At 63.4% G+C, this 113517-nt stretch carries 99 protein-coding genes, 2 tRNA genes and 2 pseudogenes (2 of these 103 running past the window's edge); 60 read left to right on the top strand and 43 right to left on the bottom strand.

The window, feature by feature from the left end:
- The 14 genes from trmFO to Q4I12_RS01495 form a co-directional block, all read left to right on the top strand.
- Window positions 1-785, top strand: the 3' portion of a protein-coding gene (trmFO, locus tag Q4I12_RS01430) for a methylenetetrahydrofolate--tRNA-(uracil(54)-C(5))-methyltransferase (FADH(2)-oxidizing) TrmFO (protein WP_168935527.1). Its footprint begins 577 nt before the window's first position; 785 of the gene's 1362 nt are visible here — the last part of the coding sequence; its start codon lies off the left edge, out of view; the stop codon is at window positions 783-785.
- Window positions 786-1023: 238 nt separating this feature from the next.
- Window positions 1024-1100 (top strand) — tRNA-Val (locus tag Q4I12_RS01435).
- Window positions 1101-1259: 159 nt separating this feature from the next.
- Window positions 1260-3206, top strand: a complete 1947-nt coding sequence (thrS, locus tag Q4I12_RS01440) for a threonine--tRNA ligase (protein ID WP_168935528.1) — start codon at window positions 1260-1262, stop codon at window positions 3204-3206.
- Between the two features lies 1 nt (window position 3207).
- Window positions 3208-3738: a translation initiation factor IF-3 gene (gene infC / locus Q4I12_RS01445; RefSeq protein ID WP_006008106.1), complete on the top strand. Its 531-nt coding sequence runs from the start codon at window positions 3208-3210 to the stop codon at window positions 3736-3738.
- Window positions 3739-3897: 159 nt separating this feature from the next.
- Window positions 3898-4095, top strand: a complete 198-nt coding sequence (rpmI, locus tag Q4I12_RS01450) for a 50S ribosomal protein L35 (RefSeq protein ID WP_006008104.1) — start codon at window positions 3898-3900, stop codon at window positions 4093-4095.
- A 273-nt stretch (window positions 4096-4368) separates the two neighbouring features.
- Complete coding sequence (rplT, locus tag Q4I12_RS01455) at window positions 4369-4719, top strand: 50S ribosomal protein L20 (RefSeq protein ID WP_006008100.1); 351 nt, start codon at window positions 4369-4371, stop codon at window positions 4717-4719.
- 262 nt (window positions 4720-4981) lie between these two features.
- The gene (pheS, locus tag Q4I12_RS01460; RefSeq protein ID WP_204625616.1) at window positions 4982-6025 is read left to right on the top strand and encodes a phenylalanine--tRNA ligase subunit alpha; all 1044 of its coding nucleotides are present in this window, start codon (window positions 4982-4984) and stop codon (window positions 6023-6025) included.
- A gap of 10 nt (window positions 6026-6035) precedes the next feature.
- Window positions 6036-6419 (top strand): translation initiation factor IF-2, encoded by a 384-nt coding sequence (locus Q4I12_RS01465; protein ID WP_302260207.1) that lies wholly within the window; start codon window positions 6036-6038, stop codon window positions 6417-6419.
- A 41-nt stretch (window positions 6420-6460) separates the two neighbouring features.
- The gene (gene pheT / locus Q4I12_RS01470) at window positions 6461-8863 is read left to right on the top strand and encodes a phenylalanine--tRNA ligase subunit beta (RefSeq protein ID WP_302260208.1); all 2403 of its coding nucleotides are present in this window, start codon (window positions 6461-6463) and stop codon (window positions 8861-8863) included.
- Window positions 8864-9020: 157 nt separating this feature from the next.
- Complete coding sequence (locus Q4I12_RS01475; protein ID WP_302260210.1) at window positions 9021-9362, top strand: MerR family transcriptional regulator; 342 nt, start codon at window positions 9021-9023, stop codon at window positions 9360-9362.
- A 72-nt stretch (window positions 9363-9434) separates the two neighbouring features.
- Complete coding sequence (gene rpe / locus Q4I12_RS01480; protein ID WP_297158693.1) at window positions 9435-10166, top strand: ribulose-phosphate 3-epimerase; 732 nt, start codon at window positions 9435-9437, stop codon at window positions 10164-10166.
- A 19-nt stretch (window positions 10167-10185) separates the two neighbouring features.
- The gene (tkt, locus tag Q4I12_RS01485) at window positions 10186-12180 is read left to right on the top strand and encodes a transketolase (protein ID WP_204625613.1); all 1995 of its coding nucleotides are present in this window, start codon (window positions 10186-10188) and stop codon (window positions 12178-12180) included.
- 481 nt (window positions 12181-12661) lie between these two features.
- Window positions 12662-13834 carry a phosphoglycerate kinase gene (locus tag Q4I12_RS01490; RefSeq protein WP_302260214.1) on the top strand — a complete coding sequence of 391 codons (1173 nt, stop codon included), beginning with the start codon at window positions 12662-12664 and terminating at the stop codon, window positions 13832-13834.
- Window positions 13835-14203: 369 nt separating this feature from the next.
- On the top strand, window positions 14204-14977 hold the full coding sequence (locus tag Q4I12_RS01495; protein WP_204625612.1) for a class I SAM-dependent methyltransferase: 774 nt from the start codon (window positions 14204-14206) through the stop codon (window positions 14975-14977).
- A gap of 21 nt (window positions 14978-14998) precedes the next feature.
- Here the strand turns inward: Q4I12_RS01495 and Q4I12_RS01500 are convergent, their stop codons facing one another.
- Window positions 14999-15703, bottom strand: coding sequence for a hypothetical protein (locus tag Q4I12_RS01500; RefSeq protein WP_302260216.1), 705 nt, complete (start codon window positions 15701-15703; stop codon window positions 14999-15001).
- Window positions 15704-15807: 104 nt separating this feature from the next.
- On the opposite strand from Q4I12_RS01500, the gene Q4I12_RS01505 reads away from it, so the two are divergent.
- From Q4I12_RS01505 to Q4I12_RS01520, 4 genes are all read left to right on the top strand, one after another.
- Complete coding sequence (locus tag Q4I12_RS01505) at window positions 15808-17478, top strand: ASKHA domain-containing protein (protein WP_302260217.1); 1671 nt, start codon at window positions 15808-15810, stop codon at window positions 17476-17478.
- Window positions 17479-19521: a small ribosomal subunit Rsm22 family protein gene (locus Q4I12_RS01510; RefSeq protein WP_302260218.1), complete on the top strand. Its 2043-nt coding sequence runs from the start codon at window positions 17479-17481 to the stop codon at window positions 19519-19521.
- A 613-nt stretch (window positions 19522-20134) separates the two neighbouring features.
- Window positions 20135-22393, top strand: a complete 2259-nt coding sequence (locus tag Q4I12_RS01515; RefSeq protein ID WP_239463885.1) for a vitamin B12-dependent ribonucleotide reductase — start codon at window positions 20135-20137, stop codon at window positions 22391-22393.
- 265 nt (window positions 22394-22658) lie between these two features.
- Window positions 22659-23159, top strand: coding sequence for a metal-dependent hydrolase (locus Q4I12_RS01520; protein ID WP_006008068.1), 501 nt, complete (start codon window positions 22659-22661; stop codon window positions 23157-23159).
- 123 nt (window positions 23160-23282) lie between these two features.
- Here Q4I12_RS01520 and Q4I12_RS01525 read toward each other — a convergent pair whose 3' ends face one another.
- Together Q4I12_RS01525 and Q4I12_RS01530 are read right to left on the bottom strand one after the other, a co-directional pair.
- Window positions 23283-24011, bottom strand: coding sequence for an aspartate/glutamate racemase family protein (locus tag Q4I12_RS01525; RefSeq protein ID WP_168935539.1), 729 nt, complete (start codon window positions 24009-24011; stop codon window positions 23283-23285).
- 154 nt (window positions 24012-24165) lie between these two features.
- Window positions 24166-24975, bottom strand: a complete 810-nt coding sequence (locus Q4I12_RS01530; RefSeq protein WP_302260222.1) for an exodeoxyribonuclease III — start codon at window positions 24973-24975, stop codon at window positions 24166-24168.
- 123 nt (window positions 24976-25098) lie between these two features.
- Here Q4I12_RS01530 and Q4I12_RS01535 point away from each other — a divergent pair, with 123 nt between their 5' ends.
- Together Q4I12_RS01535 and hflX are read left to right on the top strand one after the other, a co-directional pair.
- Window positions 25099-25695, top strand: coding sequence for an IMP cyclohydrolase (locus Q4I12_RS01535; protein WP_301966352.1), 597 nt, complete (start codon window positions 25099-25101; stop codon window positions 25693-25695).
- A 47-nt stretch (window positions 25696-25742) separates the two neighbouring features.
- Window positions 25743-27377 carry a GTPase HflX gene (gene hflX / locus Q4I12_RS01540; protein ID WP_297159625.1) on the top strand — a complete coding sequence of 545 codons (1635 nt, stop codon included), beginning with the start codon at window positions 25743-25745 and terminating at the stop codon, window positions 27375-27377.
- Window positions 27378-27423: 46 nt separating this feature from the next.
- On the opposite strand, the gene Q4I12_RS01545 is transcribed toward hflX, so the two are convergent.
- Both Q4I12_RS01545 and tnpA (Q4I12_RS01550) read right to left on the bottom strand, forming a co-directional pair.
- Complete coding sequence (locus Q4I12_RS01545) at window positions 27424-29349, bottom strand: sigma 54-interacting transcriptional regulator (RefSeq protein ID WP_302260223.1); 1926 nt, start codon at window positions 29347-29349, stop codon at window positions 27424-27426.
- Window positions 29350-29445: 96 nt separating this feature from the next.
- Window positions 29446-29874 carry an IS200/IS605 family transposase gene (gene tnpA / locus Q4I12_RS01550; RefSeq protein WP_302260190.1) on the bottom strand — a complete coding sequence of 143 codons (429 nt, stop codon included), beginning with the start codon at window positions 29872-29874 and terminating at the stop codon, window positions 29446-29448.
- Window positions 29875-30088: 214 nt separating this feature from the next.
- Here tnpA (Q4I12_RS01550) and Q4I12_RS01555 point away from each other — a divergent pair, with 214 nt between their 5' ends.
- Entirely contained in the window at window positions 30089-31720 is a 1632-nt protein-coding gene (locus Q4I12_RS01555; protein WP_302260225.1) for a rhodanese-like domain-containing protein, read from the top strand.
- Window positions 31721-31784: 64 nt separating this feature from the next.
- Here Q4I12_RS01555 and Q4I12_RS01560 read toward each other — a convergent pair.
- Window positions 31785-32575, bottom strand: a protein-coding gene (locus Q4I12_RS01560) for an IS5 family transposase (RefSeq protein WP_412388922.1) whose coding sequence is annotated in 2 segments (ribosomal slippage) — window positions 31785-32233 and window positions 32233-32575 — 792 coding nt in all. Because the reading frame shifts where the segments join, the coding sequence is not laid out codon by codon here.
- A 45-nt stretch (window positions 32576-32620) separates the two neighbouring features.
- On the opposite strand from Q4I12_RS01560, the gene Q4I12_RS01565 reads away from it, so the two are divergent.
- Genes Q4I12_RS01565 through Q4I12_RS01575 form a run of 3 tightly spaced genes read left to right on the top strand, consistent with a single transcriptional unit; the run spans window position 32621 to window position 35615 of the window.
- Window positions 32621-34150 carry a tripartite tricarboxylate transporter permease gene (locus tag Q4I12_RS01565; protein ID WP_302260226.1) on the top strand — a complete coding sequence of 510 codons (1530 nt, stop codon included), beginning with the start codon at window positions 32621-32623 and terminating at the stop codon, window positions 34148-34150.
- Window positions 34143-34598: a tripartite tricarboxylate transporter TctB family protein gene (locus Q4I12_RS01570; RefSeq protein WP_297137708.1), complete on the top strand. Its 456-nt coding sequence runs from the start codon at window positions 34143-34145 to the stop codon at window positions 34596-34598. Before Q4I12_RS01565 ends, Q4I12_RS01570 begins: the two co-directional genes overlap by 8 nt.
- A 45-nt stretch (window positions 34599-34643) precedes the next feature.
- On the top strand, window positions 34644-35615 hold the full coding sequence (locus Q4I12_RS01575; protein WP_297137707.1) for a tripartite tricarboxylate transporter substrate binding protein: 972 nt from the start codon (window positions 34644-34646) through the stop codon (window positions 35613-35615).
- Window positions 35616-35836: 221 nt separating this feature from the next.
- On the opposite strand, the gene tnpA (Q4I12_RS01580) is transcribed toward Q4I12_RS01575, so the two are convergent.
- The 4 genes from tnpA (Q4I12_RS01580) to Q4I12_RS01595 all read right to left on the bottom strand — a co-directional run bounded on the left by tnpA (Q4I12_RS01580) (window position 35837) and on the right by Q4I12_RS01595 (window position 39511).
- Window positions 35837-36292, bottom strand: coding sequence for an IS200/IS605 family transposase (gene tnpA / locus Q4I12_RS01580; RefSeq protein WP_072333439.1), 456 nt, complete (start codon window positions 36290-36292; stop codon window positions 35837-35839).
- Between the two features lie 234 nt (window positions 36293-36526).
- Entirely contained in the window at window positions 36527-38026 is a 1500-nt protein-coding gene (locus Q4I12_RS01585; protein ID WP_204675099.1) for an outer membrane homotrimeric porin, read from the bottom strand.
- Between the two features lie 95 nt (window positions 38027-38121).
- Window positions 38122-39234 carry a LacI family DNA-binding transcriptional regulator gene (locus Q4I12_RS01590; RefSeq protein WP_168936283.1) on the bottom strand — a complete coding sequence of 371 codons (1113 nt, stop codon included), beginning with the start codon at window positions 39232-39234 and terminating at the stop codon, window positions 38122-38124.
- Window positions 39235-39352: 118 nt separating this feature from the next.
- On the bottom strand, window positions 39353-39511 hold the full coding sequence (locus Q4I12_RS01595; protein ID WP_168936284.1) for a hypothetical protein: 159 nt from the start codon (window positions 39509-39511) through the stop codon (window positions 39353-39355).
- Between Q4I12_RS01595 and Q4I12_RS01600 the strand changes: the two genes are divergently transcribed.
- From Q4I12_RS01600 to Q4I12_RS01635, 8 genes are all read left to right on the top strand, one after another.
- Window positions 39510-40835: an MFS transporter gene (locus Q4I12_RS01600; protein WP_302260227.1), complete on the top strand. Its 1326-nt coding sequence runs from the start codon at window positions 39510-39512 to the stop codon at window positions 40833-40835. The two genes, Q4I12_RS01595 and Q4I12_RS01600, sit on opposite strands and share 2 nt — an antisense overlap.
- 19 nt (window positions 40836-40854) lie before the next feature.
- Complete coding sequence (locus tag Q4I12_RS01605) at window positions 40855-41679, top strand: metallophosphoesterase (protein WP_302260228.1); 825 nt, start codon at window positions 40855-40857, stop codon at window positions 41677-41679.
- A 508-nt stretch (window positions 41680-42187) separates the two neighbouring features.
- Window positions 42188-42880: a B3/B4 domain-containing protein gene (locus tag Q4I12_RS01610; RefSeq protein WP_297160043.1), complete on the top strand. Its 693-nt coding sequence runs from the start codon at window positions 42188-42190 to the stop codon at window positions 42878-42880.
- A gap of 116 nt (window positions 42881-42996) precedes the next feature.
- A complete protein-coding gene (locus Q4I12_RS01615) occupies window positions 42997-44361 on the top strand; it encodes a phosphohexomutase domain-containing protein (protein WP_297160041.1) in 1365 nt (454 codons plus the stop codon).
- Between the two features lie 442 nt (window positions 44362-44803).
- A complete protein-coding gene (locus tag Q4I12_RS01620; RefSeq protein ID WP_204626336.1) occupies window positions 44804-45673 on the top strand; it encodes a DMT family transporter in 870 nt (289 codons plus the stop codon).
- Window positions 45674-45962: 289 nt separating this feature from the next.
- Window positions 45963-46586 (top strand): flavodoxin family protein, encoded by a 624-nt coding sequence (locus Q4I12_RS01625; protein WP_168935392.1) that lies wholly within the window; start codon window positions 45963-45965, stop codon window positions 46584-46586.
- A 234-nt stretch (window positions 46587-46820) separates the two neighbouring features.
- Window positions 46821-47138 carry a DMT family transporter gene (locus tag Q4I12_RS01630; protein ID WP_204675242.1) on the top strand — a complete coding sequence of 106 codons (318 nt, stop codon included), beginning with the start codon at window positions 46821-46823 and terminating at the stop codon, window positions 47136-47138.
- Window positions 47139-47327: 189 nt separating this feature from the next.
- On the top strand, window positions 47328-48251 hold the full coding sequence (locus Q4I12_RS01635) for a LysR family transcriptional regulator (RefSeq protein WP_302260235.1): 924 nt from the start codon (window positions 47328-47330) through the stop codon (window positions 48249-48251).
- 12 nt (window positions 48252-48263) lie between these two features.
- Here the strand turns inward: Q4I12_RS01635 and Q4I12_RS01640 are convergent, their stop codons facing one another.
- Entirely contained in the window at window positions 48264-48653 is a 390-nt protein-coding gene (locus Q4I12_RS01640) for a fluoride efflux transporter FluC (RefSeq protein WP_367891465.1), read from the bottom strand.
- A 343-nt stretch (window positions 48654-48996) separates the two neighbouring features.
- On the opposite strand from Q4I12_RS01640, the gene Q4I12_RS01645 reads away from it, so the two are divergent.
- Window positions 48997-49719 carry a potassium channel family protein gene (locus Q4I12_RS01645; RefSeq protein WP_302260238.1) on the top strand — a complete coding sequence of 241 codons (723 nt, stop codon included), beginning with the start codon at window positions 48997-48999 and terminating at the stop codon, window positions 49717-49719.
- Between the two features lie 126 nt (window positions 49720-49845).
- Here Q4I12_RS01645 and Q4I12_RS01650 read toward each other — a convergent pair whose 3' ends face one another.
- From Q4I12_RS01650 to Q4I12_RS01705, 12 genes are all read right to left on the bottom strand, one after another.
- Entirely contained in the window at window positions 49846-50985 is a 1140-nt protein-coding gene (locus Q4I12_RS01650; protein WP_302260240.1) for an ABC transporter permease, read from the bottom strand.
- Window positions 50985-52124: an ABC transporter permease gene (locus Q4I12_RS01655; protein WP_302260241.1), complete on the bottom strand. Its 1140-nt coding sequence runs from the start codon at window positions 52122-52124 to the stop codon at window positions 50985-50987. The genes Q4I12_RS01650 and Q4I12_RS01655 overlap by 1 nt, the downstream gene beginning before the upstream one ends.
- 217 nt (window positions 52125-52341) lie before the next feature.
- Entirely contained in the window at window positions 52342-54240 is a 1899-nt protein-coding gene (locus Q4I12_RS01660; protein WP_302260242.1) for an ATP-binding cassette domain-containing protein, read from the bottom strand.
- Window positions 54240-55217 (bottom strand): HlyD family secretion protein, encoded by a 978-nt coding sequence (locus Q4I12_RS01665; RefSeq protein ID WP_239465086.1) that lies wholly within the window; start codon window positions 55215-55217, stop codon window positions 54240-54242. The genes Q4I12_RS01660 and Q4I12_RS01665 overlap by 1 nt, the downstream gene beginning before the upstream one ends.
- Window positions 55218-56098: 881 nt before the next feature.
- Window positions 56099-57343, bottom strand: a complete 1245-nt coding sequence (hydF, locus tag Q4I12_RS01670) for a [FeFe] hydrogenase H-cluster maturation GTPase HydF (RefSeq protein ID WP_302260243.1) — start codon at window positions 57341-57343, stop codon at window positions 56099-56101.
- Between the two features lie 552 nt (window positions 57344-57895).
- Window positions 57896-58933 (bottom strand): [FeFe] hydrogenase H-cluster radical SAM maturase HydE, encoded by a 1038-nt coding sequence (gene hydE, locus Q4I12_RS01675; protein ID WP_204626559.1) that lies wholly within the window; start codon window positions 58931-58933, stop codon window positions 57896-57898.
- A 141-nt stretch (window positions 58934-59074) separates the two neighbouring features.
- The gene (gene hydG / locus Q4I12_RS01680; protein WP_168935382.1) at window positions 59075-60493 is read right to left on the bottom strand and encodes a [FeFe] hydrogenase H-cluster radical SAM maturase HydG; all 1419 of its coding nucleotides are present in this window, start codon (window positions 60491-60493) and stop codon (window positions 59075-59077) included.
- Window positions 60494-60603: 110 nt separating this feature from the next.
- A complete protein-coding gene (locus Q4I12_RS01685; RefSeq protein WP_168935381.1) occupies window positions 60604-60990 on the bottom strand; it encodes an iron hydrogenase small subunit in 387 nt (128 codons plus the stop codon).
- Window positions 60991-61001: 11 nt separating this feature from the next.
- Window positions 61002-62252, bottom strand: coding sequence for a [FeFe] hydrogenase, group A (locus Q4I12_RS01690; protein ID WP_418733198.1), 1251 nt, complete (start codon window positions 62250-62252; stop codon window positions 61002-61004).
- Entirely contained in the window at window positions 62249-62539 is a 291-nt protein-coding gene (locus Q4I12_RS01695; RefSeq protein WP_204626558.1) for a TM1266 family iron-only hydrogenase system putative regulator, read from the bottom strand. The genes Q4I12_RS01690 and Q4I12_RS01695 overlap by 4 nt, the downstream gene beginning before the upstream one ends.
- A gap of 440 nt (window positions 62540-62979) precedes the next feature.
- Window positions 62980-64422, bottom strand: a complete 1443-nt coding sequence (locus tag Q4I12_RS01700) for a 4Fe-4S dicluster domain-containing protein (RefSeq protein WP_302260245.1) — start codon at window positions 64420-64422, stop codon at window positions 62980-62982.
- Window positions 64423-64729: 307 nt separating this feature from the next.
- A complete protein-coding gene (locus Q4I12_RS01705; RefSeq protein ID WP_302260246.1) occupies window positions 64730-65473 on the bottom strand; it encodes an SPOR domain-containing protein in 744 nt (247 codons plus the stop codon).
- Between the two features lie 256 nt (window positions 65474-65729).
- On the opposite strand from Q4I12_RS01705, the gene Q4I12_RS01710 reads away from it, so the two are divergent.
- Window positions 65730-66713: a peptidoglycan glycosyltransferase gene (locus Q4I12_RS01710; protein WP_302260247.1), complete on the top strand. Its 984-nt coding sequence runs from the start codon at window positions 65730-65732 to the stop codon at window positions 66711-66713.
- A gap of 251 nt (window positions 66714-66964) precedes the next feature.
- On the opposite strand, the gene hypB is transcribed toward Q4I12_RS01710, so the two are convergent.
- Window positions 66965-67618 carry a hydrogenase nickel incorporation protein HypB gene (hypB, locus tag Q4I12_RS01715; protein ID WP_168935377.1) on the bottom strand — a complete coding sequence of 218 codons (654 nt, stop codon included), beginning with the start codon at window positions 67616-67618 and terminating at the stop codon, window positions 66965-66967.
- 71 nt (window positions 67619-67689) lie between these two features.
- Window positions 67690-68055, bottom strand: coding sequence for a hydrogenase maturation nickel metallochaperone HypA (locus tag Q4I12_RS01720; RefSeq protein WP_320619779.1), 366 nt, complete (start codon window positions 68053-68055; stop codon window positions 67690-67692).
- Window positions 68056-68300: 245 nt separating this feature from the next.
- Between Q4I12_RS01720 and Q4I12_RS01725 the strand changes: the two genes are divergently transcribed.
- Window positions 68301-69053, top strand: coding sequence for an AMIN domain-containing protein (locus tag Q4I12_RS01725; RefSeq protein ID WP_302260248.1), 753 nt, complete (start codon window positions 68301-68303; stop codon window positions 69051-69053).
- A gap of 94 nt (window positions 69054-69147) precedes the next feature.
- Here Q4I12_RS01725 and proC read toward each other — a convergent pair whose 3' ends face one another.
- The 5 genes from proC to speG form a co-directional block, all read right to left on the bottom strand.
- A complete protein-coding gene (gene proC / locus Q4I12_RS01730; RefSeq protein WP_302260249.1) occupies window positions 69148-69948 on the bottom strand; it encodes a pyrroline-5-carboxylate reductase in 801 nt (266 codons plus the stop codon).
- Between the two features lie 66 nt (window positions 69949-70014).
- On the bottom strand, window positions 70015-71283 hold the full coding sequence (locus tag Q4I12_RS01735) for a divergent polysaccharide deacetylase family protein (RefSeq protein ID WP_302260250.1): 1269 nt from the start codon (window positions 71281-71283) through the stop codon (window positions 70015-70017).
- 26 nt (window positions 71284-71309) lie between these two features.
- On the bottom strand, window positions 71310-72623 hold the full coding sequence (locus tag Q4I12_RS01740; protein WP_302260251.1) for a S41 family peptidase: 1314 nt from the start codon (window positions 72621-72623) through the stop codon (window positions 71310-71312).
- Window positions 72624-72971: 348 nt separating this feature from the next.
- Entirely contained in the window at window positions 72972-74399 is a 1428-nt protein-coding gene (locus Q4I12_RS01745) for a sodium:proton antiporter (protein WP_168935372.1), read from the bottom strand.
- Between the two features lie 146 nt (window positions 74400-74545).
- Window positions 74546-75136: a spermidine N1-acetyltransferase gene (speG, locus tag Q4I12_RS01750; RefSeq protein WP_168935371.1), complete on the bottom strand. Its 591-nt coding sequence runs from the start codon at window positions 75134-75136 to the stop codon at window positions 74546-74548.
- Between the two features lie 96 nt (window positions 75137-75232).
- Here speG and Q4I12_RS01755 point away from each other — a divergent pair, with 96 nt between their 5' ends.
- Window positions 75233-75823 carry a TrmH family RNA methyltransferase gene (locus tag Q4I12_RS01755; protein WP_006009249.1) on the top strand — a complete coding sequence of 197 codons (591 nt, stop codon included), beginning with the start codon at window positions 75233-75235 and terminating at the stop codon, window positions 75821-75823.
- 54 nt (window positions 75824-75877) lie between these two features.
- On the opposite strand, the gene Q4I12_RS01760 is transcribed toward Q4I12_RS01755, so the two are convergent.
- Complete coding sequence (locus Q4I12_RS01760; RefSeq protein WP_289616400.1) at window positions 75878-76516, bottom strand: hypothetical protein; 639 nt, start codon at window positions 76514-76516, stop codon at window positions 75878-75880.
- A 148-nt stretch (window positions 76517-76664) separates the two neighbouring features.
- Between Q4I12_RS01760 and uvrA the strand changes: the two genes are divergently transcribed.
- The 5 genes and pseudogenes from uvrA to Q4I12_RS01785 all read left to right on the top strand — a co-directional run bounded on the left by uvrA (window position 76665) and on the right by Q4I12_RS01785 (window position 83530).
- A complete protein-coding gene (gene uvrA / locus Q4I12_RS01765) occupies window positions 76665-79595 on the top strand; it encodes an excinuclease ABC subunit UvrA (protein WP_297160135.1) in 2931 nt (976 codons plus the stop codon).
- Window positions 79596-80012: 417 nt separating this feature from the next.
- Window positions 80013-81956, top strand: coding sequence for a hypothetical protein (locus Q4I12_RS01770; protein ID WP_302260253.1), 1944 nt, complete (start codon window positions 80013-80015; stop codon window positions 81954-81956).
- Window positions 81884-82252 (top strand): annotated as a pseudogene (locus Q4I12_RS01775) (transposase); the annotation flags it as partial. The gene Q4I12_RS01770 and the pseudogene Q4I12_RS01775, both read left to right, overlap by 73 nt.
- Window positions 82253-82532: 280 nt before the next feature.
- Window positions 82533-82829 carry an HdeA/HdeB family chaperone gene (locus tag Q4I12_RS01780; RefSeq protein WP_297160414.1) on the top strand — a complete coding sequence of 99 codons (297 nt, stop codon included), beginning with the start codon at window positions 82533-82535 and terminating at the stop codon, window positions 82827-82829.
- A gap of 119 nt (window positions 82830-82948) precedes the next feature.
- On the top strand, window positions 82949-83530 hold the full coding sequence (locus Q4I12_RS01785; protein ID WP_302260254.1) for an IS1/IS1595 family N-terminal zinc-binding domain-containing protein: 582 nt from the start codon (window positions 82949-82951) through the stop codon (window positions 83528-83530).
- A 232-nt stretch (window positions 83531-83762) separates the two neighbouring features.
- Here the strand turns inward: Q4I12_RS01785 and Q4I12_RS01790 are convergent, their stop codons facing one another.
- The 3 genes and pseudogenes from Q4I12_RS01790 to Q4I12_RS01800 form a co-directional block, all read right to left on the bottom strand.
- Window positions 83763-84350 (bottom strand): GNAT family N-acetyltransferase, encoded by a 588-nt coding sequence (locus Q4I12_RS01790; protein ID WP_302260256.1) that lies wholly within the window; start codon window positions 84348-84350, stop codon window positions 83763-83765.
- Between the two features lie 61 nt (window positions 84351-84411).
- Entirely contained in the window at window positions 84412-84693 is a 282-nt protein-coding gene (locus tag Q4I12_RS01795) for a hypothetical protein (RefSeq protein WP_302262125.1), read from the bottom strand.
- A 12-nt stretch (window positions 84694-84705) separates the two neighbouring features.
- A pseudogene (locus Q4I12_RS01800) lies at window positions 84706-84867 on the bottom strand (O-antigen ligase family protein); the annotation flags it as partial.
- A gap of 937 nt (window positions 84868-85804) precedes the next feature.
- On the opposite strand from Q4I12_RS01800, the gene Q4I12_RS01805 reads away from it, so the two are divergent.
- From Q4I12_RS01805 to Q4I12_RS01835, 7 genes are all read left to right on the top strand, one after another.
- Complete coding sequence (locus tag Q4I12_RS01805) at window positions 85805-86494, top strand: NYN domain-containing protein (protein WP_302260258.1); 690 nt, start codon at window positions 85805-85807, stop codon at window positions 86492-86494.
- Between the two features lie 110 nt (window positions 86495-86604).
- Window positions 86605-87345, top strand: a complete 741-nt coding sequence (locus tag Q4I12_RS01810) for a basic amino acid ABC transporter substrate-binding protein (protein ID WP_006009232.1) — start codon at window positions 86605-86607, stop codon at window positions 87343-87345.
- Between the two features lie 221 nt (window positions 87346-87566).
- Complete coding sequence (locus Q4I12_RS01815) at window positions 87567-88307, top strand: basic amino acid ABC transporter substrate-binding protein (protein ID WP_302260259.1); 741 nt, start codon at window positions 87567-87569, stop codon at window positions 88305-88307.
- 248 nt (window positions 88308-88555) lie between these two features.
- A complete protein-coding gene (locus Q4I12_RS01820; protein WP_302260260.1) occupies window positions 88556-89296 on the top strand; it encodes a basic amino acid ABC transporter substrate-binding protein in 741 nt (246 codons plus the stop codon).
- A gap of 104 nt (window positions 89297-89400) precedes the next feature.
- Window positions 89401-90201, top strand: coding sequence for an amino acid ABC transporter permease (locus Q4I12_RS01825; protein ID WP_006009216.1), 801 nt, complete (start codon window positions 89401-89403; stop codon window positions 90199-90201).
- Window positions 90185-90934 (top strand): amino acid ABC transporter ATP-binding protein, encoded by a 750-nt coding sequence (locus tag Q4I12_RS01830; protein ID WP_006009214.1) that lies wholly within the window; start codon window positions 90185-90187, stop codon window positions 90932-90934. The genes Q4I12_RS01825 and Q4I12_RS01830 overlap by 17 nt, the downstream gene beginning before the upstream one ends.
- A gap of 101 nt (window positions 90935-91035) precedes the next feature.
- Window positions 91036-92199 (top strand): tRNA-specific 2-thiouridylase, encoded by a 1164-nt coding sequence (locus Q4I12_RS01835; protein ID WP_302260262.1) that lies wholly within the window; start codon window positions 91036-91038, stop codon window positions 92197-92199.
- Window positions 92200-92524: 325 nt separating this feature from the next.
- On the opposite strand, the gene Q4I12_RS01840 is transcribed toward Q4I12_RS01835, so the two are convergent.
- From Q4I12_RS01840 to Q4I12_RS01855, 4 genes are all read right to left on the bottom strand, one after another.
- Window positions 92525-92974 carry a hypothetical protein gene (locus tag Q4I12_RS01840; protein WP_204626200.1) on the bottom strand — a complete coding sequence of 150 codons (450 nt, stop codon included), beginning with the start codon at window positions 92972-92974 and terminating at the stop codon, window positions 92525-92527.
- Between the two features lie 150 nt (window positions 92975-93124).
- On the bottom strand, window positions 93125-94744 hold the full coding sequence (gene murJ / locus Q4I12_RS01845; RefSeq protein ID WP_302260263.1) for a murein biosynthesis integral membrane protein MurJ: 1620 nt from the start codon (window positions 94742-94744) through the stop codon (window positions 93125-93127).
- The gene (gene rnr, locus Q4I12_RS01850) at window positions 94741-97152 is read right to left on the bottom strand and encodes a ribonuclease R (RefSeq protein WP_302260264.1); all 2412 of its coding nucleotides are present in this window, start codon (window positions 97150-97152) and stop codon (window positions 94741-94743) included. Before rnr ends, murJ begins: the two co-directional genes overlap by 4 nt.
- A gap of 280 nt (window positions 97153-97432) precedes the next feature.
- Window positions 97433-98131: a Bax inhibitor-1/YccA family protein gene (locus Q4I12_RS01855; RefSeq protein ID WP_302260266.1), complete on the bottom strand. Its 699-nt coding sequence runs from the start codon at window positions 98129-98131 to the stop codon at window positions 97433-97435.
- Window positions 98132-98530: 399 nt separating this feature from the next.
- Between Q4I12_RS01855 and Q4I12_RS01860 the strand changes: the two genes are divergently transcribed.
- Entirely contained in the window at window positions 98531-99127 is a 597-nt protein-coding gene (locus tag Q4I12_RS01860) for a peptidylprolyl isomerase (protein WP_302260267.1), read from the top strand.
- 351 nt (window positions 99128-99478) lie between these two features.
- Here the strand turns inward: Q4I12_RS01860 and ruvC are convergent, their stop codons facing one another.
- The 3 genes from ruvC to Q4I12_RS01875 form a co-directional block, all read right to left on the bottom strand.
- Window positions 99479-99991, bottom strand: coding sequence for a crossover junction endodeoxyribonuclease RuvC (gene ruvC / locus Q4I12_RS01865; protein ID WP_006009195.1), 513 nt, complete (start codon window positions 99989-99991; stop codon window positions 99479-99481).
- An 88-nt stretch (window positions 99992-100079) separates the two neighbouring features.
- Window positions 100080-100817, bottom strand: coding sequence for a YebC/PmpR family DNA-binding transcriptional regulator (locus Q4I12_RS01870; protein ID WP_168935355.1), 738 nt, complete (start codon window positions 100815-100817; stop codon window positions 100080-100082).
- A 171-nt stretch (window positions 100818-100988) separates the two neighbouring features.
- A complete protein-coding gene (locus Q4I12_RS01875; protein ID WP_289616411.1) occupies window positions 100989-101651 on the bottom strand; it encodes an RlmE family RNA methyltransferase in 663 nt (220 codons plus the stop codon).
- Window positions 101652-102173: 522 nt separating this feature from the next.
- Between Q4I12_RS01875 and Q4I12_RS01880 the strand changes: the two genes are divergently transcribed.
- The 11 genes from Q4I12_RS01880 to Q4I12_RS01925 all read left to right on the top strand — a co-directional run bounded on the left by Q4I12_RS01880 (window position 102174) and on the right by Q4I12_RS01925 (window position 112241).
- A tRNA-Ala gene (locus Q4I12_RS01880) sits at window positions 102174-102249 on the top strand.
- A gap of 129 nt (window positions 102250-102378) precedes the next feature.
- Window positions 102379-103524 carry a GDP-mannose 4,6-dehydratase gene (gene gmd, locus Q4I12_RS01885; protein ID WP_302260269.1) on the top strand — a complete coding sequence of 382 codons (1146 nt, stop codon included), beginning with the start codon at window positions 102379-102381 and terminating at the stop codon, window positions 103522-103524.
- Between the two features lie 75 nt (window positions 103525-103599).
- The gene (gene fcl / locus Q4I12_RS01890) at window positions 103600-104532 is read left to right on the top strand and encodes a GDP-L-fucose synthase (RefSeq protein ID WP_302260270.1); all 933 of its coding nucleotides are present in this window, start codon (window positions 103600-103602) and stop codon (window positions 104530-104532) included.
- Window positions 104533-104544: 12 nt separating this feature from the next.
- On the top strand, window positions 104545-106335 hold the full coding sequence (locus Q4I12_RS01895) for an ABC transporter ATP-binding protein (protein ID WP_302260271.1): 1791 nt from the start codon (window positions 104545-104547) through the stop codon (window positions 106333-106335).
- A 75-nt stretch (window positions 106336-106410) separates the two neighbouring features.
- Window positions 106411-106692: a helix-turn-helix domain-containing protein gene (locus Q4I12_RS01900; protein ID WP_367891467.1), complete on the top strand. Its 282-nt coding sequence runs from the start codon at window positions 106411-106413 to the stop codon at window positions 106690-106692.
- The gene (locus Q4I12_RS13920) at window positions 106644-106967 is read left to right on the top strand and encodes an IS1 family transposase (protein ID WP_367891477.1); all 324 of its coding nucleotides are present in this window, start codon (window positions 106644-106646) and stop codon (window positions 106965-106967) included. Before Q4I12_RS01900 ends, Q4I12_RS13920 begins: the two co-directional genes overlap by 49 nt.
- A gap of 73 nt (window positions 106968-107040) precedes the next feature.
- The gene (locus tag Q4I12_RS01905; protein WP_302260274.1) at window positions 107041-107997 is read left to right on the top strand and encodes an ATP-grasp fold amidoligase family protein; all 957 of its coding nucleotides are present in this window, start codon (window positions 107041-107043) and stop codon (window positions 107995-107997) included.
- Window positions 107994-108917 (top strand): hypothetical protein, encoded by a 924-nt coding sequence (locus Q4I12_RS01910; protein ID WP_302260276.1) that lies wholly within the window; start codon window positions 107994-107996, stop codon window positions 108915-108917. Before Q4I12_RS01905 ends, Q4I12_RS01910 begins: the two co-directional genes overlap by 4 nt.
- A 2-nt stretch (window positions 108918-108919) precedes the next feature.
- Complete coding sequence (locus Q4I12_RS01915; protein WP_302260277.1) at window positions 108920-110377, top strand: glycosyltransferase; 1458 nt, start codon at window positions 108920-108922, stop codon at window positions 110375-110377.
- A gap of 2 nt (window positions 110378-110379) precedes the next feature.
- A complete protein-coding gene (locus Q4I12_RS01920; protein ID WP_302260279.1) occupies window positions 110380-111222 on the top strand; it encodes a glycosyltransferase family 2 protein in 843 nt (280 codons plus the stop codon).
- 14 nt (window positions 111223-111236) lie between these two features.
- On the top strand, window positions 111237-112241 hold the full coding sequence (locus tag Q4I12_RS01925; protein WP_302260281.1) for a glycosyltransferase family 2 protein: 1005 nt from the start codon (window positions 111237-111239) through the stop codon (window positions 112239-112241).
- Here Q4I12_RS01925 and Q4I12_RS01930 read toward each other — a convergent pair.
- Entirely contained in the window at window positions 112238-113167 is a 930-nt protein-coding gene (locus Q4I12_RS01930; RefSeq protein ID WP_302260282.1) for a glycosyltransferase family 2 protein, read from the bottom strand. The two genes, Q4I12_RS01925 and Q4I12_RS01930, sit on opposite strands and share 4 nt — an antisense overlap.
- Before the next feature lie 3 nt (window positions 113168-113170).
- Window positions 113171-113517: the end of a glycosyltransferase family 4 protein gene (locus tag Q4I12_RS01935; protein WP_302260283.1), read on the bottom strand. Its footprint extends 787 nt past the window's final position; the window shows 347 of its 1134 coding nt (coding positions 788-1134); its start codon lies off the right edge, out of view; its stop codon occupies window positions 113171-113173.

The following is a 113517-nucleotide window of genomic DNA, read 5'->3' on the forward strand; positions in this document are numbered from 1 at the left end:
CCTCGCGCTACGGGCAGGAAAAGGGCGAAACGGGCGGCGACTATCTCAACTGCCCCATGAACAAGGAAGAATACGAAGCCTTCTATAATGCCCTGCTGGAAGCGCAAAAGGTGGGCGCACGGGAGTTCGAGAAGGAAAAGCATTTCGAAGGCTGCATGCCGGTGGAGGCCCTGGCCGAACGCGGCCCGCGCACCCTGACCTTCGGCCCGCTGAAGCCCGTGGGCTTCGTGGACCCGCGTACCGGCCGCCGTCCCTGGGCCATCCTGCAGCTGCGGGCCGAGACCCTCAACGGCGAGACCTGCAATCTGGTGGGCTGCCAGACCAAGCTGACCTACGGCGAGCAGGCGCGCGTGTTCCGCATGGTGCCCGGTCTGGAAAAGGCGGAATTCGCCCGCTTCGGCAGCATGCACCGCAACACCTATGTGAACGCGCCCGTGGCCCTGAACGAGGACCTGTCGCTCAAGGCGCGGCCCCGCGTCTTCCTGGCCGGACAGATCACCGGTGTGGAAGGCTATCTGGAATCCGCCGCCTGCGGCATGTGGCTGGGCATGCTGCTGGCCGCCCGCGCCCAGGGCAGGGAGCTGGCCCTGCCGCCGCTGGAATGCGCGCTGGGTGCCCTGCTCAACCATCTGCGCACCCCGGTGAAGCACTTCCAGCCGTCCAACGCCCATTTCGGCCTCATGCCGGAGCTGGACGAAAAAGCCAAGAAGAAGGACCGCAAGGCCCTCTACTCGGCCCGGGCGCGCGAACGTTTCGCCGCCTGGCGTGCGGAACAGGGGCTGTAGCAGCCTCGACTTTCGGCTCTGTTGCAAAAAAAGCGCATTTTTTTCGAAAAAAATGCGCTTTTTTTGTTCCCTTCTTCCAGAGCGTTTTGCCCATTTTTGACGGCCACCGGAAAAAACGGGCAAAATGAGAGGCAAAAATGAGGCTGCAACCTGTTGAAAATAAAAAATAAAAAAAAATAAAAAAAAGTTGTTGACTCAGGGGGTGGTTTTCGCTAGATAAGACTTCGCCTCTTGGAGTAGGAGCGTAGCTCAGGTGGCTAGAGCACTTCCTTGACACGGAAGGGGTCAGCAGTTCAAGTCTGCTCGTTCCTACCAAATAAAATAATAAGGGCATGAGCCCGTGGCGACAGGGGCGGTGCCCGCCAGATAGCTGCACGAAAGCAGCACGTTTTTTGAAGATGGGGAGGTTTTTCAGCCTCCCCATTCCTTTTTTTGTACCATACGCCCGACAAGGGCGCCTGAAGGAGTATAAGCATGGATGTCCGCGTGGAAGGACAGGTGGTGGACGCCCCCGAACAGGGTGATGTGGCCGCTGTTCTGCAGAAAGCGCTGAGCGGCAAAAAATTCAAATCCGTGGTGGCTGCGCGTGTGACCGCAGAGGGCACGGAGACTTTGTGCGATCTTTCCGCCACCGTTCCCGCCCAGTGTACCGACATCACTCCCGTGTACGCCGATTCTCCCGAGGGCCTGAGCATGATCCGCCATTCCACGGCCCATGTCATGGCCGCCGCGGTGAAAAAGCTTTATCCCTCGGCCAAGGTGACCATCGGTCCCGCTGTGGAAAACGGCTTCTACTACGACTTCGACGTGGAAAAGCCCTTCTCCAGCGAAGACTTCCCGGCCATCGAAGCCGAGATGCAGCGCATCGTCAACGAACGCCTGCCCTTCGTGCGCACCACCATGAGCAAGGCCGACGCCATCGAGAAGTTCAGCAAGATGGGCGAGAACTTCAAGGTGGAGATCATCGAAGGCATCGAGGGCGACACGGTCTCCCTGTACACCTGCGGCGATTTCACCGACCTGTGCCGCGGCCCCCACGTGCCGCACACCGGCTTCTCCAAGGCCAGCAAGATCCTTTCCGCTGCCGGCGCCTACTGGCGCGGCGACGAAAAGAATCCCATGCTCTCCCGCCTGTACGGCACCGCTTTTGCCGACGAGAAGGCCCTCAACGCCTACCTGAAGCAGCTGGAAGAAGCCAAGCGCCGCGACCACCGCAAGCTGGGCCGTGAACTGGGCTTCTTCACCTTCCATGAAGACGTGGCCCCCGGCATGGTCTTCTGGCTGCCCAAGGGCATGCTGATGCGCACCATCCTGGAAGACTTCTGGCGTCGCGAGCACATCAAGCGCAACTACGACCTGGTGCAGGGCCCGCAGCTGCTGCGCGTGGAGACCTGGCAGCGTTCCGGTCACTACGACCACTATCGCCAGAACATGTATTTCACCCAGATCGAGGACGATCAGTACGGCATCAAGCCCATGAACTGCATCTCGCACATGCTGATCTACCGCAACGATCTGCGCAGCTACCGTGACCTGCCCCAGCGCTACTTCGAGCTGGGCGTGGTGCACCGCCACGAAAAGAGCGGCACCCTGCACGGCCTGCTGCGTGTGCGTCAGTTCACCCAGGACGATGCCCACATCCTGTGCACGCCCGAACAGCTGGAAGGCGAGATCCTCGGTGTCATCCACCTGATCCGCGACCTGATGCATCTGTTCGGCTTCGACTACAAGGTGGGCATCTCCACCCGTCCCAAGGACAGCATCGGTACCGACGAAGCCTGGGAACTGGCGACCAATGCCCTGATCGAGGCCGTGAAGAAGGCCGACATGCCCTACGAGATCAACGAGGGCGACGGCGCTTTCTACGGTCCCAAGATCGACGTGCGCCTGCTGGACTGCATCGGTCGCGAATGGCAGTGCTCCACCATCCAGGTGGACTTCACCCTGCCCGAACGTTTCGACCTGACCTATGTGGGCCAGGACGGCGAACGTCATCGTCCTGTCATGGTGCACCGGGCCATCATGGGCTCGCTGGAGCGCTTCATCGGTGTGCTCATCGAGCAGTACGCCGGTGCCATGCCCACCTGGCTGGCGCCCGAACAGGCCCGGATCCTGACGGTCACCGATGCCCACAACGAAGCCGCGCTCAAGGCCTGCGAGGAGCTGAAAGCTCTGGGGATCCGCGTGACGGCCGATACGCGCAACGAGAAGCTGGGCTTCAAGGTGCGCGAGGCGCAGCTGGCCAAGGTGCCGTATATTCTGGTGGTTGGAGAAAAGGAAGCGCAGGCGGGCGGCGTCAATGTGCGTCTGCGCAATGGGGACAACCTGGGGCTCAAGTCCGTGGCGGAAGTGGCTGCCCTGATCCGTACGGACAGCGAAGAGCCTTTCAAGAATGGAGGGATGCGCTATAGCTTCTCCTAACATGAGACCCCGGCGCGACGTGCCGCAGGACGGCGTGCGTCGCAACGAGATGATCCGCGCCCGCGAAGTGCGCGTCATCGGCGCCGATGGGGAACAACTGGGTATTTTGCAGCGCAACGAGGCTATTGCCCTTGCCAAGGAAGCCGGTATGGACCTGGTGGAAGTCGCTTCCACCTCCGAACCGCCTGTCTGCCGCATCATGGACTACGGCAAGTTCAAGTACGAGCAGCAGAAAAAGAAGCAGGAAGCCAAAAAGCGCCAGAGCGTGGTGCAGATCAAGGAAATCAAGGTCCGTCCCAAGACCGACGACCATGACTACGAGACCAAGCTGCGCCACATCCGCCGCTTCCTGGAAGACGGCGACCGCTGCAAGGTGACGGTGTTCTTCCGTGGCCGCGAGATCGTCCACAAGGACCGTGGCATCAGCATCCTCGAACGCGTCGTGCAGGACCTGGCCGATGTGGCCAAGGTGGACCAGGAGCCCCGTGCCGAAGGCCGCACCCTGCAGATGCTGCTGGTGCCCAAGAAGTAGTCCTTCGCCAGAGCCTTTTTTCCTGACGTCACAGGTGGCCTGTGCCGTCAGGACTGCCTGCGCGCCCCTGCATTTTGCACTTGCGCCGCACGGCTTTTTCAGGCAATATGCCGTTCCTGCCCGTAGTGTACGGGCAGGTTATTCGCTAAGGAGTATATCATGCCCAAGATCAAAACCCGGCGTTCCGCGGCCAAGCGTTTCGAGCTCACCGGCAGCGGCAAGTTCAAGCGTCGTCGTCAGAATCTGCGCCACATCCTCACCAAGAAGGCTCCCGGCCGCAAGATGCGCCTGGGCCAGGCCGCCATCGTTGACCGCACCAACGAGAAGGCCGTGCGCCGGATGCTGCCCAACGGCTAGTCATCCCGAGCCTTGCGGAAGCTCCGTGCGCGGAGCGTCCGTTCCGGAACGCGAGAGCGTGACGGCGTGAATTCTGATCCGTCCGGATTGCGCGCCCGCATGCGGGAGGCGGCATGACCGCCGCAGCACCGCCGCGCGGCGCAGCGCCCCACAGGGGCGACGGCCAGCGCAAAGCCGTTCTTTTCAAGCAATTTGCGCCCCATCTGGGATCAATTTTTTTCCCCGGCAGGCACAATACCTCCGCCTTGGCCGGGCGAAAGGAGGGTACCCCCCATGCGTGTGAAGAGAGGTCTCGCCGCTCATCGTCGGCACAAAAAGTACCTGAGCGCGGCCAAGGGTTTCCGTGGTGGCCGCAGCCGTCTGTATCGTACCGCCCGTGAGGCTGTGGAGCGTTCGCTCCAGTATTCCTTCATCGGCCGCAAGCACCGCAAACGCGACTTCCGCACCCTGTGGATCCTGCGTATCAACGCTGGCGCGCGCCTGAACGGCCTGTCCTACAGCCGCCTCATGCACGGCCTGAACAAGGCCGGCATCGCCCTGAACCGCAAGGTTCTGGCCGACCTCGCCGTCTACCACAAGGACGACTTCGCCAAGGTGGTGGAAATGGCCAAGGCTGCCCTGTAGTCGGCACGCCACAGCTTTTTTGAGTGCGCGGCATGTCTTGGCGTGAGGTTTTTCCTCGTGCGGGATATGCCGCGCTCTTTTTTTCCGCCGGAGATTCCGGTAAGATCGGGCGCGCCCCGGATGCCGCGGCATGCGGCCCCGGCGGCATGCGCCCTGTTGTCGTGTGGCGGCGGGACATGGTGTCCCTCCGCCGCTGTTGTGTGCGGCCGTCAGGGCCGTCCCTTTGACCGTAACGCCGCCTGCGGCGGCTCCGGGAATTCGCATGGATTTGATGACTGTACTGGAAAGCCTGGTTACAGACCTCGAGGCAGGTCTTGACCGGGCTTCTTCGTTGGATGAACTGGAAGAACTGCGGGTGGACTTTCTGGGCCGCAAGGGCAAACTGGCCCAGGCCATGAGCTCCATGGCCAAGCTGCCCCCCGCGGAACGCCCCGCCGTGGGTCAGAAGGCCAACAGCGTCAAGGAGCGCCTCACCGCCCTGTTCGACGCCCGCAAGACCGCCCTGGAAGCGGCCCGCGAAGCCGAGGCCCTCAAGCGCTTCGACCCCTCCCTGCCCGGCCGCGCCCCCTGGCGCGGTTCGCTGCACCCCACCACCCTGGTGATGGAAGAGATCTGCGGCATCTTCAGCAAGCTGGGCTTCGACATCGCTTCCGGCCCGGAAGTGGAAAACGACTTCTACAATTTCGAGTCCCTCAACATGCCGCCGGAACATCCCGCCCGCGACATGCAGGACACCCTCTACATCACTGAGCGCGTGCTCATGCGCACCCACACCTCCCCCGTGCAGGTGCGTACCATGCTGGGCCGCAAGCCTCCCCTGGCCATCGTGGCCCCCGGCAAGGTCTACCGCCGCGACTCCGACCTGACCCACACCCCCATGTTCCATCAGGTGGAAGGCCTGGTGGTGGGCCAGAACATCAGCATGGCCCATCTGCGCGGCACCCTCACCGCCTTCGTGCGCTCCGTGTTCGGCGGTCATACCGAAGTGCGCTTCCGCCCCAGCTTCTTCCCCTTCACGGAACCCTCCGCCGAAGTGGACATCAGCTGTTGCATGTGCGGCGGCAAGGGCCACATCAACGGCGAACCCTGCCGCGTGTGCAAGACCACCGGCTGGGTGGAGATCCTGGGCTGCGGCATGGTGGACCCCGCCGTGTTCGCCTCCGTGGGCTATCCCGCCGATGTGAGCGGCTTCGCCTTCGGCCTGGGCGTGGAACGTGTGGCCATGCTCAAGTACGGCATCGGCGACCTGCGCATGTTCTTCGAGAACGACGTGCGCTTCCTCGGCCAGTTCGGCCTGCACGCCTAGGGTGGGTCCCGTGCCTCTGTCCGTCCGTCTCCGCCGTGCCTGTGTCCCCGTGCTGCTGGCCCTGCTCTGCGCCGCCGGCAGCGCCGCGCTGGATGCCGGTGATGCCTGGGCCGCCTCGGCCCTGAGCCCACACCACAGCGGTCTCGAACCGCCCGGCGGGCCCAAGCCCATGGAAGGCCTGCCCGCCATGGGCAATGCCGGCAACACCACCGAGCGCGGCATGGGCTATACCGATGCCTACGGCCGCCCGCTCAAGGACTACGGCCCCGAGGAAGTGAAACCCCGCAAGCGCCCCCGCGGCGGCGCCTACGGCACTTACGGACGCAAACAGAGCCGCCCCCTGCCGGATCCCGACGCCGACACGCCGGGCAAACCGGCTTGGGACTTCAACTGAATCAACTGCTAACCGGCCCTGCGGGGCCAGTGAGATGACATATGCTGCTTTCTCTTTCGTGGCTGCGCGAATTCGTCCCGTATGAAGGCACGGCACAGGAGCTGGGCGACCGGCTGACCATGCTGGGCCTGGAACTGGAAGAAATCGTGCGCCCCTATGACGCCATCGCCCCCATCGTGGTGGGCCATGTGGTGGAATGCGTCGACCATCCCGAATCCGACCACCTGCACATCTGCAAGGTGGACGCCGGCCAGGGCGAACTGCTGGACATCGTCTGCGGCGCCCCCAACGTGGCCGCCGGCCAGAAAGTCCCCGTGGCCCTGGTGGGCACCACCATGCCCGGCGGCCTGATCATCAAGAAGGCCAAGCTGCGCGGCGCTCCCTCCTTCGGCATGATCTGCTCCGAACGCGAGCTGGGCCTCACCGAAGACCACAGCGGCATCATGGTTCTGCCCGACAGCGCCGTGCCCGGCACCCGTCTGGTGGACACCCTGGAGCTGGACCGCGAGGTGCTGGACATCTCCATCACCCCCAACCGCGCCGACTGTCTCTCCGTGCTGGGCCTGGCCCGCGAGACCGCCCTGGCCTTCAACCTGCCCCTGACCATCCCCGAACTGCCCCTGTGCGAGGACGGCCCGGCCCGCGACCTGCCCAGCGTGGAAGTCAGCGATCCCGAGCTGTGCAACCTTTACGCCGGCCGCGTCATCGCCGGCGTCAAGATCGCTCCCTCGCCCATGCGCATCCGTCACCGTCTGCATGCCGTGGGCGTGCGTCCCATCTCCAACATCGTGGACGTGACCAACTACATCCTCTTCGAATGCGGCCAGCCCCTGCATTCCTTCGACCTGGACAAGCTGCGCGGCAACCGCATCATCGTCAGCCCCGCCGCCCAGGGCGAGAAGATCGTCACCCTGGACGGCCAGGAACGCACCCTCGATCCCCGTGACCTCTGCATCCGCGACGCCGAACGCGCCGTGGCCCTGGCCGGTGTCATGGGTGGCCAGGCCACCGAGATCGACGATGCCAGCACCAACGTCTTCCTGGAAAGCGCCGTGTTCCGTCCCGGCACCATCCGCAAAACCTCGCGCCGTCTGGGCCTGTCGTCCGAATCCTCCTACCGCTTCGAACGCGGCATCGACCACAAGCGCTCCATCTGGGCCCTGGACCGTGCCTGCGCCATGATGGTGGCCGCTGCCGGCGGCAAGGTCTGCCCCGGCTACACCCTGGCCGAGCCCAAGCCCTTCGTGCCCGTGCAGATCGAGTTCCGCCCCGCCCGCGCCAACGCCCTGCTGGGCGTGGAACTGAGCCGCGACTTCGACGAGAAGGTGCTCTCCGGCATGGGCTGCGCCATCGAGAAGACCAGCGACGACAGCTGGCAGGTCACCCAGCCCAGCTGGCGCCCCGACCTGACCCGCGAAGCCGACCTCATCGAAGAAGTGGGCCGTGTGCACGGTCTGGACACCATCGCCCCCGAACTGCCCGCCTTCCTGCAGGATCTGGGCCGCGCCGGCGAACCCATGTCCACCTTCCAGTTCTGGTCCCGCCTGCGCCACTGGGGCGCCGGTCTGGGCCTCAACGAAGCCGTCAACTACAGCTTCGTGGGCCACAAGGATCTGGACCTGCTGGGCCTGCCCGCCGAAGGCCGCATCTCCATCATGAACCCGCTCTCCGCCGAACAGGATGCCCTGCGCACCGTGCTGGCCCCCGGCCTGCTGCATGACCTGCGCAACAACCTGGCCCAGGGCGCCGCGGGCGTGCGCCTGTTCGAGCTGGCCAACACCTTCACGGCCGCTCCCAGCGACGATCCCCACGCCACCGGCGCCAGCGAGACCGGCATGCTGGGCGTGCTCCTCTACGGCCAGCGCCACGACAGCGCCTGGCCGCATGTGGAAGCCGACATGGATTACAGCGACCTCAAGGGCATCGTGGAGCACCTGCTGCACTTCCTCAACCTGTCCGCCCCCGTGTGCGAACTGGCCGAGAGCCACCCCTACCTGCTGCCCTGCGTGCGCCTGAGCGTGGACGGCACCGAGGTGGGCGTCATGGGCCGCGTGCGTCCCGAGATGGCCGACAGCTTCCACGCCCGCAAGGACGTCTGGCTGGCCGAGCTCAACCTCGACGTGCTGCGCCGCCTGCATGATGCCGCCCAGCTGCGCTTCCAGAGCCTGGCCGTCTTCCCGCCGGTGCGCCGCGACATCACCGTGGCCGCCCCTGTGGGCGTGACCGTGGGCGCCATCCTGGACCAGATCATGGGCCAGAAGCAGCCCCTGCTGGAAGGCGCCGTGCTGGTGGACAGCTTCAGCCCCGAAGGCAGCGACGAACGCAACCTCACCTTCCGCCTGACCTTCCGTCACGCCGAGCGCACCCTCAAGGATGCGGAAGTGGACAAAGTGCGGGAAAAGGTGGCACAATCCCTGGTGCAGGAGCTGGGCGTACGCATCTAGCCCCCTGCCCCTTCCGTACCGGGCGAGCCGTGCCCGCCCCGTGACGGAAGTGCTGCTGATACGGTATTCCACGGGCTGCGGCCCCCCTTGCGGGGCCGCGGTCCGTGGTGCTGCGTGCGGCCCCGGCCCGCGCGGTGAAACCCGCAAGAGAGGGAGCATGTCGGAAAAACTCTACAAGATCGGCCAAGCCGCCGCCCTGCTCAACCTCAATACTTCCGTGCTGCGTTTCTGGGAAACGGTGTTCCCCCAGCTGACTCCCCGGCGTACGGACTCGGGCCAGCGTTTCTACAGCGAAGAGGACATGGCCCTGCTGCGCCGCATCCAGCAGCTGCTGCACCAGAAGGGCATGACCATAGAAGGCGCGCGCCGCATCCTGGACGGCAGCGCCACCCTGGACGAGGTCCTGCCGGAACGCGCCGCCAGCAAGCGCGATCCGGCCCTGATGCTGAAGCTGAAAAACGAGCTGACCGAGCTGCGCCGCGTTCTGGCCGGCCGGTGATCCCCTGTCCTGCCGCTCCGGCAGTACGCCGCGGCGGTCCTGCACGACAGGCAGCGCACCACAGGATGCCGCATGATCCTTTCTCCTTCCCTGCTCTCCGCCGATTTCTCCCGTCTGGCCGACGAGCTCGCCGCCCTTGAGGCCGCGGGCATCTCCTGGCTGCACCTGGACATCATGGACGGGGCCTTCGTGCCCAATATCACCTTTGGCCAGCCCGTCATCAAAAGCCTGCGCAAACGCAGCAGCAAACTTTTCTTCGACGTGCACCTCATGATCGAGGAGCCCGCCCGCTATCTGGAATCCTTCCGTGATGCCGGGGCCGACATGCTGGTCATCCATGCCGAGGCCGACCGCCACCCCCAGCGCACCCTCAGCGAGATCCGCCGCCTGGGCATGAAAGCCGGTCTGGCCTTCAACCCCGGTACGGACATCGCCTCCCTGCGCTGGCTGGCCCCCGATCTGGACATGGTGCTGGTCATGAGCGTGAACCCCGGCTTCTCCGGCCAGAAGTTCATCCCCCAGAGCTTCGACAAGATCCGCGCCACCCGCGCCATGCTCAACGCCGCCGGTGCCGGGGACGTGCTCATCCAGGTGGACGGCGGCGCCTGCCCCGAGAACTCCGCGCAGCTGGTGGCCGCCGGTGCCGACGTGCTGGTCTCGGGCTCGGCCTTCTTCGGCCATCCGCCCTATGACCAGTGCCATCAGAAATTCCAGGCCGCCGCCCAGGCTGCGGCCGATAATGCCCACAATGCCCGTTGCGCTGCGGCCGCCCTGTGGCAGCCCGGCCGCGCCCTGAAAAAATAACTCAACAAAGGACCGCATCATGCCTACCCGCAGACAGTGTGCCAACGCCATCCGCGCCCTTGCCATCGACGCCATCGAGAAGTCCCGTTCCGGTCATCCCGGCGCCCCCCTGGGCATGGCCGACATGGCCGAAGCCCTCTGGCGCCACGGCTTCAAACACAATCCCGCCAATCCCGGCTGGATGGATCGTGACCGCTTCGTGCTGTCCAACGGTCACGCCTCCATGCTGCTCTATGCCGTGCTGCACCTCACCGGCTACGACCTGAGCATGGACGACATCCGCAACTTCCGCCAGCTGGGCTCCCGCACCCCCGGCCATCCCGAATGCGACGTGACCCCCGGCGTGGAAATGACCACCGGTCCCCTGGGTCAGGGCATCTCGTCCGCCGTGGGCATGGCCCTGGCCGAAAAGATGCTGGCCACCCGCTTCAACACCCCCGAGCACACGGTCATCGACCACCACACCTACGTGTTCCTCGGTGACGGCTGCCTCATGGAAGGCGTGTCCCACGAAGCCTGTTCCCTGGCCGGCGTGTGGGGCCTGGGCAAGCTCATCGCCCTGTACGACTCCAACGGCATCTCCATCGACGGCAAGATCGACGGCTGGTTCACCGAAGACGTGGCCGCCCGCTACAAAGCCTACGGCTGGCAGGTCATCGGTCCCGTGGACGGCCATGACGCCGAGGCCCTGGACGCCGCCCTGGCCGAAGCCCGCGCCGACGCCGAGCATCCCAGCCTCATCATCTGCAAGACCCACATCGGTTTCGGTTCCTCCAAGGCCGACTCCGCCTCCTGCCACGGCTCGCCCCTGGGCGTGGACGTGGCCGCCGCCACCTGTGCCGCTCTGGAATGGCATCAGCCCGCTTTCTCCGTGCCGGACGACATCGCCGCCGCCTGGGACGCCCGTGAAGCCGGCAAGAAGGCCGAAGCCGAATGGCAGGCCCGTTTCGACGCCTACCGCGCCGCCTGTCCCGAGCTGGCCGCCGAACTGGAACGCCGCATGAAGGGCGACCTGCCCGCTGACTGGGCCGACATCGCCGCCGCCATGGTCAAGAAGGCCGTGGAAGCCGGTGAGAGCATCGCCACCCGCGTGGCCTCCAAGAAGGCCCTGGAAGAACTGGTGGGCAACCTGCCCGAGATGCTGGGCGGTTCCGCCGACCTGACCGGTTCCGTGGGCACCAAGACCAGCCATTCCGTGAACTTCGATCCCGCCACCTGCACCGGCAACTATCTGGCCTACGGTGTGCGCGAGTTCGGCATGAGCGCCATCATGAACGGTCTGGCCCTGCACGGCGGCTTCATCCCCTACGCCGGCACCTTCATGGTCTTCTCCGATTACGCCAAGAACGCCCTGCGTCTGGCGGCCCTCATGGGCACCCGTGCGGTCTGGGTCTTCACCCACGACTCCATCGGTGTGGGCGAGGACGGCCCCACCCACCAGCCCATCGAACAGGTGCCCGGTCTGCGCCTCATGCCCGGCCTGGATGTCTGGCGTCCCTGCGACACCGTGGAGACCGCCGTTGCCTGGCAGTGCGCCCTGGAGAACGCCCACCGTCCCACCTGCCTCTCGCTCTCGCGCCAGAACCTGCCCTTCGTCAGCCGCGACGAGGCCCAGGTGCAGGCCATCGCCCGCGGCGGCTACGTGCTGCGTGACTGCGACGGCACCCCCGAGCTCATCCTCATGGCCACCGGCTCCGAAGTGGGCATCACCCTTGAGGCCGCCGAGGCCCTGACCGCCGAAGGGCGCAAGGTGCGCGTGGTCTCCATGCCCTGCTGCGAGCGCTTCGACGCCCAGGATGCCGCCTATCGCGAAAGCGTGCTGCCCGCCGCCGTGCGTGCCCGCGTGGCCGTGGAAGCCGCTGCCGCCGACTACTGGCGCAAGTATGTGGGCCTGGACGGTGCCGTGCTCGGCATGACCACCTTCGGTGCCTCCGGCCCGGGCAAGGCCCTGGCCGAACACTTCGGCTTCACCTCCGCCCACCTGGCCGACATGGCCCGCCAGCTGCTGGGCTAAGGGCTGACATGAGCTGTTGCGGAGAGAGGCCTGTGCTTTAGGGCCCCCCCACACGTGTGAAACCAAGGCCCGGGATCGCGGGATGACATATCCCCAGGTCCCGGGCCTTTTTGCGTCCTGCCCAAAGAGGACAAATTCCATGCTGGCGGGCGTGGATGAATCGGGCCGCAGCCATGTCCCTGCCGCCAAGAGCGGGACGAACATGACCTTGCTTGCCCCTACCCCCGAGAGATGCCGGGCCGTATCCTCCTGACGGGCCCGACATTCCGAGCAAACAGATATCCTCCTGAGGACATCGCACCATGCCGTCCTCCCGTCCGAAGGCGGGACAGCGGTTGCCGGATATTCCGCTAACGGCATCCTCTTTGACCTTTGGGGCCGGGCTGGACTTTCCTCTTCGGGGAACATATCTTTTTGACAAACCGGACGCCGTGTCCCGGCCCTTCCCGGTGATCCCTTCCCTGACAAAAAGGAGGCAGACATGCCCATCAGACTGTTGCAGGACATGGAGTGCAGCGGCAAGACCGTTGTCATCCGCCAGGATCTCAACGTGCCCATGAAGGATGGCCGCATCACCAACGACAAACGTATCCGTGCGGCCCTGCCCGGCATCCGCATGGCGCTGGACAAGGGCGCGGGCGTGGTCCTGCTCTCGCATCTGGGCCGTCCCACCGAAGGCGTGGTGGAAGAAAAGTTCTCCCTGGCGCCGGTGGCTGCCCACCTTTCCGGCCTGCTGGGCCGTCCCGTGAAGCTGGCCGCCGACTTCGACGCCGCCAAGGCCGCTCCCGGTGAAGTGGTGCTGCTGGAGAACATCCGCTTCTTCAAGGGCGAAAAGAAGAACGATCCCGAACTGGCCGCCAAACTGGCCGCTCTGGGCGACATCTATGTCATGGACGCCTTCGGGGCCGCCCACCGCGCCCATTCCTCCACCGAAGGGGCCGTGCGCGCCGCCAAGGTGGCCTGCGCCGGGCCGCTCATGGCCGCCGAGCTGGACGCCTTCGCCAAGGTGCTGGATGCTCCCGCCCGTCCGCTGATGGCCATCATCGGCGGTTCCAAGGTCTCCACCAAGCTGGGCCTGCTGGACAACCTGCTGGGCAAGGTGGATACCCTCATCGTGGGCGGCGGCATCGCCAACACCTTCCTGGCCGCTGCCGGTTACAGCGTGGGCACCTCCCTGTATGAGCCCGAGCTGGTGGACGATGCCAAAAAGGTCATGGCCAAGGCCAAGGAACTGGGCAAGACCCTGCCCCTGCCCGTGGACGTGGTCACGGCCAGGGAACTGGCCCCCGGCCAGACCGCCACGGTCTGCGACGTGGACAAGGTGCCCGCTGACGAGATGATCCTGGACGTGGGTCCCAAGACCGTGGAACTGTACGCCGGTCTGTTGCAGAAGGCTGCCACCGTGGTCTGGAACGGCCCCGTGGGCGCCTTTGAGACCGATCCCTTCGGCGCGGGCACCAAGGCCCTGGCCGAAGCCCTGGCGGCTTCCCCCGCCTTCGTGGTGGTGGGCGGCGGCGACTCCGTGGCCGCTGTGGAAAGCTACGGCCTGGCCGACAAGATGGGCTACATCTCCACCGGCGGCGGCGCCTCCCTGGAGCTGCTGGAAGGCAAACTGCTGCCCTCCGTGGCCGCCCTGCAGGATCGCGGCGAATAACTGACGCTCTTCCCGGAGGGGCCCGTCCCCTCCGGGATTTTTTTGTCTCCGGCCCGGGACTCGGACGCTGACCAGCCCGCGAGTCCGGCGCGCCTGGCCCGCAGAGCGCCACAAGGCTGTTGCCCTGCCGCCCCTCCCCCGGCAAGTTTCCCTGCCCTGGAATGATGAGGGAAAGCTTTCCCGGCCTGTTCTTTCTCTGCCCCGAACGAGTTTTTTTCGTCTTCCGGCCCCGTCAATGCCTCCGGCACGTTGCGCGGACGGCCCGGCTGGGGTATCATCGCGCTGCGTCCGGCAGGGGGAGCCCCTTTGCCGTACCACCGTCCGCGGGCCCCGGGCCCGCCCCCTCTTTTGTCTTTTATGGAGGAAAATGTGCGGCGTTTTTATCAGGAAAGCTGGCAGGGAATCCCGTTTACGTCATTCTCGCACATTTCTTTTTTCCATCTGGCGGAACCCAAGTTTTACGCCACCTTCTATGAAGAGCTGTTCCGGCGCTTCAAGGACTGGGACGATCTGCCCGCCCTCTGGCGGCAGAACAAGCGCAAGGACGCCCAGTGGCTGGCCGCCCGCCTGCGCGAACAGGCCGCCCTGCGTCCTGAAGGTTCCGGCCCGCTGCGTGTGCTCTCCATCGGCAGCGGCGTAGGCTATATGGAACATTGTCTGGTGGAGGAGATGTCGGCCGACGAGCTGGAGCTGCACGTCAACGAGCCCAGCACCGTCAGCATGCGCTGGCTGCGCCGTCATGTGCCCAACGAGCGCATGTATATCGGCATGCCCCCGGCCTGCCTGCCGCCGGACGTCTTTTATGACGTCATCTATCTTTCGGCCGTGGACTACAGCATCCCCACCCGCGAGCTCCAGCACCTGCTGGGCGAACTGCGGGCACAGCTCGTGCCCGGCGGCCAGCTCATCTGCCTTTCGGCCTCGCTGCTGCAGGAAGACAGCTTCATCGGCAGTTTCGTCAACGCCCTCAAGATCGTCATCCGCGGCTTCCTGCACTTCCTGGGCATCCGCCGCCAGCAGTTCTGGGGCTGGCGCCGTACCCGCGACGAATACCGCGAGCTGCTGCGCAAGGCGGATTTCCGTCATCTGGAAGACGGCTGGCTGGAAGACGGTTTCGAGACCTACTGGATACGCGGCTGTTAGCCCGACCCGAAGATATCCCTGCTAGATGATCCCGGATGCGCCTGCCGCGTCCGGGATATTTTTTTCCCGGCCGGGACCGGGCAAGGCCGAGCGTACGGCAAGATGGGTGCTGAAATCCTCGGGCAGGCACAGACACAGGGCCCCGGCACGGCCGCCCAGCAGGCTGCGGAAGGCCAGATGCCAGACCGGCTGCTCATCGGGGGTCAAGACGGCCAGACGCGGCAGGGAGGAGCTGTGGCCGCAGCGGGGATGCCAGGACGACGGTTTGCTGGCCAGATCGAAGGCGGCCAGGAAGCGGTCCGCGAACTTGCGGGCCAGCATGGTCTCCAGCGCGGTCAGGGGACGCCGGTCGGGGCGCTCGAAGCCCCCCGCGCCGAAAAATTCTTCCAGCAGGCTGAAGACGAAGGCTCTGTCCAGCACGAGCAGCGCGGGCTCTTTCAGGCCCTCCAGCTCCACGGCACAGCAACAGGAAGCCTCGCGTATGCTGTCCGCCACGCTGCCGAAGGGACGGCGGCGCACAGGCAGCGGCGTCAGCTCCAGCAGGCGCCCCCGCTGCTCCTCCATGCTGGCGGCGCACAGGCGGGCGCAGCGCGCGGCCAGGGCATCCAGCCGGGCTTCGTCGTCCGCAGGGGCGGCCGCTCCGGCCGGCGGAGCGTCATTCCCTCCGGCGGCAGGCAGGCCGTGCAACAGGGCGGCGATCTCTTCCTGTGAAAGTATGCTGCTCATGACTGTCGATTTCCCGTAGTTTGCGACAAAGAATGCAAGAACGAGGCCAAACGCCCGGGCCTCCGAGGCTTGCCTTGCCCGGCGCCTTGAGGCAGTGTGGCGGCATGAAACTTTGTGTCCATGAACTGCCCCGCACGAGCGCCGGGCAGGATGAAGTCCCTGCCGCGCCCCCGCGCTGCGGCCATGCGGCCCCCGGCGACGACCTGGCCCGGGCCGTCTGGCTGGGCGGGCTGGCGGCGCCCGTACCCCTTTGTTCCGGTCTGGGCCGTTGCGGCCGCTGCCGGGTCCGCTTCCATGACCTGTCCGTGGCGCCCGATCCCCTGCCGGAAGAAGAGGAGATCCTGGGCCCCGACCTGCTGGCCCGGGGCTGGCGTCTGGCCTGCCGTCGTCAGATAACTGACGCCATGGGCCCGGAGCTGCATCTCGATGTGCCCGCACCGGAAAAAATGACGGTCATGACCACGGCCGCGCCCTCCCTCCCGAAACAGGAGCATCTGGCCCTGGCCGTGGACCTGGGCACCACATCCCTGTACTGGCGCCTGATCGCCGTCCCCGATGCCTGGGAAGAACCGGCCCCTGATGATTTTTCCCTGCTCTGCCGTCCGCCCCTGCCGGTGTCCGTGGTGGCCGAAGGGCACGACCTCAACCCGCAGGCCGGGGCAGGCGCGGACATCATGTCCCGTCTGGCCGTGGCCAGTGCGCCCGAAGGCCGGGCCCGGCTCGCCCGGCTGGTACGTGACCATCTGGCGGCCCTGCTGCGGCAGCAGACGGCCTCCCTGCCCGGCATCCCTGTGGAGCGGCTGGTACTGGCGGCCAATACGGCCATGACCGACATTTTTCTGGACAGGGACATCAGCGGCCTGTGCGCCGCGCCCTACCGGCGCAGCCATGCGGGCGGCTGCGGCCTGACCGTGGAAGGGCTGCCGCCGCTGCTGATCCCGCCCCTGCCCGCGCCCTTCGTAGGCGGCGACATCAGCGCCGGGCTGCTCCGTTTGCTGGCCGACGGCCTGCCGCGCCCGCTGCTGCTGGCCGACCTGGGCACCAACGGCGAGCTGGCCCTCGTGGACGCCCGGGGCCGTCTGTGGCTTGCCAGCGTCCCGCTGGGCCCGGCCCTGGAAGGCATCGGGCCCCAGTGCGGCCGCATGGCCGGGCCGGGGAGCATCACCCGTTTCGAGGTCTCGCCGCTGGGACTGGCCTGCCACAGCGTGGACGGCCCTCTGGCGGCCGGGGCCGATGTGCAGGGCATCAGCGCCACGGGCTATCTTTCCCTGCTGGCCCTGCTGCTGCGCCTGGGCTGTCTGGATGCGGACGGGCATTTCCGCACGCCCGCCTCGCCGCTGGCCCGGCGTGTGGCCCCGCCGCCCCAACAGGCCCGGACGGGGCTGCGCCTGCCCCTGCCGTACGGGCAATGGCTGGCCGCCGCCGACGTGGAGGAACTGCTCAAGGTCAAGGCCGCCTTCTCCCAGGCTCTGGAGGCCCTGCTGCGGGCCGCGGGGCTGGCCGCCGCCGATGTGGCCTGTCTGGCCCTGGCCGGTGCCCTGGGCGAACATTGCCCGCCCGCCTGTCTGGAAGAGCTGGGCTTTTTGCCCTCCGGCATGGGACGGCGTGTGCGTGCCGTGGGCAACAGCTCGCTGGATGGCGCCGCCCTGCTGGCCGCCGAGCCCTGGCGCCTGCCCGCACTGGCACGCTGGTGCGCCGCGGCCACGCTCGTCCCTGTTGCTGAAGATCCCGGCTTCCATGCCGATTACCTGCGCCATATGCGCTTTGGAGTATAAATGTCCGATACCCGACAGAAAAAATACGGCGAAGCTCCGGCCCCCCGCGGTCAGCGCCCCGCAGGCCGCGCGACGGAGCGCCGTTCTTTCCATGAAGAATCCCGTAACGACCGCGAGCGTGGCCGCCGTTCCGAAACACCGCGCAGCCAGTACTCCTCCTTTACCGGTGAGCAGGCCGAACGCCCCTCACGGCGTCAGGAAGAGTTCTCCGGCTGGAGCCGCCCCGGCCAGCGGGAGGCCCGCGCGCCCCGTGACGCCCGTCCGTCCCCGTGGCAGATGGAGTCCGAGCTCCTGCCCGCCCTGCCCGACGTGGTCCGGCGGGAACTGGATGCCCTGGGCCAGGCCCTGCGTACGGTGCGCCCGCTGCGCAGCGCCCATTACCGCAACCTGCCTGCGGACATCGAGGCCCTTTCCCGTCTGCTGACCTGCGAACGCTCCGGCCTCTACCGGCCCTACTGGAGTTCCCCGGCCAGCACCAGCGCCTATCTGTATTATTTCCTGCCCTGGAACGTGCTGCGTCTGGCGCGCCTGTTCCGTTCCCTGCCCCTGCCCGATCCCCGCCTCTGGCTGGAAAAAGGCCAGACGCCCCTGCTGCTGGACGGCGGTTCCGGCCCCCTGAGCGTGCCGCTGGCCCTGTGGCTGGCCCGTCCCGAATGGCGCGCCCTGCCCATCCAGGTGCTGGCCGTGGACAATGCCGTGCAGCCCATGGAACTGGGCCGCGACGTCATGGCCGCCTGGGGCGACATCCTGGGCCAGCCCGTCTGGCAGGTACGAGTGGAACGGGGCTCGCTGGAGCACATGCCGCGCCTGGAACGCAAACTGGCCGATACGCTGGAGCGTCAGGAACGCCATCTGCGCCCCTGGCTGCTCACGGCGGCCAACGTGCTCAACGAACTGAGCGCCGAGAGCCGCCAGATGAACCGCGAAGACGACGAGGACGAGGAAGGCTCCGGCGGCGTGCGCCGTCTGGAGAACCTTCTGGACGAGCTGGAGCCCCTGTGCTGGCCCGCGCCCCTGAACGAGGACGAGACCGGCAGCGCCGACGAGGCCCTGCTGCCCGCGGCCCTCTTCGTGGAGCCCGGCACCCGTCTGGGCGGCAAGACCATCAGCCGCCTGCGGGATGCCGCGCTGGAGCGTGACCTGATGTCCCTGGCCCCCTGCACGCACCGGGCCCCCTGCCCGCTGGCCCACGCCCATGCCGGACGCGGCTGGTGCCACTTCACTTTCGACTGCGAAGGTGCGCCGCAATGGCTGCAGGAGCTGTCCTCCGCCGCCGGCCTGGCCAAAAGCGCCCTGAGTCTGGCCCCCCTGCTGCTGCGGGCCGACCCGGCCGCCGGGGAAAGCCTGTTCGACGATCTGGACGACCTTGATGACGACGCCCCGGACAACAGCCGCGAAGCTGCGGCCATGCTGCGCCAGTCCCGGCCCGTGCGTGTGCTCTCCTCGCCCTTCGTAGTGCCCGGCCTACGCGGCCAGGCCCGTTATGCCTGCTGTGCCGCCGGTCTGGCCGTGGTGCCCGATGCCGCCGCCCTGCCCTCGGGCGCGCAGCTCACGGCCCGGGCCCAGGCGGACGAACGGCCCGGCACGCCCCGCCGTGACCGCAAGAGCGGCGCCCTGCTGCTGGCCCTGCCCGCCGTCCCCGGCGGCAGCCGCGGCCCGGGACGTTTCGCGGGCTCCGAAGAACCGCGCCGGAACTTCCGTGACCGGCAGGAGGACAGATACGGGGACAAGCGCTTCGGCAGGCGCTCCGACGAACGCGACACTGCCGACGGCGCCTTCCGCGACCGCCGCAACGGCAACGACCGCCAGCCCCGCCGTGACGACCGGCGCGGGGCCCCGGAACGACCGGCCCATCCTCAGGACCGGCGTCCCGGACGGTATGAAGACGACCGCCGTCCTGACAGGAACGACGATCCCCGTACCTTCCCCCGGAACGACCGCAGGCCCGATGGCCGCCGCCCTGATCAGCGCTCTGACCGGCGCTCCGGCGACAGGCGTCACGGCGATGCCCCCAGGCGAGGCCGTGGCCGCGGGGAGGACTAGCCACCCTTCCTGCGAAGGGCCCGCAACGGGCAAACGTGTTTTCATACACATGTCCGCAAGCCTGCCGCACGGGCGTTCCGTCTGACCGGCAGCGGCCGCGCCGCAGCTGCCTGTGATCTGGCGGATGCCCATGAAATAAAAGATATGGGGAAGGGGTCCCACGCCCCTTCCCCTTCGTTTTGTCCGGCGTCCGATCCCGCCACCGGCAGCAGCACGGCACCTGCGGGCAAGCCCGGCAGGCTCTGCCGGAGCGGCTTTTCCGGCGCTCTGTGACAAAAATCTTTTTCCGGGCCCGGAAAAATTTTTCTTTCCCCGCCTTTTTCTTTGCAGGTCAAGGCCCTGCGGGGATTTTTCCCCCGTGGGCCCTCCGCCGGTGACAAGAGCCGTTTTCTTCAAAAAACATCCTGATTTTATTGAATAAGATCAAAGCGGGCTTTTCTTCTCCACTGGAAGAGGCCCTTTATTTTCCCCAGGGGAATGCGTATAAAGGGCTTTCGCCGCGCGGTTCCAGACCGCCCGGCCTGTGAAGCCGATCGATCCAGCGTGCCGACTTTCCCCCAGCGGGAGGCCAGCCGCTTTTCTTTTTACCCAAAGGTCTGCCATGATCCCTCCCATGCCTCACGATCTGCCCGAGCCGCAGCTCAAGCCCAACACGGAAGTGGTGCTGCAGAAACGCTATCTGCACAAAAAAGCAGATGGCAGCACCGAGACGCCCCGTGACCTCTTCTGGCGTGTGGCCAGTGCCATCGCCGCTGAAGAAGCCAAATACGAGCGTTCCCCCTTCACTGCCGACGACCTGGCCCGCCAGTTCTACGACCTGATGACCAGCTGGCGCTTCCTGCCCAACTCCCCCACCCTGATGAACGCCGCCAGCGAGCTGGGCCAGCTCTCCGCCTGCTTCGTCCTGCCGGTGGGCGACTCCATCGAAGAGATCTTCGATGCCGTCAAGTTCGCCGCCATGATCCACAAGTCCGGCGGCGGCACGGGCTTCTCCTTCTCCCGCCTGCGCCCCAAGGCCAGCCGCGTGGGCTCCACCGGCGGCGTGGCTTCCGGCCCGGTCTCCTTCCTGCGCATCTTCAACACCGCCACGGAACAGATCAAGCAGGGCGGTACCCGGCGCGGCGCCAACATGGGCATCCTGCGCGTGGACCATCCCGACATCGTGGAATTCATCCGGGCCAAGGAAAAGGAAGGGGAATTCAACAACTTCAACCTTTCCGTGGGTCTGACCGAAGCCTTCATGCAGGCCGTGGAGCGCGACGAGAACTACGAGCTGACCGATCCCCACACCGGCAAGGTCACCGGCAGCCTGCGCGCCCGCGAGATCTTCGACCTGCTGGTCTGCCGCGCCTGGCAGACGGGCGACCCCGGCATCGTCTTCCTGGACCGCATCAACCGTGACAACCCCACGCCCGCCCAGGGCGAGATCGAATCCACCAACCCCTGCGGCGAACAGCCCCTGCTGCCCTACGAGGCCTGCAACCTGGGCTCCATCAATCTGGCCTGCTTCTTCGTGCCCGGCCACGAGCATGACGAAGATCCCGCCGCGGCCGGTATCGACTGGGACGGCCTGAAGCAGGTGGTGCATCTGGCCGTGCGCTTCCTGGACAACGTCATCGACGCCTCGCGCTTCCCGCTGGAACGCATCGACGAGACCGTGCGCCGCAACCGCAAGATCGGCCTGGGCGTCATGGGCTTTGCCGACCTGCTCTTCCAGCTGGGCATCCCCTATGATTCCGAGGCGGGCATCGCCCTGGCCGAGCGCATCATGGGCTTCATCAATGCCGAAGGCCACGCCGCCTCGGCCCGTCTGGCCGAAGAGCGCGGGCCCTTCCCGGCCTATGCGGAATCCGTCTTCCCCCAGCGCGGCGAAGGCCCCTACCGCAATGCCACCGTCACCACCATCGCGCCCACGGGCACCCTGTCCATCATCGGCGGCTGCTCCTCGGGCGTGGAACCCCTGTTCGCCCTTTGCTTCACCCGCAACATCCTGGACGGCGAACGCCTGGTGGAAGTGAACCCCTATTTCGAGGCCGCCCTCAAGGAAGCCGGTCTGGGCACGCCCGAACTCATGGAGCAGGTGGTGGAAAAAGGCTCCATCCAGTCCCTGGATGCCCTGCCCGCCGCCATGCGCAAGGTCTTCGTCACGGCCATGGACATCGATCCCGTCTGGCACCTGCGCATGCAGGCCGCTTTCCAGCGCCATACGGACAATGCCGTGTCCAAGACCGTGAACCTGCCCCACAGCGCCACCGAACAGGACATCCACGACATCTACTGGCTGGCCTACAAGGAAGGCTGCAAGGGCGTCACCGTGTACCGTGACGGCTGCAAGAGCCTGCAGGTGCTGGCCACCGGCGAAGGCCAGAAGAAGATGGACGGCGAAGCCCCCGCGCCTGCGGAAAAGCCCCGTCTGGGCGTGGTGCGCAAGCGTCCCGAAGTGGTGCAGGGCTTCACCCAGAAGATCCAGACCGGTCTGGGCGCCATGTACCTGACCGTCAACGAGATCGACGGCAAGCCCTTCGAGGTCTTCGCCACCATCGGCAAGTCCGGCCGTTCCATCACGGCCAAGGCCGAAGCCATCGGGCGTCTGGTGTCCCTGGCCCTGCGTTCCGGCGTGGAGGTGCGCGACATCGTGGCCCAGATCAAGGGCATCGGCGGCGAACATCCCGTGTTCCGCGGCAAGGGCCTGCTGCTCTCCATCCCGGACGCCATCGCCTGGGTGCTGGAACGCCGCTACCTCAAGGACGAGCATCTGGGCTCCGGTGTGGCCGACATCGAGGAACACCGCTGCCCCGAATGCGACGAGCCCCTAGTCTTCCAGGAAGGCTGCCTGATCTGCCCCGCCTGCGGCTTCTCCCGCTGCGGCTAGAACGATCCGTACGGAGGGGGCTGCCGGACGCCTCTGTCGCCCTGCGCGACGGAAAGGCCTGCCGGTGGCCCCTTCTTTTCGCTGCCTGCCGTTTGCACGGCAAGGGCGGATGCCGCGCCGCACAGCCTGCATCCCCTGCCCGCACGTGCCCGGCAGGTGCGCCCGCTACCGGAACAGGACAAGCGGAGACAGCCTCCGCCCGCCCCTTTGACCGCAGCCCGCGCCCGGCCTTCCGGGACGGTATCCCCAGTCTTACGGAGCTCCCATGAAATGGATCACCCACCAGACGGCGGGCGTCGGCGCCGCCCTGGCCCTGCACCTGCCGCTGGAAGGCGTGGTCGCCGCCTGTCTCGGCGCCATCCTGCCCGACAAGCTCGACCAGGCCATCGCCAAGCGCTCCCGCAACCCGCAGCGCACCTTCAACCAGATCCACCGCGGCACCACCCACTGGTTCGGCTGGTGGGTCGCCATCCTGCTGGTGGCCTGCAGCCATCTGGTGCCCCCGCACTGGCAGCCCGCCCTGCTGGGCATCGGTCTGGGCGGCATCAGCCATGTGGTGCTGGACATGCTGACCCCTTCGGGCATCCCCCTGCATCCCTTTTCCCGCAAGAACAAGCTCTCGTTCAAGGTCTGCTCCACGGGCAGCGTGGGCGAATATGTCTTTCTGGGCGTGATGCTCGTCCTGCTGGGCTTTTTGCTGGGCCCGGAAATGAAGGAACTCATCCGTCACGTTCGCCAGCTGGGCATGCCCGTACTGCATTTCTAGGTGTGGATAGAAGGGACGCGACTCTTTTTTCCTTCCTCTGTGCGGCGTATGCGCAATAAAAAAACCTCCCATGACGGGAGGCTTTTTTGTTTGCTCGCAAAAGGGCAACGTCCAGAGCGGCCGCTACTTCTTCACCTTCACCGGCTCGGTGTCCACCGGCGTCTCGTTGATGGCCACCAGCGCGGCCGTGCGGGCATGGATGAGCGTGGTATCGAACAGGGGCACGGCGATGTTCTCCTGCTGCACCAGCATGCCGATCTCGGTGCAGCCCAGGATCACGCCCTGGGCGCCCCGGGCGGCCAGATCCCGGATGGCCCGCAAGAAGGTCTCGCGCGAGCTGTCCTTGATGACGCCCCGGCAAAGCTCCTCGAAGATCACGCGGTTGATCTCGGCCCGGTCGTCCGCCTCGGGCACCAGCACCTGCAGGCCGTTGGCTTCCAGACGGCCGGTGTAGAAATCCTCTTCCATGGTGTAGCGGGTGCCCAGCAGGCCCACGCGCTGCACGCCCGCCATGTGCAGCTGCCGGGCCGTCACGTCGGCGATGTGCATCAGCGGGATGCCCACGGCGGCGGCGATCTGCGGGGCCACCTTGTGCATGGTGTTGGTGCAGATGACCAGAAAATCCGCCCCGCCCCGCTCCAGGGCCTGTGCGGCATCGGCCAGGATGCGGGCGCTCCTGTCCCAGTCTCCGGCCTGCTGGCAGCGTTCGATCTCGTCAAAGTCCACGCTGTAGAGCAGGCAGCGGGCCGAATGCAGACCGCCCAGGGTCTGGGCCGTCACCATGTTGATGATCTGATAATAGGTCAGCGTGCTTTCCCAGCTCATGCCGCCCAGAAGACCGATGGTTTTCATGTGGCTTCACCTCTGATGCTTCAATGATGCGCCGTCTGCCGGGCGCCCCTGCCCGGCACGATGCCCCGGACATGACGACGGGGCCCGCCTGTACGGCAAGGCCGTGCCTTCTGTGGCATCAGCGTTCCCGGCAGGGAGGCCTCCGTGTGCCGGGCTAGATGTCCAGCTCCAGGCCCACGGGGCAGTGGTCCGAACCGTAGACATCGTCCTCGATCCAGGCGTCACGGATGTACGGTTTCAGCTCTTCCGAAACGAAGAAATAGTCGATACGCCAGCCCACGTTCTTCTCGCGGGCGCGCATCTTGTACGACCACCAGGAATAGCGGCCTTCCACGTCGCCGTGCACATGACGGAAGGTGTCCACATAGCCCAGGGCCGTAAAGCGGTCCAGAAAGGCGCGTTCTTCGGGCAAAAAGCCGGTGTTCTTCTCGTTCTGCTTGGGACGCGCCAGATCGATGGCCTTGTGGGCGATGTTGAAGTCCCCGCAGACCACGATGGGCTTGCTTTTGCGGCATTCTTCCGCATAGGCCGTGAAGGCGTCGAAAAAGCCCATCTTGTAGGGCACGCGCTTGAAACGGCCGGGGATGGGCTTGCCGTTCTCGTCCAGTTCCTCGGCGCCGCCGTTGGGGAAATAGCCGTTGAAGAAGTGGAACTTTTCAAATTCCAGATGCAGGATGCGCCCCTCGCCCTGCCATTCCGGCTGGGGCAGTTCGCAGCGCACGGCCAGCGGTTTGATGCGGCTGAACACGGCCACGCCGGAATAGCCCTTTTTCACCACACTGGAAGCCCAGTGGGCCTCCCAGCCTTCGGGGTTGGCCACTTCGGGCTTGAGCTGCTCGGGCATGGCCTTGGTCTCCTGCAGGCCGATGACATCGCAGATGTTCTCGGCGAACCAGCGCCATTCGGGTTTGGCGGACACGGCACGCAGGCCGTTGACGTTCCAGGATACGAGTCTGATGGACATAGGACCTCCGCCGCCAGCATAGCGGCAGGTGGTGCCGGCCGCAAGCGCGGCATTGCGAACGGACCGTTTTTCTGGCAAAATCGCCTGCGGCAATAATGCCAACATGAGCCAAGGAGAATCCGTATGGATATGCTTCCTATCCGCCGCGCCATCCTGAGCGTGACGGACAAAACCGGACTGGTGGAATTTGCCACCTTCCTGTCGCAGAACGGCGTGGAGCTGGTCTCCACCGGCGGGACCATGAAGGCCCTGCAGGCTGCCGGTCTGCCCGTGACGGCCGTCAGTGACGTCACCGGCTTCCCCGAGATCCTGGGCGGCCGCGTGAAGACGCTGCATCCCAAGATCCACGGGGGCATCCTTGCCAACAAGGACATCCCCGAGCACATGGCCACGCTGGAAGAAAAGGAGATCAAGCCTTTCGACCTGGTCTGCGTGAACCTGTACGACTTTGCCGGTGCCGTGGAGCGCAAGCTCTCGCTCGAGCAGGCCGTGGAGGAAATCGACATCGGCGGTCCCTGCATGATCCGCGCCGCTGCCAAGAACTTCCACAGCATCCTGGTGCTGCCCGGGACCAAATGGTACGCCACCGCCATGCAGGAGATGAAGGAACACGGCATGAAGGTCAGCCTGGATTTCCGTCAGGCCATGGCCTCGCGTGCGTTTGAAGCCACCTCGCGCTACGACGCCCTCATCACCTCCTACCTGCGTCCGGGGGCCTAGCCATTTCCAGGCTCGAAGGCAACCTGCAGGGGCTCAAGCCCAGCCAGTTGAAGGCCCTCAACCGGCTGACCACGCGACGTTTCCCGGCCACTGATGTCTATACCATCGACCAGGCCCGGGAACTGTCGCTGTTGTCGCGCGCCCTGGGGCGTCAACTGGGCATGCTCATCGACCGTAAAGGCCGCGTGGACATGGTACTGGTGGGCGAGGCAGGCGGGATCCTGATCCCGGAACTGCCCCGCGCCCGCTCCGGTGCCGACCGTCTGCGCGGCCTTCGTCTGCTCCACACCCACCTCACGCCCGACGGACTCAGCCAGGAAGACCTCATGGACCTGCTCTTCCTGCGTCTGGACGCCATCATCGTGCTGACCGTCAATCCTGACGGCGACCCCGTGCAATGGCAGGAGGCCCATCTGCTGCCCACGCCCGTGGCCGGGCAGCCCTACCGTGTGGAGCAGCTCCGCCCCTGGGACCAGACCAGCGCCCATTTCGCCGCCACCGCCGAAGCTCTGGAAGAAGAACTGGCCCGCAGGAGCGACGACACGCGCGAGGCCTCGGACGCGCCCCGCGCCCTGCTGGTCTCCGTGGCGGCCCAGCCCCGCATCATCCAGGAGCGCAACCTCGACGAGCTGGCCGAGCTGGCCCGCACCGCCGGTCTGGCCGTGGCCGGGCGCATGGTGCAGCGCGTGGCCCAGGTCAATCCCAAATTCATCCTGGGCAAGGGCAAGATGGCCGAGCTGGAAGTGCTGGCCCTGGAGGGCCGCGCCGGGACCCTGGTCTTCGACGGTGAGCTTTCCCCGGCCCAGCTCCACAACCTGGCCGACATCACCGAGCGCAAGGTGCTGGACCGTACCCAGCTCATCCTGGACATCTTTGCCCAGCATGCCGTGACCCGCGCGGGCAAGCTCCAGGTGGAACTGGCCCAGCTGCGCTATACCCAGCCCCGCCTTACGGGCAAGAACCGCGCCATGGACCGCCTTATGGGCGGCATCGGCGGACGCGGCCCCGGCGAGACCAAGCTGGAGACCGACCGCCGCCGCAGCCGCGAGCGTATGGCCCGCCTGCGCAAGGAACTGGACCAGCTGCGCCGCCAGCGGGCCTTCACCCGCTCCCGTCGCGCCCGTCGCGGCATCCCCATGGCCGCGCTGGTGGGCTACACCAACGCGGGCAAGTCCACCCTGCTCAACAACCTGACCCGCTCCGAGGTGCTGGCCGAGAACAAGCTCTTCGCCACCCTCGACCCCACCACCCGCCGACTGCGCTTCCCGGCCGAACGCGAGATCATCCTGGCCGACACCGTGGGCTTCATCCGCAACCTGCCCAAGGAGCTCATGGATGCCTTCCGCGCCACGCTGGAAGAGCTGGAGTCCGCCGACCTGCTGGTGCATGTGGCCGACGCCTCGCATCCCGACCTGCTGCAGCAGATCACCTCTGTGGAGACCATCCTCGAGGAGCTGGAGCTGCAGCATATGCCGCGCATCCTGCTGCTCAACAAGTGGGACCTGCTGGACGTGCCCGCCCGTGCCGAACTGGCCGATGCCTTCCCGCACGCCATCCCAGTCTCCGCCCGTACCGGCGACGGCCTCAAGCGCCTGCTGGAAGTGCTGGAGAACATGCTGCTCAGCACCCAGCAGAGCCAGCTGCTCATCCCCTTTGAAGAGGATGGGGCCGTGATCCAGTGAGCGGCAGGGCCCTGCCTCCACCTGTCCCATGCTCCCGGCAGCTGCCTCAATCTTTTTTGAGCAGGCGGCACAACGAAGAATAGGCGATCCCCAGCTGCTGGGCGGCCAGTCTTTTGTCTCCTCCGAATTTTGCCATCGTGCGCTGCAGCAGGGCCTCGCGGGCAGTATCAAGATACTCCTTGAGCGTTGGCTGCTGTTCTTCTTCCATCTCCTGAAGAGGGGGAAGAAGGCCGTCAGGGCCGGGAGCAGACGTCGGCGCCGCGGGCAAGGAGAGATCTTCCACGCTATCCGCACTGTGTTCTTTCATGATGGCGGCCAGCAGAGCCGGATCAGGCGCCCTGTCCCCCAGGAGCAGCAGATAATTCTCCATGACCGCCAGCAATTCCCGCACGTTCCCCGGCCAGGAATGCCCCTGCAGACATTCGAGGATGGGCGGCGTCAGGTCTTTTTTGCTGCAATGGTACTTTTTCAGGACGGCATCGAGCAGCAGCGGGATGTCTTCCAGACGATGACGCAGGGGCGGTACCGTCAGCTTGAACGTCGACAGGCGATAATACAGATCCATGCGGAAGCGCCCTTTCTGTACCAAGTGGAGAAGGGGCTTGTTCGATGCGCAGATGACCCGCACATCGACAGGATACATGCGATTGCCGCCGATGCGCAGGATCTCTCCTGTTTCGAGCACCCGCAGCAGACGCAGCTGGGTCTCCTCACTGATGTCACCGATCTCGTCCAGGAACAACGTCCCCTTGTGGGCCACCTCGAAAAGGCCGGCCTTGCCGCCGCGTTTGGCCCCCGTAAAGGCCCCCTCCTCATAGCCGAACAGCTCACTTTCTATGAGCTGGCACGGCACCGCCGAGATGTTCACGGCCACGAACGGCCTGTTCTTGCGCCTGCTGCCGGCATGCAGGGCATGGGCGGCCAGCTCTTTTCCGGAGCCCGTCTCCCCCTGGATGAAGATGTTCACGTCTGACGGTGCGTACTGACGCAATTTTTCCTTCATCTGCCGAATGGGCAGGCTCTGTCCTTTTATGTCGTCGATCGTCGTGCGCGCCGACAGGCCGCGTGAATAAAGCTCTTTGTTGATCTTGTTGCTGATGCTCTGCAGGGACGGGGTATCGCGGAACAGGCTCACGGCACACGGCGTATCGGAATAAAGGATGAGGGGATATGTCGTGGCGATGAATGCCTCGCCCTGCAGGTCGACGATCTTGTTCTCTTTCGGCGTCAGATCGTTCAGGGTGTCTATAAGGCCGAGCGGCTTGAAAAATTTGCTGAAAAAGGATTCGTCGGCCTGCGTGGGCACATTGAGGAACTGATAGGCCGCCTTGTTGGCGATGATGACATGCTGCTCCGAATCTATGCAGAGCACCCCCTCCTGCAGGTGTTCAAGGATCATCATCATGTTCCCGTTCCTGCGCTTTGCCTCACGCTGGGACTGCGCCAGGTGGCGTCCCCGCTTGAAGGCCAGCTGGATGCTGCGGTGTGAGGGCTTGATGATGAAGCCCCGCCCGCCGTACTCCTCCATGCAGGCCTTGCTGACGCCGCCGCCGATGAGCACCTTGAAGCCCTGCAGCACGCATTGCTGGATGGCCTGCCGCATCATGGCAGGGGAATCATAGATGGCGCACTGGACCTTGATGTTGAGGATCCTTTCCATCTCCACGGCGATGCTGTCGTGGAATTCATCCTGATACGAGGCAAGGATGATCCTGTCAGAATATTTTTCTGCGACCCGGAGGGCGCGCAGCACATCCATGTCGGAGCGCTCTATCTTCACGACGGAATGCGGCACGGAACGAAAGATCGTGTCCCCGGTCCCCCCGTGGCAAAGGATGACTTCATAGCCGTTCTCCAGGCATTCCCTCGCTTTCTGCGGGCCGGTCTCGAAATTGATCAGATCATAATGGATCTCGTCAGGGCAGCCCACCATGGCCTTTTTACATTCCTCAATGATTTCATAGGAATGCATTGAACACTCCACCGGCTAAAGCCGGTGGATTCACCGTGGCGACTAAAGTCGCGTTCCGGCTAAAGCCGGTATGGCCCCTGCTGAAGCAGGCTGAAGTCATTCCCCCTCAATTCGGAAGGTTTCATCTGCATCTTCCTGTTGCGTGATGTATTGCTTAATGACCTCATCGGTCACATTGCCACTGCTGCAACAGAAATAGCCACGCGCCCACATATGACGTCCCCAGTACTGGCGGCGCAACAATGGAAATTCATTTATCATGGCATGCGCGGTTCGGCCTTTCAGTTGTTGCATCAACTTGCTCACAGCAAGGCTTGGTGAAATCGAAACGAAAAGATGGATATGGTCGGGTGCTATATGTCCTTTGAGAATTTCCACCTGATGCTTTTCACAGATGCCGCGTATCAGCGACCTGGCTCTCTGGGCGATGTCGCCTGACAAAATCTTTTTCCTGTACTTGGTTATCCAGACCAGGTGCAGGTGAATTGAAAAAACACTGTGGGAGCCTTTACGATAATTGCTCATGCCCACAGACTACAAAAGAAACGCTAAAGCCGCCACCTAAAGGTGGGGGTTTTACCCCTCCCTGAGTGGGACAATAAATTCATATAATTACTTAAAAGAACCCCCTCAACTCATCTTGGCACGCTTCCTGCTGTTTTGCATTCCAGCAAAGAACGGGCAAATCGCAGACGTTTTGTCCGACGCACATCAGGATTTTTCTCAAAAGGAGCCATGCATGAGCACTGTCACTGCCGGCATATCTGTCCACGACCTGCACAAGCGGTTGCACGAAAAAAACGAATTTGCCCTGCTGGACGTACGGGAGCAGGAAGAATTCTCCAGATCACATATCCTGCTGGCCTGCTGTGCCCCCCTCAGCCGTCTCGAGCTCAGCGTCGAAGCGCTCGTCCCCTGCAAAAAGACCGCCGTTTTTGTGATGGATGACGGCCGCTCGCAAGACCTTGACAGGAGCGCCCGTGCCGCCGCGGCCCTGACCGGGATGGGCTATCAGGATGTCAGTATCGTCACAGGCGGTCTGGAGGCCTGGGAAGCGGCCGGTTTCGTCACCGTCAACGGGGTCGGCGCCCTGAGCAAGGGCTTTGGCGAATACGTCGAAGAAGTCCAGCATACGCCCCGCCTCACTCCCGAAGAGATCAAGGCCCTGCTGGATGATCCTGACGAGCGCACCATCGTCATCGATGTCAGGCCGGTGAACGAATACCGCAACATGAACATCCCGGGGAGCACCAACCTTCCCGGATGCGAAGTCACCTACCGGCTGGCCGAAGTGGTCAAGGATCCCGACACGACCATCATCATCAATTGCGCCGGACGGACACGGAGCATCATCGGCACCCAGACGCTGATCAATGCCGGTGTCCCCAACCGGGTCGTGGCCCTCAAGGGCGGCACCATGAACTGGCAGCTGTCCGGCTTCGATCTGGAATACGGTTCCCCCCGGCCCGTCCCCCCCAGCACAGAAGAAGGAAGACGCGTGGCCGCACAGCGTATCCGCCAGGTGGCCGAGACCTACCATGTCCGTTTCGTGGAGCCCCGGACGGTCGCCGAATGGCAGGCCGATGCCGCAAACAGGACCCTGTATCTTTTCGACGTGCGCCAGCCTCAGGAATATGCGGCCGGGCACATCCCCGGTGCCGTCTCGGCCCAGGGCGGGCAGCTCGTCCAGGCAACGGACGAATATGCGGCGGTCCGCAACGGCCGGTATGTGCTGATGGACGATGACGAACTCAGAGCCATCATGACGGCCCACTGGCTGCAGCAGATGGGGCTGCCGGAAGTGTTCGTCCTCAGGGGCGGCATCGCCGCTGCTGCCGGCATCCTGGGCGGTCTGGCCGCGACGGAGGCAGACCACCGGGAAGAAGGTGTCGTTCCCGGCGGTATCGAGGCGGCAGAGGCTGCCCGCATGCTGGAGGACGAGCCCGGTATCCTGTGCCTCAACGTCGGCGCCAGCAACCGCCACCGCGAGCAGCATGTGCCGGCGGCCAAATGGGTGGTGCGTTCCTTCCTGCCGAGGGTCAGGGCCCAGTATCCGGACGCGGGACATATCCTGCTGACGGCTGATCAGGAAAAGCTGGCCGCCCTGGCGGCACAGGATGCGCAGAAGCTTTGGCCGGAAGCCCGTATAGACTTCATCCGCGGCGGCACGCCGGCCTGGATGCGGGCCGGTCTCCCCTTTGCCACCGGCATGCCCTGTGCCCTGTGCCCCGAAGACGACATCTGGTACCGCCCCTATACGGACATCCATGCCTCCAAAGCCTCCATGCAAGGCTATTTTGATTGGGAATTCGGTCTGGTTGAAAAGATCAACGCTGACGGATGCGTCGCCTTTGACGTCAAACAGCGCTGACTGCCGACCGAAAGCTGATTGAGGAGTGTGATTATGGAACAACTGCTTAGAACTCATTTCATAATTAATGGGCAATTTTTATAACTCTTCTCAACAAAATCATAGAAAAAGCAAGGTGGACAAGAGCCGTAAAACGTTCAACGCACCTTTCCCAACGAGTTATTGCCTTTTTAAATTTGTTAAGCCACGCAAAAAGGCGTTCAATTTTCCATCTTCTTTTGTAACGGCGCAAGAGCCGTCCGTCTTGCGTCGCCGGCTTTTTACGATTCTTGCGGTGCGGCGCGATGAGTTCAATTCCCTGAGAAGCAAGGGCTTCATCAAGCGGATCGCTGTCATAGGCACGATCCCCAATAATTCTTCGGGGTCGTCCCAACGTGACAATTTCATTGATTGTAGCCTGGACAAGTCTGACTTCATGAGGGTTAGCAGAATCCGTGTACACGGCGATAGGTAAACCAGAAGCGTCAGCAATAACCATGAGCTTCGTACCTTTGCCCCGCTTGGTCTTTCCCACTTTTGGGCCCCTTTTTTTGCGACAACGAATGTGCCGTCAATGAAGCATTCTTCCAGATTTATCAGGCCATTATCTTCAAGATGCCGGGCCAGAGACTCCAGAATTTTTCGAAGCCTTCCATCTTTTACCCATTTGCTGAATCTCCGATAGCAAGTTGCGGAAGATGGAAACCTGTCCGGTAAGTCCGCCCATGCCGCGCCTGTACGCAAGACCCAGAGGACGCCATTTAAAACTTCTCTGTCAGAATGAATTTGTGGACGTCCTGCGCCTGTGCGCTCTTTCTGAAAAAGAGGTTCCAGGACAGACCATTGATCATCAGTTAGCATTTCGGCTTTGCTCATTTTTTGAGACTAACCGAAACCTTAAATTTTCTCCAGAATTATGAAATGACTTCTACCTATTTGCCCGATGTCCTCACATGGTCCAATCTGCTGGTCCTTGTCTGCGGCTCCATCGGCGGGCTTTTCTTCGGGGCCATGCCGGGGCTGAGCCCGACCATGGCTGTGGCCCTGCTGGTGCCCTTCACCTTTTACATGCCTCCTGTTCCCTCACTGCTGCTCCTGGGCGCCGTGTATACTTCCGCCGTGGCAGGCGGGTCCATCTCGGCCATCCTGCTGAGCATTCCGGGGGCCCCGGCCTCCATCGCCACACTGCTTGACGGCTATCCCATGGCCAAGCAGGGACGTGCGCAGGAAACCCTCTACACCACCTTTTTCTCGTCCCTTATCGGCGGGGTCGTGGGGGCGCTCGCCCTGATCTTCCTTACGCCTCCCATGTCCGAATTCGCCATGAAGTTCGGTCCGTCCGAGCTGTTCTGGACGACGGTCTTCGGCATCACCGTCATCGCCGGCCTTTCTTCCGGCGCCATGCTCAAGGGCCTTTTCGGCGGCGCACTGGGCCTGCTGCTGGCCTGCATCGGCGAAAGCAACGTGACCGGGGAAGGACGGTTCATCTTCCACGAATCCCTGACGTCCGGCATCGCCATCGTCCCGGCCCTCATCGGCCTTTTTGCCGTGCCCCAGGTGGTCGAGATGATGGAAGACTCCCATGTCATTTTCGAAAGGGTGAAAGTCCAGATCAAGGAAGGTCTGCTGGGCAAGGTCATCAAGAAGCATGTCCATTATCTGCGCACCCTGACCATCGGCAGCATCCTGGGCACCATCATCGGCGTCATCCCCGGAGCCGGAGCTCAGGTGGCGGGCCTGATGGCCTATGACCAGGTGAAGAAGATGGACAAGAACCCCGAACGCTTCGGTACCGGGGATCCTGAAGGGGTCTGCGCCAGCGAATGCGCCAACAACGCCACGGTCGCTCCCGCCTGCATCCCCCTGCTGACCCTTTCCATCCCCGGCAGTCCCACGGCAGCCGTCCTGCTGGGCGGCCTGTTGATCCAGGGCCTGCTCCCCGGACCGGAACTGTTCACGAAAAATGCCGACATCACCTATCCCTTCATCATCGGCATGTTCCTGGCCCAGTTCTTCATGTTCGGCTTCGGCATCCTGGCTTCGCGCTATACCCATGTCGTCAGCAACGTCCCCAACTACATGATGTTCGGTACGGTGATGATCCTGTGCGTCTTCGGCTCTTACTGTGTGCAGAACAGCTTTGACGACGTGCTCATCATGTTCAGCCTGGGTGCGCTCATGCTGCTTTTCAAGAAGCTGGGCATCCCCAGCGCGCCCATCGTCCTGGGCATCATCCTGGGCCCCCTGGCCGAAGAGAACTTCCTGCGGGGCAGGCTGATCGCCAACACCGACGTAGGCCTCTGGCAGTACTTTTTCAGCGGGACGCTGAATCAGGTCCTTATCGGCTTGTGCGTCCTGTCTCTGGCATATGCCATCTTCAGCGAGATCCGCTTTGCCCGCAGGGCCAAGGCCAGGCTCGCCAGCCAGCAAAAGGAGGCCGCCAATGCCTAGGGAATTCGCTGCCGCTGTGGTCATGACCCTCATCATCGCCTTTTTTGCCTTCCAGCTCGACGGCCCCCAGGACGAACAGTCCCTGCTGGTGCCCCGGTTCCTCCTGTACCTGATGGCAGCATGCAATCTCGGCCAGTATGTGCAGGCCTTCCTGCACCACAGGCAGAAGATCGACGCCATCATGACGCTGAAGGGCTATCCCCTCAAAAGGGTCGGGATCCTCTGCCTGCTGACCGTCCTGTATATCGGCGTCCTCGAGATCGCCGGGTTCTATCTGTCCTCGTTCGTCTATATGATCGTCGTTTCGCTCATCGCCCAACCCATGCAGGTCACGCCGGCGGGCGTCGGCAAGCGGATACTCGTCTCCTTCGCCTGCATCGGTTTCCTCTACCTTCTGTTCACCGTCGCCCTGACGGTCCAGATCCCCAAGGGATTCATGCCGTTTTAACGGCTAAGGCATACAGAGCTTCAATCTGCAACAAAGGAGTATGGTATGAACCGCTTTTTCCTCCGCATCCTCAGTGTGCTGGCGCTGCTGCTGCCCCTGACTGCAAACGCGGCCCCTGTCGATGAGTATCCCAACGGCCCCATCACGGCCGTCTGTACGTATTCCGTCGGCTCACAGACGGATGTGCAGGCCCGTATCTGCGCCATGCCTGCCGAAAAATACTTCGGCCAGCCCATCGTCATCCTCAACAAGGCCGGTGCCGGCGGCCTGACGGGCTGGAACTGGTTCATGGACCGCGGCAGCCGTGACGGCCTGACCATGACCGTCTACAACCTGCCCAACTTCATCGCTCAGTCCATCGTCAAGAAGAATGCCAAGTACAGCATCCGCACCCTTGAGCCGCTGGCCAACTTTGCCGCTGACCCTGTCGTCCTGTTCGTGTCCAAGGATTCTCCCTTCAACAGCGTTTCCGACCTGGTGGAATTTGCCAAAAAGAATCCCGGCAAGGTGACCCTGAACGGTTCGGGCCTGTTCGTCGGCCACCATATCGCCCTGCTGCTCCTGGCCAAGGAAGCCAACGTCAAGCTGACCTACGTGCCTGAAAAGGGCGGCTCCGACTCTCTGCAGTCCGTCATGGCGGGCAAGGTCATGGGCAGCTTCAACAACCTGTCCATCGCCATGCGCGCCCTGGACAAGATCAAGGTCCTGGGCATCGCCGACCTGCAGCGTCATGAATTCATCCCCGATGTGCCCACCTTCATCGAACAGGGCTACAAGACCCTGGATGACGCGACCACCAACTTCCGCGGTTACGCCCTGCCCGTGGGCGTGGACAAGGCCATCGTGGAAAAGGCCGCCCAGCAGGCCTACAAGATGTTCAATGATCCGCTCGTCATCGAGAACCTGAAGAAGACCGGCGTGCCGTACCGCATCCTGGACCGCCAGGCCATGCTCGACATCTTTGCGAAGCGCGAAGCGATCCTGAAGGATCTGCTCAAGCCTTTCGTTGAAGATTAAAACGGGTCGCCCCGGGGAAAAGCCCGGAGCACGGCTGCCGGGGAAAGAGCACTTTCCCGCAGGGCGGGCCCGGTCCTCCCCATGCCGGTCCTGCCCGCAGCCCTAATCAGAACCACCCGCAAAGCGGGTGGTTTGCTCTGGCCCTGTAAGGGCCTGTTACCGGCTGCGCCTAAAGACGCTGGCTTTCACGCTGTTCAAGCCCAGTGCCCTTGCCGCCTTGGCTACCCCTTAAAGGGGTCTTGATATTCGCGTGATGTCAGCTTGTCTCTCATAATGTCGTGACGTTCCTGATCCTGGATATATTTTTTGATCGTTGCCTCATTAAGCCCCACCGTACTGACATAATATCCTTCGGCCCAAAATTTTCTGTTGCCAAACTTATATTTAAGGTTTGCGTGCTTATCGAATATCATCAACGAACTTTTCCCTTTCAGGTAGCCCATGAAATTTGCCACACTGATTTTAGGAGGAATGGACACCAGCATGTGGACATGATCCGGCATCAGATGCCCTTCCAGAATCTCAACCCCTTTATATTTGCAGAGGCATTGCAGAATTTCTTTTATACTTTCACGGAGCTGTGCGAAGATTATTTTTCTTCTATATTTTGGAGTAAAGACGATATGATACTTGCACAACCATTTCGTATGCGCTAGGCTATGAGCCTTGGTTCCCATAACAAAAACACCTTTCCGTTAATGTTGCGATGGGCTTGAACAACTTCATCGTAGCGGAAAGGTGTTTTTGTGTGTATAACGTATTGTCTCCACCCGCATAGCGGGTGGTTTTTTGTTTCGCGCCTGTCAGGCGCTCAACAGGCTAAAGCCCATAATAAAAGCGGCGGACAGGAATTTTCCCGTCCGCCGCTTTTGCGTTTTGCGTTGTACTCCCGTCAGGCTGCGGGCAGCCTGCTAGAAGCTGTACATGTAGGAAAGGCTGAAGTTCCAGGCGTCGCGCACTTCGTCGTTGCGGCCGTTCATGCGGCTGTTGCCCCACACGCTGCTGTCATGATCCAGCCACAGGGCCACATAGGCCACATCCAGGGCCACGGTGAAATTCTCGGTCACCTTCGTGGTGCTGGTCAGGCCCCATTCCAGGGCATAGTCCTGGCGGGTCAGGTAGAGGCCGTCCATGCCCACCGTCCCGGACAGGGCGCCGGAATTGGCCGCCAGCCCCTGCGAGGACAGCCACTTGGCCATGCCGGGGTCGTTGGTACCGCCGATGAGGTTGACGCGGAAGGTCTGGTACAGGTCTTCGATGACGTTGACGTCGCGCAGCTGCAGGCCCACGCCCCAGGTGCCCGTCATGCCGTTGCCCACCGCGCCTTCGCGGGAGATGTACTCGTTGCCGTTGAAGGCATAGTGCGACCAGGCGTTGTGCACGTTGGCCACGCTGAGATAGGGCATGCGCTCGGAACCGTTGCCGCGGTCGTCGTCATCGCCGGAAGCGTACCAGCCGTAGATGCCGGGCTTGGTCCAGCCCAGATCGTATTCCACCAGCAGCGAGGCCAGCCAGCCGGCGCGGTTGGCGGAAGTGTCGTCATAGCTCACGGAACCGTAGTTCAGGTCCCAGGCGATGCGCCAGGGATCCAGCAGGGTCAGCTCACCGGTCAGGCCCGCCCAGAAGGCATTGCCGTACAGGTCCATGCGGCTGTTGTGGGACGCGCCACCGGCAGGCAGCATGCCCGCCAGATACTGGATGCCCGAAACGCCCACGCTCTTCCAGTCGTTGGCGTGGTCGGCATCAAGGCTGTTGGGACCGATGCCCGCGTACATGGCCCAGGGCGTCAGGCGGAAACCGTCGAAGGTCAGGGGCAGCAGCAGGGCCGCCACATCCACATTGTCCATGTAGTTCTTGCGGAGGCCGTCGTCGCCGTAGCCCTGGAAATTGTCGTTGTACAGGCGCGCCCACAAAGCGGTGAGGGCCACGTTCTCGTTGATCTGCCAGCTGGCCGTGATGCCGGCGGCGTCATCGCCCCACACCTGGCTGCCGGTGGTCATGCTGGGCAGGAAAAAGCCCTGCAGGCCCATGCGGACCTTGATGTCGGTATCCGGCACCATCCAGTCCAGCCAGGCGTTCTTGACTTCCACCACCGTGCCGTCGGCGCCCAGGGCACCGCCGGTGGCGCTCTGGCCCCAGATCTGGTCGCCCATTTCAAAGATGACGGAACCGGAAAGGTTTTCCGAGGCCACGGCATCCAGTTGCAGGCGCAGGCGCTGACGGGCCTCGAAGTTGTCCTCGTTGCCCTTCTTGTAACCGGTCATGCCGTTGCCGCCGGTGAAGGCGCCATGCTCGCCGTAATCAAAGGCCATGATCCACTGGCCGCGGATCTTGAAGTCGATGGCCTGGGCCATGCCTGCGGCGGAAAAGAGCAGGCCGGCGGCCAGGAGGAGCGTTGCGATCTTTTTCATGGCGTATCCTTCATGAGGCGAATTTCTGTCCCGAAAGACAGGAGGCAGCATAGCCGTCGGCGTTCCGGCTGGCAAGATGGCGCGTCAAATTTTTTTTACCGCCCCTCGTCTTCGTCCTGCGGCCTGCCCAGCGGCCCGCCCGCCTGCCGCTGTACGGGCGCGGGCCCGGTGCTGCTGCGCACGACCAGCTCCGGCATCACCTCCACGCGGGTGATGCTGCACCCGGGGCCGCTGGTGATGCGGTTGTGGAGCATCTCCAGCGCGCTGCGGCCCTTTTCCGCGATGTGGTGCTCCACCGTGGTCAGGCCCACCCGCGAGAAGTGCGAAGGATAGATATTGTCGAAGCCGCACAGGCTGTAATCTTCCGGCACCCGTGCGCCGCTCTCCAGGATGGCGTCCAGCACGCCGTAGGCCACCATGTCGTTGACGGCCACGAAGGCCGTGATGTCCCGCTCGGCCATGCAGCGCCGGGCCAGAGTGTAGCCGGTGCGGTGCTCGATGTTCAGGTCGCCGCGCTCCTGTTCGGGCGTGATGGTACAGGTGCGGACAAGGAAGCGGCCTTCGGGACAGGCCTCGCGGAACACGTCGCGCAGGCCTTCCAGACGCCGCAGCCGTGCCGAATTGTCCTTGTTCAGGGGCGTGGCGATGCAGGCGACGGAACGGTGCCCCAGCCCGATGAGGTAGCGGGCCACCAGCACGCCCGCGTTATAGTTGTTGAGTTCCACCGTATCCAGATTGAGGCTGGCGTCCCTGTCGCCGATGACCACCACGGGCGTCTCCCGGTTGGCCAGTTCGGCCTGTGCCGGGCACAGCGGCATGGCACAGAAGACGATGCCCCCGATGGAAGCGGCCGACAGGGTACGCAGCAGGCGGGCCTCCACAGCGGCATCACGGTAGGTGGGGAAGACCATGGTGTCGTAGTCGTGCCGGGCGGCGGCATCCTGCACGGACTGCACCAGGGTCGCATAGTAGGGGTTGACCACATTGGGGCAGAGGATGGCCACGCTCTTCTCGGCCATGAGGTGCGAGGGCCGGTGCCGCCGGATGCCCCGGTAGCCGAGGGCCTCGGCCGCCTCGCGCACCTTGAGGACCGTCTCGCGCGAGAAGGAGACGTCCGGCCGCTCCGAAAGGATCATGGACGCGGTGGCTGTGGAGACGCCGCTGCGGGCGGCGATGTCTGCCAGAGTGACGCGCTGGCTGCGTTGCATGGGCACCTCCCTGCGCAATAGATAAAAACCGTTGCTGTTAAATTTAATTTTTAATTAAAAATTAATCAAGACTGCCTGCCAAAACGGTCGATTTTAGCCTTTTTCATGTAAAATAATGTTACATTTCCATGAAAATATTCTGTCCAGGCCTTGCCCCTCTTGTCTTATTTTTCCTGCTATGGCAGCCTTCTCCCAGCGTCTTTTGCCGGGCGGCCCCGGAGCGGCCCCGATGATTAAAAATTAAATAAACTTCAACCAAATTTTCAGGAGCAGGCATGAATCCTCCCTCCCAGAAACAGATCCGTACCGTGGCCCTGGCCAGCCTGCTGGGCGCCACCATCGAATGGTACGATTTCTTCCTTTACGGCGTCGTGGCGGGCATCGTTTTCAACAAGCTCTACTTCCCCACCGACGACCCCTTCATCGGGACCCTGCTGGCCTACAGCACCTTTGCCATCGGTTACCTGGCCCGCCCGTTCGGCGCTTTCGTCTTCGGCCACTTCGGTGACAAGATCGGCCGCAAGAGCATGCTGGTGCTGACCATGCTCATCATGGGCGTGGCCACCATCGGCATCGGTCTGGTGCCCCCCTATGCCCAGATCGGCATCGCCGCTCCCATCATCCTCCAGACTTTCCGCCTCATGCAGGGCCTGGGCCTGGGCGGCGAATGGGGCGGCTCCGTGCTCATGACCTACGAATACGCCAGCAAGCGTGAGCGCGCCTTCTATGCCAGTATCCCCCAGATGGGCCTGGCCACGGGCCTGTGCCTGTCCTCCGGCGTGGTGGCCCTGCTCTCCGCCAGCCTGACCGACCAGCAGTTTCTGGAATGGGGCTGGCGCATCGCCTTCCTCATCAGCGTGGTGCTGGTGGGTGTGGCCCTGTACATCCGCCTGCACATCCTTGAGACCCCCGACTTCCAGAAGGCCAAGGATTCCGGCAAGACCGCCGACAAGACCCTGCCCATCGTCAAGGTCTGCCGCAACCATCCCGGCAACATCGCCCTGGGCGTGGGCGCCCGCTGGATCGACGGCGTGTTCTTCAACGTGCTGGCCGTGTTCGTCATCAGCTACCTGGTGCAGTACATCAGCATCGAGCGCACCCAGGCCCTGACCATCGTCATGATCGCGGCCCTGCTCATGTGCCCCTTCATCCTCATCGCCGGCCGCCTGGCCGACCGCTACGGCCGCGGCATGGTCTACGGTGTGTCCAGCCTGCTCTGCGGTCTGTCCATCTTCCCGTCGTTCTGGCTCATGGAAGGCAGCGGCGGCAGCCTCTTCCTCATCGCCCTGGCCATCATCATCCCCATCAGCGTGTTCTACGCCGGTGTCTTCGGCCCCGAAGCCGCCCTGTTCTCCGACCTGTTCCCGCCGGACGTGCGCTACACCGGCATCTCCATCGTCTACCAGTTCCCCGGCTTCCTGGTGGCCGGCATCGTGCCCGGCCTGTGTACCTTCCTCATCAACTGGAACGAAGGCGATCCCCTGTATGTCTGCCTCTTCACCCTGCTCGCGGCCGTGACCAGCGCCCTCTCGGCCTTTGCCATCCAGCGCAAGAGCATCGCCGCCCAGCGCAAGCACGGTGACGACGCCGAGCATATCTAGGCGTATACGGGTTGTCATCATGGAAATCCTGCAAATATCGGACCTGCATCTGCGCGGCGACGGCAAGCTCTCCTTCCGCAAGGTGGACACGCCCGCCTGCCTGCGCACGGCGGCGGCCTATCTGCACGCCCTGAACCGCATGCCCGACGCCATCGTCATCACCGGCGACCTGGCCGACAGCGGTGACGAGCATGCCTACCACATGCTCTACGAGGCACTCGGCGACCTGCCCGTGCCCATCTACGCCGTGCCCGGCAACCATGACCGTCGTGACCGCATGCGTGCCATCCTCAAGGGCTGGGTGCCCGAAGAAAGCCCCGTGCCGCCGCGCGTCTGCCATTGCGTGGACATGGGCGAAGTGCGCCTGGTCATGCTGGACAGCATGGAGCCCGGTTCCCACAGCGGGCACTGTCCCGAAGCCATGGCCCGCTGGCTGGACGCCTGCCTGCAGGAAGACAGCAGCCGCCCGGCCCTGGTCTTCATGCATCATCCGCCCTTCATCACGGGCATGGGAGCCATGGACGAACCCTTCGAAGGCGCCGACCTGCTGCGTGACGTGCTGTCCCGCGCGCCCTGGGCCCGTCTGTGCTGCGGCCACATGCACCGCCCCATCTTCACTGCCTGGGCGCAGGGCCTGGCCCTGACCGTGCCTTCCATCTCCATGCAGATCGACCTCGACCTCAGCCCCCAGGGCGGCGACACCTTCCGTATGGAGATGCCCGGCTACATGCTGCACCACTGGGACGGCAGCCACCTCAACAGCCACGTGTGCCAGATCCCCGCCGATGTGGACTTCTCCGGTCCCCATCCCTTCGCGGATTCCGTCAACCCCGTGGAAGACTGATACCAGGACGGCAGGCTCAGGCCTGCCGTCTTCTTTTTCCTTCATGTCCACACAGCGCCGTCCGCACAACTCCGGCGCCGTGCGTCACCTTCAACAGGAGCATCCCCGCCGGATGCTCCTTTTTTTGTCCGCCTCTCCACACCAGCCCGCACGGAGAAGGGAGCGCAGACAGGACAGGCCCGCCAAAAGCGGAAAACGCGCACAAGATCCGTCAACGCCCAGTTTTCCTGCCCTTGCCTTTCGCACAGGGCCGGGCCCTCTCCTGCGGTTGCACCATATTTTCCCGAAAACGCGCCTGCCGGACCGTCCCTTTCCGGCTCCCGCCTCCGGGAAGCCCGATCCTTCCGCTCCGGCCCCGCCCCTCCGGCTTGAGGCCGCTGTCGCCCCGTGCTAAAATCAGCTTTTGTCCCTGCCCTGCCGCAGGGACCGGCGCGCCGGCACGTCCCCGCGCTTCCGCGTCCACCGTGCCGGCCGGTGACGCCGTACAGACTCTGCCAAGGATCATCCCGTGAGCGATTCTCCTTTTACCCGTCCCGTCATCCGTCCCGATGCCGACATCCTCGCCCGTGTGCCCGGCCTCTGCCTGGGCTGTCTCGTCCATGAAGTGGAGGTCGAACCCAGCCGCCCCGACTGTCAGGACTATCTGGACAACGAGCTGGCCCCCCGTCTCGTGGCCCGCATGGAAGGCGAGCCCCTGGCCCAGTGGCCCAACCTGGGGCCCTCGCGTGCGGGCTGCAAGGCCTGCGGCAAGGACCCCGGCCGCTACCGCATCTCTTCCGAGGCCCTGTACCGCCGCCTCAAGCAGGGCAAGGGACTGTACGCCATCAACAGCGTGGTGGACGCCAACAACATCGCCTCGCTGGAGACGGGCTTTTCCCTGGGCAGCTACACGCTTGCCAATCTTCGGGGCGACATCACCTTCCGCCGCGGCCTGCCGGGCGAGACCTACGAAGGTATCGGCAAGGGCGGCCTCAATCTGGAGAACCTGCCCCTGCTGGCCGATGCGCTGGGCCCCTTCGGCAGCCCTGTCAGCGATTCCACCCGCGCTCTGGTGGATGAACGGACGCGCGTCTGTCTGACCATCATCTACGGTTTTGACGGAGCGGCCCCCGTGGAAGAGGCGCTGCGCATCAGCGCCGCCGCCTTCGCCCGCTTCTGCCGCTGCCGTCCCCTGTGCGATCCCTGGTGCGTCCAGGGCTAGGACATCTCCGGCAGCCGCAACGGCTCCCAAACGCCGTTTGCCTGCGCCGGACGATTTTACCCTTCTTACCGGAAGGCCCCCGTCACGGGCCGTACCGGCCCCCTCAAGGAGCCCCCATGACCGATCTTTCCTGCTTCAAGGCCTATGACATCCGCGGCAAGGTGCCCGATCCCCTGTCCCCCGAGCTGGCCTTTGCCCTGGGCCGCGCCGTGGCCGAACATTTTGCCGCCCGGCGCGTCGTCCTCGGCTACGATGCCCGTCTGAGCGGCCCGGTGCTGCACGCCGCGCTGGCCGCGGGCCTGCATCAGGCCGGGGCCCGGGTCTTCAGCTTGGGCATGTGCGGTACCGAGGAGATCTACGATGCCGCCGCCCGGCAGGACTTCGACGCCGGCATCATGATCACCGGCAGCCACAACCCGGCCGACGAGAACGGCTTCAAACTGGTGCTGCGCGGCGCCCGGCCCGTGAGCGGCGATTCCGGTCTGCACGATCTGCGCGACCGCGTGGCGGCCCAGCTGGCCGCGGGCGTGAACCTGCCTGCGGACGAAGCCCCGGTGACGCCGGTCAGCTTCCGGCAGGAGTACGTCCGCCGCATCCTGGACTACACCGGCGCCGCCGCGCAAAAGCCCCTCAGGATCGTGGCCGACGCGGGCAACGGCTGTGCCGGTCTGCTGCTCAGGGAGCTGGCCCCGCACCTGCCGCACGAATTCATCTTCTGCCAGATGGAGCCCGACGGCACCTTCCCCAACGGGGTGCCCAATCCCCTGCTGCCCGAAAAGCGCGCCGCCACGGCCCGGGCCGTGCGCGAACACAAGGCCGACCTGGGCATCGCCTGGGACGGCGACTTTGACCGCTGCTTCTTCTACGACAACGAAGGCAACTTCATCGAAGGCTACTATCTGGTGGGCCTGCTGGCTTCCGAGCTGCTGCCCCGCTTCCCCGGTGCCAGGATCATCTACGATACCCGCGTCTACTGGAACACCCGCGAACTCATCCAGGCGGGCGGCGGCATCCCCGTCATGGGCAAGACGGGCCATGCCTTCATGAAGGAACGCATGCGCGCCGAAGATGCCGTCTATGGCGGCGAGATGAGCGCCCACCACTACTTCCGCGACTTTGCCTACTGTGATTCCGGCATGCTGCCCTGGCTGCTGGTCATCGCGGCCATGCAGCGCCACGGCAAGCCCCTGGCCGAGCTGGTGCGCGAACGCATGGACGCCTGGCCCTGCAGCGGCGAGATCAACCGCCGCGTGGCCGACGCCCCGGCCCTGATGCGCAAGATCCGCGACCACTACGCCCCCGCCGCCACCTATGAAGACGCCATCGACGGCGTCAACCTGGAGTTCGGCGACTGGCGCTTCAACCTGCGCATGTCCAACACCGAGCCCCTGCTGCGCCTCAACGTGGAGAGCCGTGCGGACAGGGCCCTGCTGGAAGAAAAGACCGCCGAGCTGCTGGCCCTTATCGACGCCGGTCTGTGATTTGGGATGGGCGAGGGGAGGAGGGGCCCTTTTTGAAAAAAGGTCTCCCTCCTCCCCTCGCGCTCCCCTCCTCCTGCCAAAAACATTTGCTCTGGTCACCGGCAGGACAGAGAAGAAGCGACGGGGAGCACACGGCTGCCGGTCTCCCGGTGATACGCAAGAGGGTTTTCCCATGTCTGCCGCCGCAATTGCCGCCATGCCGGTCTCCCGGTGATACGGAGAAAATGCCTGCCGGCCGCTTTCGGCCTGCGTGACGGCACAAAGGGCTGCAACACGATGACAGCGCCTGCGAGGCAGCGACGGAGACCATCGGGTCAGACCCAAAGAAGGTTTTTTCGGGGTGGGGGAGAGTTTGAGAGGGGGAGGGGCAGTTTTTGCCCCAAAAACGCCCTCCCCCTCTCAAGCCCTGTCGAACAGAAAACGAACCACAGGGAACCACGTCATGGAAAAAAGCAAACTGGCCGCCGCCATGTTCATCGTGGGCAGCATCGGCCTCTTCGTCCACTACATCCCGCTGCCCCCGGCGGTCATCGCCTGTGCCCGGGCCGTCATCGGCACCCTCTTCCTGCTGCTGGTGCTGCGCCTGAAAAAAACGCCCCTGCACGGTCAGGCCATCCGCAAGAATGCCCTCTGCCTCCTGCTCTCCGGCGCGGCCCTGGGCTTCAACTGGATCTTCCTTTTCGAGGCCTTCCGCCATACGGGCATCGCCGTGGCCACGCTCTGCTATTACATGGCGCCGGTCTTCGTCATCCTGCTCTCGCCCCTGGTGCTCGGCGAACGCCTGACCCGCCGCAAGATCGTCTGCACCCTGCTGGCCGTGCTGGGGGCCGTGTGCATCTCCGGCGTGTTCACCGGCAGCCGGCAGGACCCGCGCGGCATCGCCTTCGGGCTGGCGGCCGCCCTGCTCTACTGTTCCCTCATCCTCCTCAACAAGCGTCTGCGCGGGCTGGATACGCTGGAGACCACCTTCTGCCAGCTCTGCACCGCCGCCCTGGTCATGCTGCCCTATGTGCTGCTGGGCGGACATCTGCACGGTCTTGCTCCCGCGCCCTCCACGCTCTTCCTGCTGCTGGTGGTGGGCATCGTCCACACGGGCCTGGTCTATATCCTGTTCTTCTCGGCTGTGGGCCGTCTCCCGGCCCAGACCACGGCCGTACTCAGCTATGTGGATCCCGTCACCGCCATCCTGCTGGCCACCCTCTTCCTGCACCAGCCCTTCGGCCCGGCGGAACTGTGCGGCACCGTCCTCATCCTGGGCGCCACGCTGGCCAACGAACTGCCGGGGAACAGGACGGCCGAGGCCCAATCCTAAAGCATGGACGGGTGCCGGGGAATGCGTGTGCAGCCCCGGCCAGCGTTCGCGCGAAAGCACAGCGGCCCGACATGCCGGGATGCGGCCGCCTGCCTTGTATCCTGTTGCAGAAAACCGTCTGCCGCGGGCTGCCCATGCGGAGCGGCCTCGCCGGGGCACCAAAGGCCGTGCCGGATCCTCTCCCTTTTTTGCCGCATCCTGCCCGCCCCCTTTACTCCCGGCGGGCAGTCCTTATCTGTAGGGTCCCGGCGCGTCGGCGACCGGGTGTTTTCAACCAAGGAGTATCCCCATGCAGGTCCTGCTCATCAACGGCAGTCCCCATCCCAAGGGCAGCACGGCCACGGCCCTGGCCACTGTGGCCCAGCAACTGGAAAAGGCCGGTATCGAGACCACCACGCTTCACGTGGGCCACAAGGCCATCCGCGGCTGTATCGCCTGCGGCAAGTGTGCCCGGACCGGCCTGTGCGTCTTCAAGGACGATCCGGTCAACGAATGCGTCGAACGCATGCGTGAGGCCGACGGTCTGGTGGTGGGCTCGCCCGTCTATTATGCCGGGCCCAATGCCAGCCTGTGCGCCCTGCTGGACCGCATGTTCTACATGAAGTCCGCCCCCTACGCCTTCAAGCCCGCGGCCGCTGTGGTGAGCTGTCGTCGCGGCGGGGCCAGCGCTTCCTTCGACCGCCTCAACAAGTATTTCACCATCGCCCGCATGCCCGTGGTCTCCTCCCAGTACTGGAACTCCATCCACGGCAACAATGCGGAAGAAGCCGTGCAGGATGCCGAGGGCCTGCAGATCATGCGTACCCTGGGCGACAACATGGCCTGGCTGCTGCACTGCATCGAGGCCGGCCGCAAGGCGGGCATCACCCCGCCTGCCGTGGAACCCTGGCAGCCTACCAACTTCATCCGCTAGACTGGCCGGGCGACACCCGCACGAGGCATCCGGCGGCACTGCCATGCCCCTGTGCGCCCTGCCCATCAGGCCATAAAAAAGAGGCCCTTTGCGGGCCTCTTTTTTATGGCAGCCTGAAAGCCGCGCTTTACGCTCGTGCAAGACTCCTTCTGCCGTCCCGTGCTACAAAGGCGGGATCGTCCCTTCCGGGACGCGGACCATCAGCACCACATTTTCGTGGAAGGAGGAAGCAGGATGAACGCATGGCTGCTCCTGATACTGGCAGGACTGTGCGAGATAGGCTGGCCGCTGGGCCTCAAATGGGCGCAATCGGGCCTGTGGCGTCTGCCCGGATTCATCATGGCGGGCGTCTGCATGCTCGTCAGCGGCGCCCTGCTCTTCATGGCCCAGAAGCACATCCCCATCGGGACGGCCTACGCCGTCTGGACAGGCATAGGCGCGGCCGGTACCTTTCTGGCCGGGGCCCTGCTTTTCGGCGACCCCGTGCAGCCGCTGCGGCTTGCGGGCATCGCGCTCATCATCGCGGGCGTGGCCCTGCTCAAGCTGGCCTGAGTGTCGGCACATGGAATGGACGGGAAAGGGGCGGACGCCTGAAGGGACCGGCTGTCCGGCATCGGGAAGAGGCCCCGCCCGGTAAAGGATGCGGCAGGGACAACGGCGGGAACGCCGGAGGGTACGGGCGGCGGCATGGCTCCGGCCCTCTGTCCCAAGGCCGGAATGCCCTGTCTGCGGGAGGCACACATGATCATCACCACGGAACGCCTGCACTATCTTTGGGCCGTGGCCGAAACCGGCTCCTTCTCGGCCGCCGGACGCCGTCTGGGCGTGAGCGGCGCGGCCGTGCAGCAGGTCATCCGGCATTTCGAGCAAGATCTGGACGCGCCCCTGTTCCGGCGCAGCCCGGGCCGCAGTCCGGTGCTGACCGACCTGGGGCGGCAATTCTACTTCCACGCCCTGGACATCATCCCGCGCCTGGAGGGGCTGGAGAACCTGGCCGCCACACGGGGCCAGGGGCAGGAAGGGCAGCTGCGCATCGGCCTGCACGGCTTCGTCATGTTCCCGGAGGTGCGGGCCGCGCTGGTGGAACTGCAACAGGCCTTCCCGCTGCTGGAGATATTCCTGTATGACGGCGAGGATTCCGTCCTGCATTGCGACAAGCTGCGCCAGCTGGACAGCAGCGCCCGCCATACGGTGGACATCCTGCTGGCCCCGGCGCGCCTGCGCTACGATCACGGCGGCCAGTCGGTCATGGCCGGGCGCATCATCTGGCGCGTGGTGGCCGCTGCCGACCATCCCCTGAGCCGCATCCGGGGCAGTCTTTCCCTGGACGACCTGTTGCGGCACCGCCAGCTCCTGCCCCTACCGGGCGTCATCAGTTCCGATGCCTTTTACGACAGTTTCCGCCTCAGCAGCCATCTGGTGCATTACAGCCAGTTCTACCAGTTGCAGGAGATGCTGCTGGCGGGCATGGGCTTTGCGGTCTTCCCGGCCCAGCTGGCCCGCCCTTTTGTGGAACAGGGGCGCCTCAAGCTGCTGGAACTGGACTTTGACGACGGCATCAGCGCCACCGCGGTGGAGCTGGCCTGGGTCGAGCCCCTGGGCACGGCCGGTCGCTGGCTGGTGGAACGCCTGCGCGAGCTGCCGCCGGAGGAAGGGGGGCGCTGAACCGCGCCGGGCCTACCAGTGCTTGCCCACGGTCATGCCCAGGAAAAGGGCCGCGAAGCCCAGGATGGTCTGGGCGCCGATATTGAACAGCAGCAGGGCCAGACGGGTCTGCCCCAGGGCGAAGGAATCGAAGATCAGGGACGAGAAGGTGGTGAACGACCCCATGAAGCCCACCAGGATGATCAGGCGCACCGTGTCCGAGATGAGCAGGCGCACCGCGGCCAGCTCCCAGATCAGCCCGAACAGGAAGCAGCCCAGCACGTTGACCACAAAGGTCCCCAGCGGATACTGCCGCCCCACCAGCGTGTTGGCCAGTTCCGAAACACCGTAGCGTGCCAGGGCCCCCGCCCCGCCCGCCAGAAAAAGAAGGCCGCAATTGCGCAGCGCCGTCACATCCATCATCATCCTCCATCATGATCGCAGGCCGGTGGGCCGTATCCGACGCCGCCGCGCCCATCCGCAGCAGGCAGACCTTTGCGGCAACGCGCTGACGTCCGCCGCGTCCCGGGCGCACGTCCCCCGCAGCAAGGCAGCGGCGGCTTAAAAATGTCAGACGACCGGGCTTTGCAATCCCGCGCTTCTGCTTTAGGGTCAGCTGTGGAGCGATGCCCGGCAACATCCGGTCCCTGCCTGCGATGCCACGCCCCAACAGAGACGTGGTCCACGCCGCCGCTCCGCTGTCTGCCGCCCCGGCAGGCCATGATCCACATGTTCCCGTACTGAAGCCGTCTGACCGGGAGGTCCCATGTTCCCCTTGCTGCACGGACGCCGCTGGTGGCATTTTCGCCGTTTTGAGGGTTTGCTGCTTTCCCTCGCCTGCATGTTCCTGCTGAATATCATTTTTCCCGGAAAAATCTATGGCGGCACGGCCCAGGCCTGCTACCTGCCCCTGCAACTGCTGGCCGGGATCAATCTGTACGGCCGCCTCCGGCCGGGCTTCTGGGCGGCGGCCCTGACGGCCGCAGGCATCCTGGCCCTGCATCCCTTCCAGGCGCTGTCCTCCATGCCCCGGGCGCTCCAGTTCAGCCTGCTTTTGCTGCACGGTCTGTTCTTCTTCATCATCCTGCTGGAAGTCTTCATCCAGCTTTACCGCGCCCAGACGCACCGCCTGCATCTGGATGCCCGGCAGACCCTTTGCGCGGGCCTTTCCGGCCTGCTGCTCATCGGCTACAGCGGCTTTTTCCTCTTCCTGCTGCTGGAGAACTTCCAGCCCGGTTCCTTCCGGGGCCCCGATCCCGGCGGTGTGAGCCTGCAGGATCTTTTCTCCTTCAGTTACATCAGCCTCATGACCATCGGCTACGGCGACATCACGCCCGTCTCCTGGGCCGCGCGCAATGCCACCGTGCTGGTGTCCCTGTCCGCCAACATCTACTCGCTGGTGGTCATCGCCTCCATCGTGGGCCGCACCTTTGCCAGCCGCCCCGGCCAGAAGGCGGACAAGGAGCCCGCCCCCAAAGAAAACCCGTAGCGGTACCACAGGGATACTTCCGCCATCCATGTTCCGTACGAAAAAGAAGGGCGTCGTTCCCACCCCGCAGCGCACGACGGACTACAGCACACACCTTCCCCTGCCGCCGTGCCCCGTCACAAGGCGCTACACGCGGCGGCGGAACATCCACACCGCCACGCAGACGCAGACCACGGTGATGGCGCAGATCTTGAGCAGGCTCACCGAAGCGGCCTCGAAGGTGATGTCACGCAGGAACACGCCCTGCACCAGGGTGGTGAAATGGCGGATGGGGTTGAGCTGGCTGCCGTGCTGCAAAAACATGGGCATGTTGATGACCGGTGTCACGGCCCCGGAAAGCAGGATGCAGGGCACGCCTACGGTGAAGGCGCCCAGAAAGGCCTGCTGCTGGGTGGAGGACAGGGAAGAGATCATCAGGCCGATGCCGCCCGCCGCCAGCGAGAAGATGAAGATGGCCACGTAAAGCAGCACGACGGAGCCCGTGAAGGGCACGCCGAAACCGAAGACCGAGACCAGCAAAAAGATGGTGCCGTGGGCCAGCCCCACCACGCAGCCGGGGATGAGCTTGGCAAGGGCGATCTCGGTGGGTGTGGCCGGCGAGACCAGCAGCTGGTCGAAGGTGCCCGCCTCGCGCTCGCGGGCGATGGACAGGCCCGTCACCACCAGCCCCAGCATGAAGCTCAGCATGCCGATGAGGTTGGGCAGGAAGAACCACTGGAACTCGAAATTGGGGTTGAACCAGCTGCGCTGCCGGATGTCCAGGCTGCCGCCGCCCGCCAGCGCGGCCTGCCTCCCCAGCGGTGTCTGCACGGCCACCTCGGCCAGCATGACCTGCACATAGTAGGCCGCTATCTGGGCCGCGTTGGAACGCCTGCCGTCCAGCAGCAGCTGCACGGTCACGGGCTCGCCGCGGGCGGCCCTGCGGGAGAATTCCGCATCGAAGACCATGACGAACAGGGCCTTTTCCTGCTCGATGGCCGGGCGCACCTCCTGCTGCCCGCGCAGGAAGAACACATGCCGGAAGGTGGGCGAGCCCTCCAGACGGCGCACGATCTCCCGGCTCAGAGGGCCTTCGTCATGGTCGAGCACGGCCACGTCCACATTGCGCACTTCCATGGTGGCGGCCCAGCCGAACACGATGATCTGCATGAGCGGCGGCACGATGAGCAGCATGCGGGAGATGGGATTGCAGAACAGGACCAGCAGTTCCTTGCGCACGATGGCCAGCATGCGCCGGATATGGAGCAGGAAGGCATCGCGCAGCATCAGACATCCAGCCTTTTGACCAGCTTTTTATAGACCAGCCCCAGCATGAGCAGGGCCAGCAGGCTCATGGCCCCCAGACAGGGCCAGAACAGCTCCCAGACGTCCCCGGTCAGGAAGAGCGTCCGCAAACAGGTATTGAAGTAACGGGCCGGCACCAGATGGGTGATGGCCTGCAGGACGGGCGGCATGCTGTTGATGTCGAACACGAAGCCCGACAGCAGCAGGGCGGGCAAAAAGCCGGAAAAAAGCCCGGCCTCGGCGGCCTGCAACTGGCTGTGCAGGCTCACGGAGATGAGCAGGCCCTGCCCCAGGGCGCAGAGCATGAATACCGAGGAGATGAACAGCAGCGCCCCCACCGAGCCCCGGTAAGGCACGCCGAACAGGGTCACGGCGGCCAGCGCGCACAGGCCCATGCTGAACATTCCTATGCAGTAATAGGGGATGAGCTTGCCGAGCAGCACCTGCCAGCGGCTCACGGGCGTGGCCAGCATGGCCTCCATGGTGCCGCGCTCCCACTCGCGGGCAAAGACCAGCGAGGTCAGCAGGGTACCGATGAGCGTCATGATGACCGTGATGGCTCCGGGTACCAGAAAGCGCTCGCTCTTGGCCGTGGGATTGTACCAGTAGCGCTCCTCTATGCTCACCGGGCCGGCCTGCGGCACCCCGCCCGCCTGCCGGGCCCCCTGCCAGCGCAGCAGCACGGCCTGCGCATAGCTCTGGATGAAGCGGGCCACGTTGGGCTCGGTACCGTCCACGATGAGCTGCACGTCCGCCGTCGTGCCCCGGTCCAGGTGGGCGTCGAACTGCTGGCCCAGCACCAGGATGCCCTGCACGGAGGATTCGCGCATCAGGCGCTCGCCCTCGCGCATATGGCTGATGGAACGGATGACGAAGTGCGGCGAATGGGCAAAGTCCGTCAGCAGGGCCCGCGAATGCTGGCCGCCGCTCTGGTTGAGCACGGCCAGCTGCAATACGCCCGCGTCCAGGGTGATGCCGTAGCCGAAGAGCAGCAGGAACAGCAGGGGCAGCACACCGGCCACCAGATAGGACGAGGGGTCCCGCACGATCTGCTGGAACTCCTTGCCCACCAGGGCCAGCAATTGCCGCACCCAGAGGCGGCGTGACAGACGTTCTTGCATCAGTATTCCCTCTCCCGGCCTGCCGTTGCAGACGCCATCTTTCCTATCCGCTTTCCCGTCCCGCATCCCTGCCGCCCCGGCGCAAGATTCCGGCCCCCTGCCCTGCCGGTCAGGGCCAGCGCAGGGCCGCGGCCGTCAAACGGCAAGGCAGCGCGGCCGTCAAAGCAAGGCGGGGAAGCTGGAGCTACCTTTCCCCCGCAGCCGCATGAGCCATCCCCTATTGCGGGTGCTCGGCATCATAACGCCGGATGCTGGCGATGAAGGCATCTTCCAGCGTGGGGTCCTCAGGTACGCCCGGCAAGCCCCGGCAGGAGGCCTTGAGCTCGTCCGGCGTGCCCATGCTGATCATGGCGCCCCGGTAGATGAGGGCCATGCGGTCACAGTATTCGGCTTCTTCCATGAAATGCGTGGTCACCAGCACCGAGGCACCGGCCTCGGTCATGGCCGTGATATGCTTCCAGAAGTCCCGGCGGGTACGCGCGTCCACGCCCGATGTGGGCTCGTCCAAAAACAGCACCGGCGGCTCGTGCAGGGTGGCGCACAGCAGGGCCAGGCGCTGCTTCTGCCCCAGCGGCAGGCTGTGGGTGCGGCTGTCCAGATAGTCCGTCAGTTCCAGGGCCTGCGCCAGCACGGGCAGCAGGGCCTTGCGGCGTTCCGGGGCCAGACCGTACAGCTCCGCACAGGTCAGGATGTTCTCGCGCACCGGGATGTCCAGATACAGGGAAAATTTCTGCGCCATGTAGCCCAGACGCGAACGCGCCGCACTGCCCGCACGCAGCAGATCCACGCCGTCCACGCTGCACTGGCCCGACGTGGGCCGCGACAGGCCGCAAAGCATGCGGAAGGTGGTGGACTTGCCCGCACCGTTGGGCCCAAGAAGACCAAATATCTCCCCGGCGCGCACCGTGAAGCTGATGTGGTCCGCCGCCGTGAAATCCCCGAAGCGCTTGGTCAGCGCCTTGGCCACGATGCGTTCCGGCGCTTCCACGGACAGTTGCGACACATGCCCGCCGCTCTCGCCGCCTGTCCTGCCGTAGGGCGAAGGCTCCTGATTGAGCCCGCCCACCATATGCATGTAGGCGTCTTCCAGACGGGCGGGGACGTTCTCCCCCCCGGCCTCGCGCACGGCGGCCCGGGTGCTTTCCGGGGCATCCCGCCCCAGCAGCACGCGGATGCGGCTGCCCTGCATCAGGGCATCTTCCACGCCCGGCGTCCGCGTCCAGCGGGCCAGGGCCGCCTTGCTGCCCTCGCTGCCCGGCGACACATGGAACACGCGCCCTTCCACCCGGGCGGTGAGCCCCTCGGGCGGGCCGTCGTAAAGGATGCGGCCGCCGTCCAGCATGATGATGCCCGGACAGCGCGCGGCCTCGTCCAGATAGGCCGTGGACCAGATGACGGTCATGCCGTCGTCGCTCAGTTCGCTGACCATCTGCCACAGCTCCTGCCGCGACAGAGGGTCCACGCCCACGCCGGGTTCGTCCAGCAGCAGTACGCGCGGCGCCCCCAGCAGGGCGCAGGCGATGCCCAGTTTCTGCTTCATGCCGCCGGAAAGGCGTCCGGCCAGACGGCGGGTGAACGGTCCCAGCGAGGTGAAGGCCAGCAACCTGTCGAACAGGGCATCGCGGGCCTCGCCCTCCAGACCGCGCAGACGGGCGTGCAGGCGCAGGTTGGCCATGACGGAAAGGTCTTCATACAGGCCGAAACGCTGCGGCATGTAGCCGATGCTGTTGGGCGCGTCCGCCGCCACCTCACGGGCGGGACGACCGAACAGCAGGGCCTGCCCCGCCGCCGGTTCCATGAGCCCGGCCAGCAGGCGCAGCAGGGTGGTCTTGCCCGCGCCGTCCGGCCCCACGAGACCGGTGATGCGCCCTGCCGGGATGCGGGCATCCAGGCCGCGCAGGGCCTCCACGGCCCCGAAGCGCATGGCCAGACCGCGCAGCTCCACGGCGATGCCGTCCTGCGGCGTCGCGGCGTCCTGCACAGCCTCCGGGGTGGCGGCAGCCTGCCGGCCGGTTGCCCCGCTCCGGTCATCGCCATCGGCACGACCGTGCGCAGGCCGGGCCGTGTCCGGCACCCCGGCTGCCCGACGCCGCCACCAGGCGGACCAGAAGGACATTAGGGCTCCACCAGGGTCACGGTCACGGGCATGCCCTGCCGCATGACGTTATCGGGATCGTCCACCTGCACCCGCAGGCGGTAGACCAGCGAGGTGCGCACTTCCATGGTCTCCACGCTCTTGGGCGTGAACTCCGCCGCCGGAGAGATGAAGCCCACCCGGCCCGAAAATTCCTTGTCCGGCACCGCATCCACGCGCACCCGCACGGCCATGCCCGGCTTGATGCGCCCCAGTTGCGGCTCGTCCACATAGACGCGCAGCCACACCGGGTCCACCAGGCTCAGGGTGTACACGGTCTGCCCGGCCTGCACGATGGCCCCGGCCTCGCGGGCACGGGTCAGGACGATGCCGTCCTGCGGCGCGGTCAGCAGCGCATCACGCAGCCGGATCTCCGCCAGCTCCAGTGCCGCCGCCGCAGCATCCACCGCCGCCCGCTGGGCCAGCACCTCTTCCTCGCGGTAGCCGGACAGCAGCATGTCGAGCTGTTCCTGTGCCGAGCGCAGCTCCGCCCGGGCCGACCTGTCCGAACTGCGCGCGTTGTCCAGCTCTTTCTGGGAGATGGCGTTGCGTGCGCGCATGGCGCTGACGCGGTTCAGATTGATGGCCGCATTGTCGGCCACGGCACGGGCACGGGCCACGGCGGCGCGGGCCTGTTCCACTTCTTCCGTACGGTAACCGCGCTCCAGGCGCAGCAGCTGGGCCTTCTGCCCGGCCAGCTGGGCCGCCGTCTGGTCCCGCTGCTGGCGCAACAGGTCGTCGTCCAGCCGGGCCAGCTCCTGTCCGGCGCGCACGCTGTCGCCTTCGTCCACCAGCACCTGGGCGATACGGCCATCCACGCGGAAGCTCACATCCACCTGACGGATCTCCACATTACCGTACAGCACCAGGCTCCCCTGCGTCCTGTCCCACAGGAAGTACCAGCCCAGCGCCACGGCCACGCCCACAAGCAGCACCGCTGCCAGAATCTTTTGCCGCATATCTCTCTCCCGCATGGAGCCCGGTCAGGAAGGAAGTCCCCCTGCGCCCCGCAGCCCCGGACACGTCTCCATTCTGGCCCCGGATCGGGAATCCGGCATGATACCGGCCGGATGCGACCGTCAGGGCCCTCAGGCTAGGCAGCATACGAAGATTGTCCCGCCCTGTCCATCCGGGGCGGGGATGGCGGGGGAGGAAGGGGCGTTTTTTGTAAAAACTGCCCCTTCCTCCCCCGTACCCCCTCCAACCCCGAAAAAACTTTGCTCCGGTCGGTATGGCAGGTCCCCGTCTTTGAGCGGCGGCAGGAACTTCCCGCCCCGGTCCATGAAACAAGAAAGCCTGATAGCTGTGCAAGATGTAAGGGAAACATAAGCTCTCAGCATCCGGCACGGAAGATGGAACAAAAGACAGAAGCCCACCGCAGACCGGGGAACACGGGCCGGCGGCTGTACGGCAGGCCATGCCGGACAAACGAAAGATGGAACAGGGAAGAAGGGGCAGGAAAAAGACAGCCCTCATGACGACGGCGCTGGGGAAGCGCAGACAAAAAAGCCCGTCGCAGGACACGACGGGCCGGGGAACATGGACAGGAGAGCCGCTGCCGTCAGGTCAGGACAGCGGAGAAAGGGACAGGCTCACCCAGACATGGCTGCCGCGGGGCCTTTTCCCGGAAGGGTCAGCGGTCTTCCTCCTTGCGCCGGGCGGAAAATTCTTCCAGACGCTTTTCCCCGGGACCCGGGGCAGGACGACGGGGCATTCAGCCGCAACCGCCATTCTTGAAGACCCAGCGCATGACGAGGAACATGACGATGATGCCGATGACGGCGAACAACGGTCCAGGCATATGACCTCCCGGGCATGATGCATGCCCTGTGGTTACGGGTTATCCCGGCAGCTGCGCTTCGGCACGCCAGGCGGCCAGCGCTTCCGGGAAGGGAGAGAGCACGCGTTCCAGCACGCCCTGTGCCAGCGAGATGCACATGCCGTAATTGGTCATGGGCAGCCCGTGGGCCCGGGCTTCGTCCAGCCGGGCCAGCATCTGGCCGCGCGTGATGGCGCAGGCGCCGCAATGCACCACGGCGGCCGCGTCTCCCGCATATTCGGTAAATTCCTTGCCGGCCAGCATGGGGGTCTCCACGGGGCCGCCGGCCAGCCGGGCCAGCAGGCGCGGAATCTTCACGCGGCCGATGTCATCTTTTTGCGCATGGTGCGAGCAGGCTTCCTGCACCAGCACGGTCTGGCCGGGCCGCAGACGGGTCAGGGCCGCCGCCCCCCGGGCCAGATCCACCAGATCGCCCTTGGCGCGGGCCATGAGGATGGAGAACGTGGTCAGGGGCACGGACGGCGGCGTCAGGCGCGCGGCCACATGCACCACCTGCGAATCGCAGACCACCAGATCCGGCGGCTCCCGCAAGGCGGCAAAGGCCTGCGGCAGCTGCTCTTCCGTCACCACAAGGCACAGGCAGCGGCCGTCCAGGCTGTCCCGGATGGTCTGCACCTGCGGCAGGATGAGGCGGCCCTGCGGCGCCCCGGAATCCAGCGGCACCACCAGCAGCAGCGTGCCGTGCTCCGGCAGCAGGTCGTGCACCAGCGGCGGCTGTTTCAGGGCCCCGGCCGGAGCCAGACGGGCCAGCGCCGCCCGGATGCCTTCCAGTCCCCAGCCTTCCCGGGCCGAGGCCCAGAGCACGGGGACCGTCACGGCAAGGCCGTCAGGACGCCATGCGGCATCACAGGTGTCCGCCGTCCCGCGGCTGTTGACCACCACGGCAAAGGGGATGCCCGCAGCGGCCAGACGGGCGGCGGTGTCGGCGTCCACGGCCTCCCAGCAGGGGGCATCCAGCACCAGCAGGGCCACGTCCACCCGGCGCATGGCCCGCAGGCTGCGCTCCACCCGCTGGGCGCCCAGCGAGGCGTCCCGGTCGTCCAGCCCGGCCGTATCCAGAAAGACCACCGGCCCCAGGGGCGCCATCTCCAGCGTCTTTTCCACCGGGTCCGCCGTACTGCCCGGCGTGGGGGAAACGATGGCCACGTCCTGACCCACGAGCGCGTTGAGCAAGGAAGACTTGCCCGCATTGCGCCGCCCGAACAGACCGATATGCAGGCGCAGGGCCTTGGGACTTTCGTTCATGCCGAACTCCTTCATGCTGGCCGCCGGTCATGCCGGACGACACGCCTTAACTTGTATGCTGAAAATCCTGATGCGGAAGCTACGGGAGGCGACAGGACAGGCCCATGCCTTCAGCCGCGCTCCCGGCCTTTCCTTCCAGATATAGGAACGCCACGGGCACCTGTCCATGCCGTCATCATCGAAAGAGCATAAAACACTGCCCCGCTGCACATTCCAGGCCCGCTTGCAGCAGCTCTCCCCGCTCCCTGGCCGTCGCCGTCACAGAAGCCTTTCCTCACCAAAGACAAGGGGGTCCGTTCCACACCTGCCCTGTCACGGACATCCCGGCATGAGGACACAGAGAATAAAGCGACTCGCCAAAGTCCCTCTGACATCTCCCAGCCCCCCACGGCCATCCCGCGATGTCCCTGCCCTCGCAGACAAAGACGGGGACCCATCATACCGGCCGGAACAAAGTTTTTTCGGGGTTGGAGGGGGTACGGGGGAGGAAGGGGCAGTTTTTACCAAAAAACGCCCCTTCCTCCCCCGTCAAAACATCTCGCACTCCCCTGCCTAAGCTTCCGGCAGCGCATGCTCCAGCCCGGCGCCCGCAATGGCGCGCCGCACGGCGTCCATGTCCACCACAGCCTTGTGGTCGTAGATGCGGTAGGCAGCCCGGCGCGCCGCCGGGGTGAAGGAAGGCATGAGCACGTTGCCGCCCGCGGCAAGGCCCTGCCGCTGACCGTCTTCGGGGCGCAGGCTGGCCAGCGCCGTGGTGGCGGGCAGGTTGGCCCAGGGCAGGGCCAGACGCAGCACGGCCATGACCCGCAGGCACAGCTCCGTGGAGCCGCGCGGCTGCCGCCCCAGGGGCGTGTCGGCCTGGGGCACGAAGGGCCCGGCCCCGCACATGGCCACGCGCATGTCCCGCACCAGCAGGATGTCGTCCACCAGACTTTCGGGGCGCTGGCCGGGCACACCGACCATGAAGCCGGAGCCCACCTCATAGCCCAGCTCCGCCAGCCAGGAGAGGGCCCGCAGCCGGTCGGCCAGACGATAGCCGGGATGCAGGGCGGCATAGAGACGGGCATCGGCGGTCTCGTGCTTGAGCAGGAAGCGGTCGGCCCCGGCCTCCCGCCACAGGGCGTACCATTCGCGCGGCTGCTCGCCCACGCTCAGGGTCACGGGCAGGCCGAAGCGCTCCTTGAGGCCGCGCACCACCTGCGCCAGCCAGAGGGGATTGCGGGCCATCTCGCCCGATTGCAGCACCAGCGTGTCCACCCCGGCGGCCACGGCCTGTGACGCGGCCCGCAGCAGCTCCGCCGCCGACAGGCTGTAGCGGGACAGGCGCCTGTTCTCGTGGCGCAGGCCGCAATAGCGGCAGTTGCGGCGGCAGACATTGGAAAATTCCAGCAGGCCGCGCACATGCACATGCCGCCCCTTGTGCCGCAGGCGACACTGGTGCGCCAGGGCCTGCAATTCCGGCCAGGGCAGGTCGAAAAGCAGCTCGCGAACTTCGGCCCGGGAAAGGGCGGGGACGGACGCGGGGGCCGCGGAAGAACAGACGGCCTCGCGGCTGGCCGTCGCGGGGGAAGACGGTGCGGATTCCGGCATGGCGGGATCTCCTGGAAAGACTGGCGGAGCAGGAAGGGCCCTGCCCGGCGGGATGGAGGAAGGAAAAAGGCGGCAAGCGCCACGGGGAAAGCCCGGGGCCGCTCCCGGCAGACAGGAGCAGCCCCGGAAAAGGCTGTTGGCCTAGAAGCGGAAGTCCCGCTGCCCGGCCTCGATGGCGTCCAGGCACCGGATGGTGCGGGCGCGCACCTTGTCGCTGGGGATCTTGTCCAGTTCCTTCCGGATCATGTCCAGGCCCACGGCCCGGGTGGCGGGCGAGGCGTAGTCCTGCAGATATTCCTTGAGGGTCAGCAGGGCATTGGGATGACAGCAGTTGAGGATCTGGCGGCTCTTGCACAGGCTCATGAAGCGGTCGCCGGTACGGCCCTCGCGGTAACAGGCCGTGCAGAAGCTGGGGATGTGGCCCTGATCCATGAGCCAGCGGACCACCTCGTCCAGAGTGCGGCGGTCGCTGACATCGAACTGGGCGGAGTTCTCGTCCTCGGGCTCGGGCTCGCAATAGCCGCCCACGCTGGTGCGGGAGGCACCGCTGATCTGCGAGACGCCCAGAGGCAGCACCTTTTCGCGCACGGCCTGGCTCTCGCGGGTGGAGATGATCATGCCGGTATAGGGCACGGCCACGCGGATACAGGCACAGATGCGGGCAAAGGTCTCGTCGTCGATGCCGTTGTCGAAAACGTCGGGATCGATGTCGTCGGCCTTCTTGATGCGCGGCACGCTGATGGTGTGCGGGCCCACGCCGTGCACGGCCTCCAGATGCTCGGCATGCATGAGCAGGGCCGCAAATTCGTAACGATAGCCTTCCAGACCGAAGAGCACGCCCAGGCCCACATCGTCGATGCCGCCCTGCATGGCGCGGTCCATGGCTTCGGTATGCCAGGCATAATCATGCTTGGGACCCGCGGGGTGGAGCTTTTCGTAGCTCTGCTTGTGGTAGGTCTCCTGGAACAGGATGTAGGTGCCGATGCCCGCATCCTTGAGCATCCGGTATTCTTCCACGGTGGTGGCCGCGATGTTCACGTTGACGCGGCGGATGGCCCCGTTCTTGTGGCGGATGCCGTAGATGGTGCGGATGCAGTCGAGGATGTAGCCGATGGGGTTCATGGTGGGGTGCTCGCCCGCTTCCAGGGCCAGACGCTTGTGGCCCATGTCCTGCAGGGCGATGACCTCGCGGGCCACTTCCTCCTGGGTCAGCTTTTTGCGGATGATGTGCTTGTTGCGGGCGTGGTAGGGGCAGTAGACGCAGCTGTTGACGCAGTAATTGGACAGGTACAGCGGCGCGAACATGACGATGCGGTTGCCGTAGAACTCGTGCTTGATGCGGTTGGCCAGCCGGTACAGGGCCTCTACCCTGTCCGGCAGCTCACAGGCCAGCAGGACGGAGGCTTCCCGGTGGCTCAGGCCTTTGCAGAGCGCGGCTTTGGCAAGGATGCTGTCGATGAGCCCGGCATCGCGGGCGTGTTCCGCCGCCCAGGCAAGGGTCTCCTGCACCTCTTCGTGATCTATGAATTCTTCGGCATGCAGGGAATGGGGATCATACATGGCAAACCTCTCTGGCGTGCGCCGTTTTCGGACAGGACACAGGGCTCGACAGAGAGGAACGGAAACCGTCCCAGGGTCAGGTGGCCCCCTTTCCGCAGACGGCAGGATGGCTAGAATTTCTGTTCGTAAGGATAGGGAGAAGCGGCGAACATCTCTACATCACGGGGATTGGGGAACGTCCCCGCCTCCACCAGACGGCGATACCCGGCGGACTGGTCTGCCCAGCGGGTATGCAGCAGTTTTTCGGAAAGCGGGCCCAGCGGCCGCTTGAGATAGGCGGCATACAGTTCCCTGACCTGGGCGTTGTCCTGCGAGGCCCGCACGGGAAAGGCGGCATCCGCGCCGTAGACACCGTGGATGCGGTCCAGCATGTAGTCCCTGATGTCCCGGAACCTGGCCACAGCCACACCGGCCATGCGCAGGCTGATCATGGCACCGCCCGCGACCACGCAGGCCGCACGCAAGAAACCGCGACGGGTCAGATGCATCATCTTCATGGTGTATCCTCCTAAACTTCCGCGCGGTCAAGGCGTTGCCGCAGCGAGGCATACAGGCTGGTGGCCCGGCGCCGGGCCTGCTCCAGCAACGTGGGCATGATAGGCTGCCCGCCGCCGCAGACGCAACCTCCGGGACAGGCCATGAATTCGATGAAGTGATACGGAGACCTGCCCGCGCGCACCTCGTCACACACTTTTTTGAAACGCTTGGCCCCGTGGACCACAGCCACACGCAGCTCCGTGCCTTTGATGGTCAGCGTGGCTTCCTTGAGGCCGTCCAGACCGCGCACGGTCTTGAAATCCCAGCTTTGGGGCTTGCTGCCCGTGATGGCTTCATAGGCGTAGCGCAGGGCGGCTTCCATGACACCGCCGCTGACGCCGAAGATGGTGGCCCCGCCCGACGATTCGCCCATCAGGCTGTCGCGGCCGCCATCGGGCAGCGAGGCAAAGTCGATACCGGCTTTCTTGATGAGCCAGGCCAGCTCACGGGTCGTGATGGTGGCGTCGATGTCGCGCCGTCCGCTGGCCGCAAGCTCAGGCCGCAAGCCTTCGTATTTTTTTGCGATGCAGGGCATGATGGAGACGGTGTAGACCGTGTCGGGATCATAGCCCATACGCTCCGCGCCGTAGGTCTTGGCCAGGGCCCCGTTCATGCCGATGGGCGACTTGCAGGACGAGAAGTGCGGCAGCAGGTCGGGATAAAAGGTCTCGGCATATTTCTGCCAGCCCGGGCAGCAGGACGTGAACTGGGGCAGGTCGCGGCGCGCGGCCAGACGCTCCACGAATTCCGAGGCTTCTTCCCATATGGTCACGTCCGCGGCGAATTCCGTATCCCAGCAATGGGCGAAGCCCAGGGCCTTGAGTGCGGAGAGCATCCTGCCCGTGCCGACCGAGCCCACCGGCAGGCCGAAGCAGTCGCCCAGGGCGTAACGCACGGCAGGCGCGGGCATGGCGATGCAGCGGACGTCCTTGCGGGCAAGCTTCGCTTCCAGCTCGGGGACCCAGCTCTGTTCCTCATAGATGGCCAGCTCCGGACAATGGGTCAGGCACTGGCCGCAGTTGATGCAGGCTTCGGGATGCGGGATGGCGTGCTCCCGCCCCACCTCGCCAAAGATGGCCCCCGTGGGGCAGTACTCCTGGCAGGTATCACAGCCGACGCAACGTTCGGCATCGATCTGCACGAACGGCAGGGTACCGGGATGCGGCCCCGGCTGCGGCACATGCGGCACATAGCCGATATGCTCCATCTCGATGCGCTTCATGAATCCTCCTTGGGGGAAAGCTCCTGCCCGGCGGCAGTAAGCAGGACGCTGCGTACTTTCACACCGGGAATGTTCCCCAGTTTTCCGGTCATCGCCCCGAGGGCATCCGTACTGCCGTCCACCAGCAGGGCGATGATGCTCAGGCCCCGCTCACGGTACGGCACGCCCATGCGCCCCACCACCAGATCGGCATACTGGCTGATGACGTTGTTGACGGAAGCCGCCCGGGCCTGCCTGTCGTGGATGGCGAGGGCCACCACACCTATCCGTTTTTCCTGACTGACCATGTCGTATCCGTGTCCCCAGGACGGTGACGCGCGGCGGCACGGCCCCGGCGCCCGGTGCGCCGGTCATGGCCGGCTTGCGGCCCGCCCCTGCGGGCCCGCCGCACGTGATATGCCTGCACGCTGCCCCTGCCTGCCCCGGATGCCGGGGCCCTGAAAGCAATCAGGGGATACCGGTGGCAAGTCGGCATCCCCTGAGCGGTCTCCCCGACTGCCAAGAAGAGGAAGACAGGAGGCGCATGCAATCGTGTTATTTTTTATAAAAACGTGTTACCAGCTTTGTAGCCTCCCCTCCGGCCTGTGTCAAGGGAGGCAAAAAAAAGCCGGGAAGATGATCATGAATCATCCTCCCGGCACAGAGCGTCGTCATCTGCCTGCCGCCGGTCCGGACGGGCGTCCCGTCAGCGACGGCAGGTCACAGGCAACGGGGACCTGGCCCCCGGTTACACCTTGCCCTTGGTGGCAAAGTTCTCCACGGCCTTGGCGCCCTTGGCGGCGGGCATCACCACACCGGCGCCGCCCACGCAGCCGCCCACGCAGGTCATGACCTCCACCAGGTTGCCGGGGCAGCCGCCCCTGACGAAGGACTGCAGCTTCTTGAGGCCCTGGGGAGAAAGGTCGTTGATGGCCACGGGACGCACCTCGAAGCGGTCGCCCACCAGCTTTTCCACAGCGGCGGACACGCCGCCCGCGATGGCATAGCCGCGCGCCTCGTTGCTGGGGCGCTCCAGCTCGTGCTCTTCGCACTCTTCCACCACGATGCCGCGGGCATTGAACAGGGCGCCCACTTCTTCGAAGGTGAGCACGTAGTCCACCATCTCGTCGTGCAGGCCTTCCTGGCGCTTGGCCACGCAGGGGCCGATGAAGACCGTCACGGTGTCGGGATGGCGCTCGCGGGCGATCTCGGCCGTATAATGCATGGGCGTGGCGGTCTCGGACACATGGGGCAGGAGCTCGGGCGCGTGGCGGCGCACGGCTTCCACATAGGCCGGGCAGCAGGAGGTGGTCATGAAGGTGTCGCCGCGTTCCATGCGTTCCACGAATTCCGCGGCCTCACGCTGCGAGGTGACGTCGGCGCCCAGGGCCACTTCCATGACGTCGCTAAAGCCCAGACGGCGCAGGGCCGTGACGATGCGGGCCGGGCCGCCGGGGAACTGGCCCACGATGGCCGGGGCCATGAGGGCCGTCACATGGCGGCCGCTGGCCAGGGCACGGAGCACGGGCAGCACTTCGCTGCGCTCCATGACCGCACCGAAGGGGCAGGCGCGCATGCAGCGGCCGCAGCTGGTGCACTTTTCAAAGTCGATCTCGGCGCGGCCCTTGTTGCCCTTGTGGATGGCGCGCACCGGGCAGGCCGCCTCACAGGGGACATTGAGGCGCACGATGGCATGGTAGGGGCAGGCGTCCATGCACATGCCGCAGTTGCGGCACTTTTCGGGGTCGATGGTGGAGCGGCCGCGAGAGAAAGAGATGGCCCCAAAGCGGCAGCTGCCGATACAGGAACGCGCCACGCAGCCCTGGCAGGCGTCGGTCACATAGTAACGGGCACGCATGCAGCCCTGGCAGGCGATGTCACAGACCGTCAGGATGGGCCAGTTGGGCTCTTTGCGCTCCAGGGCCTCTTCGGCATAGGTGCGCAGGGGGATGGAGTCGTCCGTCTCGTCTTCGAGGCGGAAGCCCATGGCGGCACGCAGGCGTTCGCGCAGGATGGCGCGGTCCTTGTAGATGCAGCAGCGGCTCATGATCTCGCTGCCGCGCGGGCGCATCAGCAGGGGGATGCGGTCCACGTCTTCCGGCAGGGTCCCGGCCCAGAACGAAAGGGCCAGACGTTCGATGACGCCGAGGCGCAGCGAACTCAACATGTTGTCAGTCTTGGTAGCGGGCATGGTCTCTCCTTGCGGTGGAACGTCCGATAGGATGTTCGTCCGAAGACAGGCAAATGGCGATGGCCGGGACATCCGGCACCAGGGACAGGCGCCTCGAACAGGCGCGACAGGACAGGAGCGGCTCCCCGGACGCACGGGGCCGGGAGGCTGGCCGCTGCGCACGGGAAGAAGGATGCACGGCAGGGTGCCGTGCCGGGATGACTGTTTAATTAAACAAACAAGATTTGCAATAATAGCGAATAGTTTCACATATTGCAAGAAGGAGCCCAACGCCCCTGCGGGCCGGGAAAAATGCCCGCATCCGCCGCTAGCGGCGACCGGGGACGGGCTTGCGGCTGCGCATGAGCGGTTTGCCCAGGTGCATGTCCTGGGCGATGGCTTCCACCTCGCGGGCACAGTCGTCCGTACCGCGCATGACCACCATCACCAGATAGAGCTTGCCGCTGCGCTCCATGCGGGTGCGCAGGCCGCGCCCTTCCAGACGCTGGCGCAAATCGTCCACGATGCCGGGATCGCGGAAGGCCCCCAGCTGGAAGACGAAATCATATATGTCGGTGGGCGTTGGCGGCGGCGCCTTTTCCCCCGCGGGCACGGCAGGCTGCATGCCCGGAGGCATGGGCGGATAGGCGGGGACCCCTGCCGCTGCCGGTTTGGGGGCCTGGGCAGCCGGCAACGGCGGCGAAACAGGCTCCAGACGCGCGCCGGGCTCGGCACGCAGGGCACGGGAAAAACGCAGCTCCGAGGCCGCCAGCACCGAGGCTTCGACCAGGGCATCCTCTGAGTTCTCGGCATCAGCGGCCGTCTGGGCTTCGCCCGCGGCGGCGCTCTCTTCCTTTTCCCCATCCGTGGCGGCCGCCGCGGCCAGGGCCGCACGGGATTCCTCAAGGCTGCTGGCCCACTGGGCACGGCCTGTCATCACACCGCCAAGATACGCCAGCACGAGGGCCGCCAAAAAAAGCACGCTGGCCGTCACCAGGACCGGCAGGGTCACTTTCAGCCCTGCGGCGGGCGTCTGCTGGGAAGTATCCTGCGCACGGCGGGACGAAGACATGGCGGCTCCTTGGAAAACGGCGTGTTGGGAAAAAGGCGGACAGTCCCGCCCGACTGATTCCTATACCAGCCGGGACGGGCAGCGTAAAGGCCCCTCCTCTCCCGCTCCTCCGCCCTTCCGCCTGCAATGCCTTGCGGCCCCGGCGGGCCTTTGCTACACCTACAGCATGCCGCACGCTGCTGTGCGGTCCGATCCTGCCAACTACGGCCGACGTGCCGTCCCAGCCCTTCGGGACTGCAACCTGACGAGGTCCGACATGTTCCATCCCTGCCGTCTGCTTGTTTTTCTGACCCTTGTGTTCGTCTCCCTGCTCGCGTCCTCCCCGGCCTTCGCGGCCAGGGACACCCCGGAAGACGAAAAAAGCCTGACCATCCGCAACGAAAGCGCCGAAGAGCTGCTGAGCATCCGCTTCACTGTGGGCAACCAGGCCAACTATGCCCGTCTCGACCTCCTGCCCGGCGGCGAAGACCAGCTGCTCAATCCCGGCGGCACCGCCGACCTGCGCATGGATATGGGCCTGTATCTGTGGGACTTCAACAAGGTCCGCCTGGCCGGCGTCCAGAGCCTGACCCTGTGCGGCGAACACCATCCCTGCCTGCTGGTCCGCGGCCTTGACGGCAAGATCAGCCACGTCAACGGCACGGAAAAATCCCTGCTGCCCGCAGAAGATGCCCGGCCCGTCTGCGCCCTGAGCAAATTCCGGCCCGGCATGCTGATGAAGGACGCCTGCGCCCTGCTGGAAAAGGACCCCCTGCGCGATGACGGCGGCGCCGTGCTGACCAGCCTGGGCTTTGCCGACATGGTCTGGGCCGCCCGCCTGACGCCCTACACCCCCGGCGATGACAATGTGGAAGCCTTCCCGGTCAAGGCCGGCGGCGAGGTGCTGGAGCATGTGGAACTGCGCCAGAGGCTCAGCGACCAGCGCCTGGACGCCCTGCTGGCCAGCCTTTACAACATGGGCTACCGCCCCTGGCAGGCCGAGCTGCCGGGCCTGGACATGAATTTCACCGAGATGCCCGTGGCTGACCAGAAGCGCCAGATGGAGATCCTGCACATGGCTCTGGGCATGCTCATGAACGCCCCGCGCGGTGACGCCTGCATCATGATGGCCCCCGGCGACATGCTGCCCGACCTCATCAGCGATACCCCCCGCAAGGACGTGCAGCTGTTCACCATCACCGTGCGCCGTCCCACCGCCACCCTCATCGTGGACATGACCGCGTACAGCGCCTCGTTCTAGCAGATACGGACGAACCTGCCCAAAGGGCCTCCTCTCCCATCCGGGAAGGAGGCCCTTTTTTTGCGCCATCATGCAGGGCGGACAGGTCCCCCAACCAGACGACATGCCGCCGTGGCAGCCTTTCATCGTGCTGCCACGGCGAACAGCGACCGGACGAACGGCCCGTACGCCCCTCCTTCCCCGCGGCCCGCCGGAAAAACAAAACGCCCCCTTTGCAGGGGGCGTTTGCATTCCAAGGATGCGGGCCAGGCTTACAGCTTGCCGGCGCGCATGTCGCGCAGCCACTGGTACCAGCCTTCCAGGCCGGAACCGTCACGGCAGGAGACCTCGAACACGGCCAGTTCCTTGTTGAGGCGGGTGGCGAAATCCCGCGCCCGTTCGCGGTCGAAGTCCACATAGGGCAGCAGGTCCACCTTGTTCAGCACCATGGCCTTGGCCAGGTTGAACAGCAGGGGATACTTTTCGGGCTTGTCGTCGCCTTCGGTCACGCTCAGCAGGGCCACCTTGGCGTCTTCGCCGCAGTCGAATTCCACGGGGCAGACCAGGTTGCCCACGTTCTCGATGAACAGGATGTCCACGCCGTCCAGGTCCAGGCTCTCCATGGCCGTCATGATCATGTTGCTGTCCAGGTGGCAGCCGCCGTCGGTGTTGATCTGCACGGCCTGGGCGCCCGTGGCCGCCACGCGGCGGGCATCGTTGTCGGTCTGCAGGTCGCCTTCGATGACGGCCATGCGGAACTCGCCGGCCAGGTCATGCAGGGTGCGTTCCAGCAGGGTCGTCTTGCCGGCGCCCGGCGACGAGATCAGGTTCAGGGCCAGGATCTTGCGCTCACGCAGCTTCTCGCGCACGCTGGCCGCGATCTTCTCATTGGCTTCCAGAACGTTGCGCACCACAGGAATTTGCATCGTTTCCTCCCGGAACTCCGGCCCTTTTCCTCAGGGCCCGCCTGGCGGCAGCATGGCCGCAGGCCGTCGGTTTATGAATCCTGGCCCCCGCTGACGGAGGCTTCCAGATGACTGATCTGCAGCTCCTTGCCCTGCACCACCGTGTGGCCTGCCAGAGCGCCACACGCCGGACACGGCTGCCAGAGGGCTTCCTGCCCCTCGCCGCCGAAGGTCTGCCCGCAGGTGGAGCAGCGCAACAACAGGGGGATGGTCACCAGTTCGAGCCGGGCGGCCGCATGCGGCCCGCCCTGCACCAGGGCCTCGAAGCAGAATTGCAGCGAGTCCGGCACCACGCCGGCCAGGGCGCCGCATTCCACACGGATGAGGTCGAGCCGGTCACAGCCCTGTTTGGCGATCTCTTCCAGAGCTATGTCCAGGATGCTTTGTGCGATGGACATTTCGTGCATAGTGCGCCGATGCTAGCGCAAAGCCCCCGGCGCGTAAAGGGATTTGGCAAATCTTGCCATTCGGCACAAATCATGTAGAGTTTAGCCGTGCCTGCATATGGGGCCTCATGGCATGCCCCGGCCCGGAAGGCCTTTTGCCCCGCCGCCGTGACACGCGCATCATGAACCGCCCGCGCGATCTTCCGCCGGGCACTTTCCGGCGGACATCCGGCCCAAAGGCACAGGAGCCTACTGGCATGAACAAGATCTTTCTCTGGATAGTCCTCGCGGTCATCATCCTTGGCCTGCTGCTCATCCTGCTCAACACGCGCATGGGGCAGTCCGGCGACGCCCCGGTCCCGGCCGACAACAGCGTCTCCGCCCCTGTAAAGCCCGCGCCGCCCGTTGCCCAGCCCCCCCTGCCCGTGACGCCCGGCACGCCTGCCGATGGTGAAAAGCTGGCCGCTGCCGGGGTCAAGCCTTCTCCCGCTGCCGTGGAGCGCGGCTTTGCCTTCGAGACAGGAGAGGAAACGCCCGCCACAGCGGAAAGCCCTGCCCCCGCAAGTCCGGGCACGACCCCGCTCACCGCTGCCGCCCATGACGAAAAAGCCCCGGCGGCCGCTCCTGCGGCTCCCGCCGCCCCGGCGGAAGTGAAGAAGGCGGAAAAGCCCGCCCCCAAGCCCCAGCCCGCGCCCAAGAACCAGACCATCACCAACTTCGTGGTCTTCGTGCGTGACGGCGGCGCCACCATCCGCCTGGACGCCTCGTCCCCCATCCGCTTCAAGCATCTGGAGCTGACCAGCCCCTCCCGCGTGGTGGTGGATCTGCACGGCACCTGGAAGCTCAGCGAACCCGGTGTGCCCAAGGGCGAGATGGTCAAGGACGTGCGCCTGGGCAAGAAGGGCAGCGACACCCGCATCGTCATCGACCTGCACGCCAAGGCCAAGACGCGCTACATCCTGACCAAGGGCAAGAAGCGCCTGGATATCCGTCTGGACAAGACCAAGTAACTTCTTGCAGCATAGCGATAAAAAACGGCAGGACCTCCCGGAGATCCTGCCGTTTTTCATAACTGAAAAAGGGAGGCTTTCGCCTCCCCTTCTTTTATTCCTTTTCCATTTCCCTGCCGCGTTCGTCAGCGGCCAGCACCGCATCCACCAGCAGGCCGGAAAGTCCCGCCCTGTCGAGGACATTGACCCCGGCGATGGTCAGGCCGCCGGGCGAGCATACCTGGTCGCGCAGTTCCATGAGCGGCGTGTCGCTGCGGGCCGCCATGACGGCCGAGCCTTCGAACAGGGCCGCCACCATGTCGCGGCAGTCCTTGCGGCCCAGGCCCAGGGTGACACCGGCCTGCACCAGCCCCTGCATCATGCCGAACACATAGGCGGGCCCGGCGCCGATGAGGGCCGAGAAGGCCGTGAAGCGGGACTCCGGCAGCTCCAGACAAACGCCCAGCTGGCTGAAGAAGCGCAGAATGTCTTCCTTGCTCTCCGCCGGGACCTTGTCGTCGAAGCACAGGGCGAACACGCCCTTGCCCACCAGCGCGGGCGTATTGGGCATGCAGCGCACCACGGGACAGCGTCCGGCCACGGCCGCCTGCAAACGGGCGATGCTGATGCCCGCCGCCACGGAGATCACCACCGTGTCGGGCCCGAACTCGGGCGCCATCTCGGCCAGCAGGGCCTCGATCTGGTAGGGTTTGACGGCCATGACCACATAGCGGGCCTTGCGGGCCAGCTCGCGGGCCGAATCCAGACGGGTGACGCCCGCCGCTTCCAGAGGCGCCATGCGTGCTGCCGTGCGCGTATGGCCATACAGGGTGCAGTCCAGGGAAGAGGCGGCAAGACCGGCCAGGATGGCCCCGCCCATGTTGCCGCAACCCACACAACCGATGCTCATGCTCATGTTCGTTCTCCATCACCGCCACAGGCGGCTGTCAGCCGGGAAGCGCTCCAGACGCTCCCGGAAAGATCACTCCGGCTTGCCGAACTGTCCGGCCCGCAGCTGGGCCAGATGCCAGACGTAGCGCCGCAGGGGCACCACGGCCACGCCCTCGCGGTTCTCCCAGCGCTCCAGGGCCCGCAGGGTCGAGGCATGAGGATGCCCGATGGCGATGGCGATGCCCTGCTTGCGGGCCAGGCGGGCGGCCTTGTCCAGCGCGGCCAGCACCTTGTCCGTGCCCTGGGGATCGTCCAGAAAGACATGGCGGCTGGCCGTGACGATGCCCTGGCGGACCATGCTGGTCTCCAGCTGGCTGTTGCCGCGGGTAACGCTGTCCAGCACGAACAGACCGCGCCCGTAGGCCAGACCGGCCAGCATGCGGCAGGCATCGCGCCGTCCGGTGAACCCGGAACCCATATGATTGTTGAAACCCAGGGCCGTGGGCACCTGCGCCAGCGCCTTGTCCAGAGCGTGTTCCATGGCATAGGCGTCCATGTCCGTCTCCAGCGCTCCGGGGCCCGGATTGGGCGCGGTGCCGTTCTTGCGGGGCATGGCCTCCATGGGCATGTGCAGCAGGACGTCCAGCCCCATGTCCCGGGCCACCTGCTGCACCGGACGGCGGGCAGCGGCATGGGGCCACAGGGCCAGGGCCACGGGGAACGGCAGGCTGGCCAGCTGCTCCGCGGGCTCCAGCTTCTGGCCCATGTCGTCGATCACCAGCACCAGAGCAGGTTCGGGCATGGGCCGGGAAAGCGTGGCCAGCATGGTCTCCCAGCCGGGGAAATGCAGGACGAGGCAGGTGCGGCCGTCCACATCGGCTTCCAGCACCCCGTCGTCAGTCCAGCGCAGTTGCGGCATGGGGACGTCATCGGCCAGCAGGCGCTCGCCGTCAGGGCCGGTACGCAGGGCCTCCTGGCACAGGCGCTCCTGCAGGGCCAGGGCCAGACGCAGGGGAGCGCCGTCCCCTTCCACACGGTAATGCCGGGCCTCCTGTTCCGAAAAGCCGGGCATGGTCAGCAGACGGCAGCCGGGCATGACCCGGGACAGGGTCTGGCGCATCAGATCGTCCAGACGGTCCCGGTGCCGCAACCAGTCACCGGTGGCCAGCACGGGCTGCCCGTCCTCGGCCACCAGCACGGCGCCTCCCTCCCGGGAGGCCAGCCACAGGGACAGGCCCAGACACAGGCAGAACCACAGTAAACCGCCCACCAGCAGGCGGGTCGACGCACACGGCCCCCCGGAGAGGCCGTCGTGATCGTCGCCGCTCGGGGGGCCGGGATGTAAGAAAGGCAAGCGCACAGGTTCCCTCCGCGCCGGACGCAGGCCTAGCGCCGGATCTCCTGGATGCGGGGCAGGCCCTTGACCAGCTGCAGGGCCATGCGCAGCTGGTTGTCGCGGGCCAGCTGTTCCGCGGCATCGTCACGCTTCTTGCTGCTCGTGGCCTTCTTGCCGCCATCGGCGTTCTCCAGATGGCCGCTCAGGTTCTGCTCGCGCAGCAGGATGCGGGGCTCGTCGGCGTCTTCTTCACGCGGACGCTCGAAGAGGATCTCCAGGTCGGGCACGATGCCCTCGGCCTGGATGGAGCTGCCGCTGGGCGTATAGTACAGGGCCACGGTCAGCTTGAGGGCCGAGCCGTCGGACAGGGGGATGATGTTCTGCACCGAGCCCTTGCCGAAGGAGCGTTCGCCGATGATCAGGGCGCGCTTCTGGTCGCGCAGGGCACCGGCCACGATCTCGGAGGCCGAGGCCGAACCGGCGTTGATGATCACCACCACGGGCACGTCGATGTCCCCGGCCTGGTCCTTGGCCTCGTAGATGCGCTCCGGCACGGGGCCGCGGCCCTGGATGGACACGATGGTGCCCTTGCTCAGGAACATGTCGGAAACGCTCACGGCCTGGTCCAGCAGACCGCCGGGATTGTTGCGCAGGTCGAGCACGATGCCCTTGAGGCCGCCGGTCTTGGCGCATTCGCGGGTGGCCTTCTTGAGGGCGTCGCGCAGGTCCTCGTCGGTGCGGCCGGAGAAACGGGTGAGGCGGATCCAGTAATAGCCGTCTTCCAGCGGCTTGGACTTCACGCTGACCAGCGGGATGGCCTCACGCTTGACCCGGATGGTCTTGGGCGACTTGGAGGTGCTGTGCAGGATGCCCAGCTCCACTTCCGTGCCCTTGGGGCCGCGGATGCGCGAGACCACATCCTGCAGGCTCAGTTCCTGCGTGGGCTGGCCGTTGATGGTCAGGATGACGTCCCCGGACTGCAGGCCGGCACGATAGGCGGGCGTGTCCTCGATGGGGGTCACCACGGTCACCTGGCCGTTCTCCACCGTGATCTCGATGCCGATGCCGGTGAATTCGCCGGAGGTGGTCTCCTGCATCTCCTTGTGTTCTTCAGGCGTCATGAAGGTGGAGTGCGGATCAAGGCCCTGCAGCATGCCCTTGAGGGCACCGTCCAGCAGTTCGCCCTGGTTCACGTCCTTCACATAATAACGGTTCACCAGATCCAGCACCTGGCTGAAACGGCGCAGGGCTTCGAAATCTTCCTCGACCTTGTCTTTGTCGGCCTTGGCGGCAGCGGTGGCTCCCAGCGGGCAGCAGAGGGCCAGCACGCAAAGGAAAACGGTCAAACGGAAAAGAGCTCGCATGGATTGCCTCCCGAAAAGATCATACGGACGCAGGGGCTCCTGCCGGAACCGGCGGGGCAGGCACGCAGCCTTGCCGGGCCGCCTGCGGAGCGGCCATAGTTACCTTTTTCAGGTCAAAAAGCAATGACGGCCGGGGCCCCGGCCAGCCCCGGAGGAGGAAGGGCCGCCGTACCGGCATGACGGGCGGCCGGGGACCACGGCAACCCGGCAGGTACGCCATGGACAGGGGCGGCCCGCAGATGCATGCCGAAAAAAGTACCGCTCCCCCGCTCCCGGCCCCGCAGGCAGGCGCAAAAAAAAGGGGCCGCCCGTTGCCGGGCAGCCCCTGGGATCGCAAAGGCGCAGGGCCTAGATGAAGAACAGCCAGGTCAGGATCAGGAACAGCGGGATCAGGATACCCACGGACCAGGCCATGTAACCGAAGAAGCTGGGCATGGCCACGCCCTGTTCTTCGGCGATGGAACGCACCATGAAGTTGGGGGCGTTGCCGATGTAGCTGTTGGCGCCCATGAACACGGCACCGGCGGAGATGGCGGCCAGGGTGGGCGCCATGTCGGTCATCAGGTGCACGGGGTCGCCGCCGGCGGTGTTGAAGAACACCAGGTAGGTGGGCGCGTTGTCCAGGAAGCTGGACAGGGCGCCGGTCAGCCAGAAGAACATGTAGTTCACGGGCTCGCCGTCATGGAAGACCATGTTGATGACACCGGCCAGGGCGCCGTCGGTACCGGCACGCAGGATGGCCAGGGCGGGGATCATGCTCAGGAAGATGCCCAGGAAGAGCTTGGCCACTTCTTCGATGGGGGCCCAGGAGAAGCCGTTGAGTTCACGGCACTGGCGGGTGGTGAACTTCCAGGACAGGCCGGCCAGACAGAGCAGCAGGATGTCGCGCAGCAGGTTCTGGCCATCGATGCCCACGCCGTGGATGTTGATGGCTTCGCCGAGGTCGATCATGCCGGAGACCAGCACGCAGAGCACGATGCCCAGCAGGAAGAGCAGGTTGATGGAGCCGTCGAGGCCCAGCTTTTCTTCCACCTTGTTGGGATCATGCGGGGGCTGGGGACGACCTTCACGGCCGTACAGGACGGTATCGAGCACGAAGTAGATGCCCAGCAGGGCCAGGGACATGAAGCAGGTCTTCACGAACAGGTTGGTGGTGGTCCAGAAGAAGCTCACGCCCTTCAGGTAGCCCAGGAACAGCGGCGGGTCGCCCAGGGGAGTCAGGGAGCCGCCGATGTTGGCCACCAGGAAGATGAAGAAGACCACGGAATGCACACGGTACTTGCGGTGGGCATTGGCGCGCAGCAGGGGGCGGATCAGCAGCATGGCGGCGCCGGTGGTGCCCATCCAGCTGGCCAGGATGGTGCCCACGGCCAGGATGCCGGTGTTGACTACGGGGGTGCCCACCAGCGAGCCCTTCAGGCGCACGCCGCCGGCCACGGTGAACAGGGCGAACAGCAGCACGATGAAGGGGATGTACTCCAGCAGGATGGCATGGAGGAATTCATAGAAGGCCACGTTGAAGCCGTAGACCACCAGACAGGGAATCAGGAAGGCAAGGCCCCAGAAGACGGAGATCTTGCCGAAGTGATGATGCCAGATATGCGGCAGGGCTAGCGGCATGATGGCGATGGACAGCAGCATGCATACGAAAGGAATGACCCAGACCGCGGACAGTTCCGCACCGGGGATGCTCGGATGCCCTTCGGAGGCCATGGCCAGCACGGGAAGCGCCAGCACGGTCAGCAGGGCAAGAGGCAGGGACCAGCGTTTCAACATGGGATTCTCCTCAAGTCAGTATAAAATATCACAAAAGAAGACATTGTGATACATTATGAAAACTTCTCAATCTTACGCCATTTCCACGTTTTTTGCAATGAAAATGCTCCCTCTTGGCGCAGGATGAACATTTCACAAAATCCGGCTTACCTGACGGGGTCCGGGCCGTCCCCGGGCAGGGCCGCGGCCGGGCCGCTGTCGCTGCCGTAAAGGCTGCGGTATTCGTGCTGGAAGATGCACATGCGCGTGGCGTCGTGGTAGGCGCCGTTGGCGAAGAACTCGTGGATGAGCACGCCCTCGGCCTGGAAGCCCAGCTTGGAATAGACGTGGATGGCGCGCACGTTTTCGTTGTCCACCACGAGGTAGAGCTTGTAGAGGTTGAGCGCGTCGAAGGCGTAGGCCATGGCCAGCTTGGCCGCCGCCGTGGCAAAGCCGTGGTTCTGCCAGGCCGGATCGATGATGATCTGGAACTCGGCCCGGCGGTGGATGTAGTCGATCTCCACCAGCTCCACCAGGCCCACGTTCTGGCCCTGATGGTCCACGATGAAGCGGCGCTCGCTCTGGTCATGGATGTGCTTGTTGTACAGGTCCTGCAATTCCACGAAGGCCTCGTAGGGCTCTTCGAACCAGTAGCGCATGACGTTGGCGTTGTTGTCCAGGCCGTGCACGAATTTGAGGTCTTCCCGTTCCAGCGGCCGGATGCGGATGGCGGCCGATGCTTCCCTGCCAGTTTCCATGCTGAGACTCCCTGCCGCGCGCCGCAAGGCCAAGGCTTGCGGGAACGGCGTTTTTCTGCCAGATTTCCGGCGAATTCCACCAACAACGAGGATGCTATGCCCAAGGACCCCACTCCCCGGCGCAAGGCGCGTCTGGGCTCGGTGCTTGCCCACCGTCAGCCCGACCTGACCCTTGTGCTTGCCAATATCCATGACCCGCACAATGTCTCGGCCATCTACCGTTCCTGTGACGCCTTCGGCGTGGACAAGGTGCACCTGTACTATACCGACACGCCCTTCCCCGTGCTGGGCCGCAAGACCTCGGCCTCGGCCCGCAAATGGGTGGAGAGCGTGCGCCACCGCGACCGTCAGGAGCTGGAGACCAGCCTGCGTGCCCAGAACATGCAGATCCTGGCCACCACCTTCACGCCCACGGCCAAGCCGCTGCGCACCTGGGACTTCACCCGTCCCACGGCCATCATCATGGGCAACGAACACAGCGGCGTCAACGAGGAACTCATCAGCATGGCCGACGGTGAGCTCTACATCCCCATGTACGGCATGATCCAGAGCTTCAACGTCTCGGTGGCCTCGGCCATCATCCTGTCCGAAGCCTGCCGCCAGCGCGAGGCCGCCGGCTTCTACGACAGCCCCCGCCTGGAGCCCGACGAGCTGGAACGCCGCCTGGCCCTGTGGCTGGAAAAATAGACTGTCCCGCAAGATGCGAAAAGGGGGCGCCCTGCCGGGTGCCCCCTTCGTCCGTCATTCGATATCCAGCCCGTCGGCGGGCTCGCCGCTGCCCTCCGCATGCGGCCTGACCACCTTCTGGAAACGGTGGCCGTCCCAGCGGTAGCCGATCTCGTTGGCCAGCGGCAGGTAGAGCATGCCGGTCTTGTTCCAGAACACGGGGTGCGCGCGCAGGCCCCCCATGCCCAGGCAGATGAGCACCGAGGGGTTCACATCGTCGGGCACGGGCTGGCCCTTGGCAAAAAATTCCTGGATGTCCGGCTCCTGCGGCACGTCCACGGGCACCGTGCGCCCCGAGGCGTCCACGCGCCACAGCTCCACCGTGCACAGCTCGGTGCCCAGCGTGCCGATGGCCGCCACGGCCGAACCGTCGTCAGCGTCCCGGAACAGACGCAGGGCCACGCCGCTGTCGCGGAAGGGCAGCGCCCGGAACACGATCACGTCCCGGCTCTCGCCGGCCAGTTCCCAGAACTCGCTCTGGCCTTCTTCCAGCAGCTGCTGTTTGTCCTCGTCCTCAAGGCCTTCGGCCGTATTTTCAAAAATGCTCGTGGGCAGGGCGCCGAACGCCTCGCGGGCGGTGAGCGCGCTCTCCTGCGTCAGGCCCGCGGACGGGCACAGCAGCATGAGCATCAGCAGACAGAAAAAAACACGCATAACTCCCCCTTGCCGCGACACTGTCCCGGCTCGTCAAAAATTTTATACGGCCTTCCCCGTCCTTTGTCCATCGCTCCGGGCCGTTTTTCCCGGCGCTTATCAGGAATCCCTCTTGCCAAACAGCGTCGCCACGCTTACATAACAGCCCATGAACAATCCCTGCATCCATATCGAAAAAGCCCGGCAGCACAACCTCAAGGACATCAGCCTGGACATCCCCCGCGACGAGCTGGTGGTGGTCTGCGGGCCCTCCGGTTCCGGCAAGTCCACCCTAGCCTTCGATATCGTCTATGCCGAGGGCCAGCGCCGCTATGTGGAATCCCTTTCGGCCTATGCCCGGCAGTTCCTGCCCCAGATGGACAAGCCGGACGTGGAGAAGATCGAGGGCCTTTCCCCGGCCATCTCGCTGGAACAGCAGAGCACCTCGCGCAATCCCCGTTCCACCGTGGGCACGGTGACGGAGATCCACGACTTTTTGCGCGTCTTCTTCGCCCGTCTGGGCCGCATGTACTGTCCCTCCTGCGGCCGCCCCATCGAGGCCCGCTCCGCCGACGAGATCATCACCGACATCATGGCCCTGCCCCAGGGCAGCAAGTTCATGGTCATGGCGCCGCTGGTGGAACTGCAAAAAGGCACCCATCAGGACAAGTTCAAAAAGCTGCGCGCCGAAGGCTTCGCCCGCGTGCGTGTGGACGGCACCTTCCACACCCTGGACGACGTGCCCGCCCTGGACAAGAACAAGAAGCACAGCATCGACCTGGTGGTGGACCGCCTGGTCAACAAGGACGGCATCCGCGGCCGCCTGGCCGATTCCGTGGAGCTGGCCCTGCGCTACGGCGAAGGCCGCCTGACCGTCCACCTGCCCGACAGGCCCGAAGGGGAACGGGACATCATCCATTCCACCACCTCGGTCTGTCCGCACTGCCATATCTCCCTGCCCGCGCCCAGCCCGCAGCTCTTTTCCTTCAACAGCCCGCAGGGGGCCTGTCCCCGCTGCGTGGGCCTGGGCACCGTGGACTATTTCGAGCCCCGCCTCATCGCGCCCAACCGGGGCCTTTCCCTCAATACCGGGGCCCTGCTGCCCTGGGCCGAGAGCAAACACTTCCAGCGTTACGAGCCCGCCCTGCGCGCCCTGGGCGAGCGCCACGGCTTCACGCTCTCCACGCCGCTGGAGGACTTTTCCGACGCGGCCCTGGCCTGCCTGTTCTACGGCGAGGACGAAAAGGGCCGCCCCGCCGCGCACAGCAGCGGCCTGCGCCGCAACTGGATGGGCGGCAACGTGGCCATGGATGCCACGGGCGACTACCAGAGCGAACTTTTTGCCGGACGCGCCGCCGACGTGAAGGTCAGCGAGGAGCGCTGGCCCGGCGTCATCCCGCTGCTGGAAAAAGGCATGCAGTACGGCGAGGCCTGGCGCGAGATCCTGGCCCGCTTCCGCCAGTCCACGGACTGCCCGGACTGCCACGGCGCCCGTCTCAAGCCCGAGGCCCTGGCCGTGCGCGTGGACGACCTAAACATCGCCCAGTTCTGTTCCCTTTCCGTAGAACGGGCCCTGCAATGGCTGGAAGGACGGCACTTCGACGGCCGCCACGCCCTGGTGGCCGAGCCCCTGCTCAAGGAGCTGACCCACCGTCTGTCCTTCATGCGCAACGTGGGTCTGGAATATCTTTCCCTGGGCCGGGCCATGGCCACCCTTTCCGGCGGCGAGGCCCAGCGCATCCGTCTGGCCTCCCAGCTGGGCTCCGGTCTGGTGGGCGTGACCTATGTGCTGGACGAGCCTTCCATCGGCCTGCACCCGCGTGACAACGAACGCCTGCTGGGCACCCTGCGTTCCCTGCAGCAGCGCGGCAATACCGTGCTGGTGGTGGAGCACGACGAGACCACCATCTGCGCGGCCGACACGGTCATCGAACTGGGGCCCGGTTCCGGCTCCCAGGGCGGCGAGATCATGTTCCAGGGCAGCGTGCCCGAACTGCTGCGCGCCGATACCCTCACGGCCCGCTATCTGCGCGGCGACGCCAGCATCAGCCTGCCCGACGAGCGGCGTGAGCCCCAGGGCTGGCTGACCCTGCACAACGTGACCACCAACAACCTGCGCGGCATCGACTGCCGCTTCCCGCTGGGCGTGCTGACCTGTGTCACGGGCGTGTCCGGTTCGGGCAAGAGCTCGCTGGTGGTGGACACGTTGTACAAGCATCTGGCCATCAGCCTGGGCCAGCGCGTGGACCAGCCCGGCACCATCGCCGGCCTGAGCTACAGCGAGGGGGCCCGCCCCATCGAGCGCATCGTGGCCATCGACCAGACACCCATCGGCCGCACGCCGCGTTCCAACCCGGCCACCTACACCAAGGTCTTCGACGAGATCCGCAACATCTTCGCCATGACCCCCGACGCCCGCAAGCGCGGCTACAAGCCCGGACGCTTCAGCTTCAACGTGCGCGGCGGCCGCTGCGAGGCCTGCGGCGGCGACGGCCAGATCCGGGTGGAGATGCATTTCTTGCCCGACGTCTACGTGACCTGCGATGTCTGCAAGGGCCGCCGCTACAACCACGAGACCCTGGAAGTGCGCTACAAGGGCCTGAACATCGCGGAAGTGCTGGATCTGCCCGTGCAGCAGGCCCGTACCTTCTTCGAGAACTATCCCGTGCTGGAGCGCCGTCTGGCCGTGCTTGAGGAGGTGGGCCTGGAGTACCTGCGTCTCGGCCAGCCCGCCACCACCCTTTCCGGCGGCGAGGCCCAGCGCATCAAGATCTCGCGCGAGCTGGGCAAGCGCTCCCTGCCGGGCACGCTCTACATCCTGGACGAGCCCACCACCGGCCTGCACATGCACGAGGTGGGCAAGCTCATCAAGGTGCTGCACGCTCTGGTGGACAAGGGCGCCAGCGTGGTGGTCATCGAGCACAACACGGACATGATCCTGGCCGCCGACCACGTGCTGGACATGGGCCCCGGCGGCGGCGAGAACGGCGGGCTCGTGGTCTCGCAGGGCACGCCCGAGGCCATCGTGGCCGACCCCGATTCCGTCACCGGCCGCTTCCTGATGCAGGAACGCCGCGACCGCCTCAAACGGCGCGGTTAGACGACTCCCGTTGATGTCGAAGGCTGCCCCCTGCGGGCAGCCTTTTTCGTCTTCCAGTCCTGCCGGATGCTGCGGGCCCCGGATGGGCCAGTGCGAGGAGGAAAAAGGGTGCATGGAGGCCTTTCAAGAGGCTCTCCCTCTTTTATGGCCCTGCAAAAGATACGGACGATTTCCTTTTGCCTCGAGCGCAGTTTTTTTCAGAATGTCCCCTTCCGTTCCCCGCATCATTTCATCAGTCAATAAACATCAAAAACAAGCGTCGCCACTTTTCAGGACATCCTCCATCCCTTTTTCTCTTTCTTCCGCAGTGTCCCGCCCCGCTTCCGTCACCACCAATCCATAGGCAGCGCCCCTTTCCTGTGCTATACTGGATGCGTTCCCGCTCCGGGATCAATCCCTGTGTCTCCAGGAGGCACCATGTCCGCGCTCCCCTTCCTCCACGACCGTCAGTTCTCCCCCCGGCTCTCCCTGGTCTGCCTTGTGTGCCTGCTCCTGTTGCCCGCGTGTCCGGCACCGGGCTCCGACCTCGACGGAACGGCCCATAACCACCACGCCCAGATCAGGGCGGGCGATGCCTACAGCAATGTCTACGGCGTCATGGCCTATGGCGACAGTGCCCGGGCCCGCTACGGCACGGTCGTCAATGACGGCGGTCAGGCCGTGCAGACCTTCGGCGGCTGGTGTTACGGCGGCGTCGCCGACACCGCCTACAACAGCATCGTCGTCAATGGCGGCCGCATCAGTGACAATGCCTACGGCGGATCCGCCCTTGCCACCATGTTTGCCCGAAGCAACAGCAATACGGTCCTCCAGATTGGCGGCGATGTCTCCCATATCGTGGGCGGCAATGCCGACAGCGGCCGCGACAAGGCCCTGGCCGACAGCAATCTCGTCATCATCAAGGGGGGCACGACCGGTACCGTGGTCGGCGGCCATGCATCAGGTCTGCTTGACGGCTCGGCCCGTTACAACCTGGTCAGCATCTCCGGCGGCTCCATTACCAGCGTCGCCGGCGGCAGTGCCACCACGACCAACGGGACAGCCGATGCAAGTTTCAACGCCGTTCTCGTCAGCGGCGGCAGCATCAGGGATCACTTCGTCGGCGGCATCGTCTATGCCAGCAGCAACGGACAGTACGGCGCACGCTACAATGCCGTCACCCTCACGGGCGGCCATATCGGCGGCTATGTCTTTGGCAGCGCCCTCACGGACAGCCTGGGGCAGAACGTCTCCCCCCTGCCCGCTGCCGGCAGCGGCAACAGCCTCAACCTGCTGGGCTGGCAGGGCACGCTCCGGCGTGTGGCGGCCTTCCAGTACCTCAACCTTGCCCTGCCCAACGGCATGCGGCCCGGAGAGACCCTGCTGACACTGGGCAACGAGCAGACAGGGGGCGACCTGCAGGGCAGTACGGTACGCGTTCTGGGTGCCCTGGGGGGCCAGGGCATGCGCATCGGTGACCGGTACACGCTGATAAACAGCATCCATGCCGATGAACTGGCCCTGAGTAACGGCGGTACCGTCCATGATGCGCCCAAGGGCTTCGCCCTGCTCTTCGACGGCAGCATGCAGCGCAACGGTAACTCCATCGACCTGACCATCACCGGCTTGCGGGCCAACCCGCAGATAAAGGCCTTCAACCAGTACCGGGTGGTCCAGATGGCGGCCCTCGACCGGGGCGCGCGCCTGGTGGAAGGCACGGCCCTGGAGCAGGCCCGCAAGGCGGCTGTCGGGCAGGATGCCTGGATGCCCTTCGCGGCCATCCATGGCGGTACGGAACGCTACGGCAACGATGGCCGGGCGGACGGTACCGGCCTGGAACTGGCTGCCGGCCTGGCCCGGAGCTTCACGGGCGAGGCGGGCGACCTGCTGCTGGGCGCGTTTTTCGAATACGGCCAGGCCAGCATCGGCACCCGCGAGGACTTTTCCGTAGGCGACGTCTGCGGCACCGGCAGCGCCCGCTACGCGGGCGGCGGCCTGATGGCCCGCTTCGACCTGACGTCCGGCCTTTTGTCCGGCCTGTACGCGCAGGCCGGCCTGCGGCTGGGGCAGATCAATGGCGACTGGCAGAGCCAGGACATCGCCAGCGTGCTCCAGCAGACGGCCGACTTCGATACGTCCACGGCCTACTACGGCCTGTTCGCCGGCTTCGGCTACCAGTGGCAGGCCACGGAACGCATGCGCCTGGACAGCCGGGCCAGCTTTTTCTGGAACCATCAGGACGGACAGGACATCAGCATCATGGGTGAGGGCGTGTTTGGAAACTTCAGCTTTTATAGTTACAAGAAGGCATGTGGACAAAAAAGGACTGTGCGCGGCAGCAAAAACTCGCGAAGACTGTCAAACGATACCCCAGCGATCTGACGGACAAAGAATGGGCGCTTGTACGTCCTCTCCTGCCCTCTGCTTCCGGAGAAGGTCGGAGGCGCAAAACAGACCTGCGTGAGATCATCAATGCGTTGCGCTATCTCATACGTTCTGGATGTTCGTGGAGGATGCTCCCGCAAGAATTCGGGCCGTGGCAAACTGTCTACTGGTGGTTTCGACGACTGATGAGGCGTTTCCTTTTTGCAACGATACTCGATATTTGTACCATGCTCGACCGGCATCGCCAGAAAAAGACTCTCGCCCCTTCTCTTGCAGTCCTGGACAGCCAGTCGAGGGCATCATCTCGACATCGGAAGCGGCAAAACGTTCCGGCATGGCCCGCTCTACATTCCGCATTCGTGCGAAATCATTCAAGAAATATTGTCCATAATATGTCGATAAAGTGTACGCATATGGAGCGTTACAATGCCGCAATATCTCAAAATGATTGACTTCGTACTTTTGAACTAGTAAATATGCATGGAATGCACCACCGCTAGATGGATGGCGGTCAGGTACACTTTTTCGCCACTACGACTCACAAATTTTTGAACCCTCAGGAGGAATTGGAGAATGAAAAAAAGTCTTCTGGCTGCTCTGATCGCCGCCACACTTTGCATACCTGCCGTGGCTTCCGCAGATGATGAAACCGATATGGCCAAGATAACCTGCAAAGAGTTTTTGAGTGCTGGCGAAAGCGAAATGGGCCTGATGCTAACCTGGATTGATGGCTACATGAGTGCTCGGAGCGACAATACCATGATGAGTAAGGCCTGGATGGAAAAACTGGGCGCTCACATGGCCTCTTTCTGTTCCTCTAATCCCGGCAAAACCATCATGGACGCAATGAACGCTGTCCCATCCAACTAACCTTTCCAAGGCGGAGCGTGTATCCATGGGCTGCACATCCGCTTTACATGTTCCAGCTACTCTCTCGGAGGGTGTTGACAAACTAATGACTTCGCGACATTTATGTGCGATAAGATTACATGAACGAAAAACCGCCATGCCCTAAATGTCAATCAATAGAAGTCGTCAAGAATGGAAAAGTTCAAGGAAAACAAAAAGATAAGTGCAAATCTTGCTCCTTGCAATTTACGAGACTGACTCCTCGCGGTCGGCCTGCACAAGAAAAGGCCATGGCAGTAACCTTGTACACGCTCGGGCTTTCCATACGGGCTATAGCTGGGCTCATTGGGGTTTCTCCGACTGCTGTTTTGAAGTGGATAAAGACATTCGCCAAAACACACTATGAGGACTTCCGCTTCGATCCCATGGATTCCTGCCTGCTCCGCGTGGGCACCCGCCTGAGCTATGAGATTTTCCAGGGCTTCAGTCCCTACGCGGGCGTGGCCTGGGAACATGAGTTCGACGGCACGGCCCGCACGGAACTGAGCAATCACGGCGTGGATGCACCCTCGGTCCCCATGCGCGGCGACAGCGCCGTCTTCATGGCAGGCTTGCAGTGGGATCCCGCTCACAGCTCCCTCCATGTGGACCTGGGGCTCGAAGGTTCCGCGGGTGTCCGGCAGAGCATCGGCGGCCAGGCCCGCCTGGTCTGGGAATTCTGATGGCAGGAGCATCGCCCGCGCCTTCCCGCGGGCACACATAAAAAGAGGCCGGATGTGCAGCACATCCGGCCTCTTGCATAGTATCGTATCATCGATGTCGCAGACGTCCCGGCGGCACGGTGCGGCTCGCCTCAGGTACGGCCGTCCGCCCTCCGAGCCTCTCCTCCAGCCGGAGGAGCCTACGCCGGCAAGGTCTGCCCCGCTCTGCCCGATCACCGTACGAGCCTGAAAGTCATCCCCGGGCGTGGCGGCGCAGCACCTCGTCCACCAGTTCCTGACCGAGACTGCCGAAAGGACGCAGCGGCGCAGGCTCTCCCGCACCCGGCTCCCGCAGGCAGCGGCCGTACCAGACGATGTCGTGCCAGCGGCCCTGCTTCCAGCCCGAGGCCGGGAAATGCCCCAGCAGGGAAAAGCCCGTCGCCCTGTGCAGGGCTTCGCTAGGCTCGTTGGGCACCGCGATGCAGCCATAGGCGTTGACCACGCCCTGCAGGCGCAACAGTTCCAGCAGGGCCCCGTACAGGGCACGCCCCACGCCGCGCCCACGGGCGGAACCCAGCACATAGACGGAACACTCCACGTTCCAGCCGTAGGCCGCCCGCTCCATATGCCGGTGGGCATAGGCATAGCCCAGCACCTGCCCCGACGCCCGGCAGACCAGCCAGGGATATTCCAGCAGCACATGATGCAGACGCGCGCCGAACTCCGCAGCCGTGGGCACCTCGTATTCGAAGGTGATGGCCGTGTCCCGCACATAGGGCGCATAGATGGCCAGCATGGGGAAGACGTCGCCGTCCCCGGCCACCTGCAGGCAAAAGCTCATCGCTCCTCTCCGCCGCCGGGGATGCTTTCCCCGTCTGCGGCCAGCCCGCTGACCACACCGCCTATGCAGATGCCCAGGCTGCAGCCAGCCCCAGCCACCAGATGCGATAAAAGTCATGGCCAAAGATGCCGTTGACCAGCCAGCCCAGGTACCCCAGATAGAACCAGGCCGTCAGACGCCAGTGCAGAAGACTGCCCGCGGCCTCCGCCGCACGCTGCGCCACACCGCCGTCGTGCAGGGCACGGCGGATATGCCTGCCCGCCCACCAGGCGAAGCCCAGCAGGAAGATCATGCCCAGGATGAAGCCGATGATGCCGTGGGCATACAGGATATCCAGATACATGTTGTGCGGGTGGCTGATGGTGATGGCGTCATGGGCCGGGACAAGCCCCAGGGCCCGGAAGCAGGCGTTGTAGCGGTCAAGCCCCGCCCCCAGCCAGGGATGCTCGAGGAAGACCTGCCAGCCCAGGGACCAGAGGCTCCAGCGCCCGTCCCCCGCGATGGTGGACGGATCCATGCGGTGGAAGGACAGCAGGGTGAAGCCCCCCAGCACCAGGAGCAGCCCCAGAGGGCGATGCGTCCCGTCCTGCCGCCCGCCAGCAGGGCCCAGAACACGAAGGCGGAGGCCACGGCCAGGATGCCGCTGCGGCTGGAAGCGCCTTCCAGCAGGAAAAAGGCCGGGATGAAGAGCACCACCCAGACGACCGCCGCGGGCAGGACGCCCAGACGGCGACGCAGCAGGAACCAGCAGGCAAAGGCAGGGATCATGGCCAGCGCCATGTAGTTGCCCACGCTGTAATCCCCCAGGCTGCCGGTCAGGCGTCCGGCGTTGGGCGCATAGCCCATGATGAAGTCGAAGCCGGTCCAGGCCTGCCACATGCCGTCCAGTCCCTGCCAGACACAGGCCAGCACACAGGCATGGACAAGGCGGCGCAGATCCCGTGTGGAGCGCACGCACTCCATGGCGATGAAAGGCAGGATATAGGCCTTGTTGACGCCCATGCCACCATGCAGGAAGGACTGCCAGACGTCCGTGGAGAAGACCACGCCGATGAGGGTCATGGCACCGGCGCAGAGGAAGAGCGGCCAGACCGTGAGACGGCGCAGGACGGAACGGTGCCAGGCGTGCCGGTAATAGAGCAGCAGAAAGATGAAGCACAGCGGCGGCGTCACTTCGCGCCAGCCGTAGCCGATGGGGAACAGGGCCAGGGAGACCCAGAACGTCCAGAAAAGACAGGCATGCCAGAATTCCCCGGGGTCGGCGTCATGGCGTCGCCGGATACGGTCCATCACGTCCGCGACACAGCTCTTCAGTTGCGACATCTTCGGGCCTCCTGTAGTGGGATAGCGGCACCATAGCGGCAGGCTTTGCCGAATTCAAGCCGCCTCTTGCCACCAGTCCCCCGCTGCGCTAAGTAGACTCAACATTTATTTCATAAGCTATTGAGGAGATTATGGCACGTTTTACCGGTTTTGATGAAGTGTACAGCGCCCTGTATGTGGACTTTGACAACATTTACACCCGTTTTCTTGAAGCAGACCCCGAAGCGGCCCGGGCCTTCGGCATGGCCCCCTACCGCTGGGTGCGCTGGATCGAGAACCACGCCCTGCGCATCCTCTACGGTGACGGCGTGCGCCGCCGCATCCTGAAGCGCATGTGTTACCTCAACCCCCAGCGCTATCAGGAATTCCGTTACCATTTCATCCGCAGCGCCTTCCAGGTGGTGGACTGTCCGCCCCTGACCACCCGCGGCAAGACCAGCGCGGACATCCATCTGGTCATGGACTGCATAGATGACCTGTCCCACCCCACCCATTTCGACGAATTCATCATCCTGTCCGGCGACGCGGACTTCACCCCCCTGCTCATCCGCCTGCAGGAACACGCCCGCCGCACCCTGATCCTCTCCGTAGGCTATTCCTCGCCCGCCTACACGGCGGCCGCCTCCTGGCGCATCCGCGAGGACTGGTTCCTGCAGCAGGCCCTCAAGGACGAACGCCCCGAAGATGACGCCGACGCCGCGCCCGGCAATGCTTCCCTGCCCCAGGCCCGTCCCCTGCGCGACACCCTTTCGCGCATGGCCCCCGGCGCCAGCGACGAAGACGACGAGGACGACGGCCCCGCCCCGGGCAACAGCTGGTAAGGCAGTTGACGGCGCTGGCCCTCCCGCATAAGACAAGATATGGTTGGCTGTCCCGGCATGCGTGTGTCACATGCCGGGACCTATCCCATCAATCTTCCGGAGGCAGCGATATGATCCGTAAACTGACCCTTGCCCTGTGCTTCCTTGTCCTCATGTCCTCGGCCGTGGCCGCCAAGACCCTGGTGGTGGCCGGACACTGCGGCTACCCGCCCATGGAATACCTGAACGACAAGAAAGTCCCCACCGGTTATTCCATTGATTACATCAAGGAGGTGGCCAAACGCGCCGGCTTTGACATGAAATTCCGTGATGTGGCCTGGGACGGCATCTTTGCCGGTCTGGCCTCGGGCAACTACGACATCCTGGCCTCCTCCACCACCATCACCCCCGAACGCCAGAAGACCTTCGACTTCTCCGACCCGTATTACGGCGTCGTGCAGGCCGTGGTCATGGCCAAGGGCAAGAAGATCGACAGCCTGGCCGGCCTCAAGGGCCTGACCGTAGGCAGCCAGATCGGCATCACCGGCGTGTTCGTGCTGCAAAAGGCCAACGTGGGCGCCAAGATCAAGGAATACGACGACATCGGTCTGGCCTTCGAAGACCTGGCCGCCGGCCGCATCGACGCCGTCATCGCCGACGACCCCGTCGCCAAGTTCTACGCCAACAAGCGTGAAGACTTCGCCGGCAAGTTCTCCGTGGCCTACCTGCACAAGGATCCCGAATACTTCGGCTTCTGCGTGCGCAAGGGCGAGACCGAACTCGTGAAGCGCATCAACAAGGCCATCGCCGCCATGAAGGCCGACGGCACCGAAGACAAGCTGAAGATCAAGTGGATGGGCTCTGCCGACTAGTCCGGACACCCCGGCCGGCAGCACCGGTCACCATCATATGACATTTCGGAAGGGCCTGCGGGCCCTTCCTGCGTTTCCGGCCCTGTGCGGCGGCCGGAAAATCCCGGAAAACCTATTGACGCTCGGGGCCCGCGCGACTAATAAGACCCAATCCTGGCCGGGCCCGGCACGGATGCCCGGTCCGGTCCAGGCCTTTTTTCCCATTTTCCGGAGGCAGCATTATGTTCCGCAAACTCACTCTTGCCCTGTGCGCACTCGTCCTGATGTGCACTCCCGTGGCCGCCAAGACCCTCGTGGTCGCCGGCAACTGTGCCTTCCCGCCCATGGAATTCCTGACGGACAAGAAGGTCCCCACCGGCTATTCCATCGACTACATCCATGAGATCGCCAAACGCGCGAATCTGAAGATCACCTTCCGCGACGTGGCGTGGGACGGCATCTTCGCCGGTCTGGCCGCCGGTAACTACGACATCCTGGCTTCCTCCACCACCATCACTCCCGAGCGCCAGCAGGCCTTCGACTTCACCATCCCCTACTATGGCGCCGTGCAGGCCGTGGTCATGCCCAAGGGCAAGAAGATCGACAGCCTGGCCGACCTCAAGGGCCTGACCGTGGGCAGCCAGATCGGCATCACCGGCGTGTTCGTGCTGCGCAAGGCCGACGTGGGCGCCAAGATCAAGGAATACGACGACATCGGTCTGGCCTTCGAAGACCTGGCCGCCGGCCGTACCGACGCCGTCATCTGTGACGACCCCGTCGCCAAGTACTATGCCAACAAGCGCGCCGACTTCGCCGGCAAGTTCAACGTTGCCTACCTGCACAAGGATCCCGAATACTACGGCTTCTGCCTGCGCAAGGGCGATACCGAGCTGCTGGAACGCCTCAACAAGGCCATCGCCAGCATGCAGGCCGACGGCACCGAAGCCAAGCTGAAGATCAAGTGGATGGGCGCTGCCGACTAGCCCGGACACTCCGGCCGGACGTCCCGGCCATCCTTCCGTCATCCCAGGGAAGGGCCCACGGGCCCTTCCCTTATTTTTGGCCCGCTGACAGGCGGCCGGGCCCCGCAGGCAGGAAAACTGCGGCTCCGGCGCCCGCCGGGTATTGACGACAGGGGCCTGCGCGGCTAATAAAACCCAGTTTGGCCGGTTTTGGCATGCGGGCGCGAGCCTCAGGCCAGACATCTTCATCAACCTTTGGAGGCAGCATTATGTTCCGCAAACTCACGCTTACCCTGTGTGCTCTCATGATGATGTGCACGTCCGTGGCCGCCGAGACCCTGGTGGTCGCCACCAACTGCACCTATCCGCCCATGGAATTCCTGAACGACAAAAAGGTGCCCAACGGCTATTCCATCGCCTACGCCACGGAAGTGCTCAAGCGTGCCGGTTATGAGATGGAACTGCGCGACGTGGCCTGGGACGGCATCTTCGCCGGTCTGGCCGCCGGCAACTACGACCTGCTGGCCGCTTCCACCACCATCACTCCCGAACGCCAGAAGGCCTTCGACTTCACCGAACCTTACTACGGCGTGGTGCAGGCCGTGGTCATGCCCAAGGGCAAGAAGATCAACAGCCTGGCCGACCTCAAGGGCCTGACCGTGGGCAGCCAGATCGGCATCACCGGCGTGCTCGTGCTGCAGGAAGCCAACGTGGGCGCCAAGATCCGCGAATACGACGACATCGGTCTGGCCTTCGAAGACCTGGCCGCCGGTCGTGTGGACGCCGTCATCTGTGACGACCCCGTCGCCAAGTACTACGCCAACAAGCGTACCGATTTCGCCGGCAAGTTCGGCATCGCCTACCAGCACAACAATCCCGAATACTTCGGCTTCTGCGTGCGCAAGGGCCGTACCGAGATGCTGAACCGCCTCAACAAGGCCATCGCCAGCATGCAGGCCGACGGCACCGAAAACAAGCTGAAGGTCGAGTGGATGGGCACTGCCGACTAGGGCAGCCGCCGCGACCGGCACCGCCGGTCCCCATTTTGTGACAACTGTTCGGAAGGGCCTCCGGGCCCTTCCGGCGTTCCCGCATACAAGGGGCAACCTGTACAATGAAAGACGAAGGGCAAAGCAAAGGCAACATCATCATGGTGACGGACGGCCCGTCCATCCCGAACCCTCGCGAATGGCGGCTCATCAACGCATGGTCCATCGCCCTGTGTGGTGCCATCATCACCCTGGTGCTGCTCTGCACCACCGGGCCGCAGGTCTACCGTGATGCCATCATCTTCCTGCCTGACGGCCTGCTGCTCACCTTCAAGGTGACGGCCTACTCCATCTGCGGCGCCGTGCCTCTGGGCCTGCTGACCGGCCTGGGGCGCATCTCGCGCAACCGCTTTTTCAACCTGCTGGCCTCCACCTATGTGGAAGTCATCCGCGGCATCCCCCTGCTGGTGCAGATCTTCTACATCTACTTCGCCATCTCCATGCTGGTGAAGATGGAAGGCGTGACCTCCGCCGTCATCGCCCTGAGCTTCTGCTACGGCGCCTACATGGGCGAAGTGTTCCGCGCGGGCATCCTGGCCATCCCCCACGGGCAGACCGAAGCGGCCCGCTCCCTGGGCTTCAACCGCGTGCAGACCATGTTCTATGTGGTGCTGCCCCAGGCCTGGCGCACCATCATCCCGCCCGTCGGCAACGAATGCATCGCCATGCTCAAGGATACGGCCCTGGTCTCCGTCATCGGCATGCCCGACCTGATGCAGCGCGCCCGCAGTTTTGCCTCCAAGAGCTACTGCTATTTCGAGTCCTACACCGTGGTCGCCCTGGTGTACCTCATCATCACCCTCATCCTCTCCAAGATCGTCAGCATCATCGAAGCGAGGCTCAATCACTATGACAGAAAAAAATAGCACCGAGCCCATCATCAGCATCCGCCACGTCTGGAAGTACTTCGGACAGCTCCCGGCCCTGCAGGATGTGAGCCTCGATATCGCTCCCGGCGAGCGCGTGGTCATCATCGGGCCTTCCGGTTCCGGCAAGTCCACCCTGCTGCGCTCCATCAACCGTCTTGAAGAGATCGACGGCGGCAGCATCATCGTCAACGGGCAGGACATCAACGACAAGGCCAACAACATCAACGAGATGCGCCGCAACCTCGGCATGGTCTTCCAGCAGTTCAACCTCTTCCCGCACAAGACGGTGCTGCAGAACCTGACCCTGGCCCCGCGCAAGCTGTTGAACATCCCCAAGGCCGAAGCCGAGACCATGGCCCTGAAGCTGCTCAAGAAAGTGGGCATCAGCGACAAGGCCAACGTCTACCCCGCCATGCTCTCCGGCGGCCAGCAGCAGCGCGTGGCCATCGCCCGCGCCCTGGCCATGCAGCCGGACATCATGCTCTTCGACGAGCCCACCTCCGCCCTTGACCCCGAAATGGTGGGCGAAGTGCTGGACGTTATGGTGAGCCTGGCCGAAGAAGGCATGACCATGATCTGCGTGACCCACGAAATGGGCTTTGCCCGTACCGTGGCCGACCGCCTGATCTTCATGGACCACGGCCAGATCCTGGAAATGGGCAAGCCCGATACCCTGTTCAACTCGCCGCGCCATCCGCGCCTGCGCCAGTTCCTGACGCAGATCCTGTAAGCCGTTTCCCGGCCCAAGGTTTTCCGCAGCCCGTCAGCTTTTCTGGCGGGCTGTTTTCGCATCTTCCCTCCGGCCCGGCCGGACGCCAAGGAGACTTTTTGATGACACAACTGGCCGTTGCCGTCAGCGGCGGCGTGGACAGCCTCTGCGCCCTCCTGCGCCTGCGCGAACAGGGACACGACATCCTGGCCCTGCACGGGCTCTTCCTGCCCGATGCCGCATCTTCCGGCCTGCGCCCGGCCCCTGAAGGCCCCCGTCTGCTCACGGCAGCGGAGGCCCTGGCCGCGCCTCTGCCCCCCGCCAGCCGTCAGGCGGTGGAAGGCCTGCAAACAGCCTGCGGACAGCTGGGCATCCCCCTGCATGTGGCCGACATGCGCGCGGTCTTCGACAGGGAGGTCGTCACGCCCTTCGTGCGGGCCTATGCCCGGGGCCGGACGCCCAACCCCTGTGCGCTCTGCAACCGGGCCATCAAGTTCGGGGCCCTGCTGGACGCCGCCCTGAGCCTGGGCGCGGACCGCATCGCCACCGGCCATTACGCCCGCCTGCTGGACGGCCCTGCCGGGCCCGTGCTGGCCGCAGCGGACGATCTGGCCAAGGACCAGAGCTACTTCCTTTCCCTCGTGCCGCTGGAACGCCTGCGCCGGGCCGTGTTCCCCCTTGCCCGGCAGGACAAGGCCGCCAGCATCGCCCAGGTGAAGGACGCGGGGCTGGCAGTGCCCGTACCGCAGGAAAGCCAGGAGATATGCTTCATCCCCGCCGGAGAGGACGCCTACCGGGCCTTCCTGGAGCGGCGCTGGCAGGCGGAAGGCCTGTCCCTGCCCGGCAGCGGCCCCGTCCTGCTGGAAGAGGCGGACAGCGACGGCCGCCCCGTGCTGCGCCCGCTGGCCCGGCATGAAGGCCTGTGGCGCTATACCGAAGGCCAGCGCCGGGGCCTGGGCATCGCCCACAGCGAGCCCCTTTACGTGCTGCGCAAGCAGGGAGAGGACAATACCCTCGTGGTGGGCGGCAGGGCCCGCCTGGGCATGCACGGCTGCCTCACCGGCCCCGCCAACCTGCTCTGCCCGCCCGAACAGTGGCCGGACACCTTGCTGGCCCGCCTGCGCCATCGCCAGCGCCCCACCCCCGCCCGGGTGGAGATCACGGACGGCGGCCTGCGCATCACGCTGGCGGAACCGCAATTCCCCAGCGCCCCCGGACAGGTGGCCGCCATCTACGACGAGCAGGGCCGCGTGCTGGCCGGTGCGCTGGTGCGGGAACTGTTCTAGCAAGGATGACCGGGAGGGAAGGAGAAAAGAGCCTGCGTTGTTGCCGATGCCCAAAGCCCCCGTATCGCCAACGGGCACGACGCTGTGGCCTGCCGTCGGCTGCTCAGGCATAAAGGCCCCCTCCCGCGCCGCCCCCTCGGACGTACTGCACCGAGCAGCTAGCTCTCCTGAAACAAAGACAGACGGACGATACCCGTCCCATGGCTGCCATGAGCGGATGGCAACATCTGCTCCGGTCTTGGTACGGCCCGCTCCGGCAACGAACCATAAAAAAACGTCCCTGTGGCAGCACAGGGACGTTTTCCATTTTCAGGGCAGGGAAAGATCAGCGCAGCACAAGGCCGGGATCGGCCGGGCAGCGCATGCCTTCCAGCAGGGGCACGGCCGGGGGCAGCTCGCCCAGCACGCTGACCAGGATGAATCGTCCGTTGGACTGCGCCAGAAAACAGACGCCATCCTGACCGTCTTTCTTGATGGGGAAGCTGTACTGTCCCTCCCGCTCCACAGGATCGGCCGTGGCTCCGGTCACGGAGGCCAGTTCCGCCGCTATCCGGGCGGGGGCAAGGCCCGCATCGGCGGCCACCATCACGGCGATGGCCGTCCGGCGGCCTTCCTGCCGGAGCAGCAAGGTGGAAGTCGTCCCGGACGTATTTTCCTCCACGACGCTCCAGCCCTCAGGCAGAGGGAAAAAGACACCGGCCACTTCCTTTTCCGCGGCCGGCGCAGGAACGGCCAGCAACAGGATCAGCAGGCCTGTCAGCAGTATTTTTTGCATCTTCGTCTCCTCGATGATGATGGAAAAGCCTTGCGCCGGCCACAGGGTTCCGGGCATGGCGCATAACGTCTCGTCCGGGGCACGGCCTTTTGTCGGCGACAGACCGCCGTCCCAAGCCAGGCGTGGACGACCGCTGTCCCGCCGTCTTCCCTAGGCCTGTCCCTGCGGACGGCCGCGCCGCAGCCGCCGCCAGACAGGCTCCAGTATGCCGGGTGCCAGCCTGTAGCTCAAGGGCAGGAAGATCACGGCAAAGGCCAGACCGCTGGCAGCGCAGGTCAGGCAGGCCTGAGCCACGGCGGGCAAGGCCAGCGTCCCGGAGGCACGCAGGCCGTCCAGTCCGTACTGGGCCGCCCAGGAGGCCGCCCCGGCGGGCAGGGAGCACAACAGGGCCCGGCCGGACAGGGAAAGCAGGCCCGCGAAGGCGCCCGTGCCCTGACGTCGTGCCCAGATGGCCACCAGCCAGAGCACATAGGCGCTGACGCTCACCGCCGAGGTCAGGGCGATGGCCCACGCGCCCAGGGGCACGGCCCACCAGTAATAGACCGGCAGGGCCAGCAGGGTCATGACCGTGCCCGTGGTGGCCGGGGTCAGGGTATCGCCGTCGGCATAGAAGGCGCGCACCAGCACCATGTACAGAATCCACAGCGGCGTGGCGGCCAGCATGATCTGCAACAGGGGCGTGCTGGCCACGGTCTCGGCCAGACCGAAGCGGCCGCCCTGGAAGATGACGCCCATGATGGGCTGGGCGGCCACGCCCATCCAGAGGGCACAGGGGATGATGAGGCCCACGCTGGCCCGCAGGGCCGCACTCAGGGTCTGGTCGAAGCGTTCCTTCTCGCCATTGGTCAGCAGGAAGACCAGGAAGGGATAGGAAGCCACGGCGGCCGCCTGTCCCATGAGGCCCACCGGCACTTGCATGATGCGCCGGGCATAGTTGAGCAGGCTCACGGCGCCGTCGCCCACCAGCGAGCCGAACACGCGCATGAACTGCTCATCCAGAAAGATGACGGTCTGGCCCAGCATAAGGGGCAGGGCCATGATCAAAAAGCGCTTGAGCAGCGGATGCCGGAAGACCGGCGACAGGCGCAGCCCCCCGGCGGCAGCCACCCGGAAGGGCAGCAAAAAGGCCCCCAGACAGGCCCCCACGGTCACGCCCACGCAATAACCGGTCATGCCGCCCAGTTCCCATTCGGCAGGCAGATCCATGCCCTGCGTCAGCCAGGACAGCAGCAGGCCGCCCGCGATGATGCAGCCGTTGTAGATCAGGGGCGCCAGCGCGGGCACGCGGAACTGCCGCCGCATGTAGAGCAGGGCCGTGACGCAGGCCCCGCACAGGAAGAAGACCTGCGCGGGCAGGATGATGCGCATGAAAAAGGCCAGCCGTGCCGTCTGGGCGGCATCGAAGCCCGGGGCCGTGATGCGGGCCAGCTCTTCGGCGCCCAGCATGCCCGCCCCCGTCACCAGCAGCGAGGCCACCACCATCCAGCAAAAGATGCAGGAGAAAAAGCGCCAGCCGTCGTCCTCGTCCTCCTGGAAGCGCCGGGACAGCAGGGGGATGATGGTGATGGCCATGATGCCCCCGGCCAGCAGGTGGTTGATGATGTCCGGCACCACGAAGGCCGCGAAGTACATGTCCGCTTCACTGCCCGCGCCGAACTGCCAGGAAATGACCTTGTCGCGCACCAGTCCCATGAGGCGGGACAGGATGGTGCTGGCGGCCAGGATCAGGGCCGCCGCGCCCATGCGCTGTTTTTGCGAGAAAAAGCTCATCCGCGTCTCCCCCGTCCTGCGGGACGGCGAGTCCCGTGCCCGCCATCCCGGCGGGCCTGTCCTTTGCCGCGCACGGGACGCTGCCCGTCGCGGTCACGGCCCTTGCGCTGATGCGGCAATTTGGCATGACGGGCCGGAGCCTTGCCCGGTCGTCCCTGCCGCCCGCGCGACACACGTCCGCCGCGGCGGGCCGCCACGCCCAGCTCCGTGGGCAGCAGGCGGATCTCCAGACGGCCGCTGTGCACTTCGGCCAGCACCACCTCGAGGGACTGGCCCATGCTCCAGCACAGGCCCGAGCGCTGCCCCACCAGACACTGGCGGCGGGCATCGAAGTCGTACCAGTCGTCGCCCAGATCCTCCACGCGGATCATGCCCTCCACGGGCATCTCGCTCAGTTCCACGAACAGGCCGAATTCATTGACACCGGCCACCACGCCCCTAAAGCGCTCGCCCACGCGGCCCTCAAGGGCCATGCAGGCCAGACGCCGGGCCATCTCGCGCTCGCAGTCCAGGGCCTCCCGCTCGCGCCGGTTGAGCTGGTCAGCCACGCGCAACAGCTTCTGCCCGGCAGGCAGGGCACCGCCGTACAGCCCCAGGCTGGCCTTGAGCGCCCGATGCACCAGCAGGTCGGCATAACGGCGGATGGGCGAGGTGAAGTGGCAGTACGCACGGGACGCCAGACCGAAGTGCCCTTCGTTCTCCGGCTGGTAGCGGGCCTGGGGCATGGCCCGCAGGCACAGGCGCCCCACCAGGAACTCCCTGTCCGAACCCTGCACGTCCCGCAGGATGCCCTGCAGGGCCGAGGCCGCGGGCTTCACGGGCACCAGTTCGGGGTCGATGGCTTCCAGGGAGTCGAACAGGCTCTCCAGCCGCTCGGGATCGGGCTGGGGATGCACGCGATAGAGGAAAGGCTCCTTCGGGGCCCCCTCCGGGCTGCCGTCGGCTTTCAGGCCGCCCAGATGACGGGCCACGGCCTCGTTGGCCGCGATCATGAATTCTTCGATGAGGCGGTGGGCGTCGTGGCGCACACGGCGGGACACGCGCAGCAGGCGGCCCTTGTCGTCAAAGCCGTATTCCGGTTCCGGCAGGTCGAAATCCAGGCTGCCCCGGCGCTGCCGGGCCTCACGCAGGCAACGGTACAGTTCGAAAGCCGTCTCCAGCATGTCCAGCACTTCCTGCCCGCGCGGTCCGGCGGCCAGCGCGGCACGGGCCTGCTCGTCCCTGTCCAGCAGGCAGGCCTTGACCTGATCGTAGGTCAGGCGGGCCGCCGAACGCATGACCACCGCCGCGAAGCGCGGCCTGCCCGGCTGCCCGGTGGCGGAAAAGGGGATCTCGGCCAGCATGGCCAGCCGGTCTTCGTCAGGACGCAGGCTGCACAGGCCGTCGCACAGGGCGGGCGGCAGCATGGGCTCCACCGACGTGGGGAAATACCAGGAATTGCCGCGCGCCAGGGCTTCGGTATCCAGCGCCGAGCGCGGGCGCACATAATGGCTCACGTCGGCGATGGCCACACGCAGGAGCCAGCCCCCGCCGGGACGGGCCTCCACCTGCACGGCATCGTCGAAGTCGCGGGCATCGGCGCCGTCGATGGTCACCAGCGGCAATGCGCGCACGTCCTCGCGCCCGGCCATGTCGGCATGCTGGGGCGCGGACGGCAGGGCGTCGGCCTCGGCCTGGACCCGGGGCGGGAACTCCCGCGGTACCTCGTGATTGAGTTTGACCAGATCCTCCTGCACGGCGATGTCGTCTTCCCGGCCCACGGCCTGCAGCAGACGGGCCTGCCAGAGGTCGGCGGCCAGACGTTTTTCCGGCGCCACCAGCAGCAGCGAGCCGCCGGAGGGGCGCTCCATGTCCCCGGGCAGCTCCACGCTGACATCGAAGGGCATGCGGCTGTCCGCCGGACGGCACAGCGCGCGGCGTCCGGTCACATGGATCACGTGCACGGGCACCTCGCGGCAGCCGCGCTCCAGCACCTCCACGATGCGGCCTTCCTGGCTCTTGCCGCGGGCATGCGAACGCGGCGACAGGGCCACACGCACCATGTCCTGATGCCAGGCATCGCCCGCCTGCAGGGGGTGGATGAAGATGTCCGGGCCGGTCACCTGCCCGTTGTCGCCCAGGGGCGTCACGAAACCGCCCGCGCCGCTGCGCAGGGCCATGTAGCGGCCGCGCACCTGGCGCAGGCCGTCGGCACGGGCCCAGAGCCCGCCCTGCAGGCGCACCAGCCGGCCTTCGTCAGCCAGGGCATAGAGCTGGTCTTCCAGTATCTTGCGGGCCGCACGCGGCAGGCCCGTGACCCGCAGCAGGGCATCCAGGCGCAGGGGACGGTTCTGTTCATGGAAGATCTCCAGCAGCTCGGCGTCATCAAGACCGGCCGGGAGATCGAAGTAGTTGTTTTTCTTGCTCATAGATCCTTGTACGCCGCACAGGGCGACGATGTTTGCACAAAGTGTCCGTCCGTCCTGCATACGGGCCCCGGGCCCGCTTGTCAAAGCCGGCAAGACACAAGAGGGGCGGAAGGTCACCCTTCCGCCCCTCTGTCATATCATCGGAGTGGCCGCTCCACAGGCGGCCATCCATCCTGCGCCCCTTCCGCTACTGCAGCTTTCCCGCCAATACAGGGCGCGGGATCTTCCCTCTTTCCCCTCATGTGCGGGCGGAGAAGGAGGGCGTAAAAAGCCTTTCCCGCTAGTCGCGGTTGCCGCCGAACAGACGCAGCAGCATCAGGAACAGGTTGATGAAGTCCAGATACAGTTCCAGGGCGCCCAGCAGGGCACCGCGGCGCATGGCCGTGGCGTCGTCCACAGGAGCGTTCATCCCGAAGGCGCGCAGCTTCTGGGTGTCATAGGCGGTGAGGCCGGTGAAGATCAGCACGCCGATGCAGCTGATGACGAAGTCCATCATGCTGCTGGCCAGGAAGATGTTGACGATGGACGCGATGATGATGCCGAACAGGCCCATCATCAGGAAGTTGCCCATGCCGGTCAGGTCACGCTTGGTCACCGTGCCGTACACCGACATGGCCAGGAAGGTGCCCGTGGCCGTCAGGAAGGCATTGGCGATGGAACCGATGGGATAGACCACGAAGATGCTGGACAGGGTCAGGCCGGTCAGGGCCGAATAGGCGATGAACACCGCCGTGGCCGTGGTGGCCGACATTTTGTGGATGGCGGCGCCCAGGGCGATGACCATGCCGAACTGGGCCACGATGAGGGCGATCATGATCACCATGTTGCCCAGGATGGCCATCTGCAGGTCGGGGCTGGACGCCACGGCAAAGGCCGTCACGGCCGTGATGGCCAGACCGGCGGTCATCCACATGTAGACCTGGCGCATATAGATGGAAACGGCGCTCACAGCGCTTTGCGCAATGGTACGAACAGTCATGTTTTTCCTCCGGGATTTGGCCGCGCGGCATGCACGGCCGTACTTTCATTCCTTGCTTAACATATAGGGATATGGCGCGCAAAAGCAAGTCCCGGCCGGGCCAGGCTGCCGGTCATGGCCCCATGATCCCGGGAAGGAAGCCCTCGCTCCCCTGACGGGCCGGCAGGAGCCACCGGCGGACGGGATGAGAACCGTTTCCCGTTCCTGCCGCACGGGCTCCGTCCGGGCCTGATGCTCCCGCACCGTCCGGCCTCCCCCATCGCAGAAGGGCCGTTCCTATCCTGAGCCCCTCCGTCTGCGGGTTTCCGGCCTCCCCTTCCCTTGCCGCTCCCTCCGGCACATGCTACCGTGCGCCTGTCGCACCGGCATGGTGCGACAGATCATCAAGGAGAACCCTTCATGAAGAAATTCACTCTCTTCACCCGTCTGCTGCCCGTCCTGCTGCTGGCCTGCGCCCTGCTGGCCGCCCCCCAGGACATCCGCGCCCAGGGCCCGGACCCCGTCGTCAAACTGGAGACCAGCATGGGCGACATCCTCGTGCGTCTGGATGCCCGCAAGGCTCCCATGACCACGGCCAACTTTCTGGAATACGTCAAGGCCGGCCAGTATGACGGCACCATCTTCCACCGCGTCATCAAGGACTTCATGATCCAGGGCGGCGGCATGACCGCCAGCCTGCGCGAAAAGACCACCCGCGCCCCCATCAAGAACGAAGCCGACAACGGCCTGCGCAACCGCAAGTACACCATCGCCATGGCCCGTACTTCCGACCCGCATTCGGCCACGGCCCAGTTCTTCATCAACGTCAAGGACAACAGCTTCCTCGACCACCGCAGCAAGGACCCGCAGGGCTGGGGCTATGCCGTGTTCGGCAAGGTCATCCGCGGCCAGGACGTGGTGGACCAGATCGCGGCCGTCAAGACCGGCAGCCGCGGCTACTACGAAGACGTGCCCATGCAGCCCGTCATCATCAAGCGCGCCACCATCGTGGAATAAATGGTATAAGCGGGAAAAGAGATGCAGGGGGAGGGAAACCTTTTCGGGGAAAAGGTTCTCCCTCCCCCACACCCCCTCCCTTCCAAAACCTTTTGTTCAGGTCGGTATAGAAAGTCCCCGTCGCTGGCTGGCGGGCGAGGATATCGGGAAACAGGACGCCCGCTATTCTTCCAGCCTACCTACCAGAGAACCTGACATGACCATCGCACAAAAAAAGACGCCACATGGCGTCTTTTTTTGTGCCTGATAAAGCGCGTTTGGGGGAGGATGGGGGCTTGGGGGAAGGAACCCCCTTTTCGCGCCAGAGAAAGGGAGTTCCTTCCCCCAACAAACAATAGAACTTCCAACGCCTCAGCGCCGGGCCAGGAGCTTCAGGCGGCGCATGGTCAAATGGCAGATGGCCACGGCCAGGGCATCCGTGGTGTCCAGGGCCCAGCCCTCGCCACGCACGTTGAGCAGACGCCGCACCATGAAGGCCACCTGTTCCTTTTCCGCGCGGCCGGTGCCCACCACGGATTTTTTGACCAGCGTGGGCTCGTAATCGCTCACCGGTACCCTGTGCGCGGCGCAGGCGGCCACGGCCACACCGCGGGCCTGGCCCAGCTTGAGGGCGCTGGCCGCGTTCTTGGCCGTGAAGACCTGCTCGATGGCGGCCTCCTGCGGCCGGTAACGGCCCACCACGTCCGCCAGCTGCCGGTAGATGACGGCCAGCCGCTGGGAAAATTCCTTTTCACCGCTGGAGGTGGTGCGGATGATGCCGCAATCCACCAGGCGCAGCACACCGGACTGTTCCGCGATGATGCCCCAGCCCGTACGCTGGGAGCCGGGGTCGACCCCCAGGACCACAAGAGGAGTGTCTGCCATAGCTCTCCATAGAAAAAAAGCCCGGCACTCAGGGAATGCCGGGCAAAAAACGGACATCTGCCGCCCGGAGGGGCGGGAACGTACCGGACTAGTCCATATCCATGTCTTCGGGGAAGTCGGCGTTGGCGTAGACGTTCTGCACGTCGTCGTTGTCGTCCAGGGCTTCCATGAGACGGATGACCTTCTGGGCGGCTTCGGCGTCCACGGCCACCAGGTTCTGGGGCACCATGGCCAGTTCGGCGGACTGCATGGTCACACCGGCGGATTCCAGAGCGTCGCGCACGGCCGCGAAGTCGGCCATGGCGGTCTGGAGGGTCCAGACATCTTCATCGTCGATGACGTCGTCGGCGCCGGCTTCCATGGCCACTTCCATCATCTGGTCTTCGGTGTAGGCGGCCTTGTCCACGGTGATGACGCCCTTGCGGTCGAACATCCAGCTCACGCTGCCGTCGGTGCCCAGGCTGCCGCCGTGCTTGGTGAACAGGTGACGCACTTCGGCCACGGTGCGGTTCTTGTTGTCGGTGGCCACTTCCACCATGATGGCGATACCGGCGGGACCGTAACCTTCGTAGAAGCATTCGGTCAGATCGCCGCCCGCATCTTCACCGGTACCCTTGCGGATGGCGGCTTCGATCTTGTCCTTGGGCAGGTTCACGGCCTTGGCAGCGGCAATGGCGGCACGCAGACGAGGGTTGCCCGCCGGATCGCCACCGTTCTTGGCAGCGATGATGATTTCCTTGGCGGCCTTGGTGAAAACCTTGCCGCGCTTGGCGTCCTGACGGCCCTTGCGGTGCTGGATATTGGCCCATTTGCTGTGCCCAGACATAAAACCTCCCAAAACTCGGAGAATGTAAAAGGTGAAAAAAGACAGACGGCCTTGCGGCGCGTCCGTTCCCTGCCCAGGATACCGGGACATCCCGGCGGCGGGAGCACGCTTCCGGCCCCTCCGGGCGCGCACGCGGGTGCAGCGGCCCGGACAGCGGAGGATGGGACGCCCCTAAAGGACGCCGGGCTCCTGTCCGGTGTCGGCGGCTCCGTCCGTGCCCGCATCCTGTGCGGCAGGACGCGCCTCGGCCTTGAACCCCATGCCCACGAAGAAGGTCTCCTTGCTCTCGGCTCGGGAGCTCTTGGGCTTGAAGGATTTGACGGCCTTGAAGGCGCGACGCATGGGCTGGAGCATCTCCTGGATGTCCGGCCCCATGAAAATCTTGACGATGAAGCTGCCGCCGGGTTTGAGGTGCAGGCGCGCCACTTCCAGGGCCTCGCAGGCCAGCTCGAGCGAACGGGCCTGGTCCGTGAACTTGGTCCCGGTGGTACGGGGCGCCATGTCGCTCATGACCACGTCGAACGGCCCCATCTCGCGCAGGCGGGCTTCAAAGGCATCGGAACGGTTGAACACGTCCTCCTGCATGAAGGTGACCTGCGGCGGAAAGGCGGTCTCCGTGGTCTGGATGTCGCAGCCCAGCACGAGCCCGCGCTGGCCCACCTTTTCGGCAGCACCCAGCGACCACGAGCCCGGAGCCGCGCCCAGATCCAGAACGCGCATCCCCTGGCGGAAGAGCTTGAACTTCGCGTCCAGTTCCTTGAGCTTGTACACGGAACGGGCCGGATAATTCTCGCGCTTGGCCTTGAGAAAATAATGATCCCGATATTCCTTCATAGTGACACCAGCGGGCTTCTATAGCGTTTTTTTTCGCGGTAGCCAAGCCCCACAGGGGCGGCCCGGCCGATTTTTTTCAGGGATGGCGGAAGGAGAGGACCCGGGGATGCCACGGTCTTTGTCCGGCGTGGCGTGAGGGTTGCCGGCCGGAAGACACGGCCCGGGGATGCCCCTGTGTCCTGGCGGGCAGGGCGTTGGTATACCAGCCTGCTTCGGAGCGCCCCTGCTTTCCCGCAGGCGTTCCGGGAAAGCCGGAGCTCGCCTGCCCGCATACCAAGGAGAAAACGCTCTGGAACCAACCGGAGCGAGCGGCGGACATGACGACCTCCCCACCCTGGCGGTCACTGGTGCAAGCATGTCATCCTGCTTGCCGGAGCCGGATTCATAGCTGACCGGCCCTTGCACGCCACGGATATCAGGCCCCTCTCTCCTGATCGACGGGCGGCCTGTGCACAAAAAAGACTTGACCGCAGCAGATGAATGGCATACATACCTCGCTACGCCGCGTTGTGGCGTCCATGTGGGGAAGTAGCTCAGCTGGGAGAGCATCGCCTTCGCAAGGCGGGGGTCGGGAGTTCAAGTCTCCTCTTCTCCACCACAAGGAAGACTAGGGGTTACGGTGATGAGCTGTGACCCCTTTTCTGTTATCATTGTATATGTTATTTGATGGCAATGGCCCAGCTAGCCACTTCATACTACGATTTTTTAACGGGCAGATACGAATTTCATGAAAAAAGCACTCATCACCGGCATCACTGGTCAGGACGGCGCCTATCTGGCGGAATTCCTTCTGAACAAGGGCTATGAAGTCCACGGCATCAAGCGCCGCTCTTCCCTGTTCAATACGGATCGTATCGACCACCTTTATCAGGGACCGCACCAGAAAGGCCGCAAGTTCGTTCTGCACTACGGGGATCTTTCTGACGCCGGCAACCTGATCCGCATCATGCAGGAAGTGCAGCCGGACGAAGTCTACAACCTGGCAGCCCAGAGCCATGTGCAGGTCTCCTTCGAGTCTCCCGAGTACACCGCCAATGTGGATGCGCTGGGGACCCTGCGTCTTCTGGAAGCCATCCGCATGCTGGGTCTGGAAAAAAAGACCCGCTTCTATCAGGCCTCCACTTCGGAGCTGTTCGGCAAGGTGCAGGAAATCCCGCAGACGGAGAAGACGCCTTTCTACCCCCGTTCGCCCTATGCCTGCGCCAAGCTCTATTCCTACTGGATCACGGTCAATTACCGTGAAGCCTACGGTATGTATGCCTGCAACGGCATCCTCTTCAACCACGAATCCCCGGTACGCGGCGAGACCTTCGTGACCCGCAAGATCACCCGTGCTCTGGCGCGCATCCTGCTGGGCCTGTCCTCCTGCCTCTATCTGGGCAACATGAACGCCAAGCGTGACTGGGGCCATGCCCGCGACTATGTGGAAATGCAGTGGCTCATGCTGCAGCAGGAACAGCCCGATGATTTCGTCATCGCCACGGGCCGTCAATTCTCGGTGCGAGATTTCGTCAATGCCGCAGCGGCCGAACTGGGCCTGAGCCTGGAGTGGAAGGGAGAAGGCGTGGATGAGACCGCCACCGTGGTGGCTGTTGACGCGGACAAGGCCGCGCTGGCCGCCCAGGGCAAAGCACTGACGATCCGTGTCAAGGAAGGGGACACCATCGTACGTGTGGATCCGCGCTATTTCCGTCCCACCGAAGTGGAGACCCTGCTGGGCGATCCGGCCAAAGCTCAGGCCAAGCTGGGCTGGGCACCGCGTACCACCTTTGAGGAGATGGTGCAGGAAATGGCCCGCCATGATCTGGAGCTGGCCCTGCGTGATGCTGTGGTGGAGGACGCCGGTTTTACCAGCTTCAAACACGAGGAATAGCGCGCCACGCCGCGTCATATATTTTCAGGGGCGGCATGCGACAGTATGGCCGCCCCGCGCCGTATCGAGGACATCATGTTGCAGAAAGACGGCAAATTTTTTGTCGCCGGGCACCGTGGTCTGGTGGGCAGTGCCATCTGCCGGGCTCTGCGCCGCGCGGGGTATGAAAATCTGTGCGTTCGCAGCCATGCGGAACTTGATCTTACTGAGCAGCAGGCCGTACGCGACTTTTTTGCAGCCGAGAAGCCGGACTATGTGGTGCTGGCTGCTGCCAAGGTAGGCGGTATCCACGCCAATGCCACCTATCCTGCCCAGTTCATCTATGAGAACCTCCAGATCCAGAACAACGTCATCCATAGTGCCTGGCAGAACGGCGTAAAAAAATTCCTCTTTTTGGGGTCGTCCTGTATCTATCCCAAGCTCTGCCCGCAGCCCATCAAAGAGGAATATTTGCTCACCGGTGCCCTGGAGCCCACCAATGACGCCTATGCCTTGGCCAAAATCTCGGGCATCAAGATGTGCCAGGCCTACCGCAAGCAATATGGCTTTGACGCCATCAGCGCCATGCCAACTAATTTATACGGGACGGGAGACAACTATCACCCGGAAGATAGCCACGTGATCCCGGCCATGATCCGCCGTTTCCATGAGGCCAAAATACAGGGACTTTCTCAAGTGCGCATCTGGGGAACAGGCACCCCTCTGCGGGAATTCCTGCATGCTGACGACATGGCCGATGCCTGTGTCTTCCTTCTGGAAAACTATTCTGATTTTGAGCATGTGAACGTGGGCAGCCAGCAGGAGATGACCATCATGGACATCGCCCGCCTGGTGGCGCGCGTTGTGGGCTATGAAGGAAAAATTCTTACTGATCCTTCCAAACCGGACGGCACACCGCGCAAACTCATGGATTCCGGTAAATTATTCTCCATGGGCTGGCAGCCCCGCATCAGCCTGGAAGAGGGGCTGAAGGCGGCCTATGAGGATTTCTGTACCCACTACCTGTAAAAAGAGAGCACCATGCTGAAAGCCCAGCTCATAGAGACCTTTCAACGTATCTATCACATCTTGCCGGCAGCCCTGCAGCGCAGCTTCTGGGTGGTGATGGGGTTGACGTTCGTCGTGGCCCTGACGGAGTTCGCCCTGGCTGGGGCAGTCTCGCTGCTGGGCGTGGTTCTGGCCTCGCCCCAGACCATCGTACAGCACCCCATCATGCAACGGCTTGTGGACTGGCTGCCCGTACTGCGCCCGGCACTGGATGACCCCCGCTTGTTGCTGGCCCTGCTTCTCTGCCTGCTGTGTGGTACTACCCTGCTCAAGACCGTAATGCTGGCCCTGCTTACCTGGCGCCAGAGCCGCTACAGCCAGATGATCAGCATGCATCTGGGGGTACGCCTCTTCCAGGGGTATATGCGTGCGCCCTATATCTGGCAGACTGGCCAGAAAATCAGTGACCTGATTACGACACTAAACTGGCGCGCCAACACCGGCCTTTTTCTGTTTCAAAGCCTTCAGGCACTATCCCAACTACTCGTGGTAGCCACTCTGCTGGTAGCAATCTGCTGCATGGCGCCCCTGGCCGGGACGCTTGTGGTCAGCATCACTGGTTTGGCTGCAATGGGGATCTTTCGTGGCAGTCGCCGTTGGGTACGTAAGTACAGCCAACAATGCGCTGATGCTCAACAGGCTTCTATGAAGCTTATTCACACGGGCCTCAATGGCATTCGGGACATCCTCATTTGTGGACAGCAAGAAAACTTCATCAAGCAATATGCCGCCGCGGAGCAGCGCTATATGCAAGGCCAGAGCGTACTGCCGGTATTCCCGCCCCTGCCTTCGTGGATACTGGAATTCGTTGGCATTTGTCTTTTGCTGGGTACTGTGCTGCTGCTGCGCTGGCAGGACGCCACGTTGGCTCATGTCAGTGCCACGCTGGCCCTGTTGGCTGCTGTGGCCTGGCGTCTGCTGCCCATCATGAACCGTGTGGTGCAGGGCCTGTTACAGATGCAGCAGCAACTTCCTACTGTGGAGCCAGTCCTCAAAAAAGTGAGGGAAGTTGGGGCTCTGCCACAGTCCGTAGCCGAAGAACGTCCTTGCCGCCTGCAGAAAGAGATCCGCTTTGAGAACGTATGTTTCCGCTATCCCAATACGATCGAAGGACACAAGAACGCCTTGCAGGACATCAGTCTGCGTATCCCCAAGGGGAGCATGATCGGTCTTATTGGTCCTTCTGGCGCGGGCAAAAGCACCATAGTCAGTTTGCTGACGGGTCTGTACACGCCCAGCAGCGGCAAAATGCTGGTGGACGGGCAGGAATTGGATGACAGCCTGCGCGTGGGGTGGATGAAGGGTATCGGCTATGTGCCACAAAGTCCCTTCCTGCTCAATGGCAGTCTGGCAGAGAACGTCGCTTTCAGCCAGTGGGGACAGAAGATAGACCGCCAGCGTGTGGAAGAGTGCTGTCGCATGGCAGCTATAGACTTTCTGGATGATCTGGAAGACGGTATCGACACCATCATCGGCGAACGTGGCGTACGCCTTTCCGGTGGCCAGCTGCAGCGCGTGTCCATTGCCCGCGCTCTTTATGGGCGTCCACAGCTCATGATATTCGATGAAGCTACCTCTGCCCTTGACGGTGCTACCGAACAGGCAATACAGAAAACTATCGAAGGCCTGCGTAAAGATATGACAATTGTCGTCATCGCTCATCGACTGACCACTGTGGAAAAGTGTGACTGGCTGTATTGGGTGGAGAAGGGAGATATCCATCTCTCAGGTACTTCAAAAAATATTTTGGGAAATTACAAATAAAGATATAAGTGCAAATCCTGTTCTTTGCAGTTTACCAGGCTAACTCCTCGCGGTCGGCCTGCACAAGAAAAGGCCATGGCAGTAACCTTGTACACGCTCGGGCTTTCCATACGGGCTATAGCCAGGCTCATTGGGGTTTCTCCGACTGCTGTTTTGAAGTGGATAAAGACATTCGCCAAAACACACTATGAAAAACCTGCGCCCGGTGATGCCATCATTGTTGAACTCGACGAAATGTGGCATTATCTAGGGTCAAAAAAAACAAGCTATGGATCTGGAAAGCTTATCGTAGAGAAACTGGAGAGCTTATTGACTGGGAATGTGGAGGAAGGGATAAGGGAACGCTATCGAAATTGATGGAACGTCTTTCAAGGTGGAAAGTTGAGCTGTTCTGCACGGATAACTGGGGAGTATATCCTGAAGTGATAGCTGCCGATAAACTCTATCAGAGCAAATCACAAACGGTGTACCTTGAGCAGAACAACGGAAGACAGAGACATTGGTTTGCGCGTTTCAGGAGGAAATCAATAGTCGTATCTAAAACTCTTGAAATGGTAGACCTGACAATGGCACTTTTTGCCAGATTCCATGTCAATGGAAGCTGGAAAGATATTGAGTCATTATTTAGTTAACACTCTCAAAATTTCCATTTGGACTAGATGGTTGTAATAGTTGTCCAGAACAATATTTATAGGAGATGGTTACATGAATTATACTAAAAAAATTAAAACAGCATTTTTGATATTAAAACAAAAGGGAATTAGGGGAATAATAGATAGAATTTACGAAAAGTATATTCGCAGGACAAGAACATATGACTTTTACAAGACACTCAATCCTGGTAAGTATAAAAAAGAACTTGCCATCTGGTTCAAAGTTCATACAGGTCAGGAATTAAACTGGAAACATCCTACAGGATTTAATCAAAAAATTCAGTATTTAAAACTATACGATTCTACACCTCTAAAGACAAAACTTGTTGATAAATATCTGGTGAAAAGCTGGGTAGCCGAGAAAATCGGTGAACAATACGTCGTACCACTCCTAGGAGTTTTCAACTCCTTTGACGAAATCGACTTTTCCAAGCTGCCACAAAAGTTTGTCCTCAAGGGAACTCAGCATGGCGTCATCCTTGTTGAGAAGAAAAATATGTGCATCGAGGAAATCAAAAAAAAATGTCATGCTTTTTTGACAGTCAATTTTGCTTATCTTTATGGCTTCGAGTTACAATATAAAGATGTACCTCCACGTCTCATAGTTGAAGAGTTCTTAGAAGCAGATACGATTTATGATTATAAAGTCTGGTGCTTCCATGGAAATCCAGAATTTATTGGAATTCAGCATATTGATAAAGATGGAAATATATACATAAACTTTTATGATACAGACTGGAATCTGCAGCATTTTTCCAGCTATAAAAATACTACTATTCCAATAGACAAGCCCAAACAGCTTGATGAATTACTCAAACTTGCAAAAATTTTATCACAAGGATTCCTGTTTGTCAGAGTCGATTTTTATATTCTAAAAGATGGAACAATTAAATTTGGCGAAATGACCTTTACGCCTGGCTCTGGAATCGTCCATTGGAACTATCCTTATGCAGATGAGTTTTTAGGGAGCAAACTTACCCTACCTCTGGATGTCCGCACTACAAAATGAATATTGCTATCTTCACATTCAATCGTCCTGACCTGCTCCAGCGTACCCTGACAGCTCTAGAAGACAACGACCTAGCAAATAAGGCCTCTGTAACCTTCTTCTGCGACGGTCCACGCCATGAAAAAGATGAGCCGGGCACACGCGCCGTGCACGAACTGGCCAAAAAAGCCCGGGGCTTTGCCTCTGTGGAAGTTGTAGAACGGCCGAAAAACATGGGCTGCGCGGCCTCGATCATTGATGGCCTGACAGAGATGTTCCGTCTGCATGAGCGACTGATAGTCATTGAAGATGATATCGTGACCTCGCCATATACGCTGCGATTCTTGTCTGGAGGCCTGGCCCGATATGCGGACCATGAGAAGGTCTTCAATATCGCCGCATGGACACCGCCGCATATCGCACGGAAAATACCTGCCAGCTATCCCTATGATGTCTACGCCATCCCGCGCTTTAATTGCTGGGGCTGGGCTTCCTGGCGTGATCGCTTCCAGGATATCGACTGGGACGTGCAGGATTACCAGATATTCAAAAATTCGCCGCACCTGCGCAAAGCCTTCAATGCAGGCGGTGATGACCTCAGCCCCATGCTGGATATGCAGATGGAAGACAAAATCAATAGCTGGGCCATCCGTGCCGACTATGCCCGCTTCAAAAAGAATATGGTCGGCATCAATCCTGTACGCTCCTATGCTCTCAACATTGGTATGGGGAGCGGAACACACACTACTACGGCCACGACGTACTGGGACAGTGACACCTCCCTGGCCGTGGAACATCCCAGTTTTATGAATGAAGTTACTGTAGATCACCGCATCCAAAAAATATACCATACCTGCTACAGCTGGCAAAAGCGGTCCCTGCCCGTGCGTGCCATCAACAAACTGAGCCGCATGCTGTCAGGAAAAAACCTGATTCCGTAGCCATGAAAAATATCCTGTATATCAATACAACCCCTTCCGGCGGTGGCGCAGCCGCAGTCATGCAGCGGCTGGATCGTATGATGCGTCTGCGGGGTGCCTCGACGCACATCCTGACGCGTCTGCCTGGTTCGGGGCGTCTTGATGATGCGTTAACAATATCTCCTCGTGGCGGCTTGCTTGCCTGGTGCCTCTGGCGTGGACAACAGGATTATCACATCCAAAAAAGTCATGCCCTCCGAAAGCATACTTTTTTCCAGCAGGCTGATATCCTGCATCTGCATAATCTGCATGGAGGCTACTTCAATCTCTGGTCCCTGCCGCTTCTTTCCGCTCTCAAGCCAACCGTCTGGACACTGCATGACATGCAGGCCCTGACAGGGCATTGTGCCCACTCTATGGACTGTGAACGCGGGCAGCCTGAAACGGGGTGCGGTCATTGCCCCCATCTTTCCTCGTATCCCCCTGTATGGCGGGATACCACACATCAGCTCTGGCAGGACAAGTGCACCATCTATGCCCACAGTTCCCTGTACCTGGTGACACCCTCTGTCTGGCTGCAACGCCTGACAGAAAAAAGTTTGCTCAAGGAACAGCCCCTAGTCTGTATCCCCAATGGGGCGGATACTTCCATCTATCGTCCCCAAGACCAGCAGGAGGCTCGCCGTCTGCTGGGACTGCCCCAGGATGCCCTGCTGGTGGGCGGCTGTGCAGATGGAGGCCTGGCCAATCCCTGGAAAGGGGGGCATTACGTTCTGGAAACGATCCTGGAGCTGAAAAAAACATTCTCATCCCTTCATTTCTTGAATATCGGCGTTAAAAGTACACCTGAGGAATTGCAGAACGCGGACTGGGTGCACCATATCCCCTATGTACACGAGCCTGTCCAATTGGCTCGTCTCTATGCGGCGCTAGATCTGCTCCTCTATCCGACACTGGCGGATAACCACCCTCTGGTCTGCATCGAAAGCCTGTGCTGCGGAACTCCTATTGTGGGATTTGCTACAGGCGGTGTCCCGGAAATCGTCAGGGATGGGCTGGATGGCCTGCTGGTACCCACACATGACGGGACAGCATTGACAAACGCTACGGCGACGCTACTCCAAGATACTACCCTACGGGAAAAAATGGGGAAAGAAGCGGAGTTCAGTGCCGCCCAGCGCTTTAATCTGGAACTATTTGCCCAGCGTTACGAGAAGCTCTATGAAGAAGTCCTAGAACACCCACGCAGTCTTGAAAAAAGCCGTTTACCCTTGGACAAGGTTCCTAATATTGTCAAAAGCTCAGCCTTCATGCGGCAGGAATGGGCTAAATACCCTAGTGCCTCCAGGCAGGAAGCCAGAATACTGCGGCGCCACGCTCTCCAGGGGAGCCTTTGCGTCGCCCTTGCTACTATCGCTGGCTGGCCCTTACAATGTGTTCGCAGTCTTCGTTCCCTTTATCGCCGTATGAGGACACGATAGCAATGCCCCCCTTCTTCACCATTATCACCTCGACCTACAATGCGGCAGCTACGCTGCCACGCCTGCTGGACTCTCTTGCCTCCCAGACCTGCCGGGACTTTAACTGGATTGTACAGGACGGCGCCTCCTCGGACGCTACCATGCAGATCGTGGAGCAGTACCGTGACCGTTTGCCGGAGATCCTAGCTGACAGCGGCAAGGACAGCGGCATTTACGACGCCTGGAACAAGGCCATCGACCGCTGGCAGGGCAAGATGGGGGAATGGGTCCTTTTCTTAGGCGCTGACGATAAATTGCTGGCTAGCAGTACATTAGAAGATGTTAAAAATAAAATAGAAAGCAGCAAAAAAAATATTCTTTTTGCCGCAGGTGATCTTATAGTTGTAGATGAACATGACAAAATTATATGTGACAATATCATTGATGACAATAAAATACGATTTCAGCAAAACAAATTTAAAATGTCCATCGGACACCCTTCGTTATTCACTAGAAAAAATGTATTATTGCAGTACAAGTTTGACACATCATTTAGGATAGTCGGGGATCATGATTTTTTGATTCGCGCATGGCAACAGCATGACCAGTTATTTCCAATACGCATTACAGTTACCCAGATGGCACTTGGAGGAATTTCCAATAATGAACGCCATCATGGAATCCTGATTCGCGAAGAATTCCTGATATCCATTAAAACAAAATCATTTCGAGGGTTTATCTGGACTTTTGATTCTATGATCTATAAATATAAAACATCTGCCAAAAAATATATTACAAAAACAAAAATTGGCTCGGCTTTCTGGAGAGCACTACAAAAACTGCACAGTAAAATCCTGCCTAAATAGGCCAAGGCAAGCAGATGAAATCGAACGTGACGGTAGCTATACCAGTATACAACGATGAAAAATATTTACGAGAGGCCATTAATTCCATTCTTCATCAAACGTATAAAGATTTTATCTTACTGATCATAAATGATGGAAGTACGGATAGTAGCCAGGATATCATAGCAAGCTATACGGATAAACGCATCAAGCTCATCAACCATCCCTGCAATATGGGACGTTCTGCAGCGCGTAACACGGCTTTAGAAGCTGCAGATACGGAATATCTTGCCTGGATGGATGCGGACGACATTTCGCTTCCCGATCGGTTGCAGAAGCAGATAGCGTTTCTTGATTCCCATCCGAAAATCAGCGTCTGTGGCAGCAGGGTTCGGTATTTCCATGAGATGCGAGGTTCCAGCCGTCATCCTGCGACCTCATCAGGAATCCTGGCAACCACGCTCTTTCATCCTGCCATTGCCAACCCTAGCGCTGTCATGCGTCTCTCATCCATCAGGCAGAAAAATATCTCCTATGATGCGCTGTTCAAACGTGCAGAAGATTTTTCTTTTTGGGCAGATTGCTTTCTTATACACAGTCTCAACGGCTTTGTTGTTCCTGACATACTCCTTAAGTATAGAGTCTTTTCACGACCAACAAATCCAGAATGGCACCTTAAAGTCATCCAGAATAAAGTCTTGCCGGCCATCCATATGACTTGTACCGTTGAAGAAACAGAGATCCATGCGGGACTCGTCGTAGAAAATCGTACATCCCTTATACAAAAATATGGACTGGAGAGTATTTTCAACTGGCTTGAACGCCTGGATGATCACTGCCAACAGCAGAAAGTAACTTTTTCTCCCATCGTCACATCACTGATACATGCCTATGCTGAACGCGTGGTCGCCGCAGCCCCCAACCCTTTACAGGCCCTGCAACTTTACCGGAAATACCCTCTTTCAAAAAAACATGCTTTTTCGCACATGTACCTTCGTACTGCGGCGCGCTGGGGATATGGCCTGTTAAAAAAAGGCTAGTCCTTCAAGATATCGATATACTGCGTCCGTTGTAGTCTCATTATCAATTTCCGTACAGGCAGCCAATACAGATTCAGGTTCAATGGATCAAGGCAAAAAGCCTTTATATACCAGCGTATGGCTGTCATATACTGGCGTGCGCCAAACGCGGCGATGACCGCCATCTTAAAGGCCAAAAATGACCAAGCACGCTTGCGGATTCTGGGAGGAATCCCCGGATGTTCGATATGCTTTTTCATGATGTGCCACTCTGTATCCAGCGCGGCCTGAACATTGCGGACAGCACTTCCTGCACGTTGCCGATAGAATAAAAGCTCTTGAGGAACTTCTTGCGCAGCCATAGGGTTTTCCTGACAAATCAATGCCAGTAACCGTAGGGAAAAATCCCTATCTCCTGCCACGCGCAATGAGGGATCAAAAGGCCCGGCAGCACGCACTTTATCGGTTCGTGCTGCCCAAGCCCCCATGCAGAATTCACTATCGAGCAACATATCCCACCAAATATTGCCTGTTTTATGAAGGTTAGCCCACGGCTGTCTTTTACGTATATTAGTGCCATCATGGAACATAACAAAATGGCACCATGCTAAATCAGCCCCTTTTTTCTGAAGAACATTTAACATATATTGTAAAAAATTTGGGTGCCAGATATCGTCACTATCGAGTACGGTAATATATGGCGTTGAAACAAGTGATATTCCAGTATTCCTTGCTGCACACTCACCTAAATTTTTCTGTCGAATAATTTTAAATCTATTGTCACTACCAATTATTTGACTAATTACTCCATATGTTCCATCCGTTGACCCATCATCAACTATGATACATTCATAATCAGAATAAGTTTGACAAAGTACAGATTTTATCGTTTCTAATATATATTTTTTGCAATTATATGCAGGAATAATAATAGAAATAGTAGGCATAATTCACTCCTCGCTATTTTTCCCCAACAATATTTGAAGGTTTTCAAGAAAATGATAATTTTTATATCCTAAAAGACAAGTAGAATAATTATCGTGACATATTTTAGCTAACTTCGAAGCAGGGAAAAGTTGAAGTTTAGACAAAATAATTTTTAGCTCCTCATCTTGCTCAAATGTCTCCAGCCGCAGTTCCTGAGCCACATCTTCCAGCGCCCCCAGCTTGCGTACAATGACCAAGCAGGAAAGAGCCGTCATCTGCAACGGCACGAGGGGGGCCGCCTCAAAACTCCGCTCCGGCGATTCAGGTGGACAACGGGACGGAACCAGGCAAACCTGCAAACCGATCTCGT

Origin of the sequence: Desulfovibrio piger (assembly GCF_951793255.1) — a bacterium.
Taxonomy (GTDB): Bacteria; Desulfobacterota; Desulfovibrionia; order Desulfovibrionales; family Desulfovibrionaceae; genus Desulfovibrio.

Excerpts from the sequence above, each read along its gene's own strand:
- thrS (WP_168935528.1), top strand. The coding sequence starts at position 1,260 with ATGGATGTCCGCGTGGAAGGACAGGTGGTGGACGCCCCCGAACAGGGT.
- infC (WP_006008106.1), top strand. The coding sequence starts at position 3,208 with ATGAGACCCCGGCGCGACGTGCCGCAGGACGGCGTGCGTCGCAACGAG.
- rpmI (WP_006008104.1), top strand. The coding sequence starts at position 3,898 with ATGCCCAAGATCAAAACCCGGCGTTCCGCGGCCAAGCGTTTCGAGCTC.
- rplT (WP_006008100.1), top strand. The coding sequence starts at position 4,369 with ATGCGTGTGAAGAGAGGTCTCGCCGCTCATCGTCGGCACAAAAAGTAC.
- pheS (WP_204625616.1), top strand. The coding sequence starts at position 4,982 with ATGGATTTGATGACTGTACTGGAAAGCCTGGTTACAGACCTCGAGGCA.
- pheT (WP_302260208.1), top strand. The coding sequence starts at position 6,461 with ATGCTGCTTTCTCTTTCGTGGCTGCGCGAATTCGTCCCGTATGAAGGC.
- Q4I12_RS01475 (WP_302260210.1), top strand. The coding sequence starts at position 9,021 with ATGTCGGAAAAACTCTACAAGATCGGCCAAGCCGCCGCCCTGCTCAAC.
- rpe (WP_297158693.1), top strand. The coding sequence starts at position 9,435 with ATGATCCTTTCTCCTTCCCTGCTCTCCGCCGATTTCTCCCGTCTGGCC.
- tkt (WP_204625613.1), top strand. The coding sequence starts at position 10,186 with ATGCCTACCCGCAGACAGTGTGCCAACGCCATCCGCGCCCTTGCCATC.
- Q4I12_RS01490 (WP_302260214.1), top strand. The coding sequence starts at position 12,662 with ATGCCCATCAGACTGTTGCAGGACATGGAGTGCAGCGGCAAGACCGTT.
- Q4I12_RS01500 (WP_302260216.1), bottom strand. The coding sequence starts at position 15,703 with ATGAGCAGCATACTTTCACAGGAAGAGATCGCCGCCCTGTTGCACGGC.
- Q4I12_RS01505 (WP_302260217.1), top strand. The coding sequence starts at position 15,808 with ATGAAACTTTGTGTCCATGAACTGCCCCGCACGAGCGCCGGGCAGGAT.
- Q4I12_RS01510 (WP_302260218.1), top strand. The coding sequence starts at position 17,479 with ATGTCCGATACCCGACAGAAAAAATACGGCGAAGCTCCGGCCCCCCGC.
- Q4I12_RS01515 (WP_239463885.1), top strand. The coding sequence starts at position 20,135 with ATGCCTCACGATCTGCCCGAGCCGCAGCTCAAGCCCAACACGGAAGTG.
- Q4I12_RS01520 (WP_006008068.1), top strand. The coding sequence starts at position 22,659 with ATGAAATGGATCACCCACCAGACGGCGGGCGTCGGCGCCGCCCTGGCC.
- Q4I12_RS01525 (WP_168935539.1), bottom strand. The coding sequence starts at position 24,011 with ATGAAAACCATCGGTCTTCTGGGCGGCATGAGCTGGGAAAGCACGCTG.
- Q4I12_RS01530 (WP_302260222.1), bottom strand. The coding sequence starts at position 24,975 with ATGTCCATCAGACTCGTATCCTGGAACGTCAACGGCCTGCGTGCCGTG.
- Q4I12_RS01535 (WP_301966352.1), top strand. The coding sequence starts at position 25,099 with ATGGATATGCTTCCTATCCGCCGCGCCATCCTGAGCGTGACGGACAAA.
- Q4I12_RS01545 (WP_302260223.1), bottom strand. The coding sequence starts at position 29,349 with ATGCATTCCTATGAAATCATTGAGGAATGTAAAAAGGCCATGGTGGGC.
- tnpA (WP_302260190.1), bottom strand. The coding sequence starts at position 29,874 with ATGAGCAATTATCGTAAAGGCTCCCACAGTGTTTTTTCAATTCACCTG.
- Q4I12_RS01555 (WP_302260225.1), top strand. The coding sequence starts at position 30,089 with ATGAGCACTGTCACTGCCGGCATATCTGTCCACGACCTGCACAAGCGG.
- Q4I12_RS01565 (WP_302260226.1), top strand. The coding sequence starts at position 32,621 with ATGACTTCTACCTATTTGCCCGATGTCCTCACATGGTCCAATCTGCTG.
- Q4I12_RS01570 (WP_297137708.1), top strand. The coding sequence starts at position 34,143 with ATGCCTAGGGAATTCGCTGCCGCTGTGGTCATGACCCTCATCATCGCC.
- Q4I12_RS01575 (WP_297137707.1), top strand. The coding sequence starts at position 34,644 with ATGAACCGCTTTTTCCTCCGCATCCTCAGTGTGCTGGCGCTGCTGCTG.
- tnpA (WP_072333439.1), bottom strand. The coding sequence starts at position 36,292 with ATGGGAACCAAGGCTCATAGCCTAGCGCATACGAAATGGTTGTGCAAG.
- Q4I12_RS01585 (WP_204675099.1), bottom strand. The coding sequence starts at position 38,026 with ATGAAAAAGATCGCAACGCTCCTCCTGGCCGCCGGCCTGCTCTTTTCC.
- Q4I12_RS01590 (WP_168936283.1), bottom strand. The coding sequence starts at position 39,234 with ATGCAACGCAGCCAGCGCGTCACTCTGGCAGACATCGCCGCCCGCAGC.
- Q4I12_RS01600 (WP_302260227.1), top strand. The coding sequence starts at position 39,510 with ATGAATCCTCCCTCCCAGAAACAGATCCGTACCGTGGCCCTGGCCAGC.
- Q4I12_RS01595 (WP_168936284.1), bottom strand. The coding sequence starts at position 39,511 with ATGCCTGCTCCTGAAAATTTGGTTGAAGTTTATTTAATTTTTAATCAT.
- Q4I12_RS01605 (WP_302260228.1), top strand. The coding sequence starts at position 40,855 with ATGGAAATCCTGCAAATATCGGACCTGCATCTGCGCGGCGACGGCAAG.
- Q4I12_RS01615 (WP_297160041.1), top strand. The coding sequence starts at position 42,997 with ATGACCGATCTTTCCTGCTTCAAGGCCTATGACATCCGCGGCAAGGTG.
- Q4I12_RS01620 (WP_204626336.1), top strand. The coding sequence starts at position 44,804 with ATGGAAAAAAGCAAACTGGCCGCCGCCATGTTCATCGTGGGCAGCATC.
- Q4I12_RS01625 (WP_168935392.1), top strand. The coding sequence starts at position 45,963 with ATGCAGGTCCTGCTCATCAACGGCAGTCCCCATCCCAAGGGCAGCACG.
- Q4I12_RS01630 (WP_204675242.1), top strand. The coding sequence starts at position 46,821 with ATGAACGCATGGCTGCTCCTGATACTGGCAGGACTGTGCGAGATAGGC.
- Q4I12_RS01635 (WP_302260235.1), top strand. The coding sequence starts at position 47,328 with ATGATCATCACCACGGAACGCCTGCACTATCTTTGGGCCGTGGCCGAA.
- Q4I12_RS01640 (WP_367891465.1), bottom strand. The coding sequence starts at position 48,653 with ATGATGGATGTGACGGCGCTGCGCAATTGCGGCCTTCTTTTTCTGGCG.
- Q4I12_RS01645 (WP_302260238.1), top strand. The coding sequence starts at position 48,997 with ATGTTCCCCTTGCTGCACGGACGCCGCTGGTGGCATTTTCGCCGTTTT.
- Q4I12_RS01650 (WP_302260240.1), bottom strand. The coding sequence starts at position 50,985 with ATGCTGCGCGATGCCTTCCTGCTCCATATCCGGCGCATGCTGGCCATC.
- Q4I12_RS01655 (WP_302260241.1), bottom strand. The coding sequence starts at position 52,124 with ATGCAAGAACGTCTGTCACGCCGCCTCTGGGTGCGGCAATTGCTGGCC.
- Q4I12_RS01660 (WP_302260242.1), bottom strand. The coding sequence starts at position 54,240 with ATGTCCTTCTGGTCCGCCTGGTGGCGGCGTCGGGCAGCCGGGGTGCCG.
- Q4I12_RS01665 (WP_239465086.1), bottom strand. The coding sequence starts at position 55,217 with ATGCGGCAAAAGATTCTGGCAGCGGTGCTGCTTGTGGGCGTGGCCGTG.
- hydF (WP_302260243.1), bottom strand. The coding sequence starts at position 57,343 with ATGAACGAAAGTCCCAAGGCCCTGCGCCTGCATATCGGTCTGTTCGGG.
- hydE (WP_204626559.1), bottom strand. The coding sequence starts at position 58,933 with ATGCCGGAATCCGCACCGTCTTCCCCCGCGACGGCCAGCCGCGAGGCC.
- hydG (WP_168935382.1), bottom strand. The coding sequence starts at position 60,493 with ATGTATGATCCCCATTCCCTGCATGCCGAAGAATTCATAGATCACGAA.
- Q4I12_RS01685 (WP_168935381.1), bottom strand. The coding sequence starts at position 60,990 with ATGAAGATGATGCATCTGACCCGTCGCGGTTTCTTGCGTGCGGCCTGC.
- Q4I12_RS01690 (WP_418733198.1), bottom strand. The coding sequence starts at position 62,252 with ATGAAGCGCATCGAGATGGAGCATATCGGCTATGTGCCGCATGTGCCG.
- Q4I12_RS01695 (WP_204626558.1), bottom strand. The coding sequence starts at position 62,539 with ATGGTCAGTCAGGAAAAACGGATAGGTGTGGTGGCCCTCGCCATCCAC.
- Q4I12_RS01700 (WP_302260245.1), bottom strand. The coding sequence starts at position 64,422 with ATGCCCGCTACCAAGACTGACAACATGTTGAGTTCGCTGCGCCTCGGC.
- Q4I12_RS01705 (WP_302260246.1), bottom strand. The coding sequence starts at position 65,473 with ATGTCTTCGTCCCGCCGTGCGCAGGATACTTCCCAGCAGACGCCCGCC.
- Q4I12_RS01710 (WP_302260247.1), top strand. The coding sequence starts at position 65,730 with ATGTTCCATCCCTGCCGTCTGCTTGTTTTTCTGACCCTTGTGTTCGTC.
- hypB (WP_168935377.1), bottom strand. The coding sequence starts at position 67,618 with ATGCAAATTCCTGTGGTGCGCAACGTTCTGGAAGCCAATGAGAAGATC.
- Q4I12_RS01720 (WP_320619779.1), bottom strand. The coding sequence starts at position 68,055 with ATGTCCATCGCACAAAGCATCCTGGACATAGCTCTGGAAGAGATCGCC.
- Q4I12_RS01725 (WP_302260248.1), top strand. The coding sequence starts at position 68,301 with ATGAACAAGATCTTTCTCTGGATAGTCCTCGCGGTCATCATCCTTGGC.
- proC (WP_302260249.1), bottom strand. The coding sequence starts at position 69,948 with ATGAGCATGAGCATCGGTTGTGTGGGTTGCGGCAACATGGGCGGGGCC.
- Q4I12_RS01740 (WP_302260251.1), bottom strand. The coding sequence starts at position 72,623 with ATGCGAGCTCTTTTCCGTTTGACCGTTTTCCTTTGCGTGCTGGCCCTC.
- Q4I12_RS01745 (WP_168935372.1), bottom strand. The coding sequence starts at position 74,399 with ATGTTGAAACGCTGGTCCCTGCCTCTTGCCCTGCTGACCGTGCTGGCG.
- speG (WP_168935371.1), bottom strand. The coding sequence starts at position 75,136 with ATGGAAACTGGCAGGGAAGCATCGGCCGCCATCCGCATCCGGCCGCTG.
- Q4I12_RS01755 (WP_006009249.1), top strand. The coding sequence starts at position 75,233 with ATGCCCAAGGACCCCACTCCCCGGCGCAAGGCGCGTCTGGGCTCGGTG.
- Q4I12_RS01760 (WP_289616400.1), bottom strand. The coding sequence starts at position 76,516 with ATGCGTGTTTTTTTCTGTCTGCTGATGCTCATGCTGCTGTGCCCGTCC.
- uvrA (WP_297160135.1), top strand. The coding sequence starts at position 76,665 with ATGAACAATCCCTGCATCCATATCGAAAAAGCCCGGCAGCACAACCTC.
- Q4I12_RS01770 (WP_302260253.1), top strand. The coding sequence starts at position 80,013 with ATGTCCGCGCTCCCCTTCCTCCACGACCGTCAGTTCTCCCCCCGGCTC.
- Q4I12_RS01780 (WP_297160414.1), top strand. The coding sequence starts at position 82,533 with ATGAAAAAAAGTCTTCTGGCTGCTCTGATCGCCGCCACACTTTGCATA.
- Q4I12_RS01785 (WP_302260254.1), top strand. The coding sequence starts at position 82,949 with ATGAACGAAAAACCGCCATGCCCTAAATGTCAATCAATAGAAGTCGTC.
- Q4I12_RS01790 (WP_302260256.1), bottom strand. The coding sequence starts at position 84,350 with ATGAGCTTTTGCCTGCAGGTGGCCGGGGACGGCGACGTCTTCCCCATG.
- Q4I12_RS01795 (WP_302262125.1), bottom strand. The coding sequence starts at position 84,693 with ATGTATCTGGATATCCTGTATGCCCACGGCATCATCGGCTTCATCCTG.
- Q4I12_RS01805 (WP_302260258.1), top strand. The coding sequence starts at position 85,805 with ATGGCACGTTTTACCGGTTTTGATGAAGTGTACAGCGCCCTGTATGTG.
- Q4I12_RS01810 (WP_006009232.1), top strand. The coding sequence starts at position 86,605 with ATGATCCGTAAACTGACCCTTGCCCTGTGCTTCCTTGTCCTCATGTCC.
- Q4I12_RS01815 (WP_302260259.1), top strand. The coding sequence starts at position 87,567 with ATGTTCCGCAAACTCACTCTTGCCCTGTGCGCACTCGTCCTGATGTGC.
- Q4I12_RS01820 (WP_302260260.1), top strand. The coding sequence starts at position 88,556 with ATGTTCCGCAAACTCACGCTTACCCTGTGTGCTCTCATGATGATGTGC.
- Q4I12_RS01825 (WP_006009216.1), top strand. The coding sequence starts at position 89,401 with ATGAAAGACGAAGGGCAAAGCAAAGGCAACATCATCATGGTGACGGAC.
- Q4I12_RS01830 (WP_006009214.1), top strand. The coding sequence starts at position 90,185 with ATGACAGAAAAAAATAGCACCGAGCCCATCATCAGCATCCGCCACGTC.
- Q4I12_RS01835 (WP_302260262.1), top strand. The coding sequence starts at position 91,036 with ATGACACAACTGGCCGTTGCCGTCAGCGGCGGCGTGGACAGCCTCTGC.
- Q4I12_RS01840 (WP_204626200.1), bottom strand. The coding sequence starts at position 92,974 with ATGCAAAAAATACTGCTGACAGGCCTGCTGATCCTGTTGCTGGCCGTT.
- murJ (WP_302260263.1), bottom strand. The coding sequence starts at position 94,744 with ATGAGCTTTTTCTCGCAAAAACAGCGCATGGGCGCGGCGGCCCTGATC.
- rnr (WP_302260264.1), bottom strand. The coding sequence starts at position 97,152 with ATGAGCAAGAAAAACAACTACTTCGATCTCCCGGCCGGTCTTGATGAC.
- Q4I12_RS01855 (WP_302260266.1), bottom strand. The coding sequence starts at position 98,131 with ATGACTGTTCGTACCATTGCGCAAAGCGCTGTGAGCGCCGTTTCCATC.
- Q4I12_RS01860 (WP_302260267.1), top strand. The coding sequence starts at position 98,531 with ATGAAGAAATTCACTCTCTTCACCCGTCTGCTGCCCGTCCTGCTGCTG.
- ruvC (WP_006009195.1), bottom strand. The coding sequence starts at position 99,991 with ATGGCAGACACTCCTCTTGTGGTCCTGGGGGTCGACCCCGGCTCCCAG.
- Q4I12_RS01870 (WP_168935355.1), bottom strand. The coding sequence starts at position 100,817 with ATGTCTGGGCACAGCAAATGGGCCAATATCCAGCACCGCAAGGGCCGT.
- Q4I12_RS01875 (WP_289616411.1), bottom strand. The coding sequence starts at position 101,651 with ATGAAGGAATATCGGGATCATTATTTTCTCAAGGCCAAGCGCGAGAAT.
- gmd (WP_302260269.1), top strand. The coding sequence starts at position 102,379 with ATGAAAAAAGCACTCATCACCGGCATCACTGGTCAGGACGGCGCCTAT.
- fcl (WP_302260270.1), top strand. The coding sequence starts at position 103,600 with ATGTTGCAGAAAGACGGCAAATTTTTTGTCGCCGGGCACCGTGGTCTG.
- Q4I12_RS01895 (WP_302260271.1), top strand. The coding sequence starts at position 104,545 with ATGCTGAAAGCCCAGCTCATAGAGACCTTTCAACGTATCTATCACATC.
- Q4I12_RS01900 (WP_367891467.1), top strand. The coding sequence starts at position 106,411 with ATGGCAGTAACCTTGTACACGCTCGGGCTTTCCATACGGGCTATAGCC.
- Q4I12_RS01905 (WP_302260274.1), top strand. The coding sequence starts at position 107,041 with ATGAATTATACTAAAAAAATTAAAACAGCATTTTTGATATTAAAACAA.
- Q4I12_RS01910 (WP_302260276.1), top strand. The coding sequence starts at position 107,994 with ATGAATATTGCTATCTTCACATTCAATCGTCCTGACCTGCTCCAGCGT.
- Q4I12_RS01915 (WP_302260277.1), top strand. The coding sequence starts at position 108,920 with ATGAAAAATATCCTGTATATCAATACAACCCCTTCCGGCGGTGGCGCA.
- Q4I12_RS01920 (WP_302260279.1), top strand. The coding sequence starts at position 110,380 with ATGCCCCCCTTCTTCACCATTATCACCTCGACCTACAATGCGGCAGCT.
- Q4I12_RS01925 (WP_302260281.1), top strand. The coding sequence starts at position 111,237 with ATGAAATCGAACGTGACGGTAGCTATACCAGTATACAACGATGAAAAA.
- Q4I12_RS01930 (WP_302260282.1), bottom strand. The coding sequence starts at position 113,167 with ATGCCTACTATTTCTATTATTATTCCTGCATATAATTGCAAAAAATAT.